Annotated in this window: 92 protein-coding genes and 1 pseudogene (1 of these 93 running past the window's edge); 46 read left to right on the top strand and 47 right to left on the bottom strand. The window is 53.8% G+C overall.

Translation table 11 applies throughout. From position 1 onward, the window contains the following. Window positions 1-113, top strand: the 3' portion of a protein-coding gene (locus tag H6F46_RS12890) for an NC domain-containing protein (RefSeq protein ID WP_190355096.1). Its footprint begins 367 nt before the window's first position; only the last 113 of its 480 coding nucleotides appear in the window; its start codon lies beyond the left edge, outside the window; its stop codon occupies window positions 111-113. Window positions 114-117: 4 nt separating this feature from the next. Beyond that, the gene (locus H6F46_RS12885) at window positions 118-678 is read left to right on the top strand and encodes a Uma2 family endonuclease (protein WP_242027938.1); all 561 of its coding nucleotides are present in this window, start codon (window positions 118-120) and stop codon (window positions 676-678) included. A gap of 74 nt (window positions 679-752) precedes the next feature. On the opposite strand, the gene H6F46_RS12880 is transcribed toward H6F46_RS12885, so the two are convergent. From H6F46_RS12880 to H6F46_RS12865, 4 genes are all read right to left on the bottom strand, one after another. Next, the gene (locus tag H6F46_RS12880; protein WP_190355094.1) at window positions 753-1484 is read right to left on the bottom strand and encodes a hypothetical protein; all 732 of its coding nucleotides are present in this window, start codon (window positions 1482-1484) and stop codon (window positions 753-755) included. 80 nt (window positions 1485-1564) lie between these two features. Beyond that, window positions 1565-3271 carry a hypothetical protein gene (locus H6F46_RS12875; RefSeq protein WP_190355093.1) on the bottom strand — a complete coding sequence of 569 codons (1707 nt, stop codon included), beginning with the start codon at window positions 3269-3271 and terminating at the stop codon, window positions 1565-1567. Continuing rightward, on the bottom strand, window positions 3268-4248 hold the full coding sequence (locus H6F46_RS12870) for an ABC transporter ATP-binding protein (RefSeq protein ID WP_370567141.1): 981 nt from the start codon (window positions 4246-4248) through the stop codon (window positions 3268-3270). The genes H6F46_RS12875 and H6F46_RS12870 overlap by 4 nt, the downstream gene beginning before the upstream one ends. A gap of 366 nt (window positions 4249-4614) precedes the next feature. Further along, window positions 4615-5262, bottom strand: coding sequence for a cob(I)yrinic acid a,c-diamide adenosyltransferase (locus H6F46_RS12865; protein ID WP_190355091.1), 648 nt, complete (start codon window positions 5260-5262; stop codon window positions 4615-4617). Window positions 5263-5577: 315 nt separating this feature from the next. On the opposite strand from H6F46_RS12865, the gene blaOXA reads away from it, so the two are divergent. Together blaOXA and H6F46_RS12855 are read left to right on the top strand one after the other, a co-directional pair. Continuing rightward, the gene (gene blaOXA / locus H6F46_RS12860; RefSeq protein ID WP_370567136.1) at window positions 5578-6444 is read left to right on the top strand and encodes a class D beta-lactamase; all 867 of its coding nucleotides are present in this window, start codon (window positions 5578-5580) and stop codon (window positions 6442-6444) included. 249 nt (window positions 6445-6693) lie between these two features. After that, window positions 6694-8652 carry a hypothetical protein gene (locus H6F46_RS12855; RefSeq protein ID WP_190355089.1) on the top strand — a complete coding sequence of 653 codons (1959 nt, stop codon included), beginning with the start codon at window positions 6694-6696 and terminating at the stop codon, window positions 8650-8652. A gap of 38 nt (window positions 8653-8690) precedes the next feature. Here the strand turns inward: H6F46_RS12855 and H6F46_RS12850 are convergent, their stop codons facing one another. The 6 genes from H6F46_RS12850 to H6F46_RS12825 all read right to left on the bottom strand — a co-directional run bounded on the left by H6F46_RS12850 (window position 8691) and on the right by H6F46_RS12825 (window position 13294). Then, window positions 8691-9848 carry an FAD-dependent oxidoreductase gene (locus H6F46_RS12850; protein WP_190355088.1) on the bottom strand — a complete coding sequence of 386 codons (1158 nt, stop codon included), beginning with the start codon at window positions 9846-9848 and terminating at the stop codon, window positions 8691-8693. A 225-nt stretch (window positions 9849-10073) separates the two neighbouring features. Next, a complete protein-coding gene (gene rpmB / locus H6F46_RS12845; protein WP_099533188.1) occupies window positions 10074-10310 on the bottom strand; it encodes a 50S ribosomal protein L28 in 237 nt (78 codons plus the stop codon). 352 nt (window positions 10311-10662) lie between these two features. Beyond that, complete coding sequence (locus tag H6F46_RS12840) at window positions 10663-11187, bottom strand: hypothetical protein (RefSeq protein WP_190355087.1); 525 nt, start codon at window positions 11185-11187, stop codon at window positions 10663-10665. A gap of 448 nt (window positions 11188-11635) precedes the next feature. Continuing rightward, complete coding sequence (cobU, locus tag H6F46_RS12835) at window positions 11636-12208, bottom strand: bifunctional adenosylcobinamide kinase/adenosylcobinamide-phosphate guanylyltransferase (RefSeq protein ID WP_190355086.1); 573 nt, start codon at window positions 12206-12208, stop codon at window positions 11636-11638. A 113-nt stretch (window positions 12209-12321) separates the two neighbouring features. Continuing rightward, window positions 12322-12780: a hypothetical protein gene (locus tag H6F46_RS12830; protein WP_190355085.1), complete on the bottom strand. Its 459-nt coding sequence runs from the start codon at window positions 12778-12780 to the stop codon at window positions 12322-12324. Between the two features lie 109 nt (window positions 12781-12889). Continuing rightward, window positions 12890-13294 (bottom strand): NIL domain-containing protein, encoded by a 405-nt coding sequence (locus H6F46_RS12825; protein ID WP_099533193.1) that lies wholly within the window; start codon window positions 13292-13294, stop codon window positions 12890-12892. A 560-nt stretch (window positions 13295-13854) separates the two neighbouring features. On the opposite strand from H6F46_RS12825, the gene H6F46_RS12820 reads away from it, so the two are divergent. From H6F46_RS12820 to H6F46_RS12805, 3 genes are all read left to right on the top strand, one after another. Continuing rightward, entirely contained in the window at window positions 13855-14478 is a 624-nt protein-coding gene (locus H6F46_RS12820; protein ID WP_190355084.1) for a thioredoxin family protein, read from the top strand. Window positions 14479-14782: 304 nt separating this feature from the next. Then, window positions 14783-15304, top strand: a complete 522-nt coding sequence (locus H6F46_RS12815) for an SRPBCC family protein (RefSeq protein WP_099533195.1) — start codon at window positions 14783-14785, stop codon at window positions 15302-15304. Between the two features lie 371 nt (window positions 15305-15675). After that, complete coding sequence (locus H6F46_RS12805) at window positions 15676-15882, top strand: hypothetical protein (RefSeq protein WP_099533196.1); 207 nt, start codon at window positions 15676-15678, stop codon at window positions 15880-15882. 76 nt (window positions 15883-15958) lie between these two features. Here H6F46_RS12805 and lpxD read toward each other — a convergent pair whose 3' ends face one another. Both lpxD and pgk read right to left on the bottom strand, forming a co-directional pair. Then, on the bottom strand, window positions 15959-17005 hold the full coding sequence (gene lpxD, locus H6F46_RS12800) for a UDP-3-O-(3-hydroxymyristoyl)glucosamine N-acyltransferase (RefSeq protein WP_190355083.1): 1047 nt from the start codon (window positions 17003-17005) through the stop codon (window positions 15959-15961). A gap of 289 nt (window positions 17006-17294) precedes the next feature. Then, window positions 17295-18500 carry a phosphoglycerate kinase gene (gene pgk, locus H6F46_RS12795; protein ID WP_099533198.1) on the bottom strand — a complete coding sequence of 402 codons (1206 nt, stop codon included), beginning with the start codon at window positions 18498-18500 and terminating at the stop codon, window positions 17295-17297. Window positions 18501-18586: 86 nt separating this feature from the next. Between pgk and H6F46_RS12790 the strand changes: the two genes are divergently transcribed. Both H6F46_RS12790 and H6F46_RS12785 read left to right on the top strand, forming a co-directional pair. Next, on the top strand, window positions 18587-18970 hold the full coding sequence (locus H6F46_RS12790; protein WP_099533199.1) for a universal stress protein: 384 nt from the start codon (window positions 18587-18589) through the stop codon (window positions 18968-18970). 328 nt (window positions 18971-19298) lie between these two features. Beyond that, window positions 19299-24611, top strand: coding sequence for a PAS domain-containing protein (locus tag H6F46_RS12785; protein ID WP_190355082.1), 5313 nt, complete (start codon window positions 19299-19301; stop codon window positions 24609-24611). Window positions 24612-24692: 81 nt separating this feature from the next. Here H6F46_RS12785 and H6F46_RS12780 read toward each other — a convergent pair whose 3' ends face one another. Next, window positions 24693-27443 carry a tetratricopeptide repeat protein gene (locus tag H6F46_RS12780; protein WP_190355081.1) on the bottom strand — a complete coding sequence of 917 codons (2751 nt, stop codon included), beginning with the start codon at window positions 27441-27443 and terminating at the stop codon, window positions 24693-24695. Between the two features lie 143 nt (window positions 27444-27586). After that, window positions 27587-28885: a glycosyltransferase family 4 protein gene (locus tag H6F46_RS12775; protein ID WP_099533202.1), complete on the bottom strand. Its 1299-nt coding sequence runs from the start codon at window positions 28883-28885 to the stop codon at window positions 27587-27589. A 7-nt stretch (window positions 28886-28892) separates the two neighbouring features. Between H6F46_RS12775 and H6F46_RS12770 the strand changes: the two genes are divergently transcribed. Next, a complete protein-coding gene (locus H6F46_RS12770; protein ID WP_190355080.1) occupies window positions 28893-29084 on the top strand; it encodes a hypothetical protein in 192 nt (63 codons plus the stop codon). Here H6F46_RS12770 and H6F46_RS12765 read toward each other — a convergent pair. Next, a complete protein-coding gene (locus tag H6F46_RS12765) occupies window positions 29081-30148 on the bottom strand; it encodes a Gfo/Idh/MocA family protein (protein WP_190355079.1) in 1068 nt (355 codons plus the stop codon). The two genes, H6F46_RS12770 and H6F46_RS12765, sit on opposite strands and share 4 nt — an antisense overlap. Before the next feature lie 319 nt (window positions 30149-30467). Further along, window positions 30468-32420 (bottom strand): adenylate/guanylate cyclase domain-containing protein, encoded by a 1953-nt coding sequence (locus tag H6F46_RS12760; protein WP_199291545.1) that lies wholly within the window; start codon window positions 32418-32420, stop codon window positions 30468-30470. A 667-nt stretch (window positions 32421-33087) separates the two neighbouring features. Between H6F46_RS12760 and H6F46_RS12755 the strand changes: the two genes are divergently transcribed. Beyond that, window positions 33088-34623 carry a YifB family Mg chelatase-like AAA ATPase gene (locus tag H6F46_RS12755; RefSeq protein WP_190355078.1) on the top strand — a complete coding sequence of 512 codons (1536 nt, stop codon included), beginning with the start codon at window positions 33088-33090 and terminating at the stop codon, window positions 34621-34623. A gap of 21 nt (window positions 34624-34644) precedes the next feature. Further along, on the top strand, window positions 34645-35829 hold the full coding sequence (locus H6F46_RS12750; protein ID WP_190355077.1) for a glycosyltransferase family 4 protein: 1185 nt from the start codon (window positions 34645-34647) through the stop codon (window positions 35827-35829). A 33-nt stretch (window positions 35830-35862) separates the two neighbouring features. Here H6F46_RS12750 and H6F46_RS12745 read toward each other — a convergent pair whose 3' ends face one another. Together H6F46_RS12745 and H6F46_RS12740 are read right to left on the bottom strand one after the other, a co-directional pair. Next, the gene (locus H6F46_RS12745; RefSeq protein WP_190355076.1) at window positions 35863-36309 is read right to left on the bottom strand and encodes a bacteriohemerythrin; all 447 of its coding nucleotides are present in this window, start codon (window positions 36307-36309) and stop codon (window positions 35863-35865) included. Between the two features lie 516 nt (window positions 36310-36825). After that, a complete protein-coding gene (locus tag H6F46_RS12740; protein ID WP_190355075.1) occupies window positions 36826-36999 on the bottom strand; it encodes a hypothetical protein in 174 nt (57 codons plus the stop codon). Window positions 37000-37413: 414 nt separating this feature from the next. Here H6F46_RS12740 and H6F46_RS12735 point away from each other — a divergent pair, with 414 nt between their 5' ends. Together H6F46_RS12735 and H6F46_RS12730 are read left to right on the top strand one after the other, a co-directional pair. Continuing rightward, window positions 37414-38265, top strand: a complete 852-nt coding sequence (locus tag H6F46_RS12735; RefSeq protein ID WP_199291544.1) for a hypothetical protein — start codon at window positions 37414-37416, stop codon at window positions 38263-38265. Window positions 38266-38361: 96 nt separating this feature from the next. Next, window positions 38362-39150 carry an MBL fold metallo-hydrolase gene (locus tag H6F46_RS12730; protein WP_099531925.1) on the top strand — a complete coding sequence of 263 codons (789 nt, stop codon included), beginning with the start codon at window positions 38362-38364 and terminating at the stop codon, window positions 39148-39150. Here H6F46_RS12730 and H6F46_RS12725 read toward each other — a convergent pair. Continuing rightward, window positions 39125-41779, bottom strand: coding sequence for a CHASE2 domain-containing protein (locus tag H6F46_RS12725; protein WP_190355074.1), 2655 nt, complete (start codon window positions 41777-41779; stop codon window positions 39125-39127). The two genes, H6F46_RS12730 and H6F46_RS12725, sit on opposite strands and share 26 nt — an antisense overlap. 120 nt (window positions 41780-41899) lie before the next feature. Beyond that, window positions 41900-43072 (bottom strand): alanine racemase, encoded by a 1173-nt coding sequence (alr, locus tag H6F46_RS12720; RefSeq protein ID WP_190355073.1) that lies wholly within the window; start codon window positions 43070-43072, stop codon window positions 41900-41902. A 390-nt stretch (window positions 43073-43462) separates the two neighbouring features. Here alr and H6F46_RS12715 point away from each other — a divergent pair, with 390 nt between their 5' ends. Beyond that, entirely contained in the window at window positions 43463-43843 is a 381-nt protein-coding gene (locus H6F46_RS12715) for a TMEM165/GDT1 family protein (protein ID WP_190355072.1), read from the top strand. Between the two features lie 4 nt (window positions 43844-43847). Beyond that, the gene (locus H6F46_RS12710) at window positions 43848-44156 is read left to right on the top strand and encodes a TMEM165/GDT1 family protein (RefSeq protein ID WP_099531929.1); all 309 of its coding nucleotides are present in this window, start codon (window positions 43848-43850) and stop codon (window positions 44154-44156) included. A 55-nt stretch (window positions 44157-44211) separates the two neighbouring features. Here the strand turns inward: H6F46_RS12710 and H6F46_RS12705 are convergent, their stop codons facing one another. Then, the gene (locus H6F46_RS12705; RefSeq protein WP_190355071.1) at window positions 44212-45471 is read right to left on the bottom strand and encodes an MlaD family protein; all 1260 of its coding nucleotides are present in this window, start codon (window positions 45469-45471) and stop codon (window positions 44212-44214) included. A gap of 1386 nt (window positions 45472-46857) precedes the next feature. On the opposite strand from H6F46_RS12705, the gene H6F46_RS12700 reads away from it, so the two are divergent. The 4 genes from H6F46_RS12700 to H6F46_RS12685 all read left to right on the top strand — a co-directional run bounded on the left by H6F46_RS12700 (window position 46858) and on the right by H6F46_RS12685 (window position 50701). Further along, window positions 46858-47757 carry an MBL fold metallo-hydrolase gene (locus H6F46_RS12700; RefSeq protein WP_099531931.1) on the top strand — a complete coding sequence of 300 codons (900 nt, stop codon included), beginning with the start codon at window positions 46858-46860 and terminating at the stop codon, window positions 47755-47757. Between the two features lie 233 nt (window positions 47758-47990). Continuing rightward, entirely contained in the window at window positions 47991-48956 is a 966-nt protein-coding gene (locus H6F46_RS12695) for a bifunctional riboflavin kinase/FAD synthetase (protein WP_190355070.1), read from the top strand. Window positions 48957-49124: 168 nt separating this feature from the next. After that, entirely contained in the window at window positions 49125-50063 is a 939-nt protein-coding gene (locus tag H6F46_RS12690; RefSeq protein WP_190355069.1) for a MoxR family ATPase, read from the top strand. 47 nt (window positions 50064-50110) lie between these two features. After that, entirely contained in the window at window positions 50111-50701 is a 591-nt protein-coding gene (locus tag H6F46_RS12685; RefSeq protein WP_099531934.1) for a diheme cytochrome C, read from the top strand. A gap of 128 nt (window positions 50702-50829) precedes the next feature. Here the strand turns inward: H6F46_RS12685 and H6F46_RS12680 are convergent, their stop codons facing one another. From H6F46_RS12680 to H6F46_RS12670, 3 genes are read right to left on the bottom strand one after another with little or no spacing between them, the layout of a single operon-like run. After that, on the bottom strand, window positions 50830-51525 hold the full coding sequence (locus H6F46_RS12680) for a Uma2 family endonuclease (RefSeq protein WP_190355068.1): 696 nt from the start codon (window positions 51523-51525) through the stop codon (window positions 50830-50832). Between the two features lie 59 nt (window positions 51526-51584). After that, window positions 51585-51923 carry a XisI protein gene (locus H6F46_RS12675; protein WP_190355067.1) on the bottom strand — a complete coding sequence of 113 codons (339 nt, stop codon included), beginning with the start codon at window positions 51921-51923 and terminating at the stop codon, window positions 51585-51587. Next, complete coding sequence (locus tag H6F46_RS12670; protein ID WP_099531937.1) at window positions 51908-52327, bottom strand: element excision factor XisH family protein; 420 nt, start codon at window positions 52325-52327, stop codon at window positions 51908-51910. The genes H6F46_RS12675 and H6F46_RS12670 overlap by 16 nt, the downstream gene beginning before the upstream one ends. 202 nt (window positions 52328-52529) lie before the next feature. Between H6F46_RS12670 and H6F46_RS12665 the strand changes: the two genes are divergently transcribed. Then, window positions 52530-52823: a nucleotidyltransferase family protein gene (locus H6F46_RS12665; RefSeq protein ID WP_199291543.1), complete on the top strand. Its 294-nt coding sequence runs from the start codon at window positions 52530-52532 to the stop codon at window positions 52821-52823. Window positions 52824-52853: 30 nt separating this feature from the next. Here the strand turns inward: H6F46_RS12665 and H6F46_RS12660 are convergent, their stop codons facing one another. The 5 genes from H6F46_RS12660 to pruA form a co-directional block, all read right to left on the bottom strand. Then, window positions 52854-53249, bottom strand: coding sequence for a HEPN domain-containing protein (locus H6F46_RS12660; protein ID WP_190355066.1), 396 nt, complete (start codon window positions 53247-53249; stop codon window positions 52854-52856). Then, window positions 53242-53652: a nucleotidyltransferase domain-containing protein gene (locus tag H6F46_RS12655; RefSeq protein WP_199291542.1), complete on the bottom strand. Its 411-nt coding sequence runs from the start codon at window positions 53650-53652 to the stop codon at window positions 53242-53244. The genes H6F46_RS12660 and H6F46_RS12655 overlap by 8 nt, the downstream gene beginning before the upstream one ends. A 525-nt stretch (window positions 53653-54177) precedes the next feature. Further along, window positions 54178-54492, bottom strand: coding sequence for a nucleotidyltransferase family protein (locus H6F46_RS12645; RefSeq protein WP_370567140.1), 315 nt, complete (start codon window positions 54490-54492; stop codon window positions 54178-54180). Between the two features lie 115 nt (window positions 54493-54607). Then, entirely contained in the window at window positions 54608-56266 is a 1659-nt protein-coding gene (locus tag H6F46_RS12640; RefSeq protein WP_190355065.1) for an ATP-binding protein, read from the bottom strand. 177 nt (window positions 56267-56443) lie between these two features. Then, entirely contained in the window at window positions 56444-59452 is a 3009-nt protein-coding gene (gene pruA / locus H6F46_RS12635; protein WP_190355064.1) for an L-glutamate gamma-semialdehyde dehydrogenase, read from the bottom strand. A 202-nt stretch (window positions 59453-59654) separates the two neighbouring features. Between pruA and H6F46_RS12630 the strand changes: the two genes are divergently transcribed. From H6F46_RS12630 to H6F46_RS12615, 4 genes are all read left to right on the top strand, one after another. Continuing rightward, window positions 59655-59978: a nucleotidyltransferase family protein gene (locus H6F46_RS12630; RefSeq protein WP_190355165.1), complete on the top strand. Its 324-nt coding sequence runs from the start codon at window positions 59655-59657 to the stop codon at window positions 59976-59978. Continuing rightward, window positions 59965-60306: a DUF86 domain-containing protein gene (locus H6F46_RS12625; RefSeq protein ID WP_190355063.1), complete on the top strand. Its 342-nt coding sequence runs from the start codon at window positions 59965-59967 to the stop codon at window positions 60304-60306. The genes H6F46_RS12630 and H6F46_RS12625 overlap by 14 nt, the downstream gene beginning before the upstream one ends. Before the next feature lie 268 nt (window positions 60307-60574). Beyond that, window positions 60575-60871, top strand: a complete 297-nt coding sequence (locus tag H6F46_RS12620; protein ID WP_190355062.1) for a DUF2442 domain-containing protein — start codon at window positions 60575-60577, stop codon at window positions 60869-60871. A gap of 80 nt (window positions 60872-60951) precedes the next feature. Beyond that, entirely contained in the window at window positions 60952-61563 is a 612-nt protein-coding gene (locus tag H6F46_RS12615) for a hypothetical protein (protein WP_190355061.1), read from the top strand. A gap of 168 nt (window positions 61564-61731) precedes the next feature. Here H6F46_RS12615 and H6F46_RS12610 read toward each other — a convergent pair whose 3' ends face one another. Continuing rightward, complete coding sequence (locus tag H6F46_RS12610; RefSeq protein ID WP_190355060.1) at window positions 61732-61926, bottom strand: hypothetical protein; 195 nt, start codon at window positions 61924-61926, stop codon at window positions 61732-61734. A gap of 441 nt (window positions 61927-62367) precedes the next feature. Between H6F46_RS12610 and H6F46_RS12605 the strand changes: the two genes are divergently transcribed. Then, window positions 62368-62802 (top strand): thioesterase family protein, encoded by a 435-nt coding sequence (locus H6F46_RS12605; RefSeq protein ID WP_099531947.1) that lies wholly within the window; start codon window positions 62368-62370, stop codon window positions 62800-62802. A 66-nt stretch (window positions 62803-62868) separates the two neighbouring features. Here the strand turns inward: H6F46_RS12605 and H6F46_RS12600 are convergent, their stop codons facing one another. Then, entirely contained in the window at window positions 62869-63633 is a 765-nt protein-coding gene (locus tag H6F46_RS12600) for an ABC transporter ATP-binding protein (RefSeq protein WP_099531948.1), read from the bottom strand. Between the two features lie 156 nt (window positions 63634-63789). Between H6F46_RS12600 and H6F46_RS12595 the strand changes: the two genes are divergently transcribed. The 3 genes from H6F46_RS12595 to H6F46_RS12585 all read left to right on the top strand — a co-directional run bounded on the left by H6F46_RS12595 (window position 63790) and on the right by H6F46_RS12585 (window position 66299). Continuing rightward, window positions 63790-64281 carry a hypothetical protein gene (locus H6F46_RS12595; RefSeq protein ID WP_190355059.1) on the top strand — a complete coding sequence of 164 codons (492 nt, stop codon included), beginning with the start codon at window positions 63790-63792 and terminating at the stop codon, window positions 64279-64281. A gap of 334 nt (window positions 64282-64615) precedes the next feature. After that, window positions 64616-65236 carry an aminodeoxychorismate/anthranilate synthase component II gene (locus H6F46_RS12590; RefSeq protein WP_190355058.1) on the top strand — a complete coding sequence of 207 codons (621 nt, stop codon included), beginning with the start codon at window positions 64616-64618 and terminating at the stop codon, window positions 65234-65236. Between the two features lie 295 nt (window positions 65237-65531). Next, window positions 65532-66299 carry an MBL fold metallo-hydrolase gene (locus H6F46_RS12585; protein ID WP_370567139.1) on the top strand — a complete coding sequence of 256 codons (768 nt, stop codon included), beginning with the start codon at window positions 65532-65534 and terminating at the stop codon, window positions 66297-66299. An 87-nt stretch (window positions 66300-66386) separates the two neighbouring features. On the opposite strand, the gene H6F46_RS12580 is transcribed toward H6F46_RS12585, so the two are convergent. From H6F46_RS12580 to H6F46_RS12570, 3 genes are all read right to left on the bottom strand, one after another. Continuing rightward, a complete protein-coding gene (locus tag H6F46_RS12580) occupies window positions 66387-68450 on the bottom strand; it encodes an adenylate/guanylate cyclase domain-containing protein (protein WP_190355057.1) in 2064 nt (687 codons plus the stop codon). A 945-nt stretch (window positions 68451-69395) separates the two neighbouring features. After that, window positions 69396-70454 carry an ABC transporter substrate-binding protein gene (locus tag H6F46_RS12575; RefSeq protein ID WP_190355056.1) on the bottom strand — a complete coding sequence of 353 codons (1059 nt, stop codon included), beginning with the start codon at window positions 70452-70454 and terminating at the stop codon, window positions 69396-69398. Window positions 70455-70599: 145 nt separating this feature from the next. Beyond that, entirely contained in the window at window positions 70600-72450 is a 1851-nt protein-coding gene (locus H6F46_RS12570; protein ID WP_190355055.1) for an SLC13 family permease, read from the bottom strand. Between the two features lie 946 nt (window positions 72451-73396). On the opposite strand from H6F46_RS12570, the gene H6F46_RS12565 reads away from it, so the two are divergent. Then, complete coding sequence (locus H6F46_RS12565) at window positions 73397-73930, top strand: nitrate reductase associated protein (RefSeq protein WP_242027936.1); 534 nt, start codon at window positions 73397-73399, stop codon at window positions 73928-73930. A gap of 197 nt (window positions 73931-74127) precedes the next feature. Here the strand turns inward: H6F46_RS12565 and ruvB are convergent, their stop codons facing one another. Both ruvB and H6F46_RS12555 read right to left on the bottom strand, forming a co-directional pair. After that, window positions 74128-75309, bottom strand: a complete 1182-nt coding sequence (gene ruvB, locus H6F46_RS12560; RefSeq protein ID WP_190355053.1) for a Holliday junction branch migration DNA helicase RuvB — start codon at window positions 75307-75309, stop codon at window positions 74128-74130. 132 nt (window positions 75310-75441) lie between these two features. Next, the gene (locus tag H6F46_RS12555; protein ID WP_190355052.1) at window positions 75442-75981 is read right to left on the bottom strand and encodes a hypothetical protein; all 540 of its coding nucleotides are present in this window, start codon (window positions 75979-75981) and stop codon (window positions 75442-75444) included. A 954-nt stretch (window positions 75982-76935) separates the two neighbouring features. Here H6F46_RS12555 and hpsP point away from each other — a divergent pair. From hpsP to H6F46_RS12535, 4 genes are all read left to right on the top strand, one after another. Beyond that, a complete protein-coding gene (gene hpsP / locus H6F46_RS12550; RefSeq protein WP_190355163.1) occupies window positions 76936-78102 on the top strand; it encodes a hormogonium polysaccharide biosynthesis glycosyltransferase HpsP in 1167 nt (388 codons plus the stop codon). Between the two features lie 121 nt (window positions 78103-78223). Beyond that, window positions 78224-78970 (top strand): dienelactone hydrolase family protein, encoded by a 747-nt coding sequence (locus H6F46_RS12545; protein ID WP_190355051.1) that lies wholly within the window; start codon window positions 78224-78226, stop codon window positions 78968-78970. A gap of 30 nt (window positions 78971-79000) precedes the next feature. Then, a complete protein-coding gene (locus tag H6F46_RS12540) occupies window positions 79001-80122 on the top strand; it encodes a glycosyl transferase (protein WP_190355050.1) in 1122 nt (373 codons plus the stop codon). 958 nt (window positions 80123-81080) lie between these two features. Continuing rightward, the gene (locus H6F46_RS12535) at window positions 81081-85748 is read left to right on the top strand and encodes a PAS domain S-box protein (RefSeq protein ID WP_190405007.1); all 4668 of its coding nucleotides are present in this window, start codon (window positions 81081-81083) and stop codon (window positions 85746-85748) included. Here H6F46_RS12535 and H6F46_RS12530 read toward each other — a convergent pair. Together H6F46_RS12530 and H6F46_RS12525 are read right to left on the bottom strand one after the other, a co-directional pair. Next, a complete protein-coding gene (locus H6F46_RS12530) occupies window positions 85741-87462 on the bottom strand; it encodes an iron ABC transporter permease (RefSeq protein ID WP_190355048.1) in 1722 nt (573 codons plus the stop codon). The two genes, H6F46_RS12535 and H6F46_RS12530, sit on opposite strands and share 8 nt — an antisense overlap. A gap of 361 nt (window positions 87463-87823) precedes the next feature. Beyond that, the gene (locus H6F46_RS12525) at window positions 87824-88030 is read right to left on the bottom strand and encodes a hypothetical protein (RefSeq protein ID WP_190355047.1); all 207 of its coding nucleotides are present in this window, start codon (window positions 88028-88030) and stop codon (window positions 87824-87826) included. 111 nt (window positions 88031-88141) lie between these two features. Between H6F46_RS12525 and dacB the strand changes: the two genes are divergently transcribed. After that, complete coding sequence (gene dacB / locus H6F46_RS12520; protein WP_190355046.1) at window positions 88142-89371, top strand: D-alanyl-D-alanine carboxypeptidase/D-alanyl-D-alanine-endopeptidase; 1230 nt, start codon at window positions 88142-88144, stop codon at window positions 89369-89371. A gap of 140 nt (window positions 89372-89511) precedes the next feature. Here dacB and H6F46_RS12515 read toward each other — a convergent pair whose 3' ends face one another. Next, window positions 89512-89787, bottom strand: coding sequence for an HU family DNA-binding protein (locus H6F46_RS12515; protein ID WP_099531963.1), 276 nt, complete (start codon window positions 89785-89787; stop codon window positions 89512-89514). 460 nt (window positions 89788-90247) lie between these two features. Here H6F46_RS12515 and H6F46_RS12510 point away from each other — a divergent pair, with 460 nt between their 5' ends. The 3 genes from H6F46_RS12510 (at window position 90248) to H6F46_RS12500 (ending at window position 94149) form a co-directional block, all read left to right on the top strand. Then, window positions 90248-91561: a glutamate-5-semialdehyde dehydrogenase gene (locus H6F46_RS12510; RefSeq protein ID WP_190355045.1), complete on the top strand. Its 1314-nt coding sequence runs from the start codon at window positions 90248-90250 to the stop codon at window positions 91559-91561. Between the two features lie 208 nt (window positions 91562-91769). Next, window positions 91770-92666, top strand: coding sequence for an SH3 domain-containing protein (locus H6F46_RS12505; protein WP_190405006.1), 897 nt, complete (start codon window positions 91770-91772; stop codon window positions 92664-92666). A gap of 157 nt (window positions 92667-92823) precedes the next feature. Further along, window positions 92824-94149 (top strand): lipid-A-disaccharide synthase, encoded by a 1326-nt coding sequence (locus tag H6F46_RS12500; RefSeq protein ID WP_242027935.1) that lies wholly within the window; start codon window positions 92824-92826, stop codon window positions 94147-94149. Window positions 94150-94257: 108 nt separating this feature from the next. On the opposite strand, the gene H6F46_RS12495 is transcribed toward H6F46_RS12500, so the two are convergent. Both H6F46_RS12495 and H6F46_RS12490 read right to left on the bottom strand, forming a co-directional pair. Beyond that, window positions 94258-95190: an NAD(+) kinase gene (locus H6F46_RS12495; protein WP_099532014.1), complete on the bottom strand. Its 933-nt coding sequence runs from the start codon at window positions 95188-95190 to the stop codon at window positions 94258-94260. A 134-nt stretch (window positions 95191-95324) separates the two neighbouring features. Next, the gene (locus H6F46_RS12490) at window positions 95325-96308 is read right to left on the bottom strand and encodes an NAD(P)H-binding protein (protein WP_099531967.1); all 984 of its coding nucleotides are present in this window, start codon (window positions 96306-96308) and stop codon (window positions 95325-95327) included. A gap of 489 nt (window positions 96309-96797) precedes the next feature. Here H6F46_RS12490 and H6F46_RS12485 point away from each other — a divergent pair, with 489 nt between their 5' ends. Further along, window positions 96798-97220 carry a helix-turn-helix transcriptional regulator gene (locus H6F46_RS12485; protein WP_190355043.1) on the top strand — a complete coding sequence of 141 codons (423 nt, stop codon included), beginning with the start codon at window positions 96798-96800 and terminating at the stop codon, window positions 97218-97220. A gap of 512 nt (window positions 97221-97732) precedes the next feature. Here H6F46_RS12485 and trmD read toward each other — a convergent pair. The 3 genes and pseudogenes from trmD to H6F46_RS12470 form a co-directional block, all read right to left on the bottom strand. Then, window positions 97733-98395 (bottom strand): annotated as a pseudogene (gene trmD / locus H6F46_RS19360) (tRNA (guanosine(37)-N1)-methyltransferase TrmD); the annotation flags it as partial. A 271-nt stretch (window positions 98396-98666) separates the two neighbouring features. Beyond that, entirely contained in the window at window positions 98667-99314 is a 648-nt protein-coding gene (locus H6F46_RS12475; RefSeq protein WP_099531970.1) for an alpha/beta hydrolase, read from the bottom strand. 257 nt (window positions 99315-99571) lie between these two features. Then, window positions 99572-100546 carry an alpha/beta hydrolase gene (locus H6F46_RS12470; RefSeq protein WP_190355041.1) on the bottom strand — a complete coding sequence of 325 codons (975 nt, stop codon included), beginning with the start codon at window positions 100544-100546 and terminating at the stop codon, window positions 99572-99574. 325 nt (window positions 100547-100871) lie between these two features. Between H6F46_RS12470 and H6F46_RS12465 the strand changes: the two genes are divergently transcribed. The 3 genes from H6F46_RS12465 (at window position 100872) to H6F46_RS12455 (ending at window position 105337) form a co-directional block, all read left to right on the top strand. Beyond that, window positions 100872-101666, top strand: a complete 795-nt coding sequence (locus tag H6F46_RS12465; protein ID WP_190355040.1) for an SDR family oxidoreductase — start codon at window positions 100872-100874, stop codon at window positions 101664-101666. A gap of 368 nt (window positions 101667-102034) precedes the next feature. Further along, window positions 102035-103933 (top strand): molecular chaperone DnaK, encoded by a 1899-nt coding sequence (gene dnaK / locus H6F46_RS12460; protein ID WP_099531974.1) that lies wholly within the window; start codon window positions 102035-102037, stop codon window positions 103931-103933. A 207-nt stretch (window positions 103934-104140) separates the two neighbouring features. Further along, a complete protein-coding gene (locus tag H6F46_RS12455) occupies window positions 104141-105337 on the top strand; it encodes a glycosyltransferase family 2 protein (RefSeq protein WP_190355039.1) in 1197 nt (398 codons plus the stop codon). Between the two features lie 29 nt (window positions 105338-105366). Here H6F46_RS12455 and H6F46_RS12450 read toward each other — a convergent pair whose 3' ends face one another. The 3 genes from H6F46_RS12450 to H6F46_RS12440 form a co-directional block, all read right to left on the bottom strand. After that, on the bottom strand, window positions 105367-105978 hold the full coding sequence (locus H6F46_RS12450; RefSeq protein ID WP_190355038.1) for an ATP-binding protein: 612 nt from the start codon (window positions 105976-105978) through the stop codon (window positions 105367-105369). A 13-nt stretch (window positions 105979-105991) separates the two neighbouring features. After that, window positions 105992-106987: a sugar transferase gene (locus H6F46_RS12445; protein WP_190355037.1), complete on the bottom strand. Its 996-nt coding sequence runs from the start codon at window positions 106985-106987 to the stop codon at window positions 105992-105994. 570 nt (window positions 106988-107557) lie between these two features. Next, window positions 107558-110383, bottom strand: a complete 2826-nt coding sequence (locus H6F46_RS12440; protein WP_190355036.1) for a calcium-binding protein — start codon at window positions 110381-110383, stop codon at window positions 107558-107560. Between the two features lie 567 nt (window positions 110384-110950). Here H6F46_RS12440 and H6F46_RS12435 point away from each other — a divergent pair. The 4 genes from H6F46_RS12435 to pstB all read left to right on the top strand — a co-directional run bounded on the left by H6F46_RS12435 (window position 110951) and on the right by pstB (window position 115185). Next, window positions 110951-112054: a PstS family phosphate ABC transporter substrate-binding protein gene (locus tag H6F46_RS12435; protein WP_242027934.1), complete on the top strand. Its 1104-nt coding sequence runs from the start codon at window positions 110951-110953 to the stop codon at window positions 112052-112054. A 274-nt stretch (window positions 112055-112328) separates the two neighbouring features. After that, window positions 112329-113255, top strand: a complete 927-nt coding sequence (gene pstC, locus H6F46_RS12430; RefSeq protein ID WP_099531982.1) for a phosphate ABC transporter permease subunit PstC — start codon at window positions 112329-112331, stop codon at window positions 113253-113255. Beyond that, window positions 113255-114166, top strand: a complete 912-nt coding sequence (gene pstA, locus H6F46_RS12425) for a phosphate ABC transporter permease PstA (RefSeq protein ID WP_099531983.1) — start codon at window positions 113255-113257, stop codon at window positions 114164-114166. Before pstC ends, pstA begins: the two co-directional genes overlap by 1 nt. A gap of 224 nt (window positions 114167-114390) precedes the next feature. Beyond that, window positions 114391-115185 carry a phosphate ABC transporter ATP-binding protein PstB gene (gene pstB / locus H6F46_RS12420; RefSeq protein ID WP_190355035.1) on the top strand — a complete coding sequence of 265 codons (795 nt, stop codon included), beginning with the start codon at window positions 114391-114393 and terminating at the stop codon, window positions 115183-115185. Window positions 115186-115343: the final 158 nt, after the last annotated feature.

Raw genomic sequence — 115343 nt, 5'->3', positions numbered from 1 at the left:
TGGGGCAGCAAATCTCGGATTTTTTAAAAGAAAATCTCAGACAAGCCAAGATTCAAAAAGCGAATCAAAAGCGTATTGAATTTTGGAAAAATAAGGGAATTGATGTTCAGTGAATTTATGGAAACAGCAGAATATTTTCTTTGGGAAGAACAGCAACTGGAAAAATATGAGCTGATCGATGGCCAAGTCTATCCCCTAGCTCGGGACGGAAATAACCCTAGCAGAATCGCGATTAAGCTAACCGCATTGCTTGACAATCACTTAGATCATGAAAACTACATCGTTGGTAACTCTGACGTTCGGGTAAATATCCTGGGAAGCAACGATTACACCTACCCCGATGCCAGCGTTAGTTGCGACGATCGCGACAAAATCACCAGCCAATACATCACCTATCCTTGCCTAATTGTTGAAGTGCTGTCCGAGAGCACCGAAGCCTACGATCGCGGTCAAAAATTCCGCCGCTATCGCCAAACCCCCATGCTGATTGACTATCTCTTGGTCAGCTCCACCAGCATTGCCGTGGACTTGTACCAAAAAAATGAGGCCGGCGATTGGCTGATTTTCAACTATCAAGCCGGTGACACGATCGCCCTGAAAAGCATTGATTTGCACTTCCCGATCGAGCAAATCTATCGCGGCCTCAGCCTAACCCCAGCCACCGACTCTCAAGAATGAGTCAGGAAACTGACTGATTCAGCCAGATCAAGGCTATTTTCTGCGGCTCCGACAGCAAAATGAACTGCCCACCCTCAACCACATTGCCAAAAGAACCAACCTTCGGGTTTGTCAGCACCAAATCGCAGAAAAATATAGCCAATGCCACCATCACCAAAGTTCGGCCCCTCGCAAATCCAAGTATTGTCTGCTTCATCCCAAAAAATATCGATTGGACTAGTGGGCTGCTCTAAAAATTGATATGAATCACTGAGTTGACCCACAAAAACCCAGCCTTCCCCAGGGCCCTCACTCGGGCTTTGCAACCATGCCGGAACGCTACCTAACTTGGTCACACAATCAACACTGTCGGTGGCAGCATCGGGCAAGTCCCAATATTGATCATCATCAAAAAATGCTGGTTTTTGATTCTTGGTCACCGCATCTTTTTTGGGAATCCAGGTCGTAATTCGGGCTTCTAGCTCTAGCGGCGGTGAGTCGGCTGGCATGGGCACAAGCCGATCGGACAATACTTCCGGATCCAGAATTAGACAGGCGTTGGCTCCTGATCCCCCTTCCCAGGTGGGGCATGTGCCCGGGTCGTGATTGCACTGAAAAACGAGCAGCACACGACCCGATCGCCCCAAATCTAGTCGCTTTGGATGGTGAACCAGTTGTGCCAAAAGGGACTGACTTTTTCCACAGTGACTACAGATTGGATACTGCTCTGGCGGTAGGCCCCAAGGGAGTCCCCCCAGCTTATCTTCTAACTGATTTTGAGGCGGTAGATCGGCACTGAGCTTGAGGTTCGGTACAAAATATTTCATGGTTTGACTTGAGTGAAAAAATGGATGAAACCCGCTTGAGTTGTTGATGAATCATGCGGGTATGAATTCCTGTTGAATTCCTAGACTTGGGGGCGATCGTCCTGAATCAATGCCGCCGACTCCGATCGACCCAACCGATCGAGCTGGTTCAGGGCCACATAACTGACCCCCACGGCCGCCACGCCGTTGATCGCAAAGGCCACTCCCGCCATGCTCAGGGAAAGCGGATCAGAAACAATCCCCATCAGCATCGGAGCCACAGGGGTCATGAGCCAAACCCAGTCCCAAGCATTTGTCCACCCGATCGCATCGCGCGATCGCATCATCAGACCCAACAAGAGCGAACCGACGATCGCCGCCCCCACCAATCCCGCGGCCCAGGCGACCGGTCGGCGCACCTGCCACAGCAAGGCCCATTGAGCCAGCGCTCCATAGAGCAGCATCAAACCCGTGGTGCAGCCGATCGCCACCAACACCAACAGGCCTTGGGTGGAACTATTGAAACAAAAGGCCAGGGCCCAAGGCGACCAAAGGGCGATCGTCAACCCACCATTCACCAGCAAGGCCAACAGGGGCGGGCTGTTTTCTCCCCAAAGCCAGTCATCGATCGCCCGTTGGCTCGATCGCGCGTCTCGGGTTCTTTGGAAATGGCGATAGCGGGCCCAATCCAACAGGGTTTGGCGCGTCGGCAACAGCAACACAACCCAAGCGAACATTTGGATCAGCCAAAAGAAGCCCACCACCGCCCAGCCTTGGAAGTGGTTGGGATTCCAGGGCATAAAAAAGCCCATGGCCAACAGGTTGAACCCGATCGTCAGCCAATAGCTTCGCACTTTGGTGATGAAGGTGTTGGCGGGGTTCTGAAAACGCCGGATCACGGCTTGCCAAAAGGTCAGCGCCACCCCCGCACACCCCGCGATCGCGATGGCGGCGCAAAGCTGCGGCTGGAGGATTAAATCTTGACCAAACCAGAACCAGGAAGGGGATACGGGGGTGTCCATTGTGCCTCGGATCATCACCCCTCGGGCGATCGTCAGGGCGGGGGCAAACAGGAAGAGGCCCAGAATGCCAAAGGCCCAGCTTGATATGGCCTGTTTGCTGTCGCTGACGCTGGCATAAAACAACCCCAACAGATAAAGCGCACCCAGAAAAGCCACCGCCACCCCATCCACCAGCAACAGACCGCCGAGGCCCAGGCCCGCTTGCAGACCGGCGAGGGTTTGGAGGGGCAAGGCCAGCAGCACCGCCCAATGGATCAGGGCCGGCGCACCTAAGAGTTTTCCCCACAGGATCCGGTGGCTGGGTTCCGGGGTCATGCGAATGAAGTCGAGGGTTCCCTGTTTGCTTTCCTCAAGCCAGTTGGTGATCAGGGCTTGCGTGCCACCCAGCACTAACAGGCCCACCAGAATTGAAGACAGCCAAAAGAACAGGTCCAACCACCACAGGGGCCAATTCACCGCAAAGGTTGCGGACGACAGCAATTCACAAGCTCGCAGTTCTTCATCGGCCTGGCCGGTGCAATAAAACCGCAGGATGCCTTCGGTTTCGGTGGAAACGGTGGCGGTTTCAACGGCGATCCTTTGCCAGCTCATCCAAAAGGCTGCTTGGGCAATCAGGGAACTGAGGGTGGCTAAGGTCAAGTTGCGCGAGGTGCAGTTGCCTTTCAGTTCTCGCAGCAGTTGGGGATTCCAGTTTCCGAGCCGATCGAGCCAGCGATCGAGCTGAGTTTTGAGCGATCGTTGGCTGGTTTGCAAGCGATTCAGCCAGCTTGAGGGGCGGGGGTTCATGAGGCTTGTTGGTGTCCCAGTTTCAAGAAAATTTGCTCCAGGCTTTCTCGATCGCGCCGGAATTCCACAATCGGAATTTGGGCCCGCACCATTTCCCCGAGCAGGTCGGCACAGTCGGTTTCATCACCCTGAAAGTCCACAGTAATGCGGCCGGTGGTGGGATGACATTCCCAGGCGATCGCCCTTGGGTCGGTTCTCAGGATCGTTTGCAAATCATTGAGCCGATCGAGGGCTGTGATCACCAGGGTGTGGCGGGCAAATTGGGCGTAAAGGGTTTCCAGAGGTGCGCTGGCCACCAACCGTCCCAGTTCCATCACCCCGATCGCGGTGCAAAGTTCCGCCAAGTCGCTGAGCACATGGGAGGAAATCAGCACGGTCATGCCAGCCCCTTGCAGAATCCGCATCAGGTTGCGAAATTCCAAACGGGCGATCGGGTCAAGGCCGGAAACGGGTTCATCCAACAGGAGCAAAATTGGCTCGTGAATGATGGTGCGAGCTAGGCTCAACCGTTGTTTCATGCCGCGCGAGAGGGTGGCGATCGGGCTATCGCGCTTCGGTAACAGTTGCACCAAATCCAGCACCTCATAAAGCCGCTGCCGCAGGTGCGATCGCCGCAGGCCATAGAGTCGCCCAAAATAGTCCAAATAATCCCAAACGGTCAGATCTTCATAGACCGGGAAATCGTCCGGTAAAAAGCCAATTCGCTGTTTCAGTTTTGCCCGCCGACTGCGCCGATTGGGATCTTCACTGCTGAGAGATTCACCAGTTAAATATTCACCATCAATCAAAATTTTTCCAAGGGTTGGTTCCTCCACGGCCGCCAACATCCGAATCAGGGTGGTTTTGCCTGCTCCGTTGGGGCCAATTAGCCCATAAACTTCCCCAGGGGAAATTTTCAGATCCACCTGATTGACGGCCAGCTTGCGATCGAACTGTTTACTTAAACCACGGGTTTCAATTGCCCAGTTCATGGCCAGGTTCTCGGTTGGGGTGTCTTGCCTGGGGTGTCCGCCTGATTGATGCGATGGCGAAGGGGCATGGTGAAGGGTCAAGCATTCAGCGGCAACGTTCAGCAACCTTCAGCCTCTTCCAAACTTACCCAATTTCACTGCTATCGATCGCAGATTGGCTATTCAGTCCCCCAAGGCAGGCAACCGGATCGCTTGAAACAGTTTCCCGATCGGCGGGGGCGAAAGGCACGGTTCGCAAACGGCTGGGAATCTTCAGAGTTCGTTGTCTTTTGGGTTAAGAAATATCAAGCAAGATTGCAATCACCCCGGATTCGTAACCTATGATGAATGCAGGGCGCAGGATTGCGCCCTGAGGTTTTTCAAAACTCAATACTAAAACTCAATGCCCTGCTGGGCAGGAATTCCCTGGGCGATCGGGTGTTTGATGCGGTTCATTTCAGTCACCAAATCCGCCATTTCAATTAACCCCTGAGGAGCATAGCGACCCGTGCTCGCCACGTGGCAATGGGGCGGCCGGTTTTGAATTCCCGCTTGCACCGGTTCCAGGGCCAGTTGCTGATGCTTGAGGGCAATGTGCAACTCATCAAGTACCACAAGGGAAATCTGCGGATCTTGGATATAGATCAGGGCCTGTTCCCAGGCAGCCGCCGCCATGGCCCGATCGCGATCGGGATCCTGGGTTTCCCAGGTGAACCCGCCGCCCATGGTGTGCATTTGCACCGGAAATCCCAAGTTTTGCAACCGGGTGAGCAACAGGCGATCGCCATCGGGAAACGCCTCGTTATTTTTCACAAATTGCACCACCGCCACGGGTAAATCATGGGCTAAATGGCGATAGACCAGGTTCATGGCGCTGCTGGTTTTGCCTTTGCCCAAACCGGTGAATAGCAAATATAATCCCCGTTCATTTCCAGCTCGATTGTCGCGGGCTGCATCCTTGGCGGCCTTAATTTTTTGCAGGCGATCGGGCTTTTCCGCTGGCGTTGTCTCAGTTTCTAAACTGGGGTGATGATCACTCATGGTTAATTGAGATCTTTTGATACTTCATTCACTTTCAAATTTTAATCCTGAAACCATCTTTGATCAGGCTTCAGGGGGATCAAATTGGTGGTATGCTGAGGCGGCAAACCCAGTTCGAGTCATCTGATCAAGGCTTAGGTCAATCTAGATCAATCTTGAATTTTGATTAATTATAAAATCATGAGAAAAATTGAAAAAATCATGAAAAATTGCCAATTTAATCATCAAAAATTCAATCATCCAGAAAAAAGCCAGCAAAGGAACCGATTAAATTCTAAAATTGGTGATCGAGTTTTGATTGCGGTTGGTTCACTTGTGGGTTTCTGCTGTTTGAGTTTTTCCTTGCCCGGTTTAGCAACAACCAATGAAAAGCCAGTTAACCCGTCGGTGACCGATCAAAGATTCCTACCAAAATTATTGATCCCAAAATCGCAACCACAACCTGTGATTGAGCGGCGAGTGGTTCCTGAGTTCGGTCAACATTTTCAAGATCTCAAAGTTGAAGGCTCCATTATTATTTACGATCCCCAGAAAAATCAAATTTATGAACATAACCCAAAGCGCAACCAAACGCCGTTTTCTCCCGCTTCCACTTTTAAGATTTTGAATTCGCTGATTTCTCTCGATGCCCAAGTGATTCCCGATCAGGATGTGCGGTTCACTTGGGATGGCATTCAGCGCCCCTTTCCCGGTTGGAACCAAGATTTGAACATGCGCGAGGCCTTCAAGGTTTCAGCCGTCTGGTTCTACCAAATTTTGGCTCGGCGTATCGGCTATGAACGCATGAAAGCCGGGGTAATTGGGGCAAATTACGGCGATCGCAACATTGGCGATCCCTCTAATATTGATCAATTTTGGCTGTCGGGCCCGCTCAAGATCACGCCCGAAGAACAAATTCAGTTTCTTCAGCGTCTTTATTGGAACCAGTTGCCTTTTTCTGAACGCTCGATCGCGATCGTGAAAGACATCATGATTATGGATCAAACGGCGCAATATACCGTCAGGGCGAAAACGGGCTGGGCCATGCGCGCAACCCCCCAAATTGGCTGGTATGTGGGCTATTTAGAGCAAAATCAGCAGGTCTATTTCTTTGCCACAAACTTGGAACTTCCGGAGCCAGCCCAAGCAACTGCTCGCAAGGAAATTACCTACCGCTGCCTCAGAACTTTGGGACTGCTGTAGCCCTGGCGTTCAATTGCAAATAAATTCCTGCAAGTAAATTACAGAATCCTGAGGTTGACAAAATTGGATCGATAGATTTCTTCCTAATTTTGTGCTTGGGAGCCTTGATTCTTGTCCTGTTAGTCTTGCTGAGCTAGGTTCTCTGAAAATTCAGTAGAATCATATTACTTGTCCATTGATGATCGGTTACCAATCAACTGGCGATCGATCAATTGACAAGCTATCAAAAAATCAATTTGGGTTGATGCCGTGAGCAATTCCGTAAACCATTCCCAAGGGCGGAACTGGCGCGATCGCCTCATGCAAATTTGTTTTGATCGATCGGGGCGATCGCCCTGGCCCTTGTTGTGGAGTCTCGCGATCGCGGCGCTCTACGGTGGCCTGTCTCTGCATCAAGGATTCAGCGGTGAATTTGTGGTGCAAGATGATGCTCGCCAGCATGTGTTTTGGATGCAGCGATTTTTAAATCCTAGCCTTTTTCACAATGATCTGATTGCCGATTATTTTGAATCGATCGCCCCGATCGGCTACACCAAACTCTATCAACTGGCCGCTTTCTTCCAAATCAATCCCCTAATTTTTAATAAACTTCTGCCGCCCATTCTTGGACTGATCATCACCTTCTTTACCTATCGGGTCACTTTTGCCATTTTCCCAGTTCCGGTAGCTGGTTTTTTAGCAACCGTCTTGCTCAACCAAAGTCTTTGGCTAAAAGATGACCTAGTTTCTGGTACGTCGCGTGCTTTTGCTTTTCCGCTCTTTTTAGCAGTTTTGGATGGATTAGCTCGCAAGTCGCCTCAACTGTTGTGGAGTTCCATTGCCCTTCAGGGGTTAATTTGTCCAACCTATGCCTTGGTTTCTGGCGGTTTAATCTCGCTGAAACTTGCTTGGGTGGGCTATCAAAAGCTGGAACGCGCCTGGTTGTCAGCCGCTTGGACAATTCGCAATCCTTCGGACTTGAAAGTGGCAGAAGACTTGGCATTACAGAAATCAGATCTAGTTTTGGCAATTCAAAGCCGCCTCATTGATGCGGAACGCCAACAACTATTTTTATATATTGGTGCTTTGGGCAGCCTGTTTCTGGTGCTGTTGCCGGTGCTCTTTTTAGGGCAGGATTTTGGGCCGGTGGTTTCTGAAAAAATTGCCCGCACCATGCCGGAATTTCTGGATGGAGGACGCACGAATATTTTTGATCGTGACTGGATTGATTACTGGTTTTTCGGTCGTGGCACTAATCTCATTCCCCGATCGCTCCTTACGCCAGTCACTTTAATTTTTGGCTTTGCTTTACCTCTTTTTCAACTTTCTCTTTCGCAGCTCAAAGGTATTCAAGCGCGATTTCCCCTCGGTCACCGAATTACGCCGGAGGTCAACAATTTATGGCAATTGGGCTTGGCTTCGATCGGGTGGTTTTTGTTGGCCCATGGATTGCTATTTCGGCTCCACTTGCCCAGTCGCTACACGGGGCACAGCTTCCGAATCATAATCGCGATCGCGGCGGCCATTAGCCTTGTGATTGTTTGGGAAGCTCTCCAGCGCTGGGCCGGGCGATTAATTCCAAATTTTGATTCTTCTGCGGTTTATTCCTTGCCCCCGCTTTTCAATGCCCCAATTTCGCAAGCCATTCGACCAAAACCGAAATCCCTTCGCTGGAAAGTCTATCTTTCCAGAAGCTTCAGCATGATTTTAATTGTGCTGGTGTTGGGATATCCGCTGTTGGTTCCCACTTTCCCAGCAAATAGTTACCAAACGGGTCGTGCCGTCAAGCTCTATCAATTCCTTCAGGGGCAACCAACGGATATCAAAATTGCTTCCCTGAGCAGTATTGGGGATGATATTCCCACCTTTGCCGGACGTTCAATCCTCACGGGCAAAGAATATGCCGTGCCCTACCACTTGGGATATTACCGTCTGTTTCGGGAACGAATTTTACGAACCATTGAAGCCCAATACAGCACCCATGCCCAATCTGTGAAATTCTTTCTGGCCCGATATCACATCTCATTTTGGCTGATCGATCGAGCCGCTTTTTCAGAAAATTACCTCAAAGATTCTTGGCTAGAGCAATATCCAGAGGCTAGTGAACCAGCGCTGCAAACCCTGAGGCAGGGACAAACACCTCTCGTGCAATCCCTCATGAGTGATTGTGCAGTGTTGCAAGATCAAACCTGGGTGTTGTTAGATGCGCAATGTTTACGGGATAGCTAATTTTGAGAATTGGGATGGAAACTCTGAAAATACTGCCTTTAAAGCCGTTGAAATTGCCGCATAAATTTCCGATCGAGATAGTCTTTCCAAACCCAAGCCCAAGCCCCCGTAAAAGCCCAACGGCCACGGGTAGCGATCGCCTGGCCATTGGCTAAGTTAATAAGGCTGAGAAATTGCTTTTGGGCTTTGAAAGGTTTCAGCGGTTGGCCCAAAATGGCTGCTCGCAAGTTGTCAGCCAGGGGGCGGCCTTGACGCACCGCAAACACGCCGGCTTTGGGGCGTGGCTGTTCCACCATCGTCGCCACATCTCCCGCCGCAAAGACCTGGGGATGGGAGCAGGATTGCAGATAGCGATTAACCGCAATGAATCCCTGGGGATCCGTGGCGAGGCCGGTGGCCGCCAACCAAGGGGCCGCTGCGGCTTGGGTGGCCCACAGCACCCGATCGCCCCAAAACAGTTGCCCCGAGGCGGCCCGCAACTGGGTATCTGTGCCTACAAGGGTGGCGTGGGTGATGGTTTCACTCAAAACCAGCTCAATTCCCTGGGTTTGCAGCACCTGGGCCACTCGATCGCCCACTGCCGGGGCCAAATGGGGCAGGAGTTTTGCCTCTCGCTGAATCAAAGTAATCGACAGGCGATCGCCCACCAGGGGTTGCAAACGTCGCTGGGCCGCCAAGGCTAGCTCAACACCACCCGCGCCGCCCCCCACCACCACCAACCGCAGCGGCCTGGATCCCCATTGGGGCAAGGCCGACAATAGCGCATCCCAGTTGGCCAACAGGGCTTGGATCGGCTTCGCGGCAATAATCGATCGCCCCAGAAGAGGTTGAACACCCGGGGGAACCAGGGGCGTGCTGCCCAAATTAACCGAGAGCCAGCGAAATTCAACCGTCTCTCCGCTGGCTAGTTGCACTTGTCGATCGCCCAAATTCAACCCCACAGCGCGATCGACCCGCAACGCCACCCCCGCCCGATCGCACAGGGCCCGCAAATCAATAAAACAGTCTTCCCGGCCATAGACCCCCGCCACGTGGCCGGGAACCATGCCCGAGTAAGGTGCTTGGGGTGCTTCGCTGATCAGGGTCACCGAGTCGATCGCGCCGCTGGGCAGGGGTTTTTGGATCAACCGTCGCAGAGCGATCGCGTGGCTGTGGCCGCCCCCCAACAAAACCAAGGATTGGGCTGACTGTGGCAACTTTCAAAATCCCCAAATTCGCTAAATTTCCTAGATTTTCTAGATTTCCTAGATTTTCTAGATTCCACAATGAAAAATAAAAGATAAGAAATAAAAGAATAAAAGATAAAAAAACCCACCCAACAAAAGCTGCCACATAGGACAAATTGGGCGGGATTAATTAAACAGCTCAGTGCTGAATTTTCAGTGCTGAATTTTTGTATGGGATTAGCACTTAATTCAGAATTAGCACTTATTCAAATCAATGCCAGCTTCCTTAGCAAATGCTTGCAGACCCTTGGTGTTCAGGGTTTTCAGAGCTTTGGTCGAAAGACGCAACCGCACCCAACGATTACCTTGGGGCCACCAAATTCGCTTCCATTGCAGGTTAACTTCTTGGAGCTTTTTGGTGCGGCGGTGCGAGTGGGAAATGGCGTAGGCGTTGTTCGCCTTTTTGCCGGTCAGTTGGCAAACACGGGACATGACGTTCTCCAAGCAGGACGAAAAGGTAAAACTTAGCGGTTGTGTTGATCCCGGCCCATCAAGCGATCAGGATAAGATTCACCACAACTCCAACCCAAAAGATGCCTCTCCAGGCAATGGCCCGTTGGCAGCATCGGCCATGACGGTCGGCTTAGGCGGGCGATCCTTCAGCGGGCGATCGATGACCGATTGAGAGCGCGATTGATCAGTATAACCCAGATGGCAACCCAACCCGGACAGCCCAGCCCGCCAGAAGCCCATTCCGCCCTTAAGACCAATGCCGATCGACCCGATCGATCGCCTAGTGATTAGCAGTCTCTGGTCAGCAGTCTGTAGCTCAGATCAACCCCTCCTAGGGCAGGGAATGTTCCGATCGCCCCCCATGCAAGCCGCCCCCATGCAAACTACAAATATCTGACTCGCGAGCCTCGCCCCCGGTCGTTTCCTCGTTGGGCGGTGTGGGGATCAACTTTTGGCGAGACAGCCGTAGCCGAATTTGATCCAAATAATCCTGCACACAGACGGGCCCCCGTGGCGGCGGCCCATCATCGGGCCAAGAGGCCAAATCCTGACAGGGACAGGGCCCCGCTTCCAAGTAGCTGTCATTGATGGGATAGAGCAAACTACACCGCGCGCAGGGCAGCAAGCTCCAATGTCCCGACAATAAATCTTTCATGGAACAGACCGTGCCCGCCAGGTGATACATCTGGGGTTTTTCGAGAATTTGCCGCCAAAGTTGCTCAAATTCTGCGGAGTAAGCTTCACCGTCAATGGTGCGGCGAGTCCCGAGCAAGCGATCGTCGTGACCGCACACCACTTGCTTACCCAACTGCAACCAAAGAGCAAGATATTGTTTGACGCGTTCTTCAGGAGCCATTTTGGTGTGGAGTCCGGGGGCGAGGGCCAAAGGTTAAAGCACTGATGGCCAGGATTTGGGATTAGAGCTAGCTTCGCTAAACAAAACCAGGTTGAGAAACTTGACTAAAAATCAGTTCAAAACTGGCTTTAAAAAGCAAACTAAAACTCCAGATTGCGGGTTCATTTCCCAAGCGCCAGCTTCTGGATTAAGACAATAACTGGGAGACTGCCTAGGGAAATATCTGGAGGGTATTCGGAGAAACGTCTAAAGAAATAATTGGGGGAAACCTGAGTGAACAGCTCGCATGAAAACAGGTTAACCGAAAAGCTTGAATGGAAAATTGAGTTACTAACTATCCTGCTTTCGATCCTAAGCTAAGGTTAGAGGAGTCACCGACAAAGAATCTTGAGCTTAGATTAAAGTTTTGGACAATTTTTGGACAATATTTAAGGAAATTAAACAGTTTTTATCCAGTTGTTAAGGATTGACCGATCGCCCGTAAATTCACTGCAAAGCCCGCTGTGACCAAATAACAGGCATCGGATCGACTGCCCAATTCCCGCACGAGTTTGCCGAGGCGATCGCGAAACAGGCGACCAGCGGGGAAGGCCGGAACCACACCCCAGCCCGTTTCTTCGGCCACAAAAATACACATGGCTGGCAAGGCAGCACAGGTGGCCAACAGCGATTCACAGGTTTGTTGCCATTCGGGATCGGGGCGATCGAGCCAGTTGGCCACCCAAGTTCCCAGTGAATCCACCAACAAACAACTATCGGCGGGTGCTTGACCCAGGGCTGCGGCCAGCTCCAGCGGCACTTCCCAATTTTGCCAAGTTTCCGGGCGGCGCTGGCGGTGTTGGGCCACACGATCGGCCCACTCTTGATCCTGGGGATCCAAGTACGAGGTAGCCACATAGATGACCGATCGCCCCGAGGCCGCGGCCAACCGTTCCGCCCACTCACTCTTGCCCGATCGCGCCGGCCCCGTCACCAGCACCACCCGTGACCATCCCGATTCTGAAGTCTGAGGCTGAGTCATGATGATGGGTTGCCCAATAGGGGTTACTCAGGGGGCTTTGCCCGGTTAATTGCCCAGTAAATTGCTCAATGAATTGCTCAACAAACTGCTCAGTAAAGCATTCGGTGAATGAGCTACTCGCTGACCCGCGACATCAAAAACCAAGGGGCCAGCCCGATCGCGCTCCCGATGCCCACAGCACTGGCCGCCAACATTTGCCAAAACGATTGCCAGCGCGATCGGCCCGCCACCCGCAATTCCACCTTGGCCAAAAATTCCGCCGCCAACAACAACATCACATCCGTTGTAATGTCCAACCGCGACAGCACAATCACCACGCCCATCGCTGCCAAAATTGCGCCCCCGAAAGACTTGGTGGCCGTTTGAAACCAAGAAAAACGCCCAAACTCTGGCCAAGGCAACTTAAAGGTAAACAGGGCCGCCAAAGCCACGGCCACCAACAAAGCCACTCCCGCCACCTCTACCAGCGAGGGGGGCCGGGGCACAGCCAGCAACGCCACCCAACTCAAGGCTAAGTAAACCAACGCCAGGATGAATAGCGATAGTCCGGTGTAGTTGTTGTATAAGCGCATGGAACCTTGTTTCCTCTTCAACTACAAGGTTTTGTCTGTAAAAAAGGCAATTTCCCGGGAAAATCAATGCGTAATTGAGAGGCTAATGAATTTTAGGAAATCGGAGAAGTTAAAAGCTAGTGGAAATGGCTTGAACCGGGCAGGTGGGAACACATTGCTCGCAAACTACACAGCGCGATCGAGCAAATTCTAGGCGGAAAGTTTCTGGGTGCAGCGACAACGCCCCCGTGGGACAAACCCCCGTACAAAGACCGCAATGGACACAGCTTGCTTCATCGATCGAGATTTCTCGATTGGCAGAAGAAACATCAATATCGAGGGATTCCATCCACTCCATGGCCGCGTCCATTTGGTCAATGTCGCCAATGAGTTCAACGACTAATTTTCCAACGCGATCGGGGGCCACTTGCGCTCGAATGATGTTGGCAGCCACATTAAATTCTTTCGCCAATCGATAGGTGATTGGCATTTGCACCGCATGTTTCGGAAAGGTGAGTGTGACGCGCTTTTTCAAAACAAATCACCGCCAGCGAACGATCGGGGGAACCAGGGCAATCGGGTCAATTCAGGTCAACTTAGGTTAATTCGGCTTAGTTCAAATTGGTTCAGATTAGTTCAGATCGATTCAGATCAATATAGGGAAAACCACAGCGCTCGGGCCGGCGGACAGGCCGATCGAGCCTTCACCGACCAATGCCCCCCTAAATCCTAAATAGCGAGCGGCCCATCCAGCGGCGATTCAACAAGCCTATGAAGACATGTAACGAAGTTGTTACAATCAAAATAGCCTTTGCAGAATACTGTTAACCCTAGAACACTGACCGAAGCGCCAATTACCGAAAGCGGTCGTGATTGGGGTCGTGGGGGCGATCCCGTTGGTTTCGGAGTTGCGAGATTTGGGCGATCGGCCCAACCTGCGCCGAAAATTCTGGAGCACCAGCCACGGGGAACCAAAAACGAATAACCAAAAAAAGTTCGGGCCCGATCGTCCTTGGCTCTTGAGGACTGTATCGCTAGCCTAGCACCAGAACTGAGCCGCCATTCCGCTTTGCCCTCTTGTCTTGCCATTCTGCCATGAGCCAGCTTTCTCCTGAACCGACTTCCCAGCCCTCAACCGTGATCCCCGGAGCTGCCGCGGCCGGTAGTCGTCTGCCAAATTTGGTGGTGGCCATTGTGGCGGCGTTGTTGGGGGTGGTGTTGTTTTTAGGGCTACGCACGGAACCCAACAGCAACATTCTGGAACGGCTGGCGCGTGATTCTGTGCCGTTGGATCAGGCGATCGTCAATGGCAGGCCGACGGTGCTGGAGTTCTATGCAGATTGGTGTACCAGTTGCCAGGCCATGGCGAATGATTTGCGGGAGTTGAAGCAGGACTATGGCGATCGGGTCAATTTCTCGATGCTGAATGTGGATAACACCAAATGGCTACCCGAAATTCTGAGCTATCGAGTGGATGGAATTCCGCACTTTGTCTTTTTGAATGCCCAGGGTCAGGAGTTGGCCCAGGCGATCGGGGAGCAGCCGAAATCAATCATGGCGGCGAATTTGGCGGCCTTGGCTGATGGAACCGCCATCTTGCCCTATGCGAAGGTAAACGAAGGTCAAACCTCCGAGTTTGATGCTCCGTTGTCTGGAGACGCGGCCCAAAAATCGGCGGCAACGGATCCTCGCAGTCATGGTGCGTCAGTTGCCAATTAGGACGGGGGAACCGGCCGTGAATGTTGGTCATGCTCAGCAGTCTCGAAAACCCCAGAGAATGTCTGAACAGAGGATGTCTGAACAGCCCAAATTGACCCTCCCAAGTTGATCCTCTGTGCGCCCCAGTGATCAACGCAGACAAGGGGCTTAAGCCCCTTGCCCCCATGACGATTCGTGCTTGGCCCATGCCAAAAGGTACGTTTCAAACACCCCCACAGGTCTAGAAGTCCCTCAATCCCTCTAGCAACTTCTAGAAACTTCTAGAAATACAGCCGCCCATTTTTACTTTTCCTTGGCCCCTGGCATGTCTTCCCGTCTTTTTACAACTCGAACTCAACTGGCTCGTGGCCAAGGTAAATCGGTTGTGCCGCGAGTTTATGAACAGTCGATCGCGATTCAGGCTAGTGCCACGGCGGTTGAGTGGTGCTTTACCGATCGCGAGCTGATGCATCGGTGGCTGAACCCAGCCCTGCGCTGTGATCCCGTGGGCGATCGCTGGGGAACTGATTTGGGCGATCGCACCCGATTTGTGTTGCAAATTCCCCTGCTGGAACCGGCGTTGCAATGCACGGTGGCAGAGCGATCGCCTGGCAAAATTGTTTGGGCTTTTTCTGGCTTTTTTGTGGGGCGCGACTCTTGGGAATGTATTCCCGATGGATCCGGCACTCAGTTAATCAATCGGTTTGAGTTCGTGATCCCCAATCCCCTTGTTCGCTGGGGGTTCGATCGGGTGGCGGCCGGGTGGGTGCAAGGCGACATGCAAGCCCAGCTCCGTCGCCTGAAGCGCGTGGCCGAGGAAGTCTACCACCTGCGATCGGGGCGATAGCACTGTCCTACGTAAAATTACGTAACCAAAATAGAACATTGTCCGGAAATCGCCGTCAAGCTCTCTAAAAGACAGTAGAGTTCAGAAGGATAGTCTCTTTTCCTGTGGCTTTTTCAGGTGGGCTTTCCTTCGTTCTGGTTTTTTCTTGGATGAGCACCATAGTCGATTCATTTTGCCATGGGTTCATTCACCGACTTTTTTGATTTCTGGATGAATTCCTGGATAAATTCCTGAGTTGATTCCTGGATGAATTTCTAGATAAATTCCTGGATTGGTCTCCATGGAGTCGGTGAAAATACCAGTTCCTCGCCACAGATCTGCCACCGAACTGCTACGTTGTCGGAGGGTTTGGTATGTCTAGAGCATCTTCAATGCACCTTGCTCCCCAGGAGCTAACATCCATCGAGCAGGATGTTTTACGTGTTATTCAACAGTGCGATCGAAAGGGTTTTGCAGCCACGTTGGATTTGATTCAAGTGAACACGGGCTATGCGCTGGACGCGATCGAGCGGGCCGTTGAACATTTGATTCAAAGCCGTCTAATTCGTCCTCTGAATACGGAAGCTTGGGGTGATTGATTGTGGGCCGACGGAATAGGAAATTTCACTGAAGAAATTTCACTGAAGACTGCTCCCAATCATCTAGCCTTTCCCTCTAGTCCTTGAGGCCCAAGTGGGATTGAATCTGTCGCAGCAGCTTGTGCATTTCGGGCAAGCGGCGATAGATGGCAGAAGTTTTGAGCCATTGACTGTTGGAAATGGCTGGGTAGCCGGAGACAATCTCACCGGCCGGTACGTCACTGTGCAAACCGGACTTGGAGGAGGCGATCGCCCGATCGCCCATTTTGACGTTGTTGGCCACGCCCACTTGCCCGGCCAGAATCACCCCTTTGCCCAATTCCACGCCCCCTGCCAAGCCCGCTTGGGCCGCGATCGCGCAGCCTTCGCCCAGTTGGCAGCCATGGCCAATGTGAACCATGTTGTCAAGCTTTGTGCCCCGGCCAATGCGGGTTTCGCCCATAGCTGGCCGATCGATCGTGCTGTTGACTCCCACATCCACACCGTCTTCGAGCACAACGCGCCCGGTTTGATCCAGCTTTTGCCAGCCTTGGGCCGTTGGCACAAAGCCAAATCCTTCATCGCCAATGACTGCGCCACTGTGGATGATGCAATGTTGCCCAATGATCGATCGCTCGTGGATGGTGCAGTTGGCATGGAGCCAGGAATCGGCCCCGATCGACGCACCCCCATAAATCACCACATTGGCCATCAGGCAAACCCGATCCCCGATCGTCACCCCCTCATAAATCGCCACATGGGGCCCGATCGACACCTCCTGACCCAGTTGCACAGTCGGATCAATCCAGGCGCTGGGGTGAATCCCCGGCTTGGGTTTAAAGGGTTGATAGAACAGCCGCACCGCCACGGCAAATAGCATTTTGGGATCTTGCACCGCCACCCAGGCCAACCCCAGCTCGCGAGCTTGGCTAATTAGCTCAGGACGGTTGGGCAAAATCACGGCGGCTCGGGTGCTTTCCAAGCAGTCCGCAAATTTATCGCCTTCCAAATAGGTCAACTGACCGCCCTGGGCCTGGGCGATCGGGGCGATCGTTGTCAGTTCAGGATCATCCGCCAAGGAAAATTGATCGAAGGGGCGATCGCTCAGCTTTTCTAACTGCTTTAATAATTCGCTAAATTTCATGGCTCAAACTTAACGGCTTAAATCTATTCAAACTTAAGTTATTCAGACTCAAGTTATTCAAACTCAAGAGTCATTCCAAAAACCCCAAGCAGGAAAGCGGAAACCCGGTTGGGGACGCACCGTCGTGCTCTCCCGCAGGAGGATTGCAACGATGGTGTGCCCCCAGAGTCCATATGAAGATTGCAAGGCAAGGGATGAGGATTGCAAGGCAAGGGGCTTAAGCCCCTTGTTCCTGCGATCTTCAGGGATTCCCGCAATCTTCAGCGGTTAATGGATCCTAGCCTGAGATTTAGGCTTCATCCAATGCCGCAATCCCGGGCAGTACTTTGCCTTCCAGCAACTCCAAGCTTGCACCGCCACCGGTCGAAATGTGGCTCATTTGGTCAGCCACACCCACCTTTTCCACCGCTGCCACCGAGTCGCCACCACCAATAATTGTGGTCACGCCCTTCGGAGTCAGGGTCGCCAAGGTTTCCGCGATCGCCTTGGTGCCAGCCGCGAACTTGTCGAACTCGAACACGCCCATGGGCCCGTTCCAGATCACCGATTGGCAGGTTGCCAGCGCCTTTTGGAACGCCGCCACCGAGTCGGGGCCAATGTCCAGACCCATCCAGCCATCGGGAATGGCATCCACGCTGACGGTTTGGCTGTTGGCATCGGGCGCAAAGTTATCAGCCAACACCACATCGGTCGGCAACAACAGTTCCACGCCCTTGTCCTTGGCTTTCGCTTCCAGAGCGGAGGCCAGATCCAGCTTGTCGTCTTCCACCAACGACTTGCCCACGGACAAGCCGCGTGCTTTGTAGAAGGTGAAGATCATGCCGCCGCCGATGAACAGCTTGTCCACCTTGTCCAGCAGGGTTTCGATCACGGTGATTTTGCTCGATACCTTCGAGCCACCCACAATTGCCGCTAGAGGGCGCTTGGGGCTTTCGATCGCCGCTTGCAGGTATTGCAGTTCCTTTTCGATCAGGTAACCCGCAACGGAGGGGCTGAGGAACTTGGTCACGCCTTCGGTGGAGGCATGGGCCCGGTGAGCCGTACCGAACGCATCGTTCACGTACAAATCAGCCAGTGAAGCCAGCTTCTTCGAGAACTCAGGATCGTTTGCTTCCTCTTCCGCGTAGAACCGCACGTTTTCCAGCAGCACCACATCGCCATCGTTCATGGCTGCAACCGTTGCTGCTGCCTCGTCGCCAATGCAGTCGTCGGTTTTAACTACCGGTTTGCCCAGCAGTTCCGACAGGCGCACGGCCACGGGCGTGAGACGCATCGAATCAACAACCTTACCCTTAGGACGGCCGAAGTGGCTGGCCAGGATGACCTTCGCGCCTTTGCCGGTCAGGTCTTGGATTGTGGGCAGGGCGGCCCGAACCCGGGTGTCGTCGGTGATTTTGCCAGCATCGTCGAGAGGTACGTTGAAATCAACGCGCACAAGGACGCGCTTGCCAGCTACATCAGCCGCCGACAAATTTGCTACAGTTTTCTTTGACACGATAAAAACCTCCTTTCAATGCGTCTCGCGGAAATTCGCGCGGGAGTTTTCGCGGAAGTTCACGCGGTGAATATTTTCCCCTAAAGATGTTCGAGACGATTCTTTTTCCGATCGATCGATCGCCCGAATCTCGTGAGGCGGCCGAAACCGTTGCCCAACTGGCGCAACTGCACAACAGTCGATTAGTCATTCTGTCGGTCGTTCCCGGCCCCGATGAAGGGGCCATTGAAGCGGCTGAAACCCTCCTCAGCCGGGCTAAAGCCATGTTTGCTGAGCGGGGCCTCGAAGCCGAAGTGATTGAGCGCGAGGGAATGCCTGCGTTCACCATCTGTGATGTGGCCGATGAAGTGGAAGCCAGCCTGGTCGTCATGGGCAGCCGGGGCATGGGTCTAACCACCGAAGGAGCCGCCGAAAGCACTGCCCATCGCGTCATTGACTTGTCTCCCTGTCCGGTGTTGATCGTTCCTTAACACCAGGGATTCGTAAAACAGCAAAGCCAACACTAGCCAAAATCAAAACTAAAACAAGCTTGTCTGAAGCCTTGGACTGGAGTAATTCTGCCAGGGAAAGTCAGTTTCTAAAGAGTTCCCGTGCATTTACGCCGGAGCGCGGCAGGCTTCATACATCGCTAAATTAGGGCGCTTTCCTTGCTAAAAAGGAGGGCGCTTTTGCTTGTTATCAGAGTTATGGTGGGATTAATTCCTGCAAAAGCTTCCTGCAAAAGCTGGTTAGACCCATGCGACATTTCCCGGGACACCAGCGCCCCCCTTCTAACTCTGGGTCTTATTTTGGGTACTTATGAATTTCGGGTCTCTACAGCAGGTCAGTTTTCCCGGGTATCTGAAAAGGCTGGCTCGGCGAATTGCAACACATAAACTTCCCCTCAATTACGTCATTACGGTTCCCTTTGTGCTGCAAGTGGGAATCGTGGTGGGCTTGGTGGGATATTTGTCCTATCGCAGTGGCAGCGATGCTGTTGAATCTTTGGTCGATCGGCTGCTAGACAATAAAGCAAACCAAGTTCAGCAGGATTTAGATCATTACCTATCGATTCCTAAAATCACAACTCAGAACAATGCTTTTTTGATCCGCAAAGGTCACTTGAATAGCCTAGGCCTAGACGAGCTTGAGTCATTTTTTATTGAACAGCTTAAGCTATTTCCTAAACTGAGTACTTTGGCCCTGTCTAATGAAGCGGGCGATTTTCTAGCCGTTGAGCGTCCGGATCCAAATGCGCTGATTATTCGTCGGTTGCAAGCTGCCTCACCCGATCGATCGCTCCTCCGCTATTGGGCAAATCGTCAGGGTCAGCAGCGCGTTTTGCTCGAAGTTCGCCGTGATTATTATCCCCATCGCGATCCACCCCACGATCCTTGGTACTTGAAAGCTCAGCGCAACCCTGCTGGTCTTTGGACGATGGGAATTAGTCTATCTAAGGGCAAGCAAAATCCCATCTTGCACTTGATTCGGACTGTGCCTTTTTATGACCAGTCGGGTCGGTTTCAAGGAGTTTTAGGAGCGAGTTTTTACTTACAGCAATTTGGAGACTTCCTCCAGTCCATTAACACCAATGGTCAGGGGCAAATTTTTGTAATGGAACCCAACGGGCTGTTGGTGGCCAGCTCTGCCAATGAATTGCCCTTTGATGCCAGTCCTCGAAAAATATTAGCCCAAAATACTCAACACCATAATCGGCGATTGGATGCCACTCAAAGCAAGGATAGTTTAATTTCAAAAACGGCACAAATTATTAGAAACAACAAAATTAATCTAGAACAAATTCAAACAAAGCTTAAGCTAACAATTCAAATTCAAGAGCAAAACTATTTTGTACAAATTATTCCTATCCGAGGCGAGCTGAACTGGTTCACGGTGATTGTGCTGCCCCAGTCGGCATTTATGGATCAAATCCATAGCAATATTTACCGCACAATCTTGCTTTGCCTGTTGGCTTTGTTGGGAGCAGTAGCCACAGGAATTTGGACTGGCTATCGAATTAGTCGATCGCTCCAATGGTTGCGAGTGGCGACCAAGGCTCTCAACCATGATCACCACACCCAAGAATTACAGCCAATTGAAAATGTCCAGATTTTGGAATTTGATCTGCTCAATCTTTCCATTCAAAAAGTTCTGAAAGCACTGAAAAAATCTCGACAAGCCCAGGCAGATTATGAAAAAACCCTGCAATTAAAGGTTGAAGAAAAAACCGCCGCCTTACAAAAAAGCCAAGCCCGTCTTTTAGAAGCCCAAAGAATTGCCCATGTGGGCCATTGGGAGCTGAATGTGGCCCAGCGGGCGATCGTTTGGTCACCAGAAATTTATCGAATTTGTGAACTTGACAAACCCACCAAGGGTTTAAAAGCTCAGCAACTAATCAACCTCATCCATCCGGCCTATCGAGAACGATTTCAGCAAGATGTCATTGATTCAATGATTGCTCATCGGGCTTTTGATGCTGATTTACGAATCATCACGGCTAAGGGCAATTCCCGTTACATTCAAATTAAAGGCAAGCCGATTCTGAATGCACAGCAAGAAATTATTCAAGTTACCGGAATCATTGCAGATATTACAGAGCGCAAGCAGCTAGAGTGGGCCCTCAAAACATCGGAGGCCCAAGCAAAGGACATTTTAAACAGCGCGATCGCGGGAATCGTGAGTCTGCGGTTTTTTAAGAATCACACCTGGAAAATTGATCGTGTTTCTGCCGGTTGTGAAACCTTATTTGGCTATACCTGCGAAGAGCTATTAGCCAATCAAAATCTTTGGATGCAAGATATTGAGCCGGAAGATTTGCAAAACATTCAAGATCAAATTATTGAAGATATTTTTCATGAAAGAACGGGAACTTATGAATATCGGATTCATGATCACCAAAGGAAGATTCGGTGGATTTCCCAAACGAATAATGCCGTTTGGGATTTGTTAGGAGATTGTTGGCACGTGACAATTACCGCCATTGATGTCACTGATCGCAAGCTAACAGAAGTTGCCCTGAAGCAAAGTGAATCAAGATTTCTCGATATTTCCGATTCTTCACCGGCTAATATCTATATTTTGGTGCGTCGCCTGGATGGTTCCTTTTATTTTGAGCACATCAGTCGGGCGGCTGAAACCATTCATGAAATTCCCGTAGCGACGATTCTTCAGGATGCCAATATTCTGCTCGATCGCATCCACCCCGATGACCAAGCAGCTTATAACCAAGCCGTTGAACGCAGCCTTGAAAACTTACGACCCTTTGAGCATGAATGGCGCGTCATTAATCCATCGGGGAAGGTGAAATGGTTGCAGGGAAGTGCTAGCCCAAAGCGGCGAGAAAATGGCGAAATTGCTTGGTATGGCGTTGCAATTGATATTACCGATCGCAAGATTGCTCAAGATGCCTTGAATGAAAGTGAAAGTCGGCTAGTACGGCTTTCTAGTGTGTCTCCTGTGGTGATCTATTCCGTGGTGGAAGAACCGGGGAAACCGGTGGAGTATGAATATCTTAGCGCTGCTTTTGAGGAAATTCATGAAGTTCCTCTCAGTGCAGCGATCCAAAATCCCATGATTACTTTTAATCAAATTCACCCGGATGATCAAGAAAACTATATCCAGGCTGTGGAATGGTCCAGCCGAAATTTACAGAACTTCCGTCATGAATGGCGAATTATTACACCTTCTGGCAAGGTGAAGTGGTTGCAAGCCAATTCACGCCCAGAGCTTCGTGGAAACCAAGAAATCGTTTGGCATGGGGTTGTTCAAGATATTACAGATCAAAAGGCGATCGCCAACGCCTTGGCTAAAACAACGGAAGAACTCGATCAATTCTTTTCGGTGGCACTGGATTTACTATGTATTGCGGATATTAGCGGGCGCTTCCAACGCTTGAATTTACAGTGGTCTAAAATTCTGGGCTATCCCTTAGAAGAATTGGAGGGATCGCGGTTTATGGACTATGTTCATCCAGACGATGTTGAAGAAACTATGCTGGCTTTGAATGAACTGGTTAATCAAAAGGAGCTTCATGGATTTGTGAACCGCTATCGTTGCCAAGACGGTTCCTATCGTTGGATTGAATGGCGCTCCGTGCCGGTTAACTCGGTGATTTATGCGGCAGCTCGCGACATTACCGATCGCAAGCTGGCCGAACTGCAACTTCAGGAAGCGAAGGATAAGGCTGAGGCGGCTAATCGGGCAAAAAGTCTATTTCTAGCAAATATGAGCCATGAACTCAGAACACCTTTAAATATTATCTTGGGATTTTCGCAACTCATCAACCGCGATATTCATTTATCAGAAAGCCATCGCGAATATATGAATTTAATTCAGAATAGTGGTACTCATTTATTAATGCTCATTAATGATATTCTGGATCTTTCTAAAATTGAAGCGGGTCAATTTACCCTTGACGAAGAAGAGGTAGATCTTTATGAAATTCTCTATTCCTTGCAAATTGCCTTTCAACAACAGGCTCTTAAGCGAGAAAATCAACTCATTTTGGAAATTGGCGATAGAGTTCCTCGATATATTATTTTAGATTCTAAAAAACTGAAGCAAATCCTGTTTAACTTGGTTGGTAATGCGATAAAGTTCACCACCCAAGGATCGATCGCGATTCGAGTTGATTTAATTTCAACCCTAATTGTTAATACGTTTCAAGTCTATCCCTATCCATCTTTGGCAGAGGGGCGATCGCCGGCTGATTCCGGTGCTTGCGACCCAGCATTAACCGAGAATTCAGATTTCAAGGCTGCAACGTTTCAGTCATGCCAGAACGAGTCCTATAAAGGGCAGTTTTGTAATCATGACTATCTTCAGTTTCAGGTGATTGATACGGGCGTAGGGATTGAATCTGAGGATTTAAAAGCGATTTTTGATGCTTTTTCCCAATCGGCAGCCGGCAAAAAAAGCTCGGAAGGCACTGGTTTAGGCCTAACAATTAGCCAACAGTTGGTGCAGTTAATGGGTGGAGTGTTGACGGTAGAAAGTGCCGTTGGTTTGGGGAGCACGTTCATGTTTACCTTGCCGCTGCGTACCGGCCGATCGCCTGGGAAAAAATCTGAACATCAGCCTTGGGGGCCACCTCAAAATCAAACGACGATCGTTGAATCAGCTCGATCGCCCGCGTCCTTCTGGGGCGATCGCCTGGGTTCTAGAATGTTGTCTCCGTCAAGGCTGAATCACCGGGAATCGGGAACTGTGGCTGACTCTCTGGCGAACGATCACCCAACAGAATTACCAACGATCGGTTTGGCAGCCATTCGATCGCGCTATCGCATTTTGGTTGTGGACGATCGCCCAGATAATCGCCTGTTGTTAGTGCAATTGTTGAGTCAATTGGGGTTTGTGGTGCAGGAAGCCATGGACGGGGCTGATGCGGTGCAGCGGTGGCAGGATTGGCATCCGCATTTAATTTTGATGGATTTAAGAATGCCCGGTTGCGATGGTTATCAGGCAACTCAACAAATTCGGGCGTTGGAGTCTTCGCGATCAACGGTAATTTTAGCCATCACGGCCCAGGCGTTGGTGGAAGATCGAGATCAGGCGATCGCGGTCGGCTGTGATGACTATTTAAGCAAGCCGATTTCCGATCAAATCCTGATCCAAAAACTGGACTATTACTGTCAGCAAGCCGATCGCTCCTCGGATCCGCTGCATCAGGTCTCTAGGGATCAATCTGATTTTTCATTGACAAAACCGGCTCATTCCCCGGAATTGGTTGCGCCCTTCAATGGTGCTTTGGATAGTCGAGAACCTCCAGATTCATTAGATCCACCAGATCCATTAGATCCATTGAATCAACTGCTAAATCAGCGGCCGGATCCCTTTTCCGACCATTTCATGGATTCCTTTCCCGATCAATTGGGCGATCGCGCTGACGCACTCTCAGGCCTTCGGCATCACCAGCGGGGCCAAGAATTGTTGGCCAAAATGCCCCGCGATTGGCTCATGCAGTTACAACATGCCGCAGCCCTTTGCGCTGAAGATTCCATGCGCGAATTACTCCAGACCATTCCCGAAGAGCAGGCCCCGTTGTCTGATTATTTGGGCCAACTAATTTACGATTTTGCCTTTGACAAAATCCATCAACTGGTTAGCCGCTGCCTGAATGCGCCTTTTGAGTAATGTTGAATAATGCGCCTTTTGAATGGCCAGAATTCAGGATAGCAAGCGGGCAGCGGAGCAAAAGAGCCGCAGCATAACTCCTTAAACCTGGCTAAATTCCGCCTTACTGCGTAAATCTTGCAAAATTCCGTACATTTCCGCCGCAAAGCCCTTGGGGTTCCAAAGCGGGGCGGGATTGGCCGGATTTTTAGCCTGTTGCAACTTGTGGCGCACCGCATTGCACAACTCCCGATCGCGCCCTAAGCGCACCCCCCACTCAATATATTCATCCCAAGTCCAGGCCATGCCCTCCTGGTCGAGGCCCGCCGCCCGCATCAGGGAATAGCCCAAGCGAGAGAAGGACTGCTCGCCCACCCTGGTCACGATCGGTTGGTTGAAGTAAAGGGCTTCCAGGTTGTGGGTTGCGCCGCTGTAGGGATAGGAATCCAGCAACACATCGGTGATTTGATACACAGCCCGGTGCTCTTCCTCGCTGGCGGTGCGGGGCAACATCCGCACCCGATTGGGGTTCACGCCTTGGCGACGGCATTCCTCGTGATAGAGACTCAGCATCAGTTCCAAATCCCCAATCCGCGATTTGAAGAACAGAATGCTATCGGGCACATAGCGCAGCACATGGACTTGGGCTTGCAGCATTTCCATGCTGACCTTTTGTCCCGTGGGCACGCTGAGGAAAATGGTTTGGTTGGGATCAATCCGGAACGCTTGGCGCTGTTTGGCCCGATCGGTTGGCACGCTCGGCAGATAGGACAGGGCCGCAAAGGAACCCGACATCCGCACTAGCTTTTCGATGTAATAGTGCTCAACGCCGGCCGGGTGGGTGTTCCAGTCCACCAGGTTGTAGTTATCGGGGCAAATGTGGGGCGCGTCGTAGCCCAACCAGGTGAGACAAACGGGCGCAGGCCGGTGGTAGAGCACTTCCGCGTGGGGCAGGATCGTGATCGAATCGAGGTCAAATAGAATATCGAGGTTGTCTTCCCGGGCCCGGCGAATGATGGTGGGGGAGTTGGCATCGGGGAATCCTTCTTCACCGGGCATGTAGAACTTTTCGGCCAAGCCTTCAAACACCTTGGTTCGATCGTCCTTGGGCATGTCGCCGGTAACGTAGAGGAACAGGTGCGGCGTATGTTCCTTGAGGGCGGTGAGGATTTCGCCGCTGCACCACCCCACGGAATGGCGGCGATAGTGGCGAGACATGAACCCAATTCGCAGCCGATCGGACGTGCGGGGCGATCGGTTCGTGGGCATGGCATACAGGGGGCTATTGGCGGCTTGGTGGTCTTTAAAGGCATTTTCCACCAGCTTGCGATAGGCTTCCGCCAGGGCGTTGGCCACCCTGGTGTTGGCCGCCACATCGTCCCGCAGGTGCGGCATATCAAACAGCACGTTCCCGTAAAGCTTCGTGATGTCAAAGGGAGAAAGCTGGTCAATGACCTGAACAAACTCACTTTCAATTTCCAGGAACCGCTGACGGGCCACATGGCCCAAGCCAATGAAACAAAAGGCTTTGGTCGAGATGATGCCCGCGAGAACGCGCTCCCGGGGGCTGCTGCCCGGTTCGTTGAAGGTGCGCCAACAGCGATCGGCCACTTGGCGGGCTTGGGGCAAATATCCCCAGAACAGCAAATGTTCCATCAAGTCCCAATGGGCATCCAAGTGCTTGCGATCGAAGTGAATCGCCCGCTCATACCATTCAAACCCTTCCGGGCGCTTGCCCATGCCGACCAGGGTTTGGGCAATTCGGATGTAGCCCTGAATCCCTTGCACTTTTGGATCCACCGCCAGGGCCCGCTGCCAGCACTGGATAGCCTCTTCCTTTTTGTCGGCCACTTCAAAGGCGCAACCCATGCTCCAGTAGGCTTGGGCCATTTGCGGATTGGCCTGAATAGCCCGCTGAAAACATTGGATCGCCTCGTCCGTTTGCCGCTTGCCAAGCAGAATGCTGCCCAAGTTTGACCAAGCTTCCGCGTAGTTGGGGTTCAACTGCACAGCGGTTTGGTAAGCATTGGCAGCTTCTTGATAGTTGCCGCGGCCGAGCATGATGTTGCCCAGCAGCTTGTGGGCTTCCGGGAAGGCATTTTGGATTGCGAGGGCTTCGGTCACCAGCTCATGGGCCGCGTCCAATTCGCCCCGATCGAACAGCAATGCCCCCAGCCGCTCCAACAACTGGGCAAAGGGAACCGCACTCGCCATGGTGCGCAGGTCGGCTTCGCGTCCCAAATCACAGGTGGTTTGGCTGGCTTTGGGGGGAACGGGCTGGCCAGCGCGATCGGCCTGAATCACGGCGGCGGGAGCTTCAATGCCCCAGAGGGTTGGGCGCACGGCCAAACCCCGACGATAGTGTTGTTCAGCGCCAGCCAGGTCACCAATTTCCAGCAGCAGGTTGCCCGAGACCAGCTCAATTTCGGCCACGCGATCGAAACTACCCGCCAAGTAATGCCACTGGGCATATTGGCTGTAGGCCGGCAACAGATCCGCCACCAAGGCCCGCAGGTTATCCAACACCTCCGGACTGTCGGGCTTGATCTTTTGGGCCTTGGTGTAATACTGAAGCGCCTGATCCCAACTGCCGATCGCGTGGCAAATTAGCCCCGAGGTGTTCAACACCGCCGGATCATTAGGGGTGAGGGTGAGGGCTTTTTCCACATATTCCACCGCAATCGCCATTTCGCCCATCTGATAGGCGATCGCCCCGAACCAGTGCAGCGCCTCTGGGTGGTTGGGATGGTGCTCCAGGATTTTTTTGTAAATCAGGCCCGATTGTTCGAGCTGACCCGATCGCAGCAGTTGGATCGCCCGTGTGAGGGCCTGAGAAACAGCAGCATCATCCATGACAAAATCCAGGGCAGAGGGAGGCGAAGTTGGCAAAACGCGCAAGTTGGAGGGAAACAATTGGCCAGAATCACGACCGTTGATTAACCCCCGCCCGCTTGGGCCCTCCAGTGCTCAGCCCGGCTGACAGGGGTTGAAGATCCCTAGACCACCGTGGCCGGCTCGCGACTGGGTTCGTTGTAGTAATCCACCAGAGTACTGGCGGGAGGATATTGAATCGGCGGCAGGCGATCGGCCGCAAAATCCTTCAGGAACTGCACATGTCGCCAAAGGAGCGCTTGGTGTGAATAACGCTCCAGAACGGTGTTGCGGGCCGCTTGGCGAATGTGGGCCATTTGAGTCGGGTGCTCCAGCACTTCCGACACCCGATCGGCAATTTGCTTGGGCGAGAAGAAATCGGCTAACAGGCCGTTTTCCCCGTCGCGAATCACTTCCTGCACGGGCGCAGTGGCCGAACCCACCACCAAGCAACCGGCCGACATGGATTCAATCATCGACCAGGAGAGCACAAAGGGCCGCGTGAGGTAAATGTGAGCCTTCGAGGCTTGCAGTACCTTCAGGTACAGGCCATAGGGCAAGGAGCCAACGAAGTGGATCCGCGACAGATCCAGAGGCAACCGTTCCAACATCAGTTGCTTATAGGTTTTGCCATCGGGCAGGGCGCGGCCATAGCAAACCCGATCGCTCCCCACAATCACCACATGGCAGTTGGGGCGCTTCTCTTGCAGATAAACCAACGATTCCATGAACTCGGGGAAACCGCGATAGGGTTCCATGCCCCGACCCACGTAGGTAACGATTTCATCCACATGGGACAAGTCGAGATTCGGCAGCACGAGCTTGGCGTTCGGCTCGGGCACAAAGAAATCGGTGTCTACACCATCGTGCAGCACATGCAGTTTGGATTGGTATTCAGCGGGAAATTGCGATCGCTGCCAGGCCGTGGGGCAAATTCCCCGATCGCAGGTGTAGAGATCCTGCAAAATTGACGCATTTTTAATCCGAATTCGGGCCTGATCGTCCACGGACAAGGGTTCCGCTGGATCAAAATCCGCATCGGCTCCCTTGGATTTATAAAACCACTCGAAATAGCCCAAGAACTTGGTGTCCGGGAAGGCATCCTTCATGAACAGGGTGGATCCCCAACCGGAGTGGCCATAGACCACATCGGGCACAAATCCATTGGACTTCAGCGCGTCGGCCACCCGGAACATGGATTGACCCTGAAGCACGGCGGCCTCGAAGGGGCGGATGTAGTGATGGGTTCCAGGGGCGGGGTCGCGGCTGGGCTTGAACAATACTTTTTGAACGCCGGCAATTTGCCACTCGGGGTTTTCGTTTTTCGTGCCAAAAACCACTTGGTTTTCGGGATCGCGCCCGAGGGCCGCCGCGACGTGGCGAAACTGTGCGGGGAAGTTGGGATGCAAGAACAGAATTCGCATGATCGCCGTGGGTCGTCCTAAAAGTCGTCCTGAAATTCGATCGAGTCTCAGTGTCCCACCGAAGGGCCAAACGGGCAATGCAGATTTGCGCAAGTTTCCCCTTGACCTGGGGGCCAGCAGCCAGCGACTGGAACCCGCTGCCGGAATTGGGAGCACCGTTGGGAGCGCGGTTGGGATCGTTCGGTTGGGATCGCCTTAAGCAACCCAAACCAGTTCCCCTTGACGGGCTAACGATCGGGAAGCGGCCGCCAACAACCGCACCAGGGCCGTGCCGATGGAACCATCGGAGCGATCGAGCGGTGCGCCATCCAAAACGCCGGCCAGGAATTGATCGCAAACCTGCCCAAGGGGTTCACCGCTCGCCAACTCGATCGACTGCTCCGATTGGTTGCAAGGAAGCCATTGGCTGCCAGATTGTTCCAGGGATCCCGCCCACAGGGTCAGGGGCGATCGGGCGTTCATTTCATCAAAAACCAATGTGCCTCGGGTTCCGACCAGGGCCAAGCGCCGGGCCCGATCGGGATTGTGCCAAGCCAGATGGATCGTGGCGGTGAACTGCTCAGGGTAGTAAAGGGTAAGCCAAACCAAATCCGCCAAGCCCGCCGCAGGACTAGGGCGATCGGTCACCTCAAGCCCGGCTCCGCGCCCCCGTTGTAACCAGGTTTGCCCCTTGGCTTGCAGGGCGATCGGGGTTGACTGAAGCCAATGGTTAAAGATGGCAATGTCGTGAATGGCCAAGTCCCACAACACATCCACATCCTGGCGCACGGGGCCCAGGTGGGTGCGAGCCGCATAGCCATAGCGCCGATCGCCGATCGCGCCCGATTGCAGGGCTTTGGCCCCCGCTTCCACCGCCGGATGAAAAAGATAGGTATGGTCAACCATCAGCCGACGATCGACCCGTTGCGCCAAGGTACACAAATCCTCGCACTCAGCCACATCCAGGGTTAGGGGCTTTTCCACCAGCACATGCTTGCCCGCCAACAGCGCCGATCGCACCAGTTCAAAATGGCTGGCGGCCGGCGTGGCAATCACCACGGCCCCAATGTCCGGATTGCCCCAGATCGATCGGCGATCGCTGACCCGTTGCACCTCGGTCCAACCGGGATAGCTGGCAAATCGATCGCCCACGGCGGCTAGCAGGTCTGGATTGGTTTCCACCACGGCCTTCAGGTGCGATCGGGGATGCTCCAAAAAATTGCGAATGAGGTGTGTTCCCCACCGGCCCGCCCCAAATACCGCCAGTCCCAATCGATCGGTCATTGCCTTTAGCCCAAAAACGTCAACGAGGAATCTCAACCGAATCAGAGAATGTCTGAAAAGCCAAAATTGATACCCAGAACTGGCCCCAGCGATCAACGGAAACCAGAGGATCAAGCCCCTTGCTCCCACAACCATTGGAGCTGGGCAAGTGCTGATCAAGTCCTGAACGATACTTTTCCAGCAGCCTCTAATAATTCCGGTCTGGAAAATTTCCACCTGGAAAATCTCAGTCCGGAACTTCAGCAATGCACCTCAAAAAATCAGATCCGAAACCCAACCCCAAAGTACTGCCCCAGAAATCAAAAGGGCTGAAGAAGGGCTAAAGGGTCGATCGCTTGTCCAGCAGCCAATAGGTATTCATTTCACCACGACCTTTGATGTGAATTGAACCCCGTTCTTCAAAGTGATAGCGATCCTTCAGCCGTTCATAGGTGGAATCGGTGACTTGAATCGAACCAGGAACCCCATGGGACTCCATCCGCGAAGCAATATTAACCGCATCGCCCCATAGATCGTAGATGAACTTCTTCGTGCCAATCACACCGGCAATCACAGGGCCTGTGTTGATCCCAATCCGGATTTCCAACCGTTCACCCAAGGGCCCCAGTGCATGGGCCATGCTCGATCGCATTTCCAAGGCCATATCAGCCACGGATTCCGCATGGTTTGCCTGGGGAACCGGCACGCCCCCCACCACCATGTAAGCATCCCCAATTGTCTTAATTTTTTCGAGATGGTGCTTTTCCGCAAGCCGATCGAAGGTGGAAAAAACTTGATTTAAGCAATTAATTAATTCCAAAGGTTCCAGTTGCGCCGCCAAGGAAGTAAATCCCACAATGTCAGCGAAAAGAATCGTTGCTTCTTCAAATTGTTCCGCTGGTGATTCGTTGGAATCCTTGAGCTGGTCTGCCACCCGACTGGGCAAAATATTTAGCAATAATAATTCCGATCGCTCCTTCTCCTTGCGCAGTTCAGCGGTGCGCCGCTCCACCCGTTGCTCCAATTCTTCAAAGGACTGCTGAAGTTGGGCAGCCATGCTGTTGAAGGCATCTGCCAGGCGATCGACTTCAATGATTGGACTGCTGGCAACGGTTTGCTCTAAATTGCCCTTGGCCATTTCTCCCGAAGCTTGGGCAATTCGACAAATGGGTTGCGTAATCCAACGGGCCGTTAAAATTCCAATTGGAACCGAAACTAAAAGCGCCAGAAAGCAAAGGGCGATCGTGTTTCTGGTGTTTTCATTAATTTTGGCCATGAAATCCGATTCGGGAACCACCACCACAATTAGCCAATTCAAGCCATAGGCATCCTTGAAGGGCGAAATTTGCAGAAATTGGCGTTCATTGTTCAGCCAAAATTCAAACTGATGATCGCGCTGAATATTTGAGAGTTGATCAAATTGACCATATAAGAACTCAGCGCTCGATCGCAAAAGCTGATTGTTACTTTGGAGCGCATGAACTCGTTGTAGTTCTTTTTTGGCTTTTTGGGACTGCTCCACCCAAAGGGGCTGATCTTTCAAAGAAGTGGCCACCAGCTCGCCGCTGGGTTCGACAATAAAAACCTGACCCGTTTTCCCAATTTTCAAAGTCTGCAAAAAGCCGCGAATCTGATCCGTACCAAATTGGCTGGTTAAGATGCCCGCAGGTTGCCCGTTGCGATCGTAAATGGGCAAGCTGGCATTAATCTGCAACAGGGGATTGCCAAAGTTGAGATAAATTTTGCTCCAGGTGGGTTTTCCGGCCTTGAAAGCCACTTCGTAAAAGGGTCGTTTGCGCACATCATAATTAGGCACGCTTTTGGCTAACTTGGCCCGTTGCCCTTTTTCGTTAATTTCGTAATAGTTTAAGTTGCCGCCACCGGGAATGAGCTGTTCGGCAATTTGGGGCGTTTCGGTTGTGGAAAGGCGATTGATCCAACCCACCCGCAAATATTGTCCCTGTTGATTGGCAAACCCCACATAGCCAATGTTTTTGTAGGTGATCGTTTGTCGCCAAAAATAGGTGCGAGCTTCGGCAATTTTTTGTAAATCAATAATTCCCAGCTCGATCGCGTCGCGATTCACCTGATTCACCAACTGGGGAGTTTCCACATACGATCGCACCCGATCGCTCACCCTGGCTGTCACCTCATTGCGCAATTGGTTGGCCAAATCCCGCACTGCTTCCTGGCCGCTCTGAAACGACAGCCAACCCACCAACCCCACGGCGGTTACTAACTCGACTAAAAAGGGCAAAACTAGGGTGGTACGGAGACGAAACTTGCGGCGCACGGGTACAGGTAGGGACTGAGATGAAACTTGTGTCAGTGGAATTTCTGAGCTGACCATAGGAACTGATTCGCGATCGCCAGGATGGCTCGGGTGTTCAAAGCTCAAGGGTGAGGGATTCGGATCTGTGGCCCAGGACGGGAACGAAACTGCCACAGGAAAGATTGCATCTTCGCTTTACGGTAATCCAAGTTCCTGGAAATGGCGAAAGATTCCGTCTATCAAGGGGGGCGTGCTGAAGGAATCAATCCAGCGAATTCCTGTGGCCATCAGTTCAATTCGATTGTGTCAAGAAATATTAATACTAGGTACGTTTTGATACCTGGAAAAATTCTTGATTACTGAATTGCTGAACCATGATTGCAACCAACAAACCATCATTGAGTCATGATTGGTTGATTTCTTGGGCTATTTCTTTATCCAATTAGTAACTCAATTCAGTAGAATTAACTAACGGTAACTAAAATAAAAATAATTATTAAATCAATAGTTGAATTGGACAATAAAGGTACTCAATGAGAGTTATTCGACAAGCGCTCTTTGAGTCTTTAAAGATAGAATTCAACTGATCATGAACCGACAAGTGAATTAGATCGTTTCGCGAGAGACCGGCGCTGCTGATACACTAAAGCCTGGATTTTGCACAAAAATGTGAGGCGATCGGGAATCGATGTTAGCCCGAGTATGGAGTGCGGCCTTGGTGGGCATCGACCCGGTGAAGGTGGGGGTGGAGGTGGATGTCTCCAATGGGATGCCGGGAATTGCGATCGTGGGGCTACCGGATACGGCGGTGCAAGAATCTCGCGAACGGGTGAAAGCGGCCCTGAAAAATGCCGGATTTGCCTATCCCATGCGCAAAATCGTTGTGAATTTGGCTCCGGCCGATTTGCGGAAAGAGGGGCCGAGTTTTGACCTGGCGATCGGGGTGGGAATTTTGGCCGCCTCTGGACAAGTGAGCGCAGCCCTGTTGGGGGATCACTTGTTTGTGGGAGAAGTGGCGCTGGATGGAGCCTTGCGGCCGGTGACGGGTGTGTTGGCGATCGCGGCGGCAGCGGCTCAGTTGGGCATTGTGGGCTTGGTGTTACCGGCGGCCAATGCAGACGAAGCGGCGATCGTGCGGGAGCTAAAGGTTTATGGGTTTGAGCATTTGTCGGAGGTGGCGCGGTTTTTGAACCAACCGCAAACGATCGCGCCGCATCAACCGCCCCAGGAAGGGCGATCGCCCGATCCCTTGGCGTTGCTGGACTTGGCTGATGTGAAGGGACAAACCCAGGCCCGGCGCGCGTTGGAAATTGCCGCCGCTGGTGGCCATAACTTGATTTTTGTGGGGCCGCCGGGAAGTGGCAAAACCATGCTGGCTCAGCGGTTGCCGGGTATCTTGCCCCGGTTGACCTTTGCGGAGGCCCTGGAGGTGACGCGCATTCATTCGGTGGCTGGCTTGCTGAAGGAGCGGGGAACCTTGGTGCGCGATCGCCCCTTTCGCAGTCCGCACCATTCCGCCTCTGGCCCCTCGCTGGTGGGTGGTGGCAGCTTTCCGCGGCCGGGAGAAATTTCCCTGTCCCATCGAGGAGTGTTGTTTTTGGATGAGCTAACGGAATTTAAGCGGGACGTGCTGGAGTTTTTGCGCCAACCCCTCGAAGAAGGTTGCGTGACCATTTCCCGGGCCCGGCAAACGGTGCGATTTCCGGCGCGGTTTACCCTGGTGGCCAGCACCAACCCTTGTCCCTGTGGCTATTACGGCGATTCGGTGCAGGCCTGTACCTGCTCGCCCATGCAGCGCCAACGCTATTGGGCCAAGCTGTCGGGGCCGCTGATGGATCGGATTGATTTGCAGGTGGTGGTGAATCGGCTGCAACCGGAGGAGGTGACCCGATCGAGCGGTGGAGAACCCTCGGCGGCCGTGCGCGATCGGGTGTTGGCGGCGCGGCAGGTGGCCCAGTCTCGCTTTGCCCAAGAGGAATCGCAATCGCCCGTGCAGTGCAATGCGGAAATGCAAAGTCGCCAGATTCGCCGCTGGTGTGCCCTGACGGATCAAACTCGATCGCTATTGGAAAACGCAATTCGACGGTTAGGATTATCGGCAAGGGCGACCGATCGGATCCTGAAAGTGGCCCGAACGATCGCGGATTTAGAACAAAGCGAGACGATTGAACCGGGCCACGTGGCTGAAGCGGTGCAATATCGCATTGTCGATCGAATGCAATAGATAGGTCTCACAGGTCTAACAATGAAGCTTTTGGTTTTGGCTTCCCATCCGGTGCAATATCACGCTCCGGTATTTCGGTGCATGGCCCAAGAATTGGCCACCAGAGGTGATGAATTGTTGGTGGTTTATCTCTCGGATTTTTCAATTCAGGGCTACCGCGATCGGGAGTTTGGCCAAAGTATTGCTTGGGATGAACCCCTACTCAATGGCTATCGATCGGTCGTTTTGAATCCCAATCAAACAAAGCAACCCAAAGGTTTTTGGAGTTTGCGAGCCACTGGTTTTCCGGCCCTCTTGCGCCAAGAAAAACCCGATCGCCTGCTGATTCACAGCTTGATTTATAAGGGAGCGGTCACCGCTGCCATTTCCGCCAAATTTCGGAAAATTCCTTGCAGTTTGCGGGTGGAAACCAATGATCAGGCAGTGCCGCGCCAGGGTTGGAAAAGCCTCGTGCGATCGCTGGTTTATCGGTTGCTGTATGGGCTATTTGATTCGGCCGTGGCGATCGGCTCCCTGAACCGCGAGCACCTGATTTGTCACGGCATCCCCGCCAGCCGAATTGCCATGGCTTACTACTGCGTGCCCGATCGGTTTGCAGATTTATCTCCTGAAAAAAAACAAACGATTCGGGCCAAAACCCGCGCCGCCCTTTGGCTTAATCCAGAGCGAACCGTTTTGCTCTTTAGCGGTAAATTAATTCCCAAAAAAAATCCCGGTTTAATTCTTCAGGCGATCGCCCAATTACCCCCGGCATTACAAGCCCAATTAGCGGTTCTGTATTTGGGCGCTGGGGAATTGCAACCACAACTGGAAGCCCAGGCGGAAACTATGCCAGATTTGGCCGTCAAGTTTTTAGGTTTTCGGAATCAGCAGGAATTACCCCCCTTTTACCTAGCAGCAGATGTGCTGATTTTGCCCTCAAATCGGGCAGGAGAAACCTGGGGATTGGTGATTAACGAAGGTCTGCAAGCGGGCTTACCCTTCATTGCCACTGAAGCGGTGGGTTCCACAGTGGATTTTGGTGAATTACCCGCAGTGCAAACAATCCCGATCGGGGACGCGACGGCCCTGGCAACCGCGATTCAACAGGTGATGGGCATCGATCGACAGTTCGATCGATACGCCACCACCATGGAGCACTTTTCGACGGAAACCGTTGCTCGGGTCATTGTGGAATCTTTGGCAAATTTTCAAGCCAATTCCTGATCAAAGGCCAATGAATTCCCAATGAATTCCCCATTAAATCCCAATCAGTTCACCTGCTTTACCGACCGTCGTGAGTTGGTGGTGCTTTTGTTGCATAAACTGAATCATTTTTTGATCTTCGCCCTTGATGTGGTGGCGCAACCAATCGGCTAGGAAATTCATCAGATTCTGAATAGCGCTGGTTTCACCCGTTTGAAACTGTTGAATCAGTTTGGTCACTTTCTGAATTAGGCGATCGTGGCAATGTTTGTGGCGATCGAGTCCCGGGTAAGCATGATCCTGCATGAGTGATTCCTCATGCTGAAAATGGGCGATCGTGTGTTCAGCTAGTTTTTCCAACATCATCGCTAGCTGGTCCATCGATTCCTGACGATCGATAGCACTCTGCAACTCATTCACTAATTCAAAAATGTCTTGGTGCTCCTGATCCACTCGATCGTCACCAATACAGAACTGATCGCTCCACTCGACTTTGGCCATCGTAGTAATTATTCCAGGCAGCAAAACAGCAAAAATCACCCTTGCCCAACACAGATAGCCGCCATATCTCACAACAATTCAAAGATTGATCGAGAATCAATCATCAGCCCATGTCCACCAATCATCGCAATGGATAATCGCGAGTTTTCAGTTTTTCTAGTTCACAGCAGCCCAAGCGAGCCGGAAGTTAATTGCACTTCTGGCTCCCTCGAAAACTGGCTAGAGACTTTGCCCAGAAAAACAGAATGATTGGCGATCAGGTTCACAAACTTTGATCAATGACCCTCAGCTCATGAACAAGCATGGACGAATTGAATGAATTAATTCAACTGAATCCAAGGAATCTTAGATGAATTGTTGAGTCAGGTTAGATATTTAGGGGCACTGCGCAGGACTAATGAAGCTTGACTAGAATCTCTCAAAATTTTCCATCATCCAATTATTCAATCATTCGCTGTTGAAATATTGGGCAATTGAAGCCTTGAGAGATTGAAGGATTCGCTAGTGTTCGGGCATCTAGAAATGGTCGGTTTGAGTTTCGACCATCGGGCGATCGGGCCAGGGATGGGGTACGCGATGACCATGCAGAACAAAATCTTGGGCCAAGGCTCCCCGGGCGATCGGGAGTTGGCAGCAACCCAATCGTTTGAGTTCCCCCGCGAGTTCGATGAACCCAGCCGGTTTCGTCAACGTTGATGGGTGTCACTGCCCACGACAGTCACTAGTTTTAGCGGAATGCTGGCCCGATCGCAATCATTTTTGACTTTGATGTTGTTTTAAAACATTCCTTGAAAAAAAGGTGTTTAAATCATTTGAAATCACCGGATGATTCATCCTGAATCGGTGCGCACTGAACCCATGATTCATGGTTCAGTTGTTGGTCAGTCGTTTGTCAGTTGTTGGTCAGTTGGTTGATGGGTTCTTTAGCAACGTTTTTCGGGGTTAATCAGCCATTGGCGCGAGGGGCAGCCCATTTCTGATTGAAATTCCTGACTGAAATTTGTTTTTGGGCGATCGCCTAACTAGGATCTGGTGCAGGTGGTCGCATCGGCTGCTGGATCCAAGCCTGACCTCCCCGGCTGACCTCACCCACTGGTATCTGGCATGACAACATCTGGCATGAAAACCTGTCCCGTTTCCCCGGCTCCGGCGCGTACCGGTGCGAAGTCGATCGCAGAAATTGCCCCGGCTATTTTGCAGCAACTGAACCACGGAACGCTGGAGGCGGTGACCCTCACGGAAGTGCTGGCGATCGACCATGGGCAACTGCTCCGGGCGATCGCCCCCGACGTAGGAGCGCCGATTTTGGAACAGGTGACCGCCCATGACCACTTGAAAATCAAGGCTCGGATGCAAATCGTCGGGCAACTGCTGCTCGATCGGTATGGTTTGGCCGGTTCGGAGCGATTTGCCACCCACCGCAGTGACACGGCCCGCAGTTGGGCTGCAATGATGGTGGGCTTGGCTCCGGGGCTGTCGTTGCCCGATCGCCTGGCCCAAATCGCCAACTTAGCGGACGATCCCAACGCCAATGTGCGGGAGTGGGCTTGGATGGCGTTGCGGCCCCATGCGGCCCATCAATTGGAACTGGCGATCGCCCAGTTAATTCCCTGGACGCTTCACCCATCGGCGAATCTGCGTCGGTTCGCTACGGAGTTAACCCGGCCGCGGGGCGTGTGGTGTGCGCACATCCAAGCCCTGAAGCGCGAGCCATCCTTAGGGTTGCCGCTGCTGGAACCCCTGCGGGCGGATCCTGCGCGGTATGTGCAAAACAGCGTCGCCAATTGGCTCAATGACGCGGCCAAATCGCAGCCGCAGTTTGTTTGGGACTGTTGCCAGCGTTGGCAGCGGGAGTCTGCCACCCGAGCCACGGCTTATATTTGTCGGCGGGCCCTGCGTGGTTTGCTCGATCGCGGTTGGCAGGACGATCGAACATTTGCCGATCGCGCCAGTTAGCCATCCAGTGGACGAGCGGTGAGGAACAGGATCGACAGTCAAAATCCAGCGCTACGATACAAGGCAGATCCACTCGCAAACTTCCCGATCGCACCCATGCACCTCACTTGGTTTGATAGCAATAGCTGGTTAATTGAACTGGCGGGCAAGCGCATTTTGCTTGATCCCTGGTTTGTGGGGCCGCTGATGTTTGGGAATGCCGCTTGGTTTTTTAAGGCCACCCATCCCAACCCTCGTCCAATTCCCGCCAATTTGGACTTGGTTCTGCTGTCCCAAGGGCTGGAGGATCACGCCCATCGTCCCACCTTGGAACAGATCGATCGCACCGTGCCAGTGTTGGGATCGCCCAGCGCGGCCAAGGTCGCCGAACAGTTGGGGTTCCAAACGGCGATCGCCCTTGATCACGGTCAAACTTGGACGCTGGATCAACAGGTGGCCATCCGCGCCACCACCGGCTCCCCCACGGGGCCCAAAACCCTAGAAAACGGCTACATTCTGCGGGCGATCGCGGGGCCCGAAACCGGCGAAAGTCTTTACTATGAACCCCACGGCTATCACCCGGCGGAGTTGAGCGAGTTGGGGCCAGTGGATGTGACCCTTTGCCCGCTGATGGATCTATCGATCGGGGGATTCCTGCCGATTATTCAGGGAACCAACAGCGCCTTGAAGCTGGCAACCATGCTGCGGCCCCAAGTGATGTTACCGACGGCGGCGGCGGGCGATGTGCAATACGAAGGATTGCTGGTGTCCCTGTTGCGGGCGAAGGGCAATGCCGCAGAACTTCAGACCCAATTGCAGGGAGCAGGGTTGGCAGCCCAAATCCTGGAACCCAAACCGGGCGATCGCCTAGCCATGCCCCTTAAGAAGACCTCAGCAATCGCCTAGGGAGTCGCTGCACCAGGCCAAGCCATCGGGAGAACTGGGAACGGCCCTTTCTCCCGGGAACTGGCAACAACACCAAGCCCATGGCCACCATGGGCGACACCACCGGTAACCACCAGCCCACCCAAAAAAAACTGATCATCCCGATCGCCCCCACCGTCAGCGAGCCGATCGCCCCGATCCAAAGTCGATCACACCAACGAGGCTGCGGGTTCCTTGCCTGCCCAACCGCCAACAGCCCTGCCCCAAGACCCGCCCAAAGCAAAATCCACCCCAACTTGTGCGGCCAAGCGATCGCCTGAAGCAAGGGGCGATTGTCCAGCACCGCGCTTATCAGTTGGCTGATGCCGTGAGCCTGAATCTCCAAGCCCGGAATCTCCTGCCCACCCGGTAGTTTCCATCGATCCTCAGAGCTGGCTTGGATATTGCCAATTAATACGATCGGATTGGGTTGACCAGTCCAAGGAATTCGATCGGTACTTTGCAACACCTCTCGCAGGGGCAAACGCACCCAATCCGCCCGCCGAGGAGCCAACAGCAGTTGATTGCCTTGGTCATCAAACCACCCATACCCCCCCGCTCCGGCGGTAATTTGGGGAATCGTAACGGAACCATACCGCCATCGATCGCCCACGGATTGAAACGCCACCCTCTGTTGCTTCAGGTAATCATCCACCAACAGAGCACTCAGTCCATAGGTGGCGTGACAAGCTTGGCTGGACTGGGGAGCCGCCATGGCCAAGAGTTGCCGTCGCACCACCCTTTTTGAATCACTGGCTTGGTCAGAAAAAGCCACCCGATCGCGCATCAAGCCCACTGGGGCCGGAATTTCCGAAGTATCTTCCGTTGGGTCAGCTAATTTGCACAGACCCACCACCCGAGGATTTGACCAGAGGCGCTGTTGCCAAGCGGAGGTCAGCGGCCAGGGGTAATAAATATCCACTCCAATGACGCTGGGTTTCAGGGTGGCCAGTCGCTCCTGAAGCTTGGCCAAGGCCTCCGGAGCCAAGGAATTTAACCCGCCATCTGCCGTTGGAATCCGTCGCCAACCTTGACGATCTTGATAAGCCACGTCATTTTCATCAATCGTGACCAACAAAATGCGTTGATCTTGTAATTCCAACGGCCACTGCTGCAACATTGCGTCATAAACCCAAAATTCCGGGGTCTGGATGATGCCGCCTAAGCCAATGGTGATCCCCGTGGCTAAAAGGGACTGCCCGACTAGTTGCCACGGTTTCGGACTAATTTTGGGGCTAACTTTCGGGCTAATTTGCTGATTGTTTTCTGGACGCTGATTGTTTTCTGGACTCAGTGCCTGATTTAGTTTTTGATTTAATTTCTGATTTGATTCTTGACTAGATTTCTGACTGATTTCCTGATCTAATTCCTGGCTTGATTTCTGATTGATTTCCTGACTGATTTCTTGACCGGGTTCCTGGCTGAATTTCTGGATTGGATCCTGCCTCAGTGGCCGATCGCTGCTGGGCCGAGTTGCACTGGGGCCAACGGGTTCGCTCCAGCTTTGGAAATCAGCTTCCGAGTGGGAGCGATCGGGCCAAGTGGGCAAATCTAACAGGGGATGGTGAAAGACCAGCGGCAACCAATCGGCCCTTGGATATTGGGCGCTGGAGCGTTGGAGCGATCGACGGGCTTCGTACAGAGATAGGGGCAGCGATCGCGATTGGGCGTAGTGAGTCAGAAAGTCCTTGAGGAAATGTTGAGCGACTAGATCGGGAACCGAAGCCCGCATCACAATGGCGGCCGGTAGGTGCGATCGATGCAGTGCTTCCGCCAAGTCCACGCTGTGGCAACAGTTAAAAATCGCCAGTTGCAAACCCTGCTGAACTGCGCCTTCCAGGGCATGGCTGAAGTTTTCTACGGAAATGTTGTTCCGCAGGTTAAGGCCAATCTGACCCGATCGGCCGTTGGTTCCGGGATAGCCGTGGCCCGCAAAGACCAGCACTTGCGGTTGGTTATCGCGCAGGGCATCAAAAAACTGCTCAGGAGTCGGAGCATCCAGCAACTGCACATCCGCCAGCCCTGCTTGGCTCAGTTGTTGAAGGGCCTGATGATCGGGATCCAGGTCTAAATCCTCCCGATCGCCCAAAACCGCCAAAATCCGAACCAAGCCCCTAGGGGCCGATCGCGCCTGAATGGGTGGTGTTTTGCCACTGGTTGGACAACAGCCCCAGGCAAGCCGGTGACTTTTCAGGGGTTTCCATTCGTCCCAAGGCAGCCTTGGCACATGGCGATCATCCGTGGCGATCGACAGCCACAGATCATCATCGGGATTGCTAAATCGCAGAATTTCATGGGTAATTTCCCGAAAGCTTTCCCCCTCCAACCAGTTGTTAAACAGAGTTTGCAGGCGATCGGCCGCGAGTTGGCACTGTTGACGATGCAAAGAAAGGGGCAACTGTCGCTGAACGCTCTTCACCTTAATTCGCAGGTTGGGATAACTCGCCCACAAGTCCCAAAATTCCGTGGCCACTTGAACCAATTCCGGTGCGGGCGGCAGGCGAGTATCGCAAGTTTGTTGGTGATGGGGGCTGCGCCACAAGTCCAAGCGGGCCAACAGTCCCTCCGTTGCCAGGCGACCATGAAGCGAGAGTTTTACCCGAAAGGTCATTGGGCGGGATGGGGCGCAAGGTTAAGCAGGATTTCTTTAGTATCTGCGAAAGCTTCTCCAAAATCCCGCAATTGCCGCCATCAGCTCATTTCAGCTCCCTATTAATCTTTCAACCTCCTATTAATCATTAACCGTAATTCTGGGTAGGCGATGCTTAAAGCCGCAAAGGATTTCCCAAGAGATGGTTCCCAGGCGGTCGGCCCAATCTTCTGCCCGAATTTGCTGGCCGGCATCCTCTCCCAACAGGGTGACCACTTCACCCGGCATCAGATCGCCGGGAAAGTCCGTCACATCCAACATCAACTGATCCATGGTGATTGACCCAATCTGCGGAACCGATCGCCCGCGAATCAAAACCTGCATTTGGTTAGACAAGTTGCGCGGCACTCCATCGGCATAACCAATTCCGACCACAGCCACCCGGGTGGGCCGCTGGGCCACGTAACGATGGCCATAGCTCACCCCCTCGCCGGGTTCGATCGTCTTCAGTTGGGTGATGCGGGCCCGGATGCTCATCACCGGCCGCAGGGGCAAAATACCGGCCAGGTGTGGTGCGGGGGCCAAGCCATAAAGCGCCAGGCCAGCCCGCACCCGATCGAAGTGGTAAGCCTGATCGGCCAGTAGGGCGGCGGAATTGGCCATGTGAATTTTGGGCAGGGTCAGGCCGCTCGATCGGGCCCGTTCGGAAAAATCCTGCAAAAATCCCTGAAATCGCTGATATTGCAGCCGCATCACCGTGGGATCCGGTTCATCGGCCGTGGCGAAGTGGGAATACAAACTGGCCAGGCGCAGGGGCGGCGCTTGGGCAACCCATTGGGCCCAATCAGCGGCTTCCGTCCAGCGGGTTCCCAGCCGGGCCATGCCTGTGTCGATGTTGAGGTGTACCGGCAGCGATCGCCCTAAGGATTTCAGCACCTCCGCAAAGGTGAAACTCTGTTGCAAGGTGCAAAGGGTGGGTTGCAGTTTCCAATGCAGCAGCGCCTTGATCTGATCAGCGGTGTGAGCTGCGCCTAACACCAAAATGGGTGCATCAATGTTGGCTTCTCGGAGTTGGCCGCCTTCCTCGATCGTGGCCACGGCCAGCCATTGGGCCCCCGCCGCTAGGGCCGATCGGGCAATGGTCGCCGCCCCGTGGCCATAGGCATCGGCCTTAACCACCGCCAACAATTCCACCCGATCGCCCACCCAGGTTTTCAGGTGGCGCACATTGTGGCGCAGGGCCGCCAGGTCAATTTCCACCCAGGCCCGCTCGCGCTGCAACCAAGTCAGGGACGGCTGTTGCTGCACTAACATGTTCGGTTTTCTCCTTCACACCACTGTTGGGCCGTTGGCCTGTTGGATCGATCGCCGCCGTCCGGTTTCGGTAATTCCGGCAACGCTCGATCGCCCCAACCATAGCGCACCCATTCCATAAACTCACCAAACTCACCGCTGTGGCGGAACTGGTCAAATCAATTGCCTCTGAAGGGCCGGTTGGCCATGGCCCGGCTGCCATTGATCCAGTTCTCAGCCCGCTGGAATTCCTGAACCGCAATTCCCCAAACCATCTGCTACATCAGCGATAGAATAGGGTCATCAAAAATGAAAGCACTGTGAAAATCAGCGTTAATTCCTGCTGATTTCTGCTGATCTCATTTGTTTTCGCCTTGTTTTCGCCGTTTCCCGCCGCCGTTACGAGATCCCGTGAACTTGTCTGATCCTTCTGCCCTCACCCCGGCCCAGTCCGAGGCGCAACCTGATCGCCCATCAGCGGCCCAATCGCCCGCCACCAGCGCCCGCAGCAATTTCCTCAGCGCCTTTGCCTCCACCTTCATCGCCATCTTTTTGGCGGAATTTGGGGACAAAACGCAAGTGGCTGTTCTGCTGATGGCTGCCGAGTCCCATCAACCTTGGGTGGTGTTTTTGGGGGCCACGATCGCCCTCATTTCCACCAGTTTGGTTGGTGTGCTGTTGGGTCAGCTCCTGGCTCGTTGGGTGTCGATCAAAACCTTGGAAACCATCGTGGGCGCAATTCTGTTGATGGTATCCGTCTCCCTGTTGTGGGAAGCCATGATTGGAGGGTAGGGTGATGAACTGGCAATTACTGGGACTGAGTTTTATCACCGTGTTTTTGGCGGAGTTGGGCGACAAGAGCCAACTGGCCGCGATCGCCCTCAGTGGTGGTTCCCGATCGCCCCGAGCCGTGTTTGCGGGCACGGCGGCCGCCCTGGTGTTCGCCAGCCTGATTGGGGTTGTGATTGGCGAGGGCACGGCCCAACTTTTGCCCACCCGCTTGGTGAAGGCCGCCGCCGCGATCGGGTTTGCGATTATGGGTCTGCGATTGTTGTGGCCCGCAGCGGATTTTCCCCCGGACTACGAGGCTCCCGAAGCAGATTAAGCGGCCGATCGGCTTTCTTCACGAATACTCGCCCAAATCCCTAACACTCAAGCCACTAACGCTCAAACCGCACATCCACATCTGGTTCACTCTCGAATCGGTTAGCGGGCCGGTTGGTGGATCGATTGGCGGGCGGGGTTGCCCGTTCCGGCCCCGGGGCCGGAGCTTGCACCTGTTCCTCAAGCTGTTGCGTAGTGGCCAGAAATTGCCCCAGCGCCGTAATAATCACCCGCAAGCTACTGCGAAATTGTGGATCGCCCGTCAGCTCATCCAAATCACTGGTGATTTTTTCAAGATTTTGGAGGGTCGATCGCGCGGAATTCACCGTTTGTTGCAACATGAACAGACTTTGGGGACTCTTAATCGCCCCCGTGATGTCCCGCAAATTGGCCGCCGTTTGGGCCGCATTTTCCGTCAGCGCATCCAAATTTTGCAGCAGGTTGCTACCGCGTAACTGACGCATGGCGGGCGCAACCTCTCCCAACGCATTGCGCAGGCTCGCACTGGTTTCCGCCAAGCTGGTCAGCGTTCGGCTCAAATTTCCTCGATTACTGACAATCAGCCCATTAACGCTCGTACTGGTCTGCTCCAGGGAATTGGCGGTGCGGACAATGGCCGTGGTGGTGCTGCCCGTGGCGCGGTTAATGGTGTCTGAGGTGCGGGCGATCGAACGGGCGGTGTTGCCAAAGGTGCGCACCTCCTGCTGCAAAGACCGCGCCAAACTGGCCGCATCTCGACTGAGCTGGCGAATTTCGGCCGTGGTGGCGTTGAGGTTACCCATGGCTCGATCGACCTTGCCTTGAAACGTCGGATCCGTAATCAAATCCGCAATTTTGACGATCGCCCGAATCAGCGATCCATAGTTAATGGGCGGGCTGCCCACCAAGCGATCGCCCCCACAAAGCAGCAACTGGGAATCACAATCCCCTTGGGCTGGACCCGGCCCTACCGTGGGCACTGGCCGACTGTCGTTGAGGGGGCGAATGGCCAACGATGCTTCGCCAATCAACCCGGTGCGATCGACTTCCGCCGAGGATTGGCGAGGCATCCGTAACTCCGGATTTTCCACCTCAATCACCACATCAACCGAATTGGAAGCCGCCCGAATATCCGTCACCTTGCCAACCGGTACGCCACGGAACAAAACCGGCGAGCCAACCTTCAGCCCATCGGCATTGGCAAACTCAACAATTAAACGATAGGGACGACGACCCAAATAGGTTTCACTGAGCCACAAACTCAGCACCGCAACCAGCCCCAGTCCCAATAGCACCAGCAGACCAACGGCCCCCTCTCGGACAGTGCGCGATCGCATGGTAAATGGTCTCCTAATGGCACTGGTTAGAGCAATTCAATAGACTAAGTAGCAGTTGGATCACGATCAGCCACACCCGCAGTCAACAGCGCAGGGATCAGAAATGGAGATCTCCAGGAAAGCTTAAACAGAGGCACAGCCCAGGCAGACTCACGCCCCAGCAGTTCTCCCCAAGTTCATCGCTCCCCAGTCATCGCTCTCAGGCAATGACTCCAGGATGACCCCCGATCGGTGAACTCAGCCCAAGCCAATGGTAGGGGCTAGCCTCCGCTTGTCCTCAAATCCAATCAAGCCCGGTCAGATCAGACCCAGAATGAACCAAAGACGGCTCCGATGTCTAGCGGCAGATCTTGACCACAGGGATCCTAGCCAAGTCTGGGCCATGAGGTTTGGCGATGGCGCTTGGCCCAAATCATCTGGGTCGGAATTGCGCTGGAAGCCTTAAGGATTCCGGACGCTGTTCCCCAATCTGCGAAACGAGGGATAACCTACCCTAAATCCTTGCGGAAATTGCCCCGATCGCCTGTGTTCTCCCTCACAGGCCGGCGGAGAATGTCAGCTAAGATGCTGGGAGGTTCAACAGGTTCAGGTTCGATCGCTTCCTTGGGCCACCCCCACCCGCCATCGGTTCCGATTCGTCAAAACGGTTAGTGCCCAATTGAGTCAGATTAGGTCAATATAGTTGTCGGGTCATAACCTGGCACGATCGGGGCCCAACGGGTCACAATCGAAGTCACCCAGCGCTGCTGGAATTTCACGCTTGCTGATTGATCTGTCTGATCAATCCGTCATCCGGATTCAGGATCTGGATCCAGAGGTTGCGGAGCCGCTCAGGGCCCAACATAGCTTTGGCATCTGAGGCGAGGATCTGGGTCGAGGATCTGGGTCAAAGCTCTAGGTCGATGAAAATTTTAGAATTGCCCAAATGCTATCCCAGACTACAAATCTGACGGCAATCGGGACAAGCTTTGATTTAAATCACCTCGCCTGTGCGAATGCGGCTTTACTCTAGTTTTGGTTTCACCAGACTCTACCTGGGTGACAGTCCAACCACCTTGCATCTTGCGAATCCCTGTGCATCAATTGGCCTAATGCAAAGTCAATCTAGAGCTTCAAGCCAAGATTCCTCACTGGGAATTCTTGCTGAAAATTCTAGAGATGCATTCCTTAGCAATGCAATCTATGCCTAGGGCCGGGCTGCGACCGTCGGTTGTTTTCGGCAATGCTTTCGGCAAACATCGTTGGTCATGCTCCGTATGAATTCCGCCTGAATCTCCATCTGCTGACCCACCGCAATGTTTTCCCCAGTCATGCGACCGATCGCGCTAGGCTGTATGGCATCGGGGAGCGTCACTCTGCACTGAAATTTGGCTTATCCGCTTACCCATGTCCAGTCCGAACAGCCAGTTCCAGATCCGCTTTTGGGGTGTTCGTGGCAGTATTCCCTGCCCCGGCCCTGAGACGGTTAAATACGGCGGTAACACCCCCTGTGTCGAAATGCGCGTGGGCGATCGTCGGTTGATTTTTGATGGTGGTACGGGGTTAAGGGTCTTGGGGCAGTCCATGCTAGCCGAGATGCCCGTTGAAGCCCACATGTTCTTCACCCACAGTCATTGGGACCACATTCAAGGCTTTCCGTTCTTTGTGCCTGCTTTTATCAAGGGCAATCGCTTCCACATCTATGGAGCGCCCGCGCCCAATGGGGCGACGATTAAGCAGCGCATGAACGACCAAATGTTGCATCCCAACTTCCCGGTTCCCCTGCAAGTGATGGGGGCGGATTTGGCCTTTTATGACATGCAGGTGGGAGACACGATCGCGATCGATGATCTGCATGTGGAAAATGCGTCTCTCAATCACCCTGGCGAAGCGGTGGGCTATCGCATCACCTGGCAAGGGCGAGTTGTGGCTTACGTCACCGATACGGAGCATTTTTCCGATCGCCTGGATGAGAACGTGCTGCACCTGGCCAAGGATGCGGATGTGCTGATTTACGATGCTACCTACACCGATGATGAATACAATTCGCCTAAGACCAGCAAGGTGGGCTGGGGCCATTCCACCTGGCAAGAGGCGGTGAAGGTGGCGCAGGCGGCCAATGTTGACCAGTTGGTCATTTTCCATCATGATCCTCTGCACACGGATGCCTTCTTGGATGAAATGGGTCGGCAGGCGGCGGCGGCTTTCCCCCATGCGTTGATTGCAATGGAGGGGATGACAATTCAACTGACCCCCCGACGACCGGAACAACCGACCATTCGCCCAGAGGTGACGGTGCTCGCCTAGATGACTGACAGCCATCCCTAGATTGCACACCTGGACTAAGCTGAGATTGCCGCGATCGGGTCTTGATCTGGCAAGTCTTGAGCTAGCCAGTCCTGAGCTAGCCAGTCCTGAGCTAGGTGGTGCATCGGAGTCATGAACCTGGATCTCGGTCTAGGTCATCACTCTAGGTTGTTGATCGATCTAGAGGGCGCAGCTCGCAGGAGTTTGTTGTTCGGGGAGCTTAGAGAGTCCTATTGGTTTGGATCACGTCTGCACTGGATTCGGTACTGTCGCCGACCACGATCGCACTCGGTAATTTTGATGGTGTGCATCGGGGTCACCAACGGGTAATTGCGCCCATTTTGAATGGCCCGGCGATCGACCCAAGTGATTCTGCCGCTGAGCCAGGTTCGATGCCGGTGAGCACGGTGGTTTCCTTTTCGCCCCACCCCAAGGCGTTTTTTAGTGGGCGATCGCACCCTTTGCTCACACCGATGGATGAGAAGGCGCAGGTGCTTGATCGCCTGGGAATTGAGCAATTTGTGATTTTGCCCTTTGGTCGATCGTTGGCGGATTTAACCCCCGAAGATTTTACGGTGGAGATCCTGATTCGGGGCTTGCAGGCCCGGGCGATCGCCGTGGGGGCCGACTTTCATTTTGGCCGAGGTCGATCGGGAACGGCCGATCGCCTGCGAGAAATTGCCGCCGAATTTGGCGTGCCGGTCAAAATCGTGTCGCTGATGTCTGACCAAGAAGGGCGCATCAGCAGTTCCCGAATTCGGGCCGCCCTTGGGGATGGGGATGTGCATAAGACCCAAGCGCTCCTGGGCCGGCCCTACGCGATCGCCGGACGGGTGGAAGCGGGTCAACAACTGGGGCAGCAATTGGGCTTCCCGACAGCCAACTTAACCATTCCCCCGGAAAAACTACTGCCCCGATTGGGGGTCTATGCGGTGCGGGTCACCTTGGCCGATGGTTCCCTGCGGCCGGGAGTCACGAATATTGGTCGGCGGCCCACGGTCGGTGAACAGGCGGCGGTGACCGTGGAAGTGCATCTGCTGGATTGGTCAGGAGACTTGTATGGACAATGGGTGACGATCGAGTTAGTTGATTTTCTGCGCCCAGAGCAGCGGTTTGCATCTTTGGCAGACCTGAAAACTCAAATTGAGCAGGATCGTCAACAGGCCCGCGATCGCCTCACTGCCGTTCCCTTAAGTTAAGCTGACGGAAGGCTTGGTTTCCCAGCCCCTCCGCCGCCTTCAGGCCGACAGTTTCATGGCTTGCCGATGGCTTGGGGCCATGTCCTTGGGGTTGCACCCTCGGGGCGGAAGCTCTGGAACTGGCGTTGCCAAGTTCGGCCCAATTCGGCCAAATTTTAGGATTGAATTATGGGTGAAAGTTCGCCGACGATCGAGTCGCACAAACAGGCACTGCAAGCACTTCAGAACAATCTCCAACGGGCGATCGTTGGCAAAGATGGGGCAATCCAGCTTGTGTTGGTGGCGTTGCTGGGGGGTGGCCATGCGCTGCTGGAGGATGTGCCCGGGGTGGGCAAAACGCTGTTGGCCAAGTCCCTAGCGCGATCGATTGATGGCAAGTTCCAGCGCTTGCAATGCACCCCCGACCTGTTGCCCGCCGACGTGACCGGTACTAATATTTGGAATCCCCAAAAGGGGCAATTCGAGTTTGTGGCGGGGCCCGCTTTCAGCAATGTGCTGTTGGCCGATGAAATTAACCGGGCCACACCGCGCACCCAAGCGGCATTGTTGGAAGTGATGGAAGAGCGGCAGGTGACCTTGGATGGGTTGTCGCGGCCCGTGCCGGAACCGTTTTTTGTGATTGCGACCCAAAACCCGATCGAGTATCAAGGGACGTTTCCGCTGCCGGAAGCCCAAATGGATCGCTTTGCCCTGTCCTTTTCCCTAGGCTATCCGTCGGCGGAAGATGAACTGCGGATGTTGCAGCGACACCAGATGGGGGCGATCGACCAAGATTTGCAACCCTGCATTACGCTGGAGTCGGTGCGGGAACTGCAAAAGGCCTGTCGCCAAGTGCAGGTTTCCGCCGCAGTCCAGGACTATATCTTGCGCCTGGTGCGATCGACCCGCCAAGATGACGAAATCACCCTTGGAGTCAGTCCCCGGGGCGCGGTTGCCATGCAACGTTCCGCCCAAGCCCTCGCCTTCTTGCAGAATCGGGATTATATTTTGCCCGATGACGTGAAACAATTGGCGCTCTCGGTTTTGGCGCACCGTCTGATTCCCGCTGGGGGCAAAAACGCCCGCACCGTGGTTGATCGGCTCCTGCAAACGATTCCCGTAGACTAGCTCCCACCCATTTCTTTCCTCTAAATCCTTCACGGCAACCATCGGGCATGGCAGACAGCAAATTTGGGCATCTCATCCGATCGCGGCGTGCATCCTGGGGGGTTGCGCTCCTGCTGGCACTGCTGGCCATGCTGTTTGGGGTCGGGCTGGCCCGGGCGATCGCGCCGAGTTCGCTCCCGATCGCGGATTCTGGCCAATCGGTCATCGCCCAAGCCGAGCGATCGGTGCTCATCGACCCCAACGGCGACATCGATCGCGTTGCGCCCTCTTTCACGCTGGGGCGAGAACTGTACCTGGAAAATTGCGCCTCCTGCCATATCGGCGTGCCCCCAGGATTGATGCCTAGTCAGGTTTGGCGAAATCTGATTCGCGATCGCGACCACTACGGAACCACGATCGAGACACCCCGAGATCCCAGCCTCCAAATCATTTGGAACTATTTGAAAGAATATTCACGCCCCGCCGAAAACAACGAACAAATTAACTACCGCGTTGGCAGAACCACCACTTTCAAGGCTTTGCACCCCCGCGTTCAGCTACCAGACCCCGTTCAACTCAGCACCTGCATTCGTTGTCATCCCCGTGCTGACTTCTTTAATTTCCGTGCCCTTTCTCCCGATTGGGAAAATGCACCTTGACTGATCAGTGGAATTCCGTCGGCTCTGATATTTTGCAGGAGTGGATGGTGTTCCCAATCTAGCTGATGCTCTAGCCAGAAAATGGGGCAGATGACCAAGTAAGGAATTGATAACTTTGGCATTTTGACTCAAGGTTTCTCCTGGAATTGATCAATTAGCCAGCGGGTGATTTGTCCGTCATCTTCGCGATCGAGCCGTTGCAGCGCTTCAGTGATAATCGACAATTCTAAACCGGGCAACACTTGGGAGATCTGAATTTCTCGACTGCCCCGATCGGCGATCGCAAATCCAATGATCGATCGCGCTTCGACGTTCACCACCCAATATTCCGCCACGCCCAGCCGTTCGTAGAGCAACCGTTTCATGCCCACATCATCGGCAAAACTGCTTGCGCCAACTTCTACTACGAGGGTGGGTGGATCAAAGCGATCGAGGTCGATCGGTGCATTGCCGGTTGGCAGGTCTTTGAGGTCGCGATCGATATAAAAGGCCAAGTCGGGTTGTGACTCTTTTTCACCACGCTTCCGCATTGAAGGATTGATGTAGCGTACAATTTTACGCTTCTGGAAGGCTGCGTATAGGTTGGCGACATCCAGCGGAATTGCGTTATTGCGAGCGTGTTCGGGGCCGAGGGGTGTCATTTCAAAGCGCATCCAACCATCTTGATAATAACTGCGTAGATCATCGCGACTATCGGCTTCATTTTCTCCCGCGATCGCGATGAATTCTTCCCAGGTTCCGCGCTGCCAATGATCAAGAATGATGCTGGATGAGTGGTTGATAGATTCTAGCTGAATGGTTGATTGGGGCAGGGAGGCTGGCATGGTCAACGCTCCAGATTGGGTGGTTTAGACAGTGCTGAGTGATGGCTCTGACAAGCGGTTTAGGAAACAGCAAATTCAGTGATTTGACGGCGATCGCTGGGTTTAAATCCCAGGACAATGCGATTTTTGGGAATTCCTAAAGCGACTAGTTCATCGGCGATTCCTTCTTCTGTTCCATCCTGTTGAATCCAAAGCTTCTGATCAATGATGTCAATGTGTAGAAGCGTGCCATAGATGCGTCGTCCATTGTGCCAGCCAACTTCAACCAACAGATAATGGTGGTTCTGAGTATCGATGATTGTTTCTAGCTGAACATCATCACTGGTTCCTAAGAATTCAATGTAGCTATTGAAGATTTTCTGAATGATCGACTGGTCAGTGTCTAAGTTGAAATCCATTGCTTAATAACCTCCTGGTTAGGGTCGAATGTCAGCAAGCGAATTAACTTGTCTTCTAGCAGTATTTGGCCAGCTTCTTCTTCAAAAACAGTTTTATAGACTGAATGAGTGACGGCTAAATAAAGGGTTCTTTCGGGAGCGTAGCGCAAGAGGAGTCGTTCATAGAGAATAAATTGACCGAGGGCATCTTCTAAATCTTTGATGTCGGAGGCGCGGGTGAAGCTTTTGATTTCAACGGCGATTTTTTCTGTGCCCCGATCGGCTGCAATTAAGCGCTCGGCACCGAGATCAACGAAAAGGTTTTTGCGCGTTAATCGAATCCGAAAGGGATCATGGGTGATTGTCCAGCCTGCTTTGACTAGAGAATTTTTGACGCAATTATGGAAAATATCTTTGGCGGGCATGATCGATTTCTTGCTGTGCTGGCTGTAATCGTCATTTTTCCTGACGGCTAATCTACTTAGTATTTTAATCGGTGAGCTTCTGGGCGATCGGGGAGGCTGGCATCGTCTTCGAGATTGAGCCGTTGCAACTCAGCGATCGCGCTTCTCTTTGGTATAACAAGAAAGGCTAGCGTCGGTTCAACCAATGATGGGGGCACTGAAAATGCTGAGTCGGCAAACGGTCATCGAAACGCTATTAGCCCATCAGCAGCAAATTCAGACATTTGCGGTGAAAACGCTATTTCTATTTGGCTCCGTGGCGCGAGATGAAGCCGGTGCTGATAGTGATGTGGATTTACTGGTGGAGTTCGAAAAACCCGTGGGATTATTTACCTTTATTGAGCTGAAGGACTATCTGGAGGAAATTTTAAATTGTTCTGTTGACTTAGGAACGCCACAGTCGCTGCGCCCCTACCTGAGAGATATTGTGCTACGGGAGGCGGTGCGTGCCTTCTAGAAGTTTTGTAGACCAAGTGTAAGACTCTTATTACTGATCTGGATCGGGTTCAACCTGAAAATAATTGTTTGCTAAGTCAATGAACTTTTGTGCACGTTCAATATGAATTTGTGCTTCTTCGATTTCAATTGAGTCACAAGCGCCATAGTCTCCGATCGCCCGGGACTGAAATGCTTGTAATAAAAACTGATGAAATTCAACGGGTAATTCTTTGGGTTTAATGAACTCGCGTCCAAAGGCACTAATAGTCGCTGAGTGGCTAGAAAATCGGAAATTTCGAGAAATTAGAAAGGCTTCTGCAACATAGAACATTGTGTAATAGGCTCTTGACATTGCAAAATCTGGAAGCCCTTCGCCTAGCAATAATTGGGCTGCGCGTAGGCTGTCACAGGCTTTTTGGATTCGGTCAATAATCTCGCTAGACATTGATCAGTGGAATTCCGTCAGCTTTGATATTTTGTAGGAGTGGATGGTGTTCCCAATCTAGCTGATGCTCTAGCCAGAAAATGGGGCAGATGACTAATTCGTAGTCTAGACAAAGATCGGTGATGAACTGGGTTCGTTCCTGTTCTTGCAAGCGATCGATTTTGGCTTTCTGGTCGTGCAGAACAATCAGCAAATCGAGATCGGAGTCTGGTTTGGCATCGCCTCGGGCTTGGGAACCAAAGAGGATGAGGTGGGCTAGGCGATCGCCGTAAATCTTGACCAGGTTGTCGCGTAGGGCGATCGCGATTTGAGCCAGGTGAGGATGGCGTGATTGCCCAGCCAGCGATCGCATCAGTACCGCGTCTTGATCGGTTGAGTTTTGGGCGATCGGGGAGGCTGGCATGGTCAACGCTCCAGATTGGGTGTTTCGGACAGTGCTGAGTGATGGCGTGGACTGCCTGGAAGTTTTACAGAACGATTGGAAGATATTTTGATTGAGGCTGAAGAAATTCAGAAAGCTTCTGTTCTACTCGATAGACTTCGGGTCAGCGCCCATGAATCCTACTGGAACACCAGCGGACTTCATGGCTTTCATTGCTTTGTCATGCACAAGCAGCAGGATTAACAAGCCTAGGAGTGGGATGAACAAACCAATTACGAGCAAAGTCATCCACACGATTGAAAGCTTAAGAGATCTTCCTAGCTTGTATAGTGCAACTATCTGAAATATTCCCGATGCTAAATATAAGATCCAGCCAGTGAGTTCATCTCCTATGAGGAAACGAACCAGGATGGCAATCAAACCCGCAAGGATTGACCATAAAAGCAGTCTATGATCCTTGGCAATCCTCTGAAGCTCTAGACGCGAAAAGGCTGTACTCATTTGCAATTCTGGGTGCAAGAGTTGATATTTCCGGCTAGTCCAGTATTACTTGCGTTCAAACTGACTGGCAATAGGTGAACGATAAATCACTTTTGCAGTGTTGAGGATGTTTTGGCGGCGTAACCAGTTGTCGCTGCGCTCGATCGCAGCTTTTACCAACAGGTCAACGGGACGGCCGAATAGTGCTTCTAGTTCATCACGGATTTGCAGGGTTTCCGTGAGTCCCCGTTGAGCGGTGGGGGCAAAGCTGACTAAAACATCGATGTCGCTGTCGGGATGAAAGTCGTCGCGTAATACTGAGCCAAACAGGGCAAATTCGGTGATTTGCCAGCGATCGCACAGTTCAGCAATAAGCTCGATCAGAATTAAAAAACAACTTGCCAGACGTAGTGGCTTGAGTCTAATCACTATTACTTATTAAATTTATGCAGTTGGAGTCTCGATTTTAAAGATAAATTGAAATTAATCGAATTGACTATTTATTAAAAAAACGATTTTTGACATATTCAACCAACTTGGGTCCATCTAGTCTATGCGTAGCAGGATGAGTTCTGAAATAAAATTCAGTTTTGTCTAGATAGAAAGGGAAGGGGGAAGCTTTGCACTCTACCCATAAAATGAATTTTTGCTGCATGTTTATCATCCTGTATTCTAGAAATGTGTAACATCCTTCACCAATACGATCTTTTAAAAGGTCTTTCCACCGAAGAATAAACTTATCTACATTACCTTTATAGAACTTGTCAATTTCGTGGTTTAAACCTACAAGTTCACCATTATCTGCTACACCAATTAGCAAAATACCACCTTGGGTATTCAGAAAAGCAACAACTGTTTGTACGGCTTCTGTTTCAAGGTATTTCTCTTTTGTTTGCTTTCTTACATCTAGGCTTAGTGTTTCTTTGAATTCTATATGCTTAGTTTCACCTTCTCGAATCAACCCACGAATTCTATCTGCATCAGTGAGATTTCCAACAACGTCAAGCATCGTGTTGAGCTGTTTTTGAATGGCACTTGAACTCATAGGGTTCAGCGCCAATTCACTATCAAATTTGTCAATTGCAGTTTTTAGTCGAGTTAAAGCTCTCTGCGTTTCCACAATAAGCAACTGCTCTTCTGGTGTTGGTAGTGCTATCAGAGCTTGTTCTAGTTCCTTCTTGTGAAAACGGGGAAGAAGGGTAGCAGTAGAAGAAGCTAGAGAACTGAGGGTTAATTTTCCAAGTGTAGATCGGAAAAAAGCCGCAACATACTCATTCAACGCAAAGTCTTTCAAGACCACTTGAAAATAATTATGATGCTTAAGCTTTGCGTATTCTATCTGACTTACTACCGCTACGCTAGAGCCTGCAATACGGGGAATATAAATTGAGTTTTCTCTCTCTTGAAATAATTCATCTGGCTGCACAGAATTAATTTCTATGGATATATCTAAAAGAGTATACTCTGAATAGTTCTTATACTGAGTTTCGAGTCTTTCAATCTGTTGAGAGGCTTGCAACCTATGAAAACTGCGAAAGCTACCTGCCTTCAAGAATTTTCCTGATCTAATATCGCCTCCATCGACCAATTTGTGAAAAGAGTCCACAACTTTTTTGGACTGATCTTCATCAGTGAGTTCTGCAACGAATATCCTCGATGGATCAATTTTCTTGATCGCAACAATCAATGGCGTAATTACTGTTTCTGGTTCAAGAATTCTTTCTGGGAGATTGAAAATTGCATTTACATATAGTCCATTTTTATTCATGACATTTTCAAACTTTCTCCCAATTTCAGTGATAAACATGGAAGGTTCCAAGATGAACAGTCCTGTCCCCTCGTTTGTTAGATAAGCAGATGAATTGAGAATTTCACTCCAGTTTTCAGGAATTGTAATGGACTTGTCCTGGTAAGTGACCTTGATTGATCGCTGTAGAAACATTGGTAGATCACCAATGATTAGGTCAAATTGATCTTCAGAATCAATTTCATCTAAAGAAGAAATAGAGACATAACCTTCAAATTCAACATTGGATAATGTGTTGAATGTTGAAGACTTTAAATAAAGAAATTTTTTGGAAGTTGTTTGCTGTGTCCATGCATCTATAAAGGATTTTATGATCTTTAACTGTTCCAAATTTCTTGAGTTTTTCATGATTTTAGTTCTCCAAAAAGCCTGTTGATTTCCTGAGATTAAGCATTGCTACTTTGGAAGTTAGATCTATAGCAGCAGTGGTTGGACTTTTGACAAAAAACTATCAAGAGTCTAGCAGAGATGCACAGCCGATCGCACTGCGGCCGCGCACCCTCACTTGATTCTTACCGATCGCCCCTATTCAAATCCCTCGACCGGCGCAAAGCCTTGGCGCTGCACGTTTTCCGTCACCACACGCGGCTCCAAGAACTGCAACAGATAGTCCGGGCCGCCCGCCTTGGAGCCAACCCCCGAGAGCTTGAACCCGCCGAACGGTTGCCGCGCCACGATCGCCCCCGTAATGTTCCGGTTGATATATAAGTTACCCACCTCGAACTCCCGGGCCGCCCGATCGATGTGCGATGGCGTGCGCGAATAGAGACCCCCCGTGAGCGCAAATTGCGTCCCGTTCGCGATCGCCAGCGCCTGCTCGAACGTCTCCGCCTTAATCACCGCCAACACCGGCCCAAAGATCTCCTCCTGGGCGATCGCCGCCGTTGGGGGCACATCGCGGAACACCGTCGGCCCCACAAAATAGCCACCCTCGGGGGCCGGCAGCTCGATCGCCAGCGTCGATTCCGCCTTGCCCTTGGCGATGTAGTCGCGGATGCGAGCCTGGGACGTGCCATCAATCACCGGCCCCACCTTGACGCTCGGATCATCCGCCGGGCCAATGTTTAGGGACTTGACCGCCTCCACCAGCCGCTCCACAAACGCCTCGTAAATCGGCGCAAGCACGATCGCCCGGGAGCAAGCCGAGCACTTTTGGCCGCTGTAGCCAAAGGCCGAATCCACCACGCCCTGCACCGCCTGATCCAGGTCGGCGCTCTCATCCACGACGATCGCATTTTTGCCGCCCATCTCCGCAATCACCCGCTTCAGGTGCTTCTGACCCGGTTGCAAAATCGCCGCGTTGGCGTAGATCCAGCAGCCCACTTCCTGGGAGCCGGTGAAGACGATCGTGTGTACATCCGGGTGCTTGACCATGTGTGCCCCCGCCGTCGAGCCGCGTGCCGGGACGTATTGCAGCACGCCATCGGGAATGCCCGCTTCCACCAGGATGTCGATGAATTTGGCGGCGATCACCGAGGAAGTTTCGGCGGGTTTCAGGATCGTGCAATTGCCCGTCACCAGCGAAGCCACGGTCATGCCCACCGGGATCGCCAGGGGGAAATTCCAGGGCGAAATCACCAACGTGATTCCCTTCGGTTGGTAGTGGTAGCGGTTGGTTTCGCCGGGGTAGTCGTAGGCCACGCCCGCCTCCAGCCGCTCCATTTCGTCGGCGTAGTAGCGGCAAAAGTCGATCGCCTCGGACACTTCGGGATCCGCTTGGCGCAAGGCTTTGCCCACTTCCAAGCAAGTCCAAGCCGACAACTCCGCCCGCCGCGCTTCCATCAGGTCAGCCGCCTTGCGCAGGATCGCCGCCCGTTCCTGGGCCGGTGTAGCTTTCCAGGCCGGGAAGGCCGCCTTGGCCGCCGCGATCGCCTCGTCGGCCTGCTCAATGCTGGCTAGCCCCACCTTGCCGATTAGCTCCTGGGGCTTCGAGGGATTTTCCGAATTGACGGTGGCCGCCGTTTCCACCCGCCGACCGGCAATCAACGGCCGGTAAAGCTGGCCCAACTGAGACCTCACTTGGGCGATCGCCGCCAGGGCCGGATCGCGCAACTGGGGCCGCGAATAGTCCGTATCCGGCGCATTGGCGAAGGGAACCGCCGTTTCATAGACCGCATCATTGGGCTGCGGCGCGGCGGCCAGCTCGTTCAGTTCCCGCTCCCCGAGGCTACTTTGGCGCAAAAAGGACGAATTGGCCGTGTTCTCCAACAGCCGCCGAATCAGGTACGCCATGCCGGGGATCAAGTCGCCGTAGGGGCAATAGACCCGCACCCGATAGCCTTTATCCGCCAGGGTTTTGCCCAGTTTGTCTGCCATGCCGTACAGTACTTGCAGCTCAAAGGCCCGCCGGGGCGCGCCCACCTTTTCCGCCACCGCGATCGCCTTCGCAGCCGATCGGGCATTGTGGGTTCCCAGCGCTGCATACAAGTGAGCATGACTCTCCAGCAGCAGTTGGGTCATCGCTTCGTAGTTGGCATCGGTGGCCGCCTTGTCGTTAAACACCGGCTGGGGCCAATCCTTTTGCACCGATTGGATCGTTTCCTGATCCCAATAGGCTCCCTTCACCAGCCGCACGGTCACGGGTGTGCCGCGCTCCTTCGCCCAGGCCACCACGCCCTGCAAATCGGCGTAGGAATCGCGCAAATAGGCTTGCAACGTCAGGCCAATATCGGTGCGATCGCGAAACTCCGGCTCCATCAACACCGCTTTCAACGCCGCCAGCGTCGCATCCTTATATTTGTATTGCTCCATGTCGAAGTGCACCGCCGCGCCCAATTCCTTGGCCCGCCGCAGCAACACCCGCGCCCGATCGGCCGTTTTCGCCTGGGATCCCGCCACATCCAACGGGTCGAACTGGGAATAGAACGCCGTCAGCTTCACGGACACTTGCACCTTGGGCAAGGGCTGACCGTCCGCCTCGTCGATCTGGGCGATCGTTGGCCAGCGCTGGGCCGCCGTCGCCAACTGTTCCATCAAATCCAGGTAGCGATCGAGGTACTGCTGGGCCTCCACTTCCGTAATCACGGCCTCACCAAGCAAATCGACGGTGAAGGCCATTTTGTCCTTCCGCAACCGCTCGATCGTCCGAATCGCCTGCTCGATCGTCTCCCCGGAAATGTACTTTTGCGCCAACGTCTTCACGGCCGTGCTCACCGTCGTCGCCGCCACCTGACCAGGCATCGAACCGGGGTCAGAAAAATTCAGCAACCCCTTCAGCAAGTCGGGCAGCTCCACCTCTTCAGTGGTCAAATATTCCCGCAGGTGAGCCGCAATTTCGGGGTTCGATTGCAACGCGGGCAGGCAGTCGATGAACCGAAACAATTGCACTTTCAAGCCGGGATTGCTCATCGTCCAATCCATCAGCTTGTCATCGAGCTTCATCTGGTCGCGCATTTGGGCCAGGAAGCCTTTTTTGGTTTGGGTGGCTTGAATCAGTTCACGGGCGATCGACTGGGTGCGGTCTTCGTAAGGATTGGGGACAGTTGCAACCACGGTGTGCGAGCCTCTCAAAGCGTTCCGGTGCTTATCTTCCATTCTAGGAAGTCCAGCGGACGGTGCTTAAAGCGACAGTCAGGGCCAACAGGGGCGATCGTCCAAATCGATCGCGATGCGCGAATGGGCAGACCTTTTAATTCAGCCTTCAATGGTTAAGCCGGATGCCAACGAATGGTTGAATCGAGGAGCTGGTATAACGGACTATATCGCTGAACCCTCAAGCCATCGGCACGACAAAGGTATGTTGAAGCAGCCGTTGAAGATTCAGATTCCTCAGCAGGCACTGATCGCCTTTTGCCAAAAATGGCAGATTCAAGAGTTTTCGTTTTTTGGGTCTGTTCTACGAGACGACTTCCGACCAGACAGTGATATTGATGTCATGGTCAGTTTTGAGGACGGTTCAACTTGGGGAATTTTAGAGCTAGTTCAAATGAAGCGTGAACTGCAAACATTGCTAGGACGCAAGATTGATCTATTGACCAAAAAATCAATTGAGCAAAGCCATAACTGGATTCGCCGAAAAGAAATTCTAGAAACAGCCCAAGTTGTTTATGTCGCGGGATAGTGCATCACTGATTGATATCGTTCAGGCAGGGCAATTAATTTTACAGTTTGCTCAAGAACTCGATCGTGATCAGTTAGAGTCAGATTTGCGAACACAATCTGCAATTCTGTACCAGATTGCAATCATGGGAGAGGCAACAAAACGATTATCTCGCGAGTTTCGAGCACAACATCCAGAAGTGCCGTGGGATGATATGGCTGGAATGCGAGACATCGTTGCTCATCAATATGATCGAATTGATTTGGATATTGTTTGGCAAGTCATTGAACGCAATATTCCTCAGTTACTCCGTATGCTAATCAACTTGTTACCAAGTCAGGATGAATAATCAGACATTACTGATATTTTTGAGCTAAGTAATTTGTATAACTTCCAGAATCAGCAGTTGCATTAAGCTCTGGCAATTTAGCGATCCCTCTCAAGCGCGACAAACTAGATTGCTTGAAAGGCGATCGAGTTTCCTGTTTCAAGGACTCCAGCAAGAGTTGTACGAGTTGCCACCGATGATCCAGCGACAGTTGAAGAACTTGGGTTTGTAATTCCTGGAACGTCATTAGCTTGCAATTTTATACGGCCTATCCATTGTATAAAATTCTATGATGTCGAAGCGAATTATGGGTGTAAATCTCAATGACGATTACTTAATTTTGGAGTTAGAGGATGGGCGAGTTCTATCGGTTCCGATCGCCTGGTATCCTCGCTTGGTTCACGGCACAGAAGCAGAGCGCCAAAATTTTCAAATCAGCGGTGCAGGTTTCGGCATTCACTGGCCAGAACTTGGTGAAGATATTGGCGTTGCGGGTCTATTGCTGGGCAAAAAATCTTCTGAAAGTCCAGAATCATTTCAGCGATGGCTAGCAAGGCGATCGGCTAGGGCTCGTTCTTCAACGTAAACCGTTGGGAATAATGGCGACCATTACGGTCTTGACTGGCTATCCTGAAGTCAGTACTCCATAGCAAATCGCCCAATACTATGCCCAAACTGCCAATTATTCAGCCCGATCGCGCCTACAGCTTTGCGGATTATTTCAAGCTCAACTTTGCGCCCCAAGATATCTTGAGCTATTTCAATGTGGCGCTCGATCGGCAACTCTTGACACTGCCTAGCTATTCAGGAGAACTCAATCGCCTGGGGGATTTAAAGTCACGCATCCTAGAAAGCCTGCCGCGCATCAGCTTGAATAGCGAAATGGCACGGCGGGAATTCTTGATTGCGCCGGTATTGATGGAGGTGTTGCACTATACCGAGGCAACATTAAATGTGGAGTACCCGATCGCAGTGAGTCCGCAACTCAAAGGATCGCTAGATTATTTATTAGAAACTCAGACGAGATTTTTGGTGATTGAAGCGAAAAATGAAGATTTGGAGCGAGGATTCTTGCAATTGGCGATCGAGATGATTGCGCTCGATCGGTGGCTAGAGTCGGATGCACCGCTGCTCTACGGAGCTGTTTCAACGGGAACAATTTGGCAATTTGGTTTGTTCGATCGAACCAATAGCCAGGTTATTCAAGATTTAAATCTATATCGAGTTCCAGCCGATTTAGAGGCACTATTGCCAATTCTGGTCGGCGTTTTATCGTAGGGTAACAATAGGGTATCGGTCAAACAGGGCAGCAATCACCCTCAAGACAATAATCACCCGTTCCCGAAACATGATCAAACTGCTTCAGTATGGACTATAGGTGTACATTGCCCACCCTACTAGTTAGGCAATACTTGTCCCGCAAAATCATGAATTGCTTCACAAGAACTATTTCAACTTGCTAGCAATCTTCCTGACTATATTTTCTAGTTTTTCAAATTGATTTTCCAATTTATCCAATCGTTCTTCTATTTCAAGAAGGTATTCTTTTAGATCATCTCCTTCCTGTTGCGTTTCTACCGGCTGTTGCTGTAGATATTGAGAATATAGATCTTCAGTGTCTTGCTCTGGTAGTTCATTCATGCTTATTTGCCTGCATTTCTAAACACACTTTTGAAGTTCCAACTCTGAATACCGTATCATGCAGTTTCAAGCAATGACAGGTATCTTATGCTTTCTTCAAAATCTGATTTTCGATAGTTTGTAGTAGTTTATGAGTTGAGCAATACTAAACCCACGGAATGTCAACTCCTAAAGCCGCTAGAGTGCCGATACGATGAGGGACAAGGGCGCGATCGCACCGAAGTTGTTGTTCCCCAGCGGCTATTCCCTTGGCTCAACCAATTTCCTAGCCAGTTAAAGCCGGAGTGAATTCCATGACCGCCAACCGCCACCCCGATCGAGCCATCCGAGTCTCCCAGCGATCGCACCCTTAAATATTAGCCATCCCGCAGCCACTCAGACTGACGTTTAATTTAATCAATTCAATTTATTATTCATATTAATCAATTCAAATTATCATTCATGGCTTTTACCTATCATCGTACCGTTCGCTTTGGCGAAACCGATGCCGCAGGGGTAATGTATTTTTCGCGGCTATTGGAATGGGCCCACGAAGTCTATGAAACCTCGCTGATGGCTTCAGGGGTTAATGCCAAACACTTTTTCAGCCGATCGCAGCCTTGGGTAATGCCAATTGTAGAAACGGGAGCGAAATTTTTTCAGCCCATGTCCTGTGGCGATCGCCTGGAAATTGTGATGCGAGTTTATGCCATCCAAGAAAGCGAATTTCGATGTGAATATGAATTCTTTTTTGAAGGATCGCAGCGGGATTTCCACACGGCTCAGGCATTCACGCGCCATGTTTGCATTGACCAAGAAACTCGCAAACGACGCGAAATTCCTCCAGAACTGGCAGTTTGGCTAAAGCTTTTTGAGGAACCTCAGCCCCAGATTTAGGGAAGGTCGATTTCTTTGGCTTTCTTGATAGAATGAATCGTCACGATCGCCGATGGATCCAGCCCTTTAAGCAACGGCGGTCACTTGTCCTAAATCTTCGGGATGGAGGCGATCGTGCAAAACCTGCCCATCCCGAAACCAAACCACACGATGAGTCCGACGGGCCACCTCTGGTTCGTGGGTCACCATCACCACAGTCATGCCGCTCTGGTTTAATTCTTCAAAAATATCCAGCACTTCTTGGGTGGTTTTGGTGTCCAATGCGCCGGTTGGTTCGTCGGCCAACAGCACGATCGGGCGATTCACAATCGCGCGTGCAATGGCCACCCGCTGTTGCTGCCCCCCAGACAGTTGGTTGGGTCGATTATTCACCCGATTCCCCAAACCCACGCGGCCCAAAGCGTCCAGGGCCCGCTGTCGTCGCTCCCCGCTGGGCACACCCGCATAGACCATCGGCAACATGACATTTTCCAGGGCGCTCAGTTGGGGCAGCAGGTGAAATTGCTGAAACACAAACCCCAGCTTGCGATTGCGCACCGTGGCTAGGTCTTTTTCGTTCAATTCGGCCACGTCAATGCCATCGAGCTGATAGCGCCCAGAACTGGGGCGATCGAGGCAACCAATCACGTTCATCATGGTGGATTTGCCGGAACCCGATGCGCCCATAATTGAGCAATATTCACCACTTTCCACCACCAAGTTGACCCCATTCAAGGCGCGTACCTCAGTGTTGTCGCTGCCATAGATTTTGTAAATCTCGGAGAGTTGAATAACTGGCGGGCGATCGGGAATGGGCGATCGGGGCTGAGGATTAGGCAGGGCAAGGGTCATAGCACTGTTTCAGGGAGGCAAGGATGAGCGGGAACCATCTCCCATTCTAAAAAGCTTGGCCAATTTTGTGCGGCCAGGGGATAACCGTAGAGGATGACTCGAGATGACAACTCAGCCGCTCACCGCTCAGTTGAATCAAGATGGGGGGATCGATCGATGACAAATGACCGTTCCAACGCAGATACTCAGCCCGAAAATACTCCCGGAAACATTTCCAAAAACACTTCCGCAAACATTCCTGAAAATCCTACAAATCATCCAGGAAATCATCCATCAGGCAATTCAACCAATTATCCAGTTACGGTTGCAGCCGCCAACACCATTACTTTTCAAACATCGACTAGAAATCGGCTCTTGGCCAAGCTGATTGTGTTGTTGCTCGTGACAGGAGGATTCAGCCAGTTATTTTTGAAGGTAAGCCAACAGGATTATCAAAAGGGTTTAGCCCTTACCCCGGAGGCCTATTCACAATCCTATGAACGGTATCGCACCCAACTTTTATCTAAAAAGATGGTCGTTGATTATCCGGCTGTGGGTGTTTTTGCGGTTTTTCTGGTGTTGCTGGGCCTAGTTGGTGGCTATGAATTGGCAGTGTTTGTGATTGGTTTGTTGATCGGGAAATTGTGGCCGTCAGGAGGTCGTCGCTAACGTTGAAATGGTGGCGAGGAGAACCGCTGGGAAAAGAGTAGCCAAGGTTGTTGGGCAAGGCATTTAAAGCCATAGGAGGGGCGCGAAATTGATGTCAATCATGGATGTCAATCATTGATGTCAATCTCGGATCGCCCGTGGGTCGCTGACCGAAAACCAATTGCCTCGGGTGTTCGGGAGGGTCGGGCGCTGGAGGCGATGGGCCCTTGTGTCCGGAGCCGCTGGCCAAAGAGTCCGTGTCGATCGAAGCCGATGCCGGTATAGTTAAACCCTAGGTTCAGAATGGCGATCGCCCGATCGCTTCTGGCACTGCATCCCTTCCCGATCGCCCGCCATGACCGTCCTTGTCATCGACAACTACGACAGTTTCACTTACAACCTCGTTCAATACTTTGGCGAGTTGGGCCAAACCCACCCGATCGCTCGGGATATTCAGGTTTTTCGCAACGATAAGATCACCCTGGATCAAATTCGGGAACTGAAGCCCGATGGCATCACCATTTCGCCCGGCCCCGGCACACCGGACGAAGCGGGAATTTCCCTAGATATCATTCGGGAGTTGGGGCCAACTCTGCCGGTGTTTGGAGTTTGTTTGGGTCACCAAAGTATTGGCCAAGTATTTGGGGGCAAGGTGGTGCGTGCGCCGGAACTGATGCATGGCAAAACCTCCCCGATCGAGCATCGCAATGTGGGAGTCTTTCAGGGCATTGAATCTCCCATGACCGCGACTCGCTATCATAGTTTGGTCATTGAGCGAGAAAGCTGCCCGGAACAGTTAGAAATTACCGCTTGGGTGGCTGACGGAACCATTATGGGCGTACGCCATCGGGACTATCCCCACATTGAAGGGGTTCAGTTTCATCCCGAAAGTATTCTGACCAATGCCGGTAAGCAACTGCTCTCGAATTGGCTGACGGCGGTGGCCCAGTTCCACCAATCCGCCGCTTTGGTCTAAGAATCCTGAGTATCCTGGCTCCTGGTTTCTGCGGTCGATCGGGTCGCTCGTGTTGATTCGATCGCCTTGATGAGTACGCAAAGCGTTTCCAAAAAGTTCACCCCAGAAGTTCACCCCAAAAATTTACCCAAAGAGTTCATCCAAAGAGTTTTCAGAGCGTTTCCCAAAGGGAGTTTTCAACACGATTTCCCAAAGCGTCCCTGAAGTTCCCATTCAAATTCAGATCAACTCAGTCTCTAATCAATTCAATCCCTAATCAATCTCAAACGGTGCGAGGAATTTTATGGATCGGTGGATCAATCGGCGGCAAATTCTGCGATATGGCCTGATGGGTGCAGGGGCCGCCCTGGCCAGTGCGATCGGGAGCCGTGCAACCTCAGCCCAAGCCGCCGATGGCTTAACGATTCAGTCCTTGGGCCACACTTGCTTTGCCTTCACCGGGGGTGGGCTGCGGATTCTGAGTAATCCTTTCAACACCCTGGGTTGCACTGCTGGTTATCGATCGCCCAATTTCACCGCCGACCTCGTGACCATCAGCAGCCAACTGCTTGATGAGGGATTTGTCAGCAATCTGCCAGGCAATCCCAGTTTGCTGTTTGAGCCAGGGACGTTTGAGTTTCGCGGTAACCAATTCCAAGGCATTCGCACCGCCCACGATCGGTTTGGGGGGCGGCGATTTGGCGACAATGTAGTTTGGCGCTGGAAGCAGGGGGGCATCTCCATCCTGCACTTGGGCGGCATTGCGGCTCCTTTGGGAGTGGAAGAAAAAATTCTGATGGGGCGGCCCGATGTGGCCATTGTGCCGGTGGGCGGCGGGGCGAAGGCCTATAACGCTGAGGAAGCAAAACGGGCGATCGAGTCGTTGCAACCCAAGGTGGTGATCCCCAGCCAATACCGCACGGCGGCTGCCGATAGCCAATGTGATCTGGATGGACTAGAGGCCTTCTTGAACTTGATGAGCGGCTACGACATCAAAACCTTGGACACGGAAACCATGACCCTGCGGCCGGAAAATCTGCCGCCCCAGGGCACGCTGATCCGCGTTTTGCGCCACCCGGTCTAGGGGCGACTCTGGCAAGGAAAACGCTGACCGCTATTAGTCTAAATTGGTCTAAATCGTGTGGACGATCGCCTGGATGGTGCTCCTGGGTTAACTGGGGGCAGACTGGCGATGCTGTGGTCGATCGCTCGTCAGATCGCCTGTCAGATCGCTGGGCAGATCGCCCGCCAAATCGATCGATCGCGCCGAGCCGCTGCTCACCACACTTTCAGCCCGCATCGGTGCATAGACCTCCACCGGCTCATGGCGACCTTTCAAACGCTGTGGGCCGAGGGAATGGAGCACCACCTCTGGATAGTTACGCAGGGCCTTGGCGGTGGTTTCATTAACCAAAATGGGATAGTCCGGAAACTGTTTGGTCAGGGTTTCCAGGCGGGCAGCAATGTTCACCGCGTCCCCAATGACGGTGTAAATCAGGCGATCGAGCGAGCCAATCTGACCCGCCACCGCCTGACCGGTGCCAATGCCGATACCGCTTTGGATCGATACCTGGCCGCGGGCGCGCCGATGTTCATTCAACTCCGCTAGGCGATCGCGCATGGCCAACGCCGCCGACACCGCACACCACTCCGCATCCGGCTGGGGCACGGGCGCGCCAAATACCACCACGATCGCATCGCCAATGAAGTTATTGATATAGCCGCCCCAGGGCGCAACGGCCTCTGTCATCGCCGTCATATATTCATTTAAAAATTCCACCACCCCCTGGGGATCCAACTGCTCGGAAAGGGTCGAAAATCCCCGAATATCGGAAAACAACACCGAGACCCAGCAGGTTTGCCCGCCTAGCTCCACCCCACCCCGCAATAGTTGTTCGCGCACCACAGGCGACACCATTCGCCCAAAAATATTCAGCTCCCGTTCCCGCTCCCGCAAACCGGAAACCATTTGGTTAAAGGTGGCCGCCAACAAACCCAGCTCATCAGTGCCCTGAATGTCCACATGGGCCCGGTCAAACTGTCCCATCCGCAATTCCTGAGCCGCACGGGTGAGCAAGTGCAAGGGCCGCACAATACTCCGGGCCAGGGCCAGGGCCAGCAGGGCCACCGCTCCCCCCACCAGAAACACACTGGCCGTGGTGCGATGGGCCAGCGCATTCAGCGGTGTGACAAAAACCGACTCTGGCTCCGTGATGGCCAAACGCCAAGGCCGCATATCCAAAGCCGACATACCCACGATTTCCGTTTTGCCCGTGAAGGGCGATCGATAGGCAATGTTACCGAAGGATGGCGGGCCCAGCTCCATCGTTGACTGGTTTGGGGTGGCGGTGGGCGTAATGGGGGGCAATGGAACCGCCGATGACGCAGCCGTGGGGGCAGAGGGCAATTGCAGCGATCGCGCCAACACCGGCAAATTCAAACTTTCAATTCGATCGAGGCCAAACTGGACTTTCGGGTCGATCGTGCGCAACTGCACGGGCGACAAAGGCAACAAGCTGCGATAGACCCAACGCCGATCCGTATGGGCAATCACAATTCCGTTTTGATCGACCAAGAAAGCAGAGCCACCTTCCTTTTGGTTCAAGCTGGTGAGCAAGCGACCCACCGCCTCCGATCGCAGCTTAATCACCACCACGCCCAGCAGATTGCGCGTGCCCTTGGCCACCACCGGCACCGAAAGGAAAATCCCCGGCTGACCCGTTGTGGATCCCACCGTCCATTCCGAAATGTAGAGTTTGCCTTGGCGCGCTTCTTGGAAGTAGTTGCGAAAGGCGTAGGACTTGCCAATGTTGCTGGGATTCGTTGAAACCAAACAACGTCCCGTGCGATCGAGCAGAAACACTGAAAAATAATCAGGATTGGAATTGCGAACATTCGCGATCGCCTCAGCCGCCAAGATTCGCCAATAATTCTGTTTTTCCGGAGGCTCTTTCGCCGCCACCGACCCTGCAAATTGCACAATATCCCGCGCGCTGGCCATCTGAATCCCCACCCGTTGCGTGTCAATCAGCAACTGATCCAGTCGGGCCGCCACACTTTTTGCCAACAGTTCCAGATTTTTGTACTCCGCCATTTTGACCGTATACAGGCTTTGGCGAAGGTTATAAAACGCCGTCAGACTCATTGGCAGCAGCGACGCAGCCAACAAAGCCGCCGACAGCTTGGGCGCAATTTTCCAGCGAGCCGGATTCCAACTCCAACGCCAGCGGTTCACAAACAACCTCAGAGAGACACACTCAAAATGTAGGTTTAGCAGCGGCCACCATGACTTTGATTCGTCTTCAGCCATGAATCCGTAGCTAGCGAAATGCGATGCGAGTGTTTACCCCCACCTTCATCTTACCCAGCGCCCATTGCCCAGGAACAGAGTCAGGGGTGCTGGTCAATCGCTCCAAGCTGCACCCAGCAAGACAGCAAAAGATCCTCAGTCTCCTATTCTCAAATTCGAGATCGCCTTCCCTTGACTGTTCAATCTTCCTGGTTCAAAATCCGCAGAAAAATCAAGCAACATCATCAAGATTTCACAAAAAATGGTCTGTAATTTTCCACAGAATTTCAAAATTGCAGTTAACAATCATCTTTAAGGTTCTAACAAGATCCACCTAATTTCAATGGGCTTTTATGATCGAACCTAGTCTCAGGCTGAAAGATCTTGACCCAAGCGCATAAAATTACACTGACATTAAGCTTGAGATTTCAAGATTGATATTCAAAAGAGTGCCCTCAACATATCCTGGCTAAGCCATTGCTACTCAGGGAGAGCAAAGCCAAGCAGATTAATCAAAGTAAAATTAATCACCAACCTTCTACGTAGAACCCCCTGCGATTGAACATAAATTCCTCGCTGACCGCCCTGAATGGGCCGCCCTGAATAGGTCACACCGTTAGCGTGAGCAGGTCTGAGCACAACTGAACGCAACTGAGTACAACCCAGCCAGTCGAGCCAACCCAGCAAACCGAACAAAAACCCGCTGCCAGAACCTGAGCAGGTTCTCTGTCGGCCCACATCGCCAGCCTAAATACTTGCCCAAGATTCGACAAAACACCCAAAATTACAACCCAAAATTACAAAATTAAAGGGGTTCAGGGGCCGTGACTCGGATCCCCTAAACCCCAACTGAATTTCTTGATTGCTCAAGCCCCCAATGACTCAGCCAGCCTATTGGTAGTAGTGGTTGGTGGCGTGGGCAAAGTCCTTATACACCTTGGGGAGATCAACGCCATATTGCTTGAGCCGCGACTCCCGCATATACATCACAAAATTTTGGCTTTTCGTGGTGGGAATTTCGCTGGGACGACGATGATTTTCCAAGATTTCCGTTGTCATTTTGCCGGCCACTTCTCCCATCTCATAGGGCGAAATCCCAACCGCCAACATGCCGCCATCATCCACATAAAATCCCCAACATCCGATATCAGGAATTGGTGAGTTCTCGATCGTCCACTTCATCACTTCCTTCGGTGACACCACCGTATCATCGGTACTGGAGCGACGCAGCGTGTGGTAGTGCGTGATCAGCAAAAAGTCAGCAATTTTGCCGGAATTCTTGATAAATTGCTTCCACTCTTCAAAGGTGGCCACTTTTCGGTGTTCGATCAGGTCGATCGGTCGCCAGTCAAAATCTGCCATTTCTTGGTGAATGGCTTCCGATGTTTCCGAGTCATCGGAATAGTGAACAATGCGACGGCGATCGGGTGGCAAAATTTGCAGGAAAATCTCTTTCAAGGAAAGGAAGGGAATCCGCTCCAAAATGCCCGTCACATTGCTGGCTTTGTCAAATCCGTAGGCGCTGGCTTCCGCATTCACCCCGCTGTAGACAATATCAATCTTGGGGTGATTATTGAAATACTTGGCGACAAACTCTTGAGCATTATCATCGATCGAAATAATCACATTTGGTTCCCAGCGCTCAATGAGCCGCCGAGCCAATTGCCCTGCCTTCTCCTTGTAAGCCGCGCCAGGATTCCGCTTCGTATCCATGTAGTGATACTGAATCGAGTACGGCTTCTTATCCAGAGTCCAGCTTAGCCCCACATTAATATCCTTCGTCCAGGCAAAGTCCGTGGCATAGCTGCTCAGCACCAATACACGCGGCTTACTGGAATTGCTGAAGGCAAAGAACACCAAGGCGCAAATCAAAAAGAAAATAATGGGCAATTTTTGAAGCTGCTTGCCCCAGCGGTTAACGTTAGAAAGCTTCCAGGTAAATCGTGACATGGCTAGAGAATGAGTGGAGAAGTGGGTCGGCCTTAAACTGTCATCACTTTGAGCGCAAAGATTTGAGCACAAAGATTTGAGCACAAGGAGATGAATGCTCGTTTAGGAGACTCTCAAAGTTGATTTCATGGTCTTCAACAACGATTTAGAGAATTCCAAGGGTGCGGAAATATCCCAATGATAGATAGATTGAAAAGAAGCGAATTAGCGTTGTCAAGAAATTGCCGCGTAAAATTAAACGCTCATTAAAAAGTTGCTGTTTGTCCAATAGCTCCTGAAATTGTAGGTAGTAGGAGCATTGGTAAGGAAAAAACCAGGCATCGCTGATATTTAGGATAATCGCTCCCACAATCCAAGGATTTACCCCGTTGCTTTCTGCCATCGGGATTAATATTGTGGCAAAAATTGCCACGGCCGTCGTGTTGGGGATCACAAACCGCACAGCCAAAATTGTCAGGCTCAATAAAAAGATAAAAAGGGGAAAGTTGGACTTCATAGAATCGCTGAGCCAAGTCAGATACCCACCAAAGTGAGTGTCGAGACCTAAGTAGGACATGGCTTCTGCAATTCCAACCAAACTGCCTAAGAGGATTAAAAATGGCCAATCGATTTGGGTGCGAAATTCATTTTTTTTCAGAATCCCCAGCGATAGCACCAGAAATAGAACCCCCAAACCAATCCAGGGCAATTGGATTTTGTGAATGGATGCGGTGACAATTCCCAGCAACAACACGATCGTGCTGACCAGCGAAATCCACTCCTGGCTGCTCAAGGGCCCTAGGGTTTCCACCTGAGCTTCCACCTGTTGTTGGGAAATTTCAAAGGCTTGATTATTACTAAACAGGAATTTTGTGGAGATAAAATACAGCACCAGGGTCACGATCCCCACCACCAAGCTCGCCTGCAACCAATAAACCCAACTAAATTGTTGTTGAACCTGTAAAGGCAAGAGGCCATAGACTACAAAATTAGCCGACTTACTGCTTAGAAAAACATGGGAAAGCAGGCTAGCACCGCTAAAAGCAGCAAAGGCGAGATGGCTGGCAGCTTTGCCACCTGGTTTGACTCCTGTGGCATCAATGGTATCTGTCAAAATCGGTGACAGCAGACCAATTCGACCATTAGCCGAGGGCAAAATGGGGGTCATTGCCAATCCGGTTAAAAATAAAGCGGTCGCATACCAGCTTTCTGTTTTAGGAATGAATCGAGAGAGCCATAAAACTAGGCGATAGGTTAATCCTGATCCCATCAAAACGGCTCCCAACCCAAAGAGGCTGAGCGCCATAAAAAAGCTGCCCGATGCAAAGCCAGAAAGAATAACTTCACTGGGAGCAATGTCTAAAATTAGCAATGACAGAATGCAAAAAAGACCAGGAATAAATTCAGGAACCATCCCAAAAACCCACATCACAATGGTGGATGTGAGTACAATCAAAAACATTTGAGAATTCCAGTCAAATTCCGCAGTTTCCCTCAAAATTAAGTACAAAATACCGGGGATCACCACTGACAAAATCCAACCACAGGACTGAACCCAATCATTGCGCTTGAGCTGACTGATGGGCGATCGGCTCTCCAGTTTTCGGTTAGGCTGTCCGCTGTAATGACTGAGCAGGGAAGCGTAGAATCGATCGATGGTTGGAGTGCCAGCACCGGCCACTTTGGTAATAGCCTCGCGGGGCAAGGCGATCACTTCCGTGTTGTCAACCGCGATCGCGTCGGCCATGTAGTAGTCAGAGGAAACGGCTGCCTCTTCGCCCACAAAACCATGCTCCACCTCCGCAATGACACGCCCTCCAGCCCAAAGCTGCACTTTGCCCCGGCGCACAAAATAGAGGGTTAAGGCGGGGTTGCCTGACTGGAATAGGGCTTGACCATTTTCCAAAAAATGCTCGACCGCATAGGGCACAACTCTCGCCAGTTCTTGTACAGAACAGTCAGAAAGAATAGGAGCGCGTCGCAACTCCTGCGCCATTTGCTTAAGATCGATCGCCATATGTTGATGTCCTGATCTGGAATTTTGATTGTAGGTCTGACCTATTAAAAAAAGGCAGTTTGATCAATTGCTTTGGGATACAGATTTAATTCTATCTTTCAGGCAACTTGCCAGCTATTGAGGAAATTGAATCAGCCAATTGAATAAACCATTGGTTTGTAGTTCAATTTCATTTCCAAAAGCTTGCCGCCAAAGGTAACAGCCCTCGCAATCCTGTTGAGCATCACTATCTTGAAAGTTATGATTCAACGCCAATAGTTGTACCAATAACTATTGTTTCCAGATTGATTGGTGGCTAATTTTAAGGTTGTCTTGAGGTTGTCTTGATTGTTGAGAACAGCGTCAGGGAATGACTCTCGACGATCAGCGGAGTAGGCCTGAGCCAAGCCACGATCGCCTGGTCATTCATACAACAGCCATCAATTCAACCCGGTCAAAATAAACACAGAGCGCGGAGTTCATCGATCAAGTCCGTGGTTTTAGCTACGGATTAGGAAGGATTTAATACAGGCTTCTCTGTGTTTTCCCTAAAGCCACTGTTTTGACAAACATTTGACAGGGGTGAGTTGATGAATTGGCTCGATCGCGGGGGCGATCGGGTTGCTTAATCATCGTCAAAATGGATCAGGATGTTTAGGAACTGGCTGAAAGTCCCAAGAAATTCAAGTCTCAGGTTGGCAGCCCTGGTGAATTATTGCACCTTGGACTTGGTTTTTCAGGAGCATCTTTGGTGATCCCTTGAGATTGGTTAATAATTGGTTAAGGCAATGCTAGCGCAAAACTTCGCAGCCATCACCAATCGTTGATTAAATCCAGACAAGCCTGAAATTGCAGTCCCTGGTCAGAAATCTCAGAGAAAGATCGTCGAAAATAGCAAGCTGCAATTTATGATTCCATGGGTCAGAACTATCTTGAGAACATCAAGAACAGAGTATTCAGGGTTCCTATGGGTTTTGAGTCAGTCACGAAACATTCAGCAACCAATTCACCCACAATGGCCGATCGCCCAACAATCGTTTCGGAAGCCTCACCTTTTTTCCAGTTTGAGCAAGACTTCATCACTGGGTTACGGTGCATCCCCATGGTGGTTCGCTACCGACTCGATCGAGTCGGCATTAAACTCAAACTGCACCACTGGAACCAACTGTCCGAGGCCGATCGCTTGCGGTTAGTTTTGGCTCCTTGCGACACCTTGCCCGAGCAAGAAACCTATCGTCAGGAATTGCGCGAGTTGGTGGTAGCGCGATCGGGTGAAATTCCCAAAGATTTGCCCCTGGAAAACCCGTTTCCTTGGCTGAGTGCCGACTTGCCCGATTCAGTCGCAGCACAAGCAACGCGGGTTGGAGTCACAGTGAGTCATCAACAGTGGCGATCGCTCAGTGAATTGCAGCGATTTGCGCTCATTAAACTTAGCCAGCCCGGCCACGAAAACCGCAACTTTTTGCCAGCGGTTCAAGAATTTGACCTCCTGAACCCCTAACGGTTGCCAGCACTGCGGTGGGGCGTTTTGAGGATGCGATTACGCCTGCGATCAGCCGGGGCTGCCAAGGGGGTTTACCTGAGGCGTTGGGAGCTGGCCGATCGAAATGATCAAAAAGACTGAAAAAAGCTGCCCACAAGATTGTACTGACAGGATCTTGGGATCTAGGGCTGGGCAGCAAACCCATTTTCTATTCTCTAGTCCACTAGAGAGTCAAGAGACGCGGGGAGAAATTTAGAGTAGCCCAGGTGTTGCCAAGCGGCGGGGGTGGCCACGCGGCCGCGAGGGGTGCGCTGAAGGTAGCCAATCTGCATCAGGTAAGGTTCATAGACCTCTTCGATCGTCTGGGCATCTTCCCCGGTGGCGGCTGCCAAGGTTTCCAGACCCACGGGGCCGCCGTTGAACTGCTCAATAATGGCGCTCAGGAGTCGGCGATCGGTCCAATCCAGCCCCCGAGGATCCACGTTGAACAGTTCCAAGGCCGCCGCCGCGATCGCCCCGTCAATGGTTGTTTTACCCTGAGTTTCCGCCCCTTTCACTTGCGCGTAGTCCCGCACCCGCCGCAACAGGCGGTTAGCAATCCGGGGTGTCCCGCGCGATCGCCGGGCAATTTCTGCGGCCCCGTCCGGCTCGATCGCCACCTGCAAAATCGTCGCCGTCCGCAACACAATCCGGGCCAGCTCCTCGGGTTCATAGAACCGCAGCCGTTGAATCAGGCCAAAGCGATCGCGCAGGGGCGAACTGAGGGCCCCCACCTGGGTTGTTGCACCCACCAGGGTGAACTTGGGCAACGGGATCGATCGGGTGCGGGCGCTCTGGCCCTTACCCACCGTCACATCCAGCCGAAAATCCTCCATTGCTGGATACAAAATTTCTTCAGTGACCCGGGGTAATCGGTGGATTTCATCCACAAACAACAAATCTCCCGGCTGCAAATTCACCAGCAGCCCGGCAATATCCCGAGGGCGCTCCAGAGCCGGTGCGGTCGTAATTTTGCAAGACACACCCATCTCGCCGGCCAGAATCAAGGCCATGGTGGTTTTGCCCAAGCCTGGCGGCCCATAGAGCAACAGGTGATCCAGCGGCTCCCGGCGACCCTGGGCCGCTTGAATCGCAATGGTCAGCACGTCTTTTAAATCTTGCTGCCCCACATAGTCCGCCAGCCGTTGGGGGCGCACACGCTCATCGGGACGATCGCCCTGGGGAGACTGGTGAGCGGGCTTGGCCGCATCTTGGTGAGCTTCCTCAGGCGTGGCCACCGGATCTAGCAGCGACGACGGAACGGACGATCGCGGTGAGTTCGATCGCCTAGCTGGCTTGCGGGGAGGCTGGGGATCAGGATTGCCGCCGCCGGTTGACTTGGAAGAAATAATCGCCATGCCGTTGATATTAGCAATGGCATCCGCTCGGCCAAAATCGAAATGGCAAACCTCAGCGGAATTTGAGGGGAACCGCCAGCTTGAGTCCAGCAGCAGTTAGGCCTTGGGTTAGGTCTTGAGTTAAACCTTGGGTCAGACCTTACGGCGGAACGTGGCCCCGCGATATTTCAGCTCGATCGTTTGGTTAGCTGCTTCAACCTCTGGGGCTTCGGTGGTTTCGGAAGTGACTTCCTGCCGCTTTTTCGGCATTTTCAGCCCCCCACGATCGGGCAGATGCCAAATCACCCCGCGATATACCCGATCAGTCACCGCCAAATGGGGATGCCCCAAAATCGAATCATTCGCTGCATGGGCCGCCGCATTCGACGCATTAACCGCCGTTAATTCCGCCTCATCAACCGCCACCGACGAATCCGCCAACTCCGCCCGATCACCCAAGGCCGCCGACTCCAGCACCTCCACCGGCTCCGGAGACCGCAGACCGTACCGCGCCACCCACCACACCGACAGCAACAGCAACACCTGAACTTCCCAGGGAGCCAAAACCAAGGCCACCAGAAAGCTCAAAATCGCCACACCATTCAGAATCAGCGACGGTTCATCCTGCCATCGTGGAGCCAGATAAACCGCAGCCACACAGATCAAAGTCGGCACCAAAAACCCAAGAGACATGGCTTACGCCTCAAAATAACTTGCCAGCTAGCCCGCATGATCAACAGAATCAGAATCAAAATGCCCCTTTCAGAATGGGCAATGTGTATTTTTACTTAGTAATCTTTGCTGAATTGCAGCGAAATGATGGGGGGAATCGCTCGTTATTTCGCCTGTATCATCATGCTGACTCAAAGTGTTACATCAACGAAGGTAACTTTGTCAGCATATTCGGTCTTATTACGCAGCATTTTTTAAGAAAGTGGTGAGTAAAAACTCCTGCTCACCAACTGTCCAGGATGACCCAGGGGCGATCGAAGCGGGTCAAGGAAGCCAAGATCAGTAGTCTTCATGGGGGTTCAGCCTTGCCCTTGGCGCACACCCATCCTGTGGGCGAATTGTGCCGTTAGCATCAGCAACTGAGTCATGAAAACTGAGTCATGGAAACTGGTTTGAATCGCTGACTTTTAGAGAATCTTGACGAAGATGTCATTAAACATAGTTTAGATCAGTTATCTAGGCTACGAATGGGGTTGAAATAGGTCTGATTGCCATCAAACTCATCGAACGCCAAGCGGCAATTGAATAGACTGTGGGGTATTTTCGGCATCAATATCAATGTCAATATCGATGTCAGTGTCAACGTCGGCATCAATGACTGATTAAGAACCGCAACACAATCATGGGTCTGGACAGCCGATTGCCATTGCCCGCCCCCGGTTGGACTTCGGTAGGCTAGGGTTGGAAAACCCGGTTTTGGCCAATCTTGCTGAAAACGGGTGCTGAACAGGGGTAAAGAACTGGATGAATGATTGAGATCATCATGATTCAGATGCCCCCTTCGATCGGGATCATTCGGGATCGTTAATCCACGGGCCCGACGCACCCAGGCCGTGCGACCCCGGCGATCGCATTCATCCCCCCGCTCTAATCGCCTCTTGCTGGAGTCCGCCTCTCATGACCGAATCACGCCCCTTGCGCCTGTTGCAAATTGTGCCATCCGTGTCCTTGGTCTATGGCGGGCCGAGCCAGATGGTGTTGGGGCTAAGCCAGGCCCTGGGCGCGGCGGGGGCGCAGGTGACGCTGCTAACCACCGACAGCAATGGGGATGCGGGGCAGGCTCCGTTGGATGTGCCGATCGCCCAGCCCGTTTCGGAAAAGGACTACAAAATCTATTACTTTCGCTGTGCCCCCTGGCGACGCTATAAGTTCTCGATCGGGCTGTTGTGGTGGCTCTGGCGGCACGCACCGGAATACGACGTGGCCCACATCCATGCCCTGTTTTCGCCCATCAGCACCATGGCAGCGATCGTCTGTCGGTGGCGCAAGTTGCCCTACGTGCTGCGGCCCCTCGGCACGCTGGATCCGCTGGATTTGCGGAAAAAGGCAAAGTTGAAATGGTGGTATGGGCGATTGCTGGAGCGGCGCAATTTAGCCAAGGCCGCTGCTGTTCACTTCACCAGTGCGGAGGAGTGCAAAATCTCTGAACGGTTTGGGGCCATTTCCCGCGATTGGGTGATTCCCTTGGGGGTTCCGTTGCCGCCGCTCCGTGAACAACCCATGGCGCAACCGACCAAGGAAGCGGGGCCGATGGTGCTGTTTATGTCACGGCTCGATCGCAAAAAAGGATTGGATATTGTGATTCCGGCGCTGGAAACGCTGGCCGTGTCGGGGCTGCCCTTTCGGTTTGTGTTGGCGGGGGCCAATGTGCAGGATCCAGACTATGAACAATCGATTTCAGACTATTTGAACCGATCGCACCTGAGCGATCGCACGGAAATTGTGGGCTTCGTGACCGGGGAACAGAAGCGATCGCTTCTGGCCCAAGCCGATTTGTTTGTGTTGCCGTCATACTATGAAAACTTCGGAATTGCGGTGGCTGAAGCGATGGCCGCCGGAGTGCCGGTGGTGATTTCCGATCAGGTGCATATCTGGCCCGATGTAGCCGACACCCGATCAGGCTGGGTTTGCACTTGCGACGTATCTTCCTTTGCCGGGGCAGTGCGCGAGGCATTAACCCAACCCACCGAACGACAACAGCGCGGCCAAAACGCCCGACGCTGTGCGGGCGATCGCTACAGTTGGTCAGCCATTGCCCAGCAATTAATCGCCGCTTACGGCGAAATTCGCCGAACCCGGTAGACTGAAACGGAAGTTCATGGAAGTTCGCGGAAGTTCATCGCATCGATGATCGCAATCCCGATCGCAGTCACAATTGCAGACGATCGCGGCGATGTAATGACTCCGTTGCCAGGTTGCGCCTATGGTTCTTGAAATTTGCCGCGAAGTCACCATCATTCCCCCCCAGGAGCCTGGCTTAGGGATTGACCTCCAGGGCTACCTAGCACGCCCTCGGGCCGCCGGTTCCTATCCGGTGATCGTGGTTCTTCAAGAAGTGTTTGGGGTGAATGATCACATTCGAGATCTCTGCGATCGCCTGGCAGGATGTGGTTATGTGGCGATCGCCCCCGCCCTGTTTCAGCGCACCGCTCCGGGCTTTGCTGTGGGCTACAGCACCGAAGAGCTAGCCCTTGGCCGACAACACAAGGACTTAACCAAGGCGGATCAACTGCTGGCGGATATCCAAGCCGCGATCGCTTTTGCCCAAAAACAACCCAACGCCAAAGCCGGAGCCGTGGGCTGCATCGGCTTTTGTTTTGGGGGCCATGTGGCCTATTTGGCGGCCACCCTGCCCCAAGTCGCCGTCACCGCTGCGTTCTATGGCGCAGGGATCCCCACCTTCTGTCCCGGGGGCGGCGAGCCAACCGTCACCCGCACTTCCCAAATTCACGGTAAGCTCTGGTTTTTCGCAGGCTTGGCCGATCCGCTGATTCCCATTGACCAGCTCGATCGCCTAGAGGCGGCCCTCGTGACCCACGGGCGCAACTTCCGCATCTTCCGTTACCGCGACGCAGACCATGGATTCTTCTGCGATCGCCGATCGAGCTACCATCCAGCGGCCGCCGCCGATGCCTGGGAAAAAGTGCAAACCCTGTTTCGAGACCTCTAGACCGGATTTCATGGCCCACCCCCCAGCCGCATGACCCGTCCCATTCTTTACGTTGCTATTACTGCCCATGGATTTGGCCATGCCACCCGAGCGGCTGCCCTAGTTGATACCCTGCAACGGCTGCGGCCTGACCTATTGCCGATTTTGGTCACCACCGCCCCCCGTTGGCTCCTCGGTTCCTACATCAGCGGTGAATTTCTTTACCGGCCCAGGGCGCTGGATGTGGGTGTGGTGCAGCAAGATAGTTTGCAAATTGACCGGCAAACGACTCTGGAGCAACTCCAGGCTCTGCGATCGCGGGCGGCGGCCATTGTGGCGGCAGAGGTGGACTTCATCCGGCAAATGTCCGTCAAAAATGGGCGTGTGGCTCTGGTGTTGGCCGACTTGCCCCCCCTGGCGATCGACATTGCCCAAGCGGCGGGTCTGCCCTGCTGGGCGGTCGGTAACTTCGGCTGGGATTTTATTTACCGAGATTGGGGTGGCGAATTTGAGCAAGAGGCGGACTGGATTGCTGATCGTTTCCATCGGTGCGATCGCCTCTTTCGGTTGCCTTTTCACGAACCCATGGCCAGCTTTCCCCAACAAACCGATGTGGGTTTAACGGGCGGCGCACCCCGCTATGGCGCGGCGGAATTGCGCGATAAGTTGGGTTTACCAGATATCCCGCGCGATCGCACCGTTTTGCTCACCTTTGGCGGCCTGGGCTTGCAACAAATTCCCTACGAGCGGCTGTGGCAATTTCCCGACTGGCTGTTCATCACCTTTGACCGATCGGCCCCGGACTTGCCCAACCTATACCAAGTGCTCGACCCGATCGAACACCACGCGAGCGATCGCCCCTTTCGGCCCGTGGACTTTATGCCCCTTTGTGGGCGCATCGTTTCCAAACCCGGCTACGGAACCTTTGCCGAAGCCTGCCGCACCGGCCCAACCGTGGCTACTCTCACCCGCGATGGATTTGCCGAAGCCCCCATCTTGTTAGACCAAATTCAAACCCAAACTTCCCACCAAATTTTGCAACCGACCGAATTTTTTGAGGGAGATTGGTCTTTTTTACAAGCAGCGCCCACACCTTCCCAGCCCGGCCAGCGGTTTACCTTGGATGGCAATGAAACCATCGCCCAGGCAATTAGCGCAGTCCTTGAAACCTAGTAGCATGACAGGCTTAATATATTGGGTCAAAGTTGCGGAGCCAGTCGTGGTAACAAGGGGCTTAAGCCCCTTGCTGCCTAACGGTTTGGTGGCGATAACAGCCATGTAATTTAACTCAGCGAATTAAGGCAGCCACGCTACTAGTAAAGGCTTGAGGTCTAGAGGATGCCGCAAGATCCACAACAGCGATCGCCCCACATTCCCACCCTGGAATTTCCAACTTGAACTCCTCAACCTGTTTGTTTCATGACAACGTGCCCATCCACAAATCGCTAGAATGACCAACGGCTGTTCGACGATTGGATTAGGCTAACCATTGGAGTTAGCAGCTCGACAGCTCTGGGGTGCTACCCCCCAAGGCCCATCCCATCGGTGCATCAAAATCGCAGACGAGCCTCATTTAACCAAAACGCTTCGTCAGGGATTTGTTAGGGTGCGATTAGGCGGTTATTTAGACTCAGGGTGGCCCCGGCTGGGATCCAATCTCCTTAAGATTTGATCAATTCGATCCAGAATTTCGATCCAGAATAGGGAATAGGGCGCTACTCGATTTCAGTCCCGACTTTGGGCTGCGATCGCTGAAACAAGAAACGGCAGCCCCCATGGGTCACCATCATTCAGACACTGCCCAGCCGAGTCGGCCAGCGCGAGGCAGCTCGTCAATGATTTGTCTGTGATGGCTGGTCTGCGATGGGTAGCCTGCGATAGACAGTCTGCAATAGACGGTTTTCAATGGGTAGCCTGCGATAGATAGTGTGCGATCGACAGTCAGCAACGGATGGTTTCCAGCGGACAATCTGCAACAGACAATCTGCAATAGACAGTCTGTAACTAACAATCTGTGGCGGTTCCCATCAAGGCACAGAGACACATCGCCCGATCGCGGCCAAGACCCAAACCCAAATTCGGGCCGGTCATTCAGGGACGCATCCAGGGGTTTGAGTAGGAGGTAGCAAATTTGAAATTACGGCTCAAAACGCTGGTCATTGTTGGACTAGCGCTGCTCTGCTTAAACTTGGTGATGTTCACAACATCCTCCAATCTCCTGCTGGATGGCTATAGCCAGCTTGAGCGGCGTGAGGTGGAGCGCGATGTGCAGCGGGCCATCAGCGTCGTGATGGACAACGCCACGGATCTGGATGCGACGGCGCGGGACTATTCCGAATGGGACACCACCTACAGTTTTGTGGAAACCCATGATCCTGCCTATGAGCGATCGAACTTTGTCGATCGCACCTTCGACTACTTGCGGCTGAATGCTCTGATTTTGCTGGATCGATCGGGGAAGCCCCTCCTGCAACAGGGCTACAACCTGGAAAGTCGGCAGCGCGTGCCGATTCCCCGCAGCCTTTGGGAACACTTGCAACCGGGCAGCCCACTGCTCACCCACTCATCAACCACCAGCGCCGTTCATGGTCTGCTGCAATTGCCCGAGGGGCCGATGATGGTGGCGGCCCGCCCGATCGTCACCAGCGAGGCAGAGGGGCCGATTCGCGGAACCTTGTTGCTGGGGCGGTTTCTGGCTGGGCCGGAAATTGAACGGGTCAGCCGCTTAACGCAACTCAACCTGAGCCTGCAAAGTTTGCATGGGATTGTGCAACCATCGAGTGCTTGGGCCAAGCTCCCGGCCAGTTCTGGCCGCCGGTCTTTGCTACCTTCAGCCCTTGCCAAGTTGCCCCTCGTTGCGCGATCGGCTCCTGACATCACGCCAGCACCGCAACAGTCCACAGCACAACAATCAACACCGCAGCAATCCACACCAAAACCGGCTACGTCAATACCTGAGCGATCGAAGCCTGAGCGATCGAAATCATCAGCGCTGGCTCAGCCCACTGAACAAACTCAACCGCAATCAACCCGGCTGATTGCTACGCCCCCAGAATCCGTTCAACCCGAATCTACCCAACCCCAATCGCCTCAGTCGCCCAAAGTTGCCAGAATTTCCGCCGCGACAATGCCCCCGGCCATCGACGATTCCCGATCGAACTCGGAAGCTGAGGGGTCGGAGGTTTTGCGCCACCGAGCGGTGAAGGCCCTGCTGTTGGGTACGGAAACGGTGGCGATCGAAACCCTTTCCGATAATCGCCTGGCCAGCTATGCCCTGTTGGACGATTTGTATGGACAGCCAGCTTGGTTAGTGCGGGTTGAACTCGATCGCGCCATCTATAACCGAGGGCTAATTAGCCTCCGCTACACGCTGGTGCTGTTGGTGTTGGGGGGCTTAATTTTTGGGGCCATTACCCTGCTGCTGCTGGAGCGCTTGGTGTTGGCGCGGTTGATGCGGCTGAGTGAACAGGTCAGCGCGATCGGCACCAGCGGCAACCCGACTCAGCGGGTGGAGGTGATGCCCGGAACCGATGAGTTGTCGGAGTTGGCGGCTATTTTGAACGCCACGCTCGATCGCCTACAAGTGTCCCAGTCGGCCGTTTGCGCCGCCGAAGCCCAATACCGCAGCATCTTTGAAAACGCGATCGAGGGCATTTTCCAAACCACCCCCGATGGTCGCTACCTGAGCGCAAACCCGGCCTTGGCCCGCATCTATGGCTACAGCGGGCCCGATGTGCTGCTGCTGGCCCTGAATGCCACCCAAAATCTCTACGTCAACCCCAATCGCCGCAAGGAATTTGTTGAACAAATTCGCCAAAAGGGATCCCTTGCCAATTTTGAGTCGGAAGTTTACCGGGCCGATGGCCGCCGGATTTGGATTTCCGAATCGGCCCGGGCGGTTTACGACGAAGACGGCGAATTGCTCTATTACGAAGGCACAGTTGAAGACATCACGGAGCGCCGCCGATCGGAAGCCAGCCTGCGTACCCTGAAGGATCGACTGGAAGCGATTTTGGCCGCTGTGCCCGGCACGGTGTCGCGGGTGGGCCGCGACTTGCGTTACCTGGAAGTGAACCACCACTTGGCCGAAAGCTTTGGCCGCGCCCCGGAAGAATTTATTGGCCAAGACATCGGCTTTTTGGGCTATGGCCAAGAATTTCGGGAATTTGTGGCGGAATTTTTTGCTTCTCCGATCCAAGAGGCCACGCGCGAAGTGTCGCGACCGGTGGGCGATCGCATCGAAAGCTATTTGGTGGTGGCCCAAAAATACAACAATGACCAAGCGGCCTTTGTGCTGGGGATCGACATCACCGAACGCAAGGAAGCAGAACGGGCCGTGCGCGAAGCCGAAGAACGGTTCCGCAGCATTTTTGAAAACGCGATCGAGGGCATTTACCAAGCCCTGCCCGATGGTCGCTACTTGAGCGCAAACCCGGCCATGGCTCGCCTCTATGGCTATGAGTCACCAACCGCGCTGATCGAAGCGTTCGATCGCATGGGTGGGCCGCCCTACGTCCAGATCGATCGGGCACGGGAACTGCTGAACATGCTGGAGGCCAGCGGCAGCGTTTCCGGGTTTGAATCGGAAGTGTACCGAGCGGATGGGCAACATATTTGGATTTCGGAAAATGCTTCCGCCCTGCTCGATGATGCCGGGCGGCTGGTTTGTTATGAAGGGACGGTTGAGGACATCACCGATCGCAAACGGGCCCAGGAAACCCTGATGGAGCGATCGCGCCTTTCGATTTTGGAAGCGGAAGTGGGCGTGGCCCTTTGTCAACGGGGCGAACTCTCGGAAATTTTGCAAACCTGCGCCGAAATGATGGCCGGGCAACTGGATTGCAACCTGGCCCGCGTTTGGACGGTGGACTTAGATCCCACCTACTTGACCCTGCAAGCCCAGGTCAACCGCAACACCAACAATGCGCTGCACCTGGATATCCCCCTGCTTGATGATGCCCTGCGAGACAAAATCAGCCTGAGTACTCCGGAGCTGTCCACGGTGGCGGCCGTGGCTCGATCGCGCAATCCCCTATTCCGCAGTGAATGCGCCCTGATTCCCCATCAAGGCAGATCCCGCACAGAAGTGCATTTTGCGGGCTTCCCGCTGGTGGTGGAGGATCGGCTGGTGGGTGCGTTGGCGCTCTATCGTGTGGAACCCTTCGCGGAAGCGGTGCAGGATGCCCTAGGTTGGTTGGCCAGCGCGATCGCCGTGGGGATTGACCGCGCCCAAGCCCGCCAGGAACTGACCACCCGCCGCGAGGCCCTGTTGTTTCAGTTGGCGGCCCAAATTCGCAACTCCCTGGATTTGGATACGGTGCTGGAATCGGCCGTGCAAGGCATCCGTAACCTGTTGGATACCGATCGCTGTCTTTTCGCTTGGTATATCACCGATGCAGGCGGCGGCATTCCGGCTTGGGATGTGGTGAACGAGTCCCGTACCCCAGCCGTGCCCAGCGCCCTTGGCCCCTATCACCATATCCACGCCAGCTACTTCCTTCAGCAGTTGATGTGGAGCAAATGTGTGCGGGCCGATGACGTGTCGCGGTTAGATAATCCCACCCTGCGGCAAATGATGGAGGATCGGGGCTATCGTTCCCTGCTGGCCTTGCCGGTGCAAACCCGTTCCGGGGCGATCGGGGTGATTGAATGCGGCCAAAGTGCCCAGGTGCGCACTTGGAGTGAGCGGGAAGTGGAGCTGTTGCGGGCTGTGACCGACCAACTATCCACCGCGATCGACCAAGCGGAACTCTATGCCAAGGCCCAGGTCACCGCTGTGCAGGCCCAAGATCAAGCCAAACGCCTCAGCACGGCCCTCCAGGAGCTGAAAACCGCCCAAACTCAGCTCATTCAGAACGAAAAAATGTCCAGCCTGGGGCAAATGGTGGCCGGGATTGCCCATGAAATCAATAACCCCACCACCTTCATCCATGGCAACCTGACCTATGCCCGCCGTTACACGCAAGAGTTGCTCTCGCTCATTCAGCACTACCGGGATAGCTATCCTGTGCCGACGGAAGCGGTGGCCAATTTCTCGCGGGATATTGATGTGGATTTCCTCTGTGATGATTTGCCCAAAACCCTGCAATCAATGCAGTTAGGAGCGGAACGAATTCGGCAAATTGTCGCTTCCTTGCGGAATTTTTCGCGATTGGATCAGGCGGAAATGAAGCCGGTGAACATCCACGAGGGCATCGAAAATACGCTGCTGATTTTGCAACATCGCTTCAAAGCCAATAGCAATTTTCCTGGAATTGAAGTGGAAAAACACTATGGTGATTTGCCGCTGGTGGTTTGCTACGCGGGGCAATTGAACCAGGTGTTCATGAATGTGATTAGCAATGCGATCGATGCCTTGGAAGACCGTTACGGGCGATCGCGCAATTTGCGAGCCCAAGCCTTGCGATCGGCCCAGGTGGAAGAAGCCTCTCTCGTGGCCGGCAGCGGCAACAACAGCAAGGTTTGGATCACTGACAACCTTGAGGATCGCCCCATTGCAACCTCGATCGTGATGCCCAGGCTGACGATCACCACGGAATTGATGTCTGGAGAGTGGGTGCGAATTCTGATTGCCGACAATGGCAACGGCATGAGCGATGAGGTGCGCTCTAAGCTATTCGATCCGTTCTTCACCACCAAGCCCGTGGGCCAAGGCACGGGACTGGGCCTGTCCATTTCCTATCAAATTGTGGTGGAAAAACATCGCGGAACTCTTGATTGTCGGCCCGCAGAGGGGGGCGGCACGGAGTTCTTGATCGAAATCCCGATCGAACAGCCCGAGTGGAATGAGTCTACCTAAACTCGTTGGGTAGGCGACGGGGGCGCGATCGGGAAATTTGCCAACTCAACAACGCCACCGGCACAATCCCCACCGCCACAATCGCCAAAGCGGGCCCCGCCGCATCCACAATCCGTTCATCGGAGGCCAACTGATAGGCCCGTACGGCCAGGGTGTCGAAATTAAACGGGCGCACAATCAGCGTGGCCGGTAACTCCTTCACCGTATCCACAAACACCAACAGCAAGGCCGTCAACAGCCCCCCGCGCAGCATGGGCACATGGACGCGCCACAACACGGCCCCCGGCGACAATCCGGCAATTCTGGCCGCCCCATCCAGGTTGGGCACAATCCGATCGAGGCTGGCTTCAATTGGGTTCAGGGCCAGGGCTAAAAACCTGACCCAATAGGCAAAAATCAAGGCCCCGATCGTGCCGCTCAGCAACAAACCCGAAGATGCGGCTCCCGCTTCCGGGGCAATCGCCAAGGGTTGCGTCGCCAACTGTTGATCAACCCAACCCACCGAAATCAAAACGCCCACGGCGGCCACGGATCCGGGAATCGCATAGCCCAGCGCCATGAGTTTCAACAGGAACCGCATCAGGGGCCCCGAAACCACTCGCACCCCATACACGGCAGCTCCGGCAATGATCGCCGCCGTGACCGCCGCCAAGCTAGCGACTACGGCGGTGTTGCGCACATAGAGCAAGAAGCTGGGATCAAGAAGACTATTAGGATTGCGAATTGCCATGCTGGCCAGCAGCAGGGCCGGCAACCCAAAACCCAAAAGCAGCGGCAACCCACAAACCACCCAGGCCCCGATCGCCCGCAACCCACGGAGGGAGTAGGGTGCTTGCACCGCATAGGCCCCGCCCGATCGATAGCCAGCCCCACCGCGCGATCGTTGCTCCACCCACACCAACAACAACACCGCCCCCAACAGCAGGGCCGACAGTTGACAGGCCGCCGGGCGATCGCCCATGGCAAACCAGGTTCGATAAATACCCACCGCAAAGGTATTAACGCTAAAAAATTCCACTGTGCCGTAATCGCCCAGGGCTTCCATCATCACCAAGGCAGCCCCTCCGGCGATCGCGGGCCGGGCCATGGGCAAAGCCACCCGCCAAAACCCCTGCCAGGGATTCAGTCCCAAGGTGCGGCCCGCCTCCAGCAGGCTGGCTGCTCCCTCCAGAAAGGCCACCCGCGCCAGCATATAAACGTAGGGATAGAGCACTAGGCCCATCATCAAAATGGCCCCGGGCAGCGATCGAATGGGGGGAAACCAATATTCACCGAATTTCCAGCCCGTGAGCGATCGCACCCAAGACTGAATGGGCCCATAAAAGTCCAGCAAATCCGTGTAGACATAGGCCAACAGATAGGCCGGGAAGGCCAAGGGCAGCAACAGCAGCCATTCAAACCATCGCCGCCCGGGAAACTGAGTGGCCACCACCAGCCAAGCCGTCGCCACCCCCAGACCGATCGCCAGGCCCGCCGTCCCCACCGCCAGCCCCACCGAAGCCGACACATATTCCCCCAACACAGTGCGGGTGAGGTGGTTCCAGGTTTGGCCGCTGGCGCTCAGGGCGGCTGCAATTGAGGCCAGGAGCGGCACGCCCACCGCCACCGCCGCCAACACCGTTGCACAGATCCACAACCCTTCCGTGAAGCTGAAGGGGCGCAAACGGAAGCGATTAAAGTTCAGCGGCGGCCAGCGGCGATCGGCGACGGTCATGCCAAAAACCTGAGAATAACTTGCAATAAACCAGAAGCCATCCTACCATTGCACGCCAATTGCATTGGGTTGCATCGATCACGGGGGCTGGGTGGGGAGATCCCATCCCTACGACCAAATTGATCGACCAAATTTTTCCGATAGTTCAGGATTTGCTGACGAACAGCCGAAGCGGCGATCCCCAAACCAGAATCGGGAAAAAGCTAGTGGTGATGGGAGTTTTCGGATGGTGAAGAGCCGGCTTAGGCGGGGATCGCCGGCCGGTTGATCCAGCTAGTCCACTGGCCGAGGTCTGATATTCTTGAGGGCAATTTGTGCTGATGGGCCATCACGAGCCTGATGACCTCAGATTTGCTGAGGGTTAGCGCCATGCGGCCAAGGCCGTTGGACGATCGCCGCGACTCACACCCGTTTTTGCGATCGCCCTAGTCGCTAAGTCCTCGGAGTTGCCATCCGAGTCAATGGGCTTGTCCTGAGTGCGATCAATTTCTGGGGTCACTGACCCGGCCCGATCGCGCCGTTCCTCTCCCACCGCCCAAGAGTGCAGCCGTTGAACACGGCCGCCCATCACTGGTTGGATCCTTGTGGAACTGGTTCAGGTGTCCCGTCCCAATCCTGAGGATTGGATTGACTGTCAGGGATGTGCAGAACGGTCGTGCCTTTAAGGGAAATCCAACAGATGTCTGAGCAACCCCGATGGATCGCTGGTTTGGCTGGTTTGGGTTTGGCGTTGGGTGGTGGTTTGCTGACTGAACCAGCCCTGGCCAACTCCCAAGCAGCCACAACCGCTGAACCGGCTAGCGTTTCACAAACCGAGGCGATCGCGCCGCCACCAGCTCCCGCGCCTAACCCCTCAACGGATCCCGCGCGCGCGCCAAAACCGCTGTCTAAAACGCTGAATCCGGCTTCTGCAACGGAGTTGGTTCCCGGAACCACCGTCACCCGTAAGCCGGGAATCGAGACCGAGGTGATCGAACCGGAGTCGATCGAACCGGAAACCGCCAAGCAGGAACCGATCGAAACCGTGGAAGGCAAGTCCCTGCTGGCCCAAACGCCTCGGGTTTGCAGCAACCAACTGGCCGGAGCCTTAAGCCGCATTATTGATGCGCCTGCTTTTCGATCGGCCCGCTGGGGGATTCGGGTAGAAACCCTGGCCGGGAATAACGTCCTGTTCGATCGCAACAGCATCCAAGCGCTGATTCCCGCCTCCAACATGAAATTGTTTGTGACGGCGGCGGCCCTGCAACTCTATGACGGTCAAACCCCGCTCAAGAACTCCAACTTGGGCACGTTGGTGCGCACCATCAACGTCAACAGCAACAATGGCTACGCCGATTCTCTGTTTCGATCGATTGGTGGCTCCGGGGCCGTGCAACGGGCCTTGGCTCCCTTGGGCGTTAATCGTGGCGAATATCGCATGAGTGACGGGTCTGGCCTCTCTCGCAGCAATGCTGTGCAGCCCCGTGCCTTTGTCCATTTATTGGAATCCATGACCGAAGCTAAGGGAAGCGACATCTTCCGCAGTTCCCTCCCGATCGCGGGTCAAACCGGCACGCTGCGCCGTCGTTTCCGCAACACACCGGTCCAAGGTCGTGTTTCCGCCAAAACCGGCACACTCCGGGGAGTCCGGGCCCTATCGGGCTACATGGAACACCCGCTTTACAACACCTTGGTTTTTAGCGTGTTGGTCAATCAACCGGGACAAGATGGCGACACCTTGGTTTCAGCGGTCGATCGAGTGGTGTTGACCCTCGCTCAGATGCGGCCCTGTGATGGGTGGGACACCGAAGCCAACCCCATGCTGGATCAGCCTACCGAACTCGACGGCACATTGCGGCCCCTGCTGCCTTGGTGGCGACCGGGCGTGCCCCGGCCCAATGCCCCCAGTTCATCGGAACTCACCCCCTAGGTAAAAAAACAGCCCTGGGCCTGGCGAAACCAGCTCGGGGCTTTCCTTTGCCAACAAAAGTTGAACAATTTAACAATCGAACAATGGTTAGGGGGTTGAGCCTGAGAGTTGGAATTTGCGCCTAGAGTTTGCGCCGAAAATTAAGGAGCAACCGACTCCTTGAACTGTTTGCCCGCTGAAAAGGCCGGAACCTTGGTGGCGGGGATTTTCAGTTTCGTGCCGGTCTTCGGGTTACGACCCTCGCGGGCCTGGCGCTCTCGGCGCTCAAACGTACCAAACCCCACCAGGGTCACCTTTTCGCCCTCTGCCACGGCATCCATGATCACTTCAATGGCAGCGGTCAAGATGGCATCTGCTTCCTTTTTGGTGGTATTGACCTTTGCTGCAATTTGGTCAATCAGTTCGCCCTTGTTCATGGAAACGCCTCAAGTTCGGTATTTCCAGCGATTCTAGCCCGACAATTTTCGATGTGAAGTGAAAGTTTTGTAGCAACTTCGCGGGTTTGAGCCAGTTCCAGGGCAGCGCGTGACCCGATGGCAGTCCGTTAAATCGCGGTTGACAATGGCGAAAGCCTTTATTTCACAAGCCTTTCTCGGTTCTGCGGGCCTGAGTAACGATTAGACATTAAGGATCAAAAATCGTTGCGATCGCCCGCCTAGATACCTTTTGCCCCCCTGAGACCCGGTTTGGGTGTTGTTACAAAATTTTATAAACCCTCTTCATAAACCCTCCCGATCGGGATGTATTGTCACCCCATCAACCTTCAAATCCCACCAACCAACCTCGCCCGATCCCAAACGGAGTCATGGCCCATGGGATGGGCCGTCCTTGCCTATACTGTCTTCTACCCCTTTTGCTCCCTGTGCTCTTGCAATCATGACTGTTGCTTCATCTGCACCCACGTTGGTTGATCTTGCGCGCCAAACCCGCCAGGCGGCACGAGCTTTGGCGCTGCTGCCGACGGCCGATCGGCGGGCGGCCTTGGAAGCGGTGGCCCAATCTTTGAGCGATCAGGCGGCAGCGATTGTGGCGGCCAATGAAGCAGATTGCGCGGCGGCCCAAGCGGAGGGAATTTCTTCGGCACTTTATGGCCGGCTGAAGCTGGATGGGGTGAAGCTGGCGGGGGCGATCGCTGGGGTGCGCGACTTGGCCCAGTTGCCGGATCCCTTGGGCGATCGGCAAATTCACCGGGAACTGGATCAAGGGCTGGTTTTGGAGCGGGTGACCTGTCCGCTGGGGGTGTTGGGGGTGATTTTTGAAGCTCGCCCCGATGCGGTGGTGCAAATTGCGGCCCTGGCGATCGCCTCAGGGAATGGGGTGATCCTGAAAGGGGGCAAAGAGGCGGTGCGCTCCTGCCAAGCGCTGATTGAGGCGATTCACGGGGGCTTGGCTAATTCGGCGGTGGATCCGGCGGCCGTGCGGCTGTTAACCACGCGGGAGGAAACCCTGGAACTGTTACGACTCGATCGCTATGTGGATTTGATTATTCCCCGAGGATCCAACGCCTTTGTGCAGTTTGTGCAAAACAACACGCGAATTCCGGTGCTGGGCCATGCGGACGGCATTTGCCATCTCTATGTGGATGAGGCCGCGGACTTAACCAAAGCAGTGCCGATCGCGGTGGATGCCAAAACCCAATATCCTTCCGCTTGCAACGCGATCGAGACCCTGTTAGTTCACCGGGCGATCGCCCCGCAGGGGTTGCCGGAGCTGGCCCGGGCCCTGGTGGCCAAGGGGGTGGAATTGCGCGGGGATGCGGCCACCTGTGAGTTGTTGCAAGGGATTTGCGAGATCACCCCGGCGACGGAAACGGATTGGGCGACGGAATATAGCGATTTGATTTTGTCGATCAAACTGGTGGCGGACTTGGACGAGGCGATCGACCACATCACCACCTATGGATCGGGCCATACGGAAGCCATTGTGACGGAAGACGATGCCGCCGCCGATCGCTTCCTGGCCGAAGTGGACGCAGCCGGAGTCTATCGCAACTGCTCCACGCGCTTTGCCGATGGCTTCCGCTACGGATTCGGGGCTGAGGTGGGGATTAGCACCAATCGCCTCCCACCGCGTGGCCCCGTTGGGCTAGAAGGTCTAGTGACCTATAAGTACCGCCTAACGGGCCAGGGGCATGTGGCGGCCACCTATGCCGGAGCCGATGCTAAACCCTTTACCCATCGGGACTTGTAGCCTGCGGGTTGCTCAGCGGCATCAGCGCATGGGGGCAAAATCTTGCTCGATCGAGGGGCGATCGATGCTCCCCAAAATGGTCAATTGAGCGATCGATCCAAATCCTAGGCGATCGCTCGACCGCTCGACCAGAATGGGAGCAACTCCTGCAAACCTGCCTCCTTCGCTCTATCACCAGTGCGGGGATGCATCTTCAGGATGAATCACCATGCTTGCTGTGTTGCAGATTTTTCCTATGGATCAGTCCCTTTTCGGTCTTCGGACTCGCTCGGCCCACCTGGCTCGGCGTTATGGCCAAGCAATGCTGTTGACGGTGGCCCTGGTGGCCGGTGGGTTGGCAATGGGGGCAACGGCCCAACCGGCCGCGGCCGCTGAAGCCAACTGCCGTGTGGTCACCACCAACGGCTCACCCTTGAATATTCGCAGCCGCGCCGACAGTAACGCCTCCATTGTGGGCACGATCGCCAAGGGTCGCACCCTGGACGTGATTGGCGGCCCTCAAAATGGTTGGGTACAGGTTCGCGCCACCGTACCCACCGCCAACGGTTCGCGCACCGTCGAAGGTTGGGTGGCCAGCAGTTTTCTGCGGCCCTGTGCAGTGGTCACGCCGCCTCGCACTTGCCGAATGGTGGCCACGAGCGATCGCCCCTTGAATATTCGCAGCCGGGCCGATGACGACGCGCCCATCTTGGGTACGATCGCCAAGGGTCGCACCCTGGAAGTCACAGGCAGCGCCCGCAATGGCTGGGTTCCTGTGCGGGCCACGGTCATCACGGGCAATGGCTCGCGCACGGTGGAAGGTTGGGCTGCGGCCGCGTTCCTGCGTCCTTGCACCACGGCCCAAAATCCCCAAAATCCGATCAAGCCGGAATTGTGCCGTCGAGTGGTCTATGGCGAAGGCCTGTCGGTTCATGCCAACCCCGACCTAACCAGTCCCCGGCGCGGCGGTGTGGCGGCCGGGAGTGAAGTGCAGTTGTTAAATCGGGAGTCCACCACGGCCGGGGGCGTGGTGTGGATGCAAATTAATCAGCCGGTTCAGGGATGGATTCCTGTGCGATCGCTCAACCGACCGACGGATCAACTGAATGTGCTGAATTGCCTTTAAGCTCCATCCCGGCGATCGGGGAAGTTGGGTCGCAAGGAAGATCGACCGTCTGAGACAATCGGCTAGCGGATGCAACCCATAAACCAGCCCATTGGCCCATCCTGTTCATCACCCTGCTGGATTTGCGCCCCCTTGGGCTGCCCCAATCGCACCAATCATGCCGACTTCCCGCCCGATCGCCCCTGAGATGATGTCAACTGCTGCCGAGCCGCTGGATCTCTTAATTTTGTCCAACGGCCCCGGAGAGGTCACCACTTGGGTGCGACCGGTGGTGCAAGCCTTGCGGCAGCAGTGGGGAGCGGATCGATCGCGCCTGCGAATTTCCGTGGTTTTGGCCCCCTGTCCCAATGCAACGGGTCAGGAAGCGGCCGTGGTGCAATCATTTCCAGAAGTCGATCGGGTGCAAGGGGCTGCGGCCTTTTGGCCCTTTTTACTTTGGGGACGGACGGCGGAAGGGTGGGACTGGCGCGATCGAGGTGTGGTGTTGTTTTTGGGCGGCGATCAGTTCTTTGCCGTGGCGATCGCCCACCGTTTGGGCTATGGCAGCGTGATCTATGCGGAATGGGATTTACGCTGGCTCCGTTGGGTCGATCGCGTGGGGGTGCGGTTGCCCCGGTTGGCCACCCAAGTTCCCCCCTGGGCCACCTCCAAAGTCGCCGTGGTGGGCGATCTGATGCTGGAGGCTGGCCGTTTAACCCATTCACCACAGGGCGATCGGGAACGGCTGGCCCTGCTGCCCGGCTCCAAAAGCGCCAAACTCGCCCAAGGCGTGCCGTTATTGCTGGGTACGGCCGATCGAATTCGAGCCGATCGGCCCCAAGCGGAATTTGTGATTCCCGTAGCCCCCACGATCGACCTATCCACCTTGGCCCGCTATGCCGATCGCGCCCATAATCCTGTAATTGATTGGGTTTCGGGCACAACAGCCCGCTTGGTAATACCCGAAGCGATCGCCCCGGCCGATCCCCGATCGCTCCAGAACTTGCCTTACCTGGAAACCCCGGCGGGCACAAAAATTTGGCTTTGGGAGCGATCGCCCGCCTGGGACTTACTCAGCACCTGTGACCTATGCCTCACCACCGTCGGCGCAAATACGGCCGAACTAGGTGCATTGGCTCGCCCCATGTTGGTGTTGTTGCCCACCCAGCAGTTAGATGCCATGCGGGCCTGGAACGGCATTCCGGGGTTGTTGGCAAATCTGCCGGGTTTGGGCGGCCTCTTTGCCAAGTTGATTAATGGCTTTGCCTTGCGTCGGCTGGGGATGTTGGCTTGGCCAAACCTGTGGGCCGGGGAAGCGATCGTGCCGGAACTGGTGGGGCCGCTCACGCCAACGGTTGTGGCTGACCAAGCGATCGCCCTATTGGCCAACCCCGCTCAGCTCCAGGCCATGGGCGATCGGTTGCGGGCCGTGCGGGGCGAGCCGGGAGCCGCCGAAAAACTCGCCACGTTGGTCACGGAATTGCTACAGCAACCCAAAAGCTAGAGAGCGGTTGGGTTTTGATGTGGTGGAGATTGAGCCTAGTGAAAATTGACCCGATACTCCGATTGACCCGGTGCTTCGATCGGTAATGGATCCATCCTAAAGCGCCGCCTAGGGCAATTCCACCGAGGTGGGCTTGGCAATGTGGGGCAGCCCCCAGCCCAACTTTTCACGCAGAATTCGGAAAAACTCCGGCGGTTGTAACCGAATGAACTGGGCTGAATAGGCCGATCGATTTACCCGCACCCGATCGTCCGGCTGCACGTAACATCCCGCATTCCCATCCACCACCATCACGATCGGATTTTGGGTTGCCGAAAAAATTGTGACCGGCTCCGTTTCGGAAAACACCAACGCCCGAGAGGCCAAGGAGTGAGGACAAATGGGCGCAAGTTGCAACACCGGCACTTCCGGCGCAATCACCGGCCCTCCCGACGATAGGGCATAGGCCGTGGAGCCGGTGGGCGTGGACAAAATAATGCCATCCGCCGCAATATCCACAGGGGAGTGATGCCCGATCGCTACCTCAAAATGGCACATGCTGGTCATGGGTTCCCGGTGCAGCACCATCTCATTCAGGCACAACACCTCCCAAAGGGGGTCATCATCCCGAAAAACCCGCACCTCCAACATGGAGCGGCTTTCCACGGAAAAATTACCCGCCAAGAGCTGCTCGATCGCGGATGGAAGTTGGCTCAGGTAAATTTCCGTCAAAAATCCCATGTGCCCGGTGTTGACCGTCAACAGGGGCACCCCGATCGGAGCCAACTGCCGAAAGGCCGACAGCACCGTCCCATCGCCACCCAAGACGATCGCAAAATCCAGGGATGGATCAAATCCCGGTGGCACCAACTGCTCAAGCGGCGAAGAACAAACAGGATGGTTCAGCCGCGAGCAACCTAAAATTCCACCGGATCCCGTGGTGGAAATTACCCGACAGCCCCGGGCCGACAGTTGTTCGACCAAATCCGCCGCCGTCTTTTCCGCGACGGGTTTGGCATCGTTATAGATAATTCCAACGTTGGGGCAGGCGCTGTCAGACACGGGCAACGACCGAAGGAGTGAGATGGGCGGGGCAAATGAGGTGGATGAGTCAGTCAGGCTAGGATTCTGTCCTGGTGACCGAATCAGGCGAAACTCATCCTATCGCGCCCCAGCCGGATGCCACTGTGATCGCCTTAAAACCGCAAGGTTTTTTTACGCTTACTTTCCTTGGCCGCGATCGACTGTTCATAGTCAATTTGCTTCAATTTCTTCAGAATTCGCCCAAAATATTCTTCTAGGTAGGCTTCCAGGGTGCTAATCTCCGCCGGATCAATGCCAAACGCGCGATAGGTTTCCGCCATCTCCGCCGTCAGCGGTTGCCCCGAAGAAAACACATCCGCAAAGGCCAGGCGATCGGCCACATTCAAGCTCCACTTGAACCAGCGGGCCGCACTGCGCACCAAATTCAACAGACCCGTGGGCGGGCTGGTGATTTTGGCTTGGCGATCGGACAGTTTTTCGCAGAGGGCGATAATTTCCGCCGGAGTCCAGGCCTTGGGCCCCACCACCGGGAAGGCTTGGCGCTCCGTTTCCGTGGCCGTCAGGGCCCGCACCGCAAACTTCGCAATATCTTGGGTGTCCATGTAGGCCACGGGCGATCCCCGATCGGGCACCCACACCGATTGATTTTCCAAAATTGGGATCGCATATTGACCGATTAACCCTTGCAGAAAGCCACAGGGTCGCAGGATTGTGTAATTCATCTCCAATTGCTTCAGGTACTCCTCCGTGCAGCGCTTGACTTCCATCAGCGGCACTTTGGGAAACTGATTCGCATTCAAAATGGAGAGAAAAATGTAGCGATCGACTCCCGATTCCTTAGCCGCTTGAATCAGATTGACCTTGCCGCGCCAATCCACATCGCGCACCCCCAGGGAATCCGTTGCCCGAGCCGTGGCCGCGTCAATCACAGCGGTAATTTCACCACCGGCAAAGGACGGGGCGATCGTCTCCGCATCGCAAATGTCGCCGCCCACCAGCTCTGCTCCCCACTCCCGCAGGAACGAAGCACGGCTGTAACTGCGAACCAGGCACCGCACCGTGTGTCCCTCATCCAGGGCGCGACGCACGATTTGCCTGCCGAGGGTGCCGGTTCCGCCAACGACAAGAATGCTCATGAGGGACTCGTTACTAATCGTTAACTTTTTATAAGATGTTATCAGAAAGCGCTAACAGCACCACAAGGTGGGATCGCAAGATTTGCAATCAACCACCGTCAACCGACCCTAATTCCTAGGATTCCAGCGCTTTGCGCTTCGGGGCCAGTCTCTTCTCATTTTCCACGGAGCTGAGCTGGGCTGGTGTGATCCCGGCTTGCTAGGCTCATCCATCTCCGAAAGCGACACGATATGGTGTGGGAAGGATCTTGAAACCATAGGGATCGCTTCTCGAAGCCTCGCTCAGGGATTGTTTTCTCCTATCGCCTCACACAAGCCAATCATTTTTCGTTCTCTGTTCCCGAAAAACGAAACGCAGTACCCTGGTTGTGATTGGTTTTGATCGCAAGTGAGTAGTACTAGAGAATTAAGAGCACCATAACTCCCGCACGGGGTCTGGGCTTGGCATCGGGCAGTTAATGCAACGTAGTACTGACAAGGATTCTGGGTATGGCTGCCGATCACTCCTGCATAGAGCTATCCACGATAAGTCCCTCAACCCGTTTGGCGATCGACAAGCGATCGCCCGATGGATCAACAACACCGGCTCCCTTGGTGGAGAGTGCCTTGGGCGATCGGGTGCTTTCCACCAACATGGCCCAACGGATGGCGGAGGTGTTTGCCCTGTTGGGTGACCCAAACCGCCTGCGGATTTTGTCAGCCCTGGTTCATCAAGAACTCTGTGTTTGCGACTTGGCCGAAGCCGTTGGCATGAGTGAATCGGCCGTGTCCCATCAGTTGCGGGCCTTGCGCAGCCAGCGCTTGGTGGCTTACCGCAAACAGGGCCGCCATGTCTATTACCGACTCAAAGACAGCCACATCCTGGTGCTCTATCAACAGGTCTTGGAGCATTTACAGGAACCGGATGATTAGCGGCCCTAGCGCAACAGTTGCCGCAGCTCAGCCAGATCGGCCGATCGCCCCAGCCGTTCCTTGTAGGCAATCAGATGATGGAGCGACTGCACCCATAGGGATTGGCCAAAGTAGCGGGTGCGATGGGCGGTTTTGAGATCAGTATTCAGGGGCAAGCGTTTTTGCCCTCGAATGGCGTAGGCGGCTTCGTCAGCGCAAAGATCAACCAACAACCCATTCACATTGAGCCGCAATAATAATAAGAGGTCAAATTCCGCGTCAATGTAGCGATCGGGCGGGGCGATCGCCCAATCTTGAAAGCAGGCATAGGCCCGATCAAAATCAGCGATCGCCACATCAACATCCAAATCATGCAGGGGCCAAGCGGAGCCATAGAGATTTCCCGCCAGGCCCCCCGTCACTTGGTAGCGAATTTGGTGGGTTTCTAGGCGCTGAATCACCCATTGCACCTGAGTCCACTGATCGGGCCCCATGCAAGGGGGATGGGTCGGCAAGGGGGCGGGGGGGCGATCCAAATCTGGACGACGCTCGCGGGTTCGCAAAATTTGTTCTTCGCGCCGCCATTGCTCGATCGCTCCGTGATTTCCAGACATCAAAACCGCAGGCACGGTTAGCCCCCGAAACTCCGGCGGCCGGGTGTAGTGCGGATAATCCAGCAGCGGTTCCTCAAAGCTTTCGGCCTTCAAGGATTCTTCCTTGCCCACCGTGCCCGGCTGAAGACGCAACACCCCATTGAGGAGGGTGAGGGCCGGAATTTCGCCGCAGGTCAGCACAAAATCCCCCAAGGATACTTCCCGATCGACCAGGCTCATCACCCGCTCATCCACCCCTTCGTAATGCCCACAGAGCAACACCAGTTGATCGCAATTGGCAGATAGGGCCTTAAACAGGGATTGGGTCATGGGTTGCCCCTGGGGCGTGAAGTAAATCACTTCCCGACGAGGCAGTTGCGGCAAGGAGTCGAGGGCCGCCGCGATCGGCTCCGGCTTCATCACCATGCCCACACCACCACCGTAGGGTTCATCGTCCACTTTCCGATGTTTGTCCGTGGCGAAGTCCCGGGGATTGGTGACAAAGACTTCGGCAATTTGTTTTTGCAGCGCTTTGCCCACCAAGCCCGATCGCAGGGGGGATTCAAAAAAGTCTGGAAACAGGGTGACAAGGTCAAAGCGCATGGTTGAACAATCTAAAAAAACGCGCTAAAACAACGCAACCGCTGGGGGTTTTGTCGTGGGTCTTGGCCTTGGGGCAATGTCGCCATCCAAACCAATGTCCTGAGCACCCCAATGATTGCGTTGATTGCGTTGTTTAGACTAGCTGTTGAGCAGCCCAGTTTGGCAAGGGGCGGCAATTCGGAAATTGCGGAAGACTCGAATTTTGAAAGAATCTTGACCGAGACTTCGGCCACCGTCCGCCCGCTCACTGGCTTTTACTGACCGGATAAGATTACTTACCGGGTAAGAATTGCCCGATCGCGTCACGAATTTCGTTGGCCATGCCCATGGCTCCGGCCGCATCCAGGCGCACGACGCTGGGGCCGTAGTCTTCTAGCACTTCCAAAACCGAAATTTTGCCATCATCCATGAGCGCCGTGACTAGGGCCCCGCGCAGGGCGTAGAAGTTACCCCGATCGTAGGGGGGGTAAATGACTTCGCTCACCCGCTTCAGCAACCGCTCACCCACGAAACCATAGGACAGTTTCACTGCGTCGGCGGGATCAATGCCCAAAACTTTCAGGTCGATCGAGGTGTTCAGATAGCCCCGCAGGCGATCGCGCGGTACTTTGCCATAGGATTCGATTTGACCCAGCAAACTATTAAAGCTATCGGAAACCGGTTTATCAGCCGCAAAGGCTTGCAGATCCTTCAGGGTGGCACTGACCCCGATCGGTCCATAGCGAATTTGAACCTGATCCGCCGCCTGGGCCATGGGAGCCAGCGACAACAACGCCGCTCCAGCCCCCAGCAGGGCCCAACGCCCGCGACGCAACAGGCAAGAGAGGGATTTTGCCGGGGCAGCACCCAGCGGGCTAGCAGGGGCGATCGCACACCCCGGCCCGGAATCCGACAAGAGAGAACCTACAGACATAACCATCAGCAGTACCGTCCTTGAATGGGGACTCGTGGGATGGGGACTCGTGGTCGAGTGACAGTGCTTTTGCACCATTTCGGCCAACGCTTCAGCATCAGAGACTTCAGGGAGTCGCAACCAGTCTGCATTGATGGTTGATGGCAATCAAGTTTGCAATGGTGTTTGTTTGCAAGTCAGTTTGCGATCAAATTCAATCAGACTGGTTGCTGCCTCGGTGTGGCGGCCCGGGTCAGGGGAAATCGTCAAGAACCGCAGGGGTCTTACATCACCGCCCGACAGGCTGCACCCCGATTCACCGGCAACCCGAGGACTTCCATCATGGCTGCCATGAACCCACTAACGCGCCCTTCATAAGGTTTCAGATCGATTTGGCTCACGTTGATCGATCCCAATTCCGACAGCAACGCCGAAAAGTCCCCAGCCGCCGCCTTTTGCAGCAGTGAACCAAGATTCACTTGGCGCAACAGTTTATCCAGGTCAGAACCCGGGTCGATCGTGCCAAAGGCCTGAATTGCCCCTTGAATCTTGCTGATATCGCTGCTGGTCACCCCGGCTTCTGAGAGCAGTTGGTTCAGCTTGGCCGAATCCATGCTGGTCAGTTCCCGCACGGTCAGACCGCCCACCTTGCTGATAATCGGTTGCACCTTGGTTTTAACGCGGGTATAGATTTTGAGTGCTTCCCCCGCATCCACCGTCATGGTTTTCGGTTCAAGCTGCATCAACACATCCAAGGCCGTGACGGGTGCTGCCGAAGCGCGGGACAACACCTTCTCGATCGCGGCGGTCAGGGGCTGAGCATTGCCCTGGGCGTTGTCGGCATACAGCACCTGGCTAATGGAGCCGATCACCAACTCACCGGGACAGCTCTTCAACACGGACGGAGCCGTGCGAGCCGCCGCGCTGCCCACTTGGAAGGGGCTTTTCAAAATCCGTTGCAAATCAGCCCGGCTCACTTGCTTGGCCACGTTGGGATCGCTCAGCAGTTGCCCAAAGTCGCCGCTGGCTTGCCCCGTTTCCGCAAAGGTTTTCAGCTCTGCCATGGTGATATCCACATCACCCAGGCCCGGTAACCGCAACACTAACTTATCTAGGGCCAGGGCCTGACCGGCGGCCAAGGCAATCGCCAAGCTACTTCCCAGGGCCACGCTGCCGACTCGGCCAATCCAGCGAATGGCACGTTGACCCAACAGGGGAGGTTGCTGAACTGCTTGAGGTTGTTTGATCGATCGAGCCATGATCCACTCCTTCTCCTTTCTCAATCGGGTTGATACCTGTTTCAACCCAAAATTCAACCCAAAATAGGGTCAGGTACTAATGTTCAGGCATTCGTTCAGGCATCTGTATCAGGCTACATCTGACCGCTGATTAGCCCCGCCACCCATGCCCGATTACTATCGGCTGCTTCATGGGGGTCTGTTGTCCAGAATGGCACGGTTTCCAAACCGGCATTTACCTGGGAACCTGTCCAGCAGTGCCATTGGCGCAATTGGCACAGTATCGATCCTAAGCTTTCCTTCACGATTGAACCTTCTTGATTGCCCCAAGTTGAGAAACTATTCCATGGCAACAGCCCTAATTACCGGCGCTTCTAGTGGCATTGGTGCAGCCTTTGCCCAAGCCCTGGCCGCCCGTGGTGTGCGTGTGATTTTGACGGCTCGATCGACCGAAAAACTCCAACCGTTAGCCCAGTCCCTAACTACCCAATTTGGGATCCAGGCGATCGCCCTGCCGCTTGACCTCAGTGAGCCGGGCGCGGCCGACCAGTTGGCCGCCCAAGTCAAAGCCCTTGGTCAGCCGATCGACTGGTTAATTAACAATGCTGGCTTCGGAGACTTTGGGGAATTCGCCACTCGGGACTTGGCCAAGCAGCGGGCCATGTTGAACCTGAACGTGGTGGCCCTGACGGAGCTAACACACCACTTCTTGCAACCCATGCTCGATCGGGGCCAAGGACAAATCATCAACGTTGCCTCCACCGCTGCCTTTCAGCCCATTCCCTACCTCTCGCTCTATGCCGCCACCAAGGCCTTCGTCCTCAGCTTCAGCGAGGGCCTGTGGGTTGAGTGCCAAGGCCGGGGCGTGCGGGTGATGGCCCTTTGTCCGGGCCCCACCGCAACCAACTTTGCTGCGGCGGCCGAATTCCCCGGCAGCCTGAAGATGCCCAACGATATCGCCACTCCCGAAGCCGTTGTTCAAGAGGCACTCCAGGCGATCGCCCAAGGGAAGCCCAATTGCGTTACGGGCGGCTTGGCCAATCAAATTTTGGTGAACGCCGGCCGATTCATGCCCCGCAGCAGCTTAATCCAAGGGATTGGGAAGCTGTTTCGATCCGCTTCCACAGGATCCGAGGCTTAGCATCCCCATGAGCACCCCAGGCAGTCGATCGCGCTTGGGGTGCTCAATTTAACTAGCTCAATTTGATCAATTTACGAGTGATTGAGATCGATCCCATCGATCCCCAAATTGATCCCAATGCACCCCAAATTCATTCCAAATTTGCTGTGAATCAAAACCAGATCACCAGCTCTCGTAGGTATCCCTGGCGGTTTCCCAAGGGGCGATCGCCAGGGCCCAACCTTGCCTCAACCATGACCCCAACGCCTAAAACCGCCATCAAGCCGGTTCGGTAAATACCCCTTCATCATCTCGCCCCCACGAACCACTATAGAAAGCAAGAAATACAGCCAAATTTTCCCAATCGCCTCAGAAGCAGCAATACCCCTATGGCCAAAGTCGTCGGAATTGACCTCGGAACCACCAACTCTTGCGTTGCCGTAATGGAAGGCGGCAAACCCACCGTCATCGCCAACGCCGAAGGTTTCAGAACAACCCCTTCAGTCGTGGCCTACGCAAAAAACGGCGACAAACTCGTTGGTCAAATTGCCAAGCGCCAAGCGGTGATGAACCCCGAGAACACCTTCTACTCGGTCAAGCGCTTCATTGGTCGTCGCTTTGAAGAAATCACCCACGAAGCCACCGAAGTGGCCTACAACGTAGACAACGTTGGTGGAAACGTCCGCATCAACTGCACGGCCAAGGGTGAAAAATACGCTCCGGAACAAATTTCCGCCCAAGTGCTGCGCAAGCTGATCGAAGATGCCAGCAAATATATCGGTGAACCCGTTACCCAAGCGGTCATTACGGTTCCCGCATACTTTAATGACTCCCAACGCCAAGCCACCAAAGACGCAGGCAAAATCGCAGGCGTAGAAGTGCTGCGGATTATCAACGAACCGACCGCTGCATCGTTGGCTTACGGTCTTGATAAAAAAGAAAACGAAACGATTTTGGTTTTCGACTTGGGCGGCGGTACGTTTGACGTATCGGTGCTGGAAGTGGGCGATGGCGTGTTTGAAGTGTTGGCCACCTCGGGGGATACCCACCTGGGCGGCGATGACTTCGACAAGCAGATTGTGGATTTCCTGGCCGACACGTTCCAAGCCAGCGAAGGCATTGACCTGCGCAAGGACAAGCAAGCTCTGCAACGGCTGACGGAAGCCGCCGAAAAGGCCAAGATTGAGCTGTCGAGCGTTACCCAAGCCGAAATTAACCTGCCCTTCATTACGGCAACCCAGGACGGGCCCAAGCACTTGGACTTGACCCTGACCCGGGCCAAGTTTGAAGAGCTGTGCGCTGACCTGATCGATCGCTGCCGGATCCCCGTTGAGAACTCCCTGCGCGATGCCAAGCTAACCAAGACTGACATTGACGAAGTGGTGTTGGTGGGCGGTTCAACCCGGATCCCGGCCATCAAAGACCTGGTGCGTCGCGTTTTGGACAAGGAACCCAACCAAAGCGTCAACCCCGATGAAGTGGTGGCCGTGGGCGCTGCGATTCAAGGCGGCGTGCTGTCCGGTGAAGTTAAGGACATCCTGCTGCTGGATGTGACTCCGCTGTCGTTGGGTGTGGAAACCCTGGGTGGCGTGATGACCAAGATCATCCCTCGCAACACCACGATCCCCACCAAGAAGTCCGAAGTGTTCTCGACGGCGGCCGACGGCCAAACCAATGTGGAAATTCACATTCTGCAAGGGGAGCGGGAGTTCGCCAACGATAACAAGAGCTTGGGAACCTTCCGTTTGGATGGGATTCCGGCTGCGCCCCGGGGTGTGCCTCAAATTGAGGTGACCTTCGACATCGATGCAAACGGCATCCTGAACGTGACCGCCAAGGACAAGGGCACAGGCAAGGAACAGTCGATCAGCATTACGGGTGCTTCGACATTGCCGAAGGACGATGTGGATCGGATGGTGCAGGATGCGGAACGCAACGCCGCCGCCGACAAGGAGCGCCGCGAACAAATCGACCTGAAGAACCAAGGCGACTCGCTGGTTTACCAGGCTGAGAAGCAACTGAAGGAACTGGAAGACAAGATCTCCGACGACCAAAAGGCCACGGCCGAGGCCGCGATCGCCAGCCTGAAGGATGCGTTGCAGAAGGAAGATTACCCGGCCATCAAGACCCAGGTGGAGGCCTTGCAACAGGCGCTGTATACGATCGGGTCGTCGGTGTATCAGCAAGGGGCCCCGGATGCGGCCGCTCCGGATGCACCCACTGGGGATAGTTCGACCGGTGGCGATGGCGATGATGTCATCGATGCGGAGTTCTCGGAAACGAAGTAACTCAAACTCAGGTGCAAAACCTGGCGCTAAAACTCAGGTGAAGCTCAGCCGCTGAAATTCACTTCGTTTTAGGGTTGTTTCAGAGTCATTTCAGGAGCGATCGGGCAGGTTATCCCTACCCGATCGCTTGTCATTTAGGATGAGTGCATTGATTGGGTACGAATCCATACCAGGCACAGCAGCAGTGGCAAGACGGGTGACGAGACTATGGTGGGTTGGCTGATTCTGGATGGACTCTTGGCCCTGTCTGGGTTAGGAATTGGGATCTTTTGGGTGCGATCGTGCCAGTCCTTGGCCGGTGCATCGCGGCTGGAGCCGGTGACGCTCGCGGAGATTCCGGCTCGATCGATCGCGGTGGTGATCCCCGCCTACAACGAAGAAGTGAACATCGTTGATTGCGTGCGATCGGTCTTGGCCAGTGAGCTGCCGGACAATGTGGAATTACAAGTGTGGGTTGCCGATGACCAATCCAACGATCGCACCTTGGCCCTGGCCGCAGCCTTGATGCCCACCGATGCCCGGTTGCGGGTGCTGCGAGTGCCCCCGCGCCCCACGGAGCAATTGTGGTTAGGCAAAAACTGGGCCTGTGCCCAAGTGACAGAGGCGATCGGGGAAACCGTAGACTATCTGCTGTTTATTGATGCCGATGTGCGGTTGGCTCCTGGGGCGATCGGGGCCGCCTTGACCCTGGCCGATCGCCAACAAATCGACTTGCTCAGTTGTGCCCCCCTGTTGGTTTGTGGCTGCCTCTCAGAATGGTTGGTGCAGCCCATTGTGGCCAGCGCCATGGCCATTGCTTTTGACTTCCGCACCTTGAACGATCCCAAATCGCCCACGGCCTTTGCAGCGGGGCCCTTTATGTTCTTTCGGCGATCGAGCTATGCCGCCATCGGTGGCCACGCTGCCGTGGGCCATGAATTAACCGAAGACCTGGCCCTCGCTCGCCAGATTCGCCAAAGTGGGCGATCGCTGCATTTCGCGCTGGGGTTGGGGTTAATGCGCGTGCGGATGTATCAGGACTTTGCGGCCCTGTGGGAAGGTTGGACTAAGCATTGGCACATTGCCAACCAAAACAGCATCCCCAAAACCCTGATCTCAGCAGCGGGGTTATTTGAAGTGTTTGCCATGCCCTGGCTGGGGTTGTTAATCGGGGCGATCGGGCTACTAATTGACGGCCCCTCTCCCCTTGGTTTTGCGTCCTGTGGGCTAGCACTCGCCACCACGATCGCGGTCTGCTGGATGCGCTGGGCGATCGCCCAACAAACTGACCAATCCCTACGCTACTGGTGGCTGATGGGCGTGGGTGGCGTTTTGGTTTTCGCGATTGCGATCGCCTCAATCATCAAAGTCGAAACCGGTTGGGGATGGACTTGGCGCGGCCGCCCGTTAACCCAAAGTTCTTAACTCCTGAATCAAACAAGCAAACCGGAAAGCTAACTGGGGAACGATTTTTGAACCATCAAGCAATTGCGCTTTCCATAGCGACGGTAACGCACCCGCCGCGACAATTGCTCCATAAACATCAATCCTCGCCCCGATTCCTTCTCCAAAGGATTGCGTTTTTCTTGTTTCAGTAAAGCCAACTTTGCATCCCAATCAAAAGGATCACCGTAGTCCCAAATTTGAATATTTAAACAACGTCCGCAACGGCCCACCTCAACCACGATCGGGGTGTGTGGGGGGCGGTGATGGTGCGCATGGCGAGCCGCATTCGTAAATCCTTCCGTCAAAATCAACTGGCACTCCCACAGAAATTGCGGCGGCAGCGATTCAGGAATAGCCCGCTTCAAAATGACATCAAACCACTGCAACAACGAAGGCAGTTCCTGAAGATCCGTTGTGAGGTGCAGGTGCGATTGATGGCTGGTGGGCATCCAGCGGTTATCCGTTTGGTAGTCCCACCAATGGTGCAGACGGGGCCCCAACCCCTGAGTCCACCATTGCTGCCAGCGACGGGGCCGCAAGCAATCTCGCAACCAGGCAAGGCGGCCGCGCAGAGATTTAAAGCGGTTTGATTTGATCGAACCTTGAGGACGCGCGCCCATGTGACTCGCCTAACTACATTGCGCCGCTGCTGCGGGAAAACAGAAGTGCGACGGTTTTGAGAATGAGTTTTAAGTCGTGCTTCAAGCTCCAGTTTTCCTGATATTTCAGGTCTAGGCGAATCACGTCCTCAAATTTTTTCACCGTCGATCGCCCATTAACCTGCCACTCACCGGTCATTCCCGGACGCACATCTAACCGCTGCCATTGGGGAACCTCATAGCGCTCCACCTCATCAGGCGTGGGCGGCCGAGTCCCCACCAAGCTCATATCTCCCCGCAACACATTCCAGAATTGGGGTAGCTCGTCCAGGCTAGTGCGGCGTAAAAAACGACCAATGCGAGTAATGCGGGGATCGTTGTCATTCTTGAAGAACGCACCCTCAGCTTGGTTTTTAACTTCCTTGCGCCGGGCTTCTGCATCAGAAACCATGGAGCGAAATTTCCAAAGCCGAAACCGCTTACCCATCCAACCACAACGGGACTGGCTAAAGAGAATGGGGCCGGGGCTGTCAAGACGAATCGCGATCGCGAGGGGAACAAACAAAACGCCCAAAATGGTCAGCCCCACCAGCGAACCTGCAATATCGAGGGTGCGCTTCACCCACGATCGCACCGAGGGGTGAGTGGCCGGTGGCAACACCTCTTCTGATGCAGCCTTGGCGCTCATGAGGGCGGTGGCCCGTTCGATCGGCAACATCGCATCCAAACCAGTCATGGACAGCACAGCCATCACTGGCGGCTGCACATCCCGCAGCACAAAGCTCACACCCGTCGCATGGGCCAGCTTATAGCTGCTGACCAATGCACCGATACCGCTGCTATCCACAAAAGCGGTGCGGCTGAAGTCCAGAGTGATTTGAACCGGAAGCGATTCCGATTCACAGAGCATTTTGCAGGTGTCCTTAAAATCAACGGCTTCCAGAACAGAGAGGCGCTCAGGGATATGAAGAACCGTTTCAGTGGTTCCAGCCACAGTTGAAACACCAATACTAGTCGGCTGCGAAGTCATAGAACCGTGCGAATCACGCGATGATTAGCAGTTGAACCTGAAACTGAAGACAGTTACGAATATCCTGTTGCACCCCTAGGAGAATGTCTGAGACGTAACTTGGGGTACTGGCAACGCAAAAGCTGCCTTCGGGGCAGGGGGCCTAAGCCCCTTGTCGTCGATCAATGAGACCCACAAGATAGCCGTTTTGGCTTTTCAGACATCCCCTAACCGATGACTCAGACTTTGAGGGCCTAAACACCGATTTTGCCTTTGCGGTCAGAATACCAGTGCGGGTTTGCAATGGTAGCAATTATGCTGTCAGCTACGACGAATTTTAGGATATTCGATCCGCTCATTCATATATAGCTCATCTGTTGGCAGTTACTGGCCATTTGCGCCTGATTCTGATCGATGACGATCGATTTCATTTGAAATTCCTAAATATTTCTATAGTGCTCGATTGATGGCGTAGCTGATAGGGATTCTAGGGGTCGATCGCCCTGAAACCGGCTCCCAAATTTTGAGAAACCAATACCGCAAAGGGAGCCGATCGCTTCAAAATCGGCCCCATTTCCTCAGCTAGCCGGTCTAAAAGCCGCTAATGCCGTCAGCGGGAGCACCCACCAGGTATGCCACCACTCGATTACCCAGCAGCACCTTCGTATCGCAGCCCACAGACTCGAAGGTGACCTGACCAAAATCAAGGCCGGTGATGCGATCGACCCCTCGCTCAAAGTCCAGAATCGTGATGGTTCCGGGGCGATCGCCCAACACGAACGTATCCCGTCCCGCGCCACCGCCCAAGGTATCGTCTCCTTGGCCACCATCTAGCCAATCGTCTCCATCGTTGCCTAACAGCAGATCTTTGCCCCAACCGCCAAAGAGGGTGTCGTTACCATTGCCTCCACCCAAGGTATCGTCACCATTCTGACCAACCAACAAATCATTACCTTCGCCACCCAACAGGCGATCGGCATCCGCTTCGCTACCCAGGAGATCTCGGGTCACTCCCCCATCAAGGTCACCAAACAGGGTGTCATTGCCCGCGCCGCCCACCAACAGGTCTTGGCCCAAATCACCCCACAGAAAATCATCATCTCGGCCGCCCCAAAGGGCATCTTGGCCACTGCCCCCAAAGATGCGATCGCGCCCGGGGCCCCCTTGCACCACGTCATCCCCCGCGTTGCCGTTGAGCTGGTCGTTGCCCGCATCACCGTAGAGGTTATCGTTGCCACCTAGCCCAAAGATGCGATCGGCTCCCTCGCCACCCCGAATTTCTTCGCTGCGTCCCGATCCGGTAATGAAATCGCTGGAGTTGCGGCCCAACGTGGCCGGCTGGGCGATCGAGTTCTGCCGAAACTGCACTCCGGGTAAATCCGGCAGCGGCAGCGGCGCGGGCTGCGTTGCTAGGTTACAAACGGGAGCACGCGAACTGCCGATCGGCGTAACCGTCGAGATATTCGGGAACGTGACTCCTGACCCCGAGTTCGATCCGCCATTAATCACAATGCCCCGCGACGCATCGATCACAACTCCCGGGCCACTGGTGGTTGGTGTGCTGCTTCCACCGGTTGGTGTGCCGCCTCCCGATGTGCCTCCAGAAGTGCCGCCTCCCGACGTGCCGCCTCCAGAGGAACCACCCCCACCAGTCGTATCGTTATCGGTGTTGGTTGCTGTAATTTCAAACGGTGACAGTGACGTGTACTTAGAGTCGCCAGTTGTCACTGAGCCGGTGATTTTGTAAGCAACCGTACCATCAACAATGGAGTCGTCAACACCTGTAACCGTAATAGGTTGCGCTGTGTTCCAGTTGGTATTGTTGAACTCAACTGAAGCAGGCGAGACAGTTCCTTCAGCCGTGTTGGAGCTAACCAGACTAATTTTCACTGGGCTGGTTGGCTGAGAGGTCAACTTTAGATCAAATTTTGCTGTACCACCCGACTCTGTAGTGACTAATCCTGATGCTGGTGTCCGCTCAATTCCAGCAACATCATCATCAGTATTGGTCAAGCTCACCGATGCAGTTAGCGCATCATATTTTCCATCCGGAGAGCTTGACTTCAGGTCGATTTTATAGGGCTGATCTCCGTCGTCCACATCATCATTAACACCAGTTACTGTAACTGACTGAGTACTGTTCCAGTTATCTTTAGTGAAGGTGAGAGGAGTTACGGAAACCGTTCCTTCAGCAGTATTGGAACTGGTCAAGCTAATTTTTACATCATCTGTGGGCTGAGATTTAAGCTTTACGTCAAAGGATGTCGTTTTACTGCCACTTTCTGCCGTTGTGAGTCCAGTGGTCGGCGTAACCAGTAATCCTGGCGTTAGTAAATCATCATCTTTGATAGTAATGGTTTGGGATACGATGCTAGACAGGGATAGTCCAGGCGATGGATTTTTCAGAGTGAGGGTGATGGTCTCATCATTACTATCGGCATCTGAGAATGTTGAAATCTGGGGTTCTGCTGGATTAAGAACAAGAACGCCTTTTGTTTCACCGGCTGGAATAATGATCTTTAATGAGTTTGGAGCCGGATCACCATCATGAATTTCATAGTCTGCAATTGAGGCATTTGATTTTGAGTCATTGAGTCTTGTTGCATTTCCTCCCAACTCAATTTCAATGGTTTGATCACTCGCAACTGGTGAAGTTGTAGTGACTTGAATGACTGCATTATTTAAAGGCTCTTCCTCATCAATTGTGAAGGATGTTGCGTTCGATGACAGAGTTGTCAAGGATGCCAGATCAAATGACAGGCTGACGGGGATTTGCGTAATTGATGTTTGCCAGTTGTTGGGATTCCCAACGTATGACAACCAAGCACTTTTGTCGGCTTTGGGAGTCCATGCCTTGAGTTGCCCAGAATTATTAGAAGGAGTTGATGACGACAGTTTGACAGCCGTTGAGCTTTCCGTTAAGCCACTAGCAAGCAGGCTAGTAGCTGTGGTAGTGGCGTTCTCAAATGCGCCCGTATTGTCAACTTGAAAGACCGGCGTAAACCCTGAGAATAAAGGGTTAGCTGCGTTTGTCGATTGAAAAGCTATGATTTGGTCCCCAGCTGAGTTAAGGGAAAGGGAACCATATTGGTTGTTGGAACCAACCGGTTCCGAGGTGTTGATCTGGCCAGAGCTGTCCCAAGACCACAAAGCAGACAAGGGTTCTGTTGTTGATATGTAGGTGTTGGCTGGGATCTTGGTCGTAGCAGTAAATTTAATGAGCTGTTCGCCACCGTTGTAATCGGTGGAGCTAGCATTCCTAAAACCTTCACTGGTGGGAGTGGAAATCCATCCATTATTGGTGAAGTAGATTACCGTCCCCGCATCTAACTCAACAAGATTAGTGAAGGTGAAAGCAGCAGGAGTTCTTACATAGCGGATGATCGCGATGTCGCCGGGGGTCAGGGTGGTAGGCATGATGCTTCCTCGTGACGATCGAAGAAATTAAGAAAAGGACGTAGACAATCAATTAACCCTGCCGCAGCTGATTAACCGAGCGACAAAGGCGGCGACCAAAGACCGGATTTGACGATCGCGCGGCTTGGTCTGACGCAAATCGGAAAATCGGGGCTTTGGGGTGAGATTTACGAAAACTTTAAAAGAAACCTTAAGATGCAGCCCCAATTTAACTATACCCAAGCGGATGAGCGAAATTTCCACTGAGGGAGCCAGAGATCATCAGCCGGCCTTGTGTGGGTAAGGGTCTGGGCCCAAAAACCAGAAATTTGTAGCGATCGCGACAGCAAGCGGATCAGCCCCATTAACCTTTTCTTTACCCAAGCGGTTTATGCTAGCCGCCGTTTGCCCCTGTCATTATTCACCACACACCAACGGGCGGCGCAATCGGCAGTTTTAGCCGCCGCGAGGCAGTTTCCTCGTCAAGCAACCCACTCGACTTCAGCTCATCGCCGATTTCAAATCAGGTTTCAGATTTCAGACCTCAGACTCGATCGGTTGATTGACTTCACCCCTTACGGAAGCTCTATGAATTACTCACTCCTGCGTCGAATGACCCGTCACGCGGCTGCTGGCTCGATCGCAGCCCTGGCCCTCTCCCTAGCCGCCTGCGGTGGCGCACCCCAAGCAGGCAACAGCCCCGCCGCTGGCGAAAGCCCCGCTGCCGGTGCTAGCCCCGCCGCTGCGGAAGCAACAGCCACCGTTAAGGTTGATGGCTCCAGCACCGTGTTTCCGATTTCGGAAGCCATGGCTGAAGAGTTCATGAAAGTCAACACCAGCACCAAGGTGATTGTGGGATCGTCGGGAACCGGTGGCGGTTTCAAGAAGTTCTGCGCCGGGGAAACCGATATTTCCAACGCTTCGCGACCCATCAAAACAGAAGAAATTGAACTCTGTAAGAAGGGCAACGTGGAATATGTGGAGCTGCCCATCTCCTTTGATGGTCTCTCGGTGGTGGTGAACCCCAAAAACGACTTCGCCACCTGCTTGAGCGTTGATCAGCTCAAGAAGATGTGGGAACCGGCCGCCGAAGGCAAGGTGAAGAGCTGGAAGGATGTGGATCCGAAATTCCCCGACAAGCCGATGACCCTCTACGGCCCCGGTACGGATTCGGGAACCTATGACTACTTCACCAAGGCCATTACCGGCGAGGAAGGTAAGAGCCGTGGGGACTACACGCCGAGCGAAGACGACAATGTGATTGTGCAGGGCGTGTCGGGTGATGAAGGCTCCTTGGGCTTCTTTGGCTATGCCTATTACGAAGCAAACAAGGATAAGCTGAAGCTGGTGGAAATCAAGGGTAAGAGCGGCAAGTGCGTTGCTCCGAGCGCTGCTTCGATCGCTGATGGTTCCTATAACCCCCTGTCGCGTCCGGAATTCATTTACGTCCGCAAGGATGCCCTCAGCCGTCCTGAGGTGAAGGCCTTTGTGGCATTCCAGATTGATGCGGCTAACAAGCAAATCATTGCGGATACGGGCTATCTGCCGCTGCCCGATGAGGTGCTGACGCTGGCGAAGGAGCGCCTGGAGAAGGGAGTGACCGGTTCTGTGTTCGGTGGCAAGGCTCCGGCTGGGGCTAAGCTGTCGGATCTGCTGGCGGCTGAAAAGGCTGGCGGTGCCGAGAAGAAGTAAACGGGTTCAGCCTGGTGCTGAGGGGCGATCGCCTGGGTCTTTAAAATCCTCACAGGGGCTTTAGATGGCAGGGCTGATCATCCCTTGGCTTGTGGCAGATTCTTGAACAGGAGCGTTTGGGGCCGAGCATCCAGCATGGACAATGCTTCGGTCACCTTGCTCCGTGGTCAAGGCGATGCGACAGGTGCTGAGTGGTTGATCAGCCGATTGCCGGTTTGCAGTTAAATCTAGAGAAAATCGAAAAGGTTTTGGCGGGTTCCCGCACCCCTTCCCTATGGAGAGTTCCCTGCGCGATCGCGCACTTTGGCAGCCCAATCGTCAAGCGAGTCACCGTACAGAGTTGATCGTTCGACTGATTTTGGGTCTTTTTTCATTTGTATCGGTCGCCACAACGATCGGGATTGTTTTCACCCTGATCTTTGAGACGATCGATTTCTTCAGAATCATTCCCGTTTGGCGATTTTTCACAGAAACCCGCTGGACTCCGCTCTTTGCCAGCGCCCAATTCGGGATCATTGTCCTGATCAGCGCCACGGTGCTCACCACGGGAATCGCCATTTTGGTGGCGTTGCCCTTGGGTCTGCTGTCGGCCGTTTGCCTGAGTGAATATGCCAGCCCCAAGGTGCGACAGGTGCTGAAGCCGGCCCTGGAGGTGTTGGCGGGTGTGCCCACGGTGGTCTATGGCTACTTTGCTTTGCTGTTCGTCACGCCGCTGCTTCAGAAAATCATCCCCGGACTGCAAGGGTTTAATGCCCTGAGTGCGGGGATTGTGTTGGGTGTGGCGATCACGCCGCTGATTGCCTCCCTGAGTGAAGATGCGATCTATGCCGTGCCTCGCAGTTTGCGAGATGGTTCCTATGCTCTGGGGGCCACGAAGCGCGAAACCATCATTTCAGTCGTGTTGCCAGCGGCCCTGTCGGGGATTGTGGCTTCGGTGATTTTGGCAGTGTCGCGGGCGATCGGGGAAACCATGATCGTGGCGATTGCAGCGGGTCAGAATGCCACCTTGGGTCTGAATCCTTTTGTTTCCGCCATGACCATGACGGCCTACATCGTGCAGGTCAGCCTTGGGGATACGCCGGCCGGGTCGATCGCCTACCGAACCCTGTTCGCAGTGGGTACCACCCTGTTTGTGATGACCCTGGTGTTGAACGTGTTCAGCTTTTGGTTTGTGCGTCGCTTCCAGGAAAAATACGACTAATGGCTATTTCAAACGAATCCCAAGGGCGATCGCGCGCGTTGCTCTTCAACCCTCGTCTGGATCAGCGCTACGTCAAGGACAATATCTTTGCTGGAGCCACCTGGGTGGCCACCGGGTTCGCCATCCTGGTTTTGGTGGTGCTGCTGGTGGATACCTTCATTGATGGAATGCCCCGCATTAGCTGGCAATTCATCACGAGCCTGCCCTCGCGCAAGCCGGAATTGGCCGGGGTGGGCGCGGCGTTGGGCGGTTCCATTTGGCTGCTGGTGCTGACGGCGCTGATTGCTTTCCCGATCGGGGTGGGTGCGGGCCTGTACCTGGAAGAGTTCTCGCTCGAATCCTGGTGGTCTCGCCTGATTGAGATCAACATCTCCAACCTGGCTGGCGTACCCTCGATCATTTATGGTTTGCTGGGATTGCAGGTGTTTGCCCGCTGGCTGCAACCCATCACTGGCGGCCGCAGCGTTCTGACCGGGGCCCTAACCCTCTCATTGCTGATTTTGCCGGTGATCATCGTGGCCACCCGCGAAGCCCTGCGCACCGTCCCCGACGGTCTGCGTCAGGCAGGCTTTGCGCTGGGGGCAACCCGTTGGGAGGTGGTTTCGGCCCATGTGTTGCCGCTGGCCCTGCCGGGGATTTTGACGGGAACCATTTTGGCCCTGTCCCGGGCGATCGGGGAAACCGCCGCGCTGATCACCATTGGAGCCTTAACCTTCGTTCCCTTCATCCCCAACAATCCCCAAAGCCCCTTCACGGCGCTGCCGATCCAAATCTACAACTGGGTCTCCCGACCTCAGCAAGGTTTCCACATCAACGCCGCCGCCGGGATTGTCGTTTTGATGATTGTTCTGCTGGCCATGAATGGCACGGCAATTTTGTTGCGCAACCGGTTCCAGAAAACTCTTAACTAGTTCTTAGGATTCCTAGAATTCCTGGTTTTTTGGGAATTCTGGTGACCGGCACGTTTTATAGTTCTGCAAACGTTCTGCGGTTGATCGATCGGATTAGGACTCATAGCCTGCTCATGGCCCGTAATCACCGGATCTTGACGATGGGGTTGAGATCGACCGCGCTGGATGCTGATGTTTCGACCTTCTCCCTTGCTTCTTCACTTTTCAGTTCAGGTTTGACTGGTATGCAATCTTCTGTCACGTCCAATGCGGTGTTATCTGCCCGATCGGTCTCGGTCTACTACGGTTCCAGCATCGCGGTGCGCGACGCATCACTAGACATCCCACGGGGCGAAATTGTGGCCTTCATTGGCCCCTCCGGTTGTGGCAAGAGCACGATTTTGCGTTGCTTTAACCGGATGAATGACCTGGTTCCCAGCGCCCGTGTTGAGGGACAAATTACCTACAACGAAGAAGACCTCTACGGCCCCAAGGTCGATGCCGTTTCCATCCGTAGCCGCATTGGGATGGTGTTCCAGCGCCCGAATCCCTTCCCCAAATCCATTTACGAAAACATTGCCTTTGGGGCCCGCATCAATGGCTATCGCGGCAACATGGATGAGCTAGTTGAAAGCTCTCTGCGGCGGGCTGCCCTTTGGGATGAGGTGAAAGACAAGCTGCGCGACAGTGGCTTGGCCCTCTCTGGTGGACAACAACAGCGCCTTTGCATTGCCCGCGCGGTGGCCATTCAACCGGAAGTGATCCTGATGGATGAGCCTTGCTCGGCCTTGGATCCGATTTCCACCCTCCGCATTGAGGAATTGATTAAGGAACTGAGTGGTGACTACACGATCGTGATCGTGACCCACAACATGCAACAGGCTTCGCGGGTGAGCGATCGCACGGCCTTTTTCAACGCCCAAGCCACCGACTCGGGCAACAAGGTTGGCTATTTGGTGGAGTACGATCGCACGGAACGTATTTTCCACGATCCCGTGGAAGAAGCCACTCGCGATTATGTAACCGGTCGATTCGGCTAAAACTTCGGCCCCAACCAGAACCCTAAACGAAACGTCAGTTCGGGATAAGGGGAGCGGAAGAAAGACGGGGCTGGTTAAGCTGAGGCATTAACAAAAAAGCCCTCAACCCAACCCCGTCATGCTCAGTCTAGAAGCTCTGTTCTGCAAAATCGACGATT

Source organism: Limnothrix sp. FACHB-1083 (assembly GCF_014696485.1).
Taxonomy (GTDB): Bacteria; Cyanobacteriota; Cyanobacteriia; order CACIAM-69d; family CACIAM-69d; genus CACIAM-69d.
The sequence above is the reverse complement of the archived record's forward strand: the minus strand, read 5'-3'. Positions and strand labels throughout refer to the sequence as shown.

Coding starts and splice junctions, on each gene's coding strand:
- H6F46_RS12885 (WP_242027938.1), top strand. CDS start 118: ATGGAAACAGCAGAATATTTTCTTTGGGAAGAACAGCAACTGGAAAAA.
- H6F46_RS12880 (WP_190355094.1), bottom strand. CDS start 1,484: ATGAAATATTTTGTACCGAACCTCAAGCTCAGTGCCGATCTACCGCCT.
- H6F46_RS12875 (WP_190355093.1), bottom strand. CDS start 3,271: ATGAACCCCCGCCCCTCAAGCTGGCTGAATCGCTTGCAAACCAGCCAA.
- H6F46_RS12865 (WP_190355091.1), bottom strand. CDS start 5,262: ATGAGTGATCATCACCCCAGTTTAGAAACTGAGACAACGCCAGCGGAA.
- rpmB (WP_099533188.1), bottom strand. CDS start 10,310: ATGTCCCGTGTTTGCCAACTGACCGGCAAAAAGGCGAACAACGCCTAC.
- H6F46_RS12840 (WP_190355087.1), bottom strand. CDS start 11,187: ATGGCTCCTGAAGAACGCGTCAAACAATATCTTGCTCTTTGGTTGCAG.
- cobU (WP_190355086.1), bottom strand. CDS start 12,208: ATGACTCAGCCTCAGACTTCAGAATCGGGATGGTCACGGGTGGTGCTG.
- H6F46_RS12830 (WP_190355085.1), bottom strand. CDS start 12,780: ATGCGCTTATACAACAACTACACCGGACTATCGCTATTCATCCTGGCG.
- H6F46_RS12820 (WP_190355084.1), top strand. CDS start 13,855: ATGAGCCAGCTTTCTCCTGAACCGACTTCCCAGCCCTCAACCGTGATC.
- H6F46_RS12815 (WP_099533195.1), top strand. CDS start 14,783: ATGTCTTCCCGTCTTTTTACAACTCGAACTCAACTGGCTCGTGGCCAA.
- H6F46_RS12805 (WP_099533196.1), top strand. CDS start 15,676: ATGCACCTTGCTCCCCAGGAGCTAACATCCATCGAGCAGGATGTTTTA.
- lpxD (WP_190355083.1), bottom strand. CDS start 17,005: ATGAAATTTAGCGAATTATTAAAGCAGTTAGAAAAGCTGAGCGATCGC.
- H6F46_RS12790 (WP_099533199.1), top strand. CDS start 18,587: ATGTTCGAGACGATTCTTTTTCCGATCGATCGATCGCCCGAATCTCGT.
- H6F46_RS12785 (WP_190355082.1), top strand. CDS start 19,299: ATGAATTTCGGGTCTCTACAGCAGGTCAGTTTTCCCGGGTATCTGAAA.
- H6F46_RS12780 (WP_190355081.1), bottom strand. CDS start 27,443: ATGGATGATGCTGCTGTTTCTCAGGCCCTCACACGGGCGATCCAACTG.
- H6F46_RS12775 (WP_099533202.1), bottom strand. CDS start 28,885: ATGCGAATTCTGTTCTTGCATCCCAACTTCCCCGCACAGTTTCGCCAC.
- H6F46_RS12765 (WP_190355079.1), bottom strand. CDS start 30,148: ATGACCGATCGATTGGGACTGGCGGTATTTGGGGCGGGCCGGTGGGGA.
- H6F46_RS12755 (WP_190355078.1), top strand. CDS start 33,088: ATGTTAGCCCGAGTATGGAGTGCGGCCTTGGTGGGCATCGACCCGGTG.
- H6F46_RS12750 (WP_190355077.1), top strand. CDS start 34,645: ATGAAGCTTTTGGTTTTGGCTTCCCATCCGGTGCAATATCACGCTCCG.
- H6F46_RS12745 (WP_190355076.1), bottom strand. CDS start 36,309: ATGGCCAAAGTCGAGTGGAGCGATCAGTTCTGTATTGGTGACGATCGA.
- H6F46_RS12735 (WP_199291544.1), top strand. CDS start 37,414: ATGACAACATCTGGCATGAAAACCTGTCCCGTTTCCCCGGCTCCGGCG.
- H6F46_RS12730 (WP_099531925.1), top strand. CDS start 38,362: ATGCACCTCACTTGGTTTGATAGCAATAGCTGGTTAATTGAACTGGCG.
- H6F46_RS12725 (WP_190355074.1), bottom strand. CDS start 41,779: ATGACCTTTCGGGTAAAACTCTCGCTTCATGGTCGCCTGGCAACGGAG.
- alr (WP_190355073.1), bottom strand. CDS start 43,072: ATGTTAGTGCAGCAACAGCCGTCCCTGACTTGGTTGCAGCGCGAGCGG.
- H6F46_RS12710 (WP_099531929.1), top strand. CDS start 43,848: ATGAACTGGCAATTACTGGGACTGAGTTTTATCACCGTGTTTTTGGCG.
- H6F46_RS12705 (WP_190355071.1), bottom strand. CDS start 45,471: ATGCGATCGCGCACTGTCCGAGAGGGGGCCGTTGGTCTGCTGGTGCTA.
- H6F46_RS12700 (WP_099531931.1), top strand. CDS start 46,858: ATGTCCAGTCCGAACAGCCAGTTCCAGATCCGCTTTTGGGGTGTTCGT.
- H6F46_RS12690 (WP_190355069.1), top strand. CDS start 49,125: ATGGGTGAAAGTTCGCCGACGATCGAGTCGCACAAACAGGCACTGCAA.
- H6F46_RS12685 (WP_099531934.1), top strand. CDS start 50,111: ATGGCAGACAGCAAATTTGGGCATCTCATCCGATCGCGGCGTGCATCC.
- H6F46_RS12680 (WP_190355068.1), bottom strand. CDS start 51,525: ATGCCAGCCTCCCTGCCCCAATCAACCATTCAGCTAGAATCTATCAAC.
- H6F46_RS12675 (WP_190355067.1), bottom strand. CDS start 51,923: ATGGATTTCAACTTAGACACTGACCAGTCGATCATTCAGAAAATCTTC.
- H6F46_RS12670 (WP_099531937.1), bottom strand. CDS start 52,327: ATGCCCGCCAAAGATATTTTCCATAATTGCGTCAAAAATTCTCTAGTC.
- H6F46_RS12665 (WP_199291543.1), top strand. CDS start 52,530: ATGCTGAGTCGGCAAACGGTCATCGAAACGCTATTAGCCCATCAGCAG.
- H6F46_RS12660 (WP_190355066.1), bottom strand. CDS start 53,249: ATGTCTAGCGAGATTATTGACCGAATCCAAAAAGCCTGTGACAGCCTA.
- H6F46_RS12655 (WP_199291542.1), bottom strand. CDS start 53,652: ATGCCAGCCTCCCCGATCGCCCAAAACTCAACCGATCAAGACGCGGTA.
- H6F46_RS12640 (WP_190355065.1), bottom strand. CDS start 56,266: ATGAAAAACTCAAGAAATTTGGAACAGTTAAAGATCATAAAATCCTTT.
- pruA (WP_190355064.1), bottom strand. CDS start 59,452: ATGGAAGATAAGCACCGGAACGCTTTGAGAGGCTCGCACACCGTGGTT.
- H6F46_RS12630 (WP_190355165.1), top strand. CDS start 59,655: ATGTTGAAGCAGCCGTTGAAGATTCAGATTCCTCAGCAGGCACTGATC.
- H6F46_RS12625 (WP_190355063.1), top strand. CDS start 59,965: ATGTCGCGGGATAGTGCATCACTGATTGATATCGTTCAGGCAGGGCAA.
- H6F46_RS12620 (WP_190355062.1), top strand. CDS start 60,575: ATGATGTCGAAGCGAATTATGGGTGTAAATCTCAATGACGATTACTTA.
- H6F46_RS12615 (WP_190355061.1), top strand. CDS start 60,952: ATGCCCAAACTGCCAATTATTCAGCCCGATCGCGCCTACAGCTTTGCG.
- H6F46_RS12610 (WP_190355060.1), bottom strand. CDS start 61,926: ATGAATGAACTACCAGAGCAAGACACTGAAGATCTATATTCTCAATAT.
- H6F46_RS12605 (WP_099531947.1), top strand. CDS start 62,368: ATGGCTTTTACCTATCATCGTACCGTTCGCTTTGGCGAAACCGATGCC.
- H6F46_RS12600 (WP_099531948.1), bottom strand. CDS start 63,633: ATGACCCTTGCCCTGCCTAATCCTCAGCCCCGATCGCCCATTCCCGAT.
- H6F46_RS12595 (WP_190355059.1), top strand. CDS start 63,790: ATGACAAATGACCGTTCCAACGCAGATACTCAGCCCGAAAATACTCCC.
- H6F46_RS12590 (WP_190355058.1), top strand. CDS start 64,616: ATGACCGTCCTTGTCATCGACAACTACGACAGTTTCACTTACAACCTC.
- H6F46_RS12575 (WP_190355056.1), bottom strand. CDS start 70,454: ATGTCACGATTTACCTGGAAGCTTTCTAACGTTAACCGCTGGGGCAAG.
- H6F46_RS12570 (WP_190355055.1), bottom strand. CDS start 72,450: ATGGCGATCGATCTTAAGCAAATGGCGCAGGAGTTGCGACGCGCTCCT.
- H6F46_RS12565 (WP_242027936.1), top strand. CDS start 73,397: ATGGGTTTTGAGTCAGTCACGAAACATTCAGCAACCAATTCACCCACA.
- ruvB (WP_190355053.1), bottom strand. CDS start 75,309: ATGGCGATTATTTCTTCCAAGTCAACCGGCGGCGGCAATCCTGATCCC.
- H6F46_RS12555 (WP_190355052.1), bottom strand. CDS start 75,981: ATGTCTCTTGGGTTTTTGGTGCCGACTTTGATCTGTGTGGCTGCGGTT.
- H6F46_RS12545 (WP_190355051.1), top strand. CDS start 78,224: ATGGTTCTTGAAATTTGCCGCGAAGTCACCATCATTCCCCCCCAGGAG.
- H6F46_RS12540 (WP_190355050.1), top strand. CDS start 79,001: ATGACCCGTCCCATTCTTTACGTTGCTATTACTGCCCATGGATTTGGC.
- H6F46_RS12530 (WP_190355048.1), bottom strand. CDS start 87,462: ATGACCGTCGCCGATCGCCGCTGGCCGCCGCTGAACTTTAATCGCTTC.
- H6F46_RS12525 (WP_190355047.1), bottom strand. CDS start 88,030: ATGGGCGGCCGTGTTCAACGGCTGCACTCTTGGGCGGTGGGAGAGGAA.
- dacB (WP_190355046.1), top strand. CDS start 88,142: ATGTCTGAGCAACCCCGATGGATCGCTGGTTTGGCTGGTTTGGGTTTG.
- H6F46_RS12515 (WP_099531963.1), bottom strand. CDS start 89,787: ATGAACAAGGGCGAACTGATTGACCAAATTGCAGCAAAGGTCAATACC.
- H6F46_RS12510 (WP_190355045.1), top strand. CDS start 90,248: ATGACTGTTGCTTCATCTGCACCCACGTTGGTTGATCTTGCGCGCCAA.
- H6F46_RS12505 (WP_190405006.1), top strand. CDS start 91,770: ATGCTTGCTGTGTTGCAGATTTTTCCTATGGATCAGTCCCTTTTCGGT.
- H6F46_RS12500 (WP_242027935.1), top strand. CDS start 92,824: ATGCCGACTTCCCGCCCGATCGCCCCTGAGATGATGTCAACTGCTGCC.
- H6F46_RS12490 (WP_099531967.1), bottom strand. CDS start 96,308: ATGAGCATTCTTGTCGTTGGCGGAACCGGCACCCTCGGCAGGCAAATC.
- H6F46_RS12485 (WP_190355043.1), top strand. CDS start 96,798: ATGGCTGCCGATCACTCCTGCATAGAGCTATCCACGATAAGTCCCTCA.
- H6F46_RS12475 (WP_099531970.1), bottom strand. CDS start 99,314: ATGGTTATGTCTGTAGGTTCTCTCTTGTCGGATTCCGGGCCGGGGTGT.
- H6F46_RS12470 (WP_190355041.1), bottom strand. CDS start 100,546: ATGGCTCGATCGATCAAACAACCTCAAGCAGTTCAGCAACCTCCCCTG.
- H6F46_RS12465 (WP_190355040.1), top strand. CDS start 100,872: ATGGCAACAGCCCTAATTACCGGCGCTTCTAGTGGCATTGGTGCAGCC.
- dnaK (WP_099531974.1), top strand. CDS start 102,035: ATGGCCAAAGTCGTCGGAATTGACCTCGGAACCACCAACTCTTGCGTT.
- H6F46_RS12455 (WP_190355039.1), top strand. CDS start 104,141: ATGGTGGGTTGGCTGATTCTGGATGGACTCTTGGCCCTGTCTGGGTTA.
- H6F46_RS12450 (WP_190355038.1), bottom strand. CDS start 105,978: ATGGGCGCGCGTCCTCAAGGTTCGATCAAATCAAACCGCTTTAAATCT.
- H6F46_RS12445 (WP_190355037.1), bottom strand. CDS start 106,987: ATGACTTCGCAGCCGACTAGTATTGGTGTTTCAACTGTGGCTGGAACC.
- H6F46_RS12440 (WP_190355036.1), bottom strand. CDS start 110,383: ATGCCTACCACCCTGACCCCCGGCGACATCGCGATCATCCGCTATGTA.
- H6F46_RS12435 (WP_242027934.1), top strand. CDS start 110,951: ATGAATTACTCACTCCTGCGTCGAATGACCCGTCACGCGGCTGCTGGC.
- pstC (WP_099531982.1), top strand. CDS start 112,329: ATGGAGAGTTCCCTGCGCGATCGCGCACTTTGGCAGCCCAATCGTCAA.
- pstA (WP_099531983.1), top strand. CDS start 113,255: ATGGCTATTTCAAACGAATCCCAAGGGCGATCGCGCGCGTTGCTCTTC.
- pstB (WP_190355035.1), top strand. CDS start 114,391: ATGCAATCTTCTGTCACGTCCAATGCGGTGTTATCTGCCCGATCGGTC.